This is a genomic window from Staphylococcus equorum (assembly GCF_029531845.1).
GTDB lineage: Bacteria > Bacillota > Bacilli > Staphylococcales > Staphylococcaceae > Staphylococcus > Staphylococcus equorum_C.
The window spans coordinates 57672-146951 of sequence record NZ_JAMBPV010000006.1; the positions used below are offsets into that span (position 1 = coordinate 57672).

Below are 89280 nucleotides of genomic sequence, written 5' to 3' on the forward strand. Positions count from 1 at the left end.
GTGAAATGGCAATTTTTAATTCTTGGAAACCTTTACCTGTAATTTTTTTACTAAATCTAACGATAGATGCTGTGCTAGTATGAATTTCGTTAGATAAATCTTGTACCGACATATTGATGATTTTATGCGGTGAATTCAGAATAAAATCTGCAATCTTCTTCTCACTTTTAGTTAACTGAGAATAGTTACTGTCAATTTTGTAAAGTACATTGGTCATAGTTAATCACCTAAGCTATCAGATTCTCTCATAGTCTTCGTCGTACCTAAGAAATAGGTGAAGACGAAACCACCTGCGTACGCAGCGAGTAGTCCTGCAATATATCCTAAATACATATGATCTGAAATCAAAGGTAACAATGAGATTCCACTAGGCCCGATTGCAGTTGACCCGATGTGGCCAATACCGCCAATAACAGCGCCGCCAATGCCTCCACCAACACATGCAGTGAAGAATGGTTTGCCTAACGGTAAAGTTACACCATAAATTAATGGTTCTCCGATACCTAAGAATCCTACAGGTAGTGCACCTTTGAGTGTGTTTCTTAATGTCGTATTTTTTCTACATCTTACCCATAAAGCTAAAGCAGCACCAACTTGACCAGCACCTGCCATTGCAGCAATAGGAAGTAAATAAGTTGCCCCTGTTTGATTGATCATTTCAATATGAATAGGTGTAAATATATGGTGTAATCCTAACATAACTAACGGTAGGAAAAAAGCACCGATGATAAAGCCACTAAAAACGCCACCGATACTGATTGTAGCATTGATGACAGATACTAAACCGTCAGAAACAAAGCCAGCTAATGGCATAAAGATAAATATAGTTAATAACCCGATGATAAATAATGTAATAGTTGGTGTGACAATAATATCTACTGCATTAGGGACAATTTTATGTAATCGTTTTTCAACGATACTAAGAAGCCAAACTGCAAAAATAACGCCAATAATACCACCTTGACCAGGCTGTAGTGGTTCGCCTGTAAAGATATTAATAATTGCATTTTTATCAGTTAATCCTGTGAGTAACGTTGTACCACCAATAACACCACCTAATCCTGGTGTTGCACCGAATTCTTTGGCTGCATTAATACCAGTAAAGATAGCTAGATAAGCTAACATACCATCTTTAATTACATTGAATACTGTGACAAGTTGTGTAATCCAGTCTCCAGAAATTTGACCTGCAGCCAAAAGGTTACTTAATACTGCAGCAATACCACCGATTAATCCGGCACCAATAAAGGCGGGAATTAATGGGATAAAGATATTGGCAATTGTTTTTAATAATTTATTGAAGGCGCCGCGCTTTTGTTTGCTTTGAATTGCTGTTTTATTTTCTTGTGCTTTTGCTTCAGCATCAGCTTTATAGTTCGTTGAGTTGTGAGGGATTGTTTCGCCTAGACGTACACCGCTTAATTGAGATATATGATCCGCTACTTTATTAACAGTTCCTGGACCAACTACCACTTGCACGCGTTCGTCTTTTACGACGCCCATAACACCGTGAGTTGCTTTTAATTTAGTATAATCTACTTTGTTTTCGTCGATTACTTTAATTCTGACACGTGTCATACAATTAATAACATTATCCATATTCTCAAGGCCACCAACAGCGTCTATAATATGTTCTGCGAGTTTTTGTTCTTTTGTCATCCTATATACCTCCTTATTACATCATAGTTATATGGTTCATGTGGCAACGCGACATTGTTATTTAAAACAAGTGAATTAATTTTTTATTGCTTGTTTAATAATGTTGTCGTTTTGACGTAATTTTGTTTCTGCTTCAGTTTTTGAAACATCACATAGGTACATAACGACTGCCTGTTTAAGGTTTTGGTCTGCGTCATTATAAAGCTTTTGAGCTTGTACATATGAGATATCACAAATATCTTGAATAATACGCACTGAGCGGTCAACTAACTTATGGTTTGTGGCTTTTACATCTACCATAAGGTTGCCATAAACTTTTCCCACTCCGACCATCGTGATTGTGGAAATCATATTAAGAATTAATTTCTGTGCTGTTCCTGATTTTAATCTCGTAGAACCAGTTAACACTTCGGGACCGACATTAACTTCTACGGGGAATTCCGCTAGTTTGCTAATTTCTGTACCTACATTGCAAGAAATGGCGACTGTATGGGCACCAATCTCTGTAGCGTATTTTAAACCGCCTTTGACGTATGGCGTAGTTCCACTTGCCGCAATGCCTATAACCACATCGTTGTCTGTTAAGGCAATGTGTTTTAAATCGTCTTGTGCCATTGGTTCACTGTCTTCAGCACCTTCAACTGCGACTGTCATAGCAGGTTGACCTCCTGCTATTAATCCAATAAATTCATCAGGTGTTGTATTAAATGTAGGTACACATTCTGCTGCATCAAGTACGCCGAGTCTTCCACTTGTGCCTGCGCCCATATAGATAACACGGCCACCTTTTTTAAATTGCTTCGTTGTAACTTCAATGACTTTAGCTAAGTCAGGCAATATTTGTTTTATCTGTTGAGGTACTTTTTGGTCTTCTTCATTCATAGTTTCTAAAGCTTGTTGAATAGACATTTCGTCTAAGTGCATCGTAGATTCATTTCGTGATTCAGTTATTAAATTACTCATCTTTACAGCTCCTTATTCTTGTGGGTAAATTCAAATGTGTCATTAGGACGTATGCATTGAATTAATGGTAAATCGGTATGTTTCACTTTGCCTACCACATTGATATGATCATGCGAGGGTAAATCATTTTTAATAATCTGTAATTCACCTTGATAACGACCATTAAGTTTATTATCCACGGTTATAGTACCGAAATTACGATCATTTGTTGAAAATGGTGTAACCTCTGCATCACAGTAGAGACGAGCTTCTTGTGATCTAATGACATGAGCTGGGTTATCAGCACGTACAGTATGAGGTTTAAATAGTATTGATGATACTTGGTCATCTAAAAGCTCAATATCTAAGTTGAAATGTCTGTGATGTAAAAAAGTAATGAGCTGTTGTGCAATATGTGAATCAATGAGTGGATCACCAATCATCACATGTTCGACTAAGTTATCTTTAAGTAACTGTGCGCTTTGAATAGGGTGTTGGTATCTTGTTGATTCAATTGTTGGTAAACCTTTATAAAGAGGGCCACGCAACGTTGAACCAGTGATGAAACCAAAGATATCTGCTTGCGCGTTATATTTTAAAATTAAATTGTTTTGTGACGCTACAAATTGTGGTTCCAAACCAGTGTCAGGTCTTGGATAATAATTATGGCAATAACAGAGATAAGTAAAATCTTTAAGTTCATGATAAAGCTGTTGCAATAATTGCTCTGAGATGATGCTAGCATTGATGCAACATTTGAACCCATTATTGATAATATCGTTGACGACATCTAAAGAAGTGCTATGATCAATACGAATCATAAATTCTGCTTCATCATATTGATTTAAAAATTGATAGAAATTGTGATCCAGCAACAAAGGATTGATATCAATCATATATGTAAGCTGATCATTAGATAAATAATCTAAAAGTTCTCCCAAATAGCGATATTTAGTACTTTCGTTTTCTTCAGGAATTTGTACAGATGTAAAAATTGTAGTGTACCCTGAAGTAATCATCCGTTTGATATATGGTTTGTCGATGGGCTGTCCAAGATATATAGAAAATCCATGCATTGCTATCACTCCTTAAATTGCTGTAATCGTTTTCATTGTACAACACATGAAAAACTATTACAATTTTAATTTTTTTAAACTTTAGAATGTAATATTATTACAAAAGAGGGGTTAATAATTGATGAATACGAAACAAGCGTTGCTGAATATCACTTATATATTTCGTCGTATTACTTACTGTTAGTTCATCTATAGGTTGCTCAATTTGATCTGAAAGAAATATAAAGTAATTGTAGTGGATAAGCGAAGTGTGATGTTTTGAGACGCTTTTTAAATCGGAGTATTCTTTATTGATATAATCATGAATATCTTGTTTGAATTCGTTTTTCTTTTTATGATTAGTTACGATCGCGAATTTATATATTTCGAGTAAATTCAATAATTTACTGATGTGTTGTTCTAATTGATGGAATTCCAGGTTATACATAAAGACTTCCTTTCATAAATTTGATGATATTGCTTTGTTTAACTGTAAAATAATCCATTGTGTGTAGAGTGAATTTCAATATTGAATCATGAATGGCGTTGGGGATGTCTATAATCATGTGTAAGGCGGAAGAAAATTTTGGGGATTACTAAGTCGTGAGTCTGTTATATCAATACAATATGCTATATTTGTTAAAAGTGTAAATTGAAAATTATTACAGTAACTGTCTGACTCCTTTAAAAACAAAAAATCCAACTGAGACATTTAAGACTCAGTTGGATTTAAAAATTGTTGATAATTATTTATTGTAATGTCTTGAGTCTTAATTGTCTTTTCAAATGAATATGAGATGTCGTGTATATCAATAATAGGAATCTCATTTGTTTTACCCAGACCAATTTCAAAAACGACTGCTTTCCACAAACCTTTTTCACATAACAATCCGATAAAAATAACATTTTCAGTACCGACATTTGTACCGTTATTGTATTCCATTGCCATAACATTTCTTTCAGTACAATAAATGAGGACTTCAGAAAATATAGGTGGTAAATTTGTATGTTCTCGATGATCAAATTTAATATAACGATCTAGCTTTTTCAAAGCACGTCGCATTTTTGTATAAGGTAAGTTTAAACACTTTTTAATAATTGCATTAACTTCTTCTTTATAAGGTAACGTTGTGTAAGACTGACTTTCATTAAGCACTAAGAACAAAGCGGATAGTTGATTCTCAGTTAGCTCAATCTCGTAACTATTTGGTGTTTCTTGAAGTTGATAGCCACCTAGTTTACCGTGCTTTGCTAAAATTTTCACACCTTGATCTTCTAAATCTTGAATATCTCTTAAAATCGTTCGTTTTGATACATCTAAATCTTTTGCTAACTCTGAAGCGGTAATTTGTCTATTCTCTTGAATAGCTAGAACAAGTTTATTTTGTCTTTCGCGTTTATTCATTAGAAAGTCACCTCCCAAATGATTACATATTACATTTATTATATCATAAAAGTGACAATGACGACATTTAGAAAAACTTTTTTTAAAAAAACAAAGAAAACGCTTACATTTACGGAGAACTTATGTTAGTATGTAGTTAGTAACAAGGGGGTAGCGAGTAGATGACAAAGGGGTAGGCTATTACATATAGTTTTGTTAACATCTATTTCGTTCACGTTACTAATCAAACATCTTCAATATTTATTACTTACTTTCCTTTCTATTTAACCGACTAGCTACGCTGGTCGGTTTTATTTTTATGCCATAACGTCAATATGTGTGCCAAAATTTTTAATGGTCATGATATATCATATATTTCATTAATATTTCTATGATAAAATATAATAAATTAAAGATAGTTGATACGTAATAATGAACATAATAATTTATGAATATAAAGAGGTGCCTATACATGGAAAAAGAACAATTAATTTATATAGATGATGCTGTGAGAGCTTGGCTTGAGACATTGGATGAAATTATCCCGAAGTTAATCAAAGACATGGTTACGAGTACGAAACAAAATAGGTTTGATTTAGTTACGAATGTTGATAAATCAATACAACAAAACTTCGAACAATTTTTAAAGCAAAACTTTCTGGAACATCAGTTGTTCGCTGAAGAAAAGTCGAATGTGGAAGTGCAACCTAAAGAAGGTCATGTATGGGTAATGGACCCAATTGATGGAACGACAAATTTAGTTAAACAACAAGAAGATTATTGTATCATTCTAGGTTATTTTATTTATGGTGAACCAGTGCTGTCATATATTTATGACTATCCACATGGTCAACTGTACAAAGCAGCTAAAGGGTACGGTGCATATGTGAATGGTAAACCATTAGAAAAACCTGAAAATATTGATTTACAAGATGCGATTATTTCATTTAATACTTTAGTTATGAATGATGAAACGATTCATGGTTTAAATGATGCTTCATTTAGCCATCGTTTTATCGGATCTTGTGGTTTAGATTCAATCCGTGTAATCAAAGGACAATTCGGTGCGCATGTTAATACAAATCCAAAACCTTGGGATATCGCAGCGCAATTCTTGTTTGCCAGTGAACTTGGACTTAAAATGACGACTTTAGATAATACGCCGCTAGACTTCTCTAAAGCAGGCCCATTTATTATTAGTAACAATGGTTGTCATGAAAAAGTATTAGGTATACTAAATTCAGGAAAGGGATACAAAATACAATAAAAAATCACTGTATTTATTATTTATTATATAAATAATAGGTCTAAAGCACTATGCCAAACCCAACTTATTAATATATAATGTATTACTAAATGAGAGAAATTGAATACAGAAACGGAGAATGATAAGAGTGAATCGTTCTAAAAAAAATAAAAAAATGGGATTACCAACTAAGTTAATATTGTGGTTCTTTGGTATATTAGTTTTATTAGCTTTATTAGCAGTTATTTATCTAGGATTTAAAATATTTTCTGTTGGAGGGTCAATTCATAATCCTTTAGATAGAGATAAATCTTCATTAAGAGATAAAGACGTAAATTTAGATGACGGTGACCCATTTACTATTGCGTTGTTTGGTGTAGATTCTGATGCCAAAAGAGATGCTGATGGTGGCGGGCAGCGTAGTGATACAGTAATGGTATTATCGATTAATCCTCAGAAAAAAACGACAGAAATTGTCAGTATTCCAAGAGATACACAAGCGGAAATAGTAGGTAAAGGTACCACTGAAAAAATCAACCATGCATATGCTTATGGGGGGCCTGATATGGCGGTGAAATCGGTAGAGAATTTACTGAATGTACCTATTGATCACTACGCAACGATAGATATGGACGGTATGCAAGATATGATAGATACTGTCGGTGGTATCAATGTAACGAGCAACGCATCATTCTCATATGATGGATATCAGTTTAGTCAGGGCGTTCAATCCCATATGGATGGTAAAGAAGCGATGGCATTTCTTAGAAGTCGTAAAGAAGAAGGCGCTGGTGGAGACTTTGGTCGTCAAGAACGTCAACAACTTGTTATCCAAGGCTTAGCTAATAAACTTACAAGTATCAGTTCAGTCACACATTTTAATTCATTAATGAATCATGTTGAAGATAATGTAAAAACTGATCTTACAGTTGGAGAATTAAACAAAATAAGAAGTAATTATAATGACGCGAATGAACAAGTCAATAGACATCAATTAGATGGTCAAGGTGGCATACAAGATGATGGGCTGTACTATTTTATACCAAGTGAGAGTTCACTTAGTGAAATTGAAGCAAGCATTAAAGACAATTTAGGAATGTAATTTAAATGAACTATAGATTTTGGCGCATGCTAAGATCTATAGTTTTTTTATTATTCTAATATAGATATGAAAATATATAGCGAGAACGAATTAAAGATAATTCAAAAATAAGTTTTTATAGATATTAAGTTTTGAGCTATAAAGTATATCTAATATAATAAAATGTGAAATAAGATGGAAATCCTTAACATTTAAACAAAATAGATATACAATATAGATAACATTATCTTAAAAAAGTGTGGGCTTTTTAGATGGAATGTTATTCAGCACCTAATAGATATATATAACGCGGGCATCATAAATAATAATAGGGGTGAAGAGAATGCAAGAACATTTGATTGTCTCATTAGATGGCAAAGATTATCTTGTAGAACCTGGGACGAATTTACTTGAGTTTATCAAATCTCAAGATACATTTATTCCATCAATATGCTATAACGAATCGCTAGGTCCAATACAAACGTGTGACACATGTACTGTTGAAATAGACGGTAAAATGGCACGTGCGTGTGGTACAACAATTGATAGACCGATGATTGTTAATACGCAAAATGATAACGTACAAACAAGCCAAAAAGAAGCTTTAGACAGAATCTTACAAAACCATATGTTGTATTGCACAGTTTGTGATTATAACAATGGTGACTGTGAAATACATAATACAATGGATCAATGGGGTTTAGAGCATCAAACTTATGAATATAAAGAAAAGCCATATGAAAAAGATTACGGTCCTTTCTATCGTTATGATCCAAATCAATGTATTTTATGTGGACGCTGTGTAGAAGTATGTCAAGACGTTCAAGTAAATGAAACACTTACAATTGATTGGGAACGCCAACAACCACGAGTGATTTGGGATAATGATACTTCAATCAACGAATCATCGTGTGTAGGTTGTGGTCAATGTGCAACAGTCTGCCCATGTAATGCAATGATGGAAGTGAACATGGAAGGCAGTGCCGGGTATATGACTGATTTAGAGCCTGGATCATTAGCTGCTATGATTGATTTAACGAAAAAAGCGGAACCAGGTTATGGTCCATTGTTTGCAGTGTCTGACTCAGAGGCAGCAATGCGTGAAGAACGCATCGAAAAAACTAAGACAGTATGTACATATTGTGGTGTTGGTTGTTCTTTCGATGTATGGACAAAAGACAGAGAAGTTATAAAAGTTCAACCACAACAAGAATCACCAGCCAATAAAATTGCAACGTGTGTGAAAGGTAAATTCGGTTGGGATTATATTGATTCAGAAGAACGTCTTACAAAACCATTAGTTCGTAAAGATGGTCAATTTGAAGAAGTCGAATGGGATGAAGCACTGAAAGTTGTGTCTGATAACTTTAATAAAGTTAAAGCATCCCATGGTTCAGATGGTTTAGCGTTTATATCATCTTCAAAAGCAACAAATGAAGAGTCATATCTTATGCAAAAGCTTGCAAGACAAGTTATTGGTACAAACAACGTAGATAACTGTTCACGTTATTGCCAAGCACCAGCAACAAAAGGTCTATTTAGAACGGTAGGTCATGGTGGTGACTCTGGTTCAATAGATGATCTAGAAATTGCAGATATGGTCGTGTTAATTGGTACAAACACTGCAGAAGCACATCCAGTTATTGCTTCGCGTATTAAACGTGGTCACAAGCTATATAATAATACTTTAAATGTGTTTGATATACGTAAGCATGAAATGGCTGAACGCGCAGATAATTTCTATCAGCCTAAACCAGGCACTGATTTAGTTTGGTTGTCAGCAGTGACAAAATATATCATCGATAACGATCTTCACGACAAAGCGTTTATCGACGAATGGGTGAATAGCTTTGAAGCGTATCATACATCATTAGCTCCATTTACAATGGAGTTTGCTGAAGAAACAACTGGTATTTCTAAAGAAGCCTTAATAGACTTTGCACATCAAGTTGTAGATGCTGAATCAGTATCAATCGCATGGGCAATGGGCGTGACCCAACAAGACATTGGTAGTGACACTTCAACAGCGATTTCCAATTTATTATTAGCGACAGGTAATTACAGAAGACCAGGCACAGGCGCTTATCCTTTACGTGGTCATAATAACGTACAAGGTTGTAGTGATATGGGGAGTATGCCTGATAAATTCCCAGGATACCAAAGTGTTACTGATGATGAAATAAGAGCAAAATTCGAACGTGAATATGGAGAAACATTACCAAACAAAGTAGGTAAAGATAACCATCAAATGATGGAAGGTATACATGAAGGTGAAATTGATTCCCTTTATTTATATGGTGAAGATACAGGTATCGTCGACTCTAACATTAATTATGTACAAGCTGCATTAGAAAAAGTTGGCTTCTTAGTAGTACAAGATGAATTCTTTACATTTACAGCTTCATACGCAGATGTAGTGTTACCAGCAAGCCCATCATTAGAAAAAACAGGCACATTTACAAATACAGAGCGTCGTATACAACGTCTATATCAAGCTTTAGAACCTAAAGGCGACTCTAAACCAGACTGGCAAATTATCCAAGCTGTAGCGAAAACATTGGGTTATGATTGGAACTATACGCATCCAAGTCAAATCATGGATGAAATCGCGAGACTCACACCGTCATATTCAGGGGTGAATTATGATCGTCTAGAAGGATATAACAGTTTACAGTGGCCAGTAGCAGAAGATGGTACAGACCAACCAACACTGTTCTTAGAAGGCTTTAATTTTGATGATGGAAAAGCGAATTTCTATCCATTAACATTTGATAATTTCTTTAAAGTAAATGAAAAATATGATCTACACGTAAATAACGGTCGTTTATTAGAGCATTTTCATGAAGGTAATATGACTTATAAAGTGCCAGGACTTCAATACAAAATGCCCAACCCATTTGTTGAAGTGTCTCCTGAATTAGCAGAAGATAGAGGCATTCATGAGGGAGCAGAGATTAAATTGATTTCTGACACTGGTGAAGTAGAACTTGTGGCTCATGTTACAGATAGAGTTAAAGGAAAAGAAATCTATATTCCATTAAATAATAATGCTATGGAAAATGGTGATCAAGGAGCCATTAACTTATTAACAAATAGTGATGTAGACAAAGATACAGATACACCATCATATAAACGTACCAGCTGCCGTATGGAAGTGAAGACACGAAGAGGTAAATCACCACTCAATCCTACGAACTTCCGTGTAAATAAACAACGTCAACCACAATACAGCGTTCGAGTTGAAGACAAATGGAAACGTAAAGATTATACTTTCCCAGGAAGTCAGGTGGAGAAATAATGGCTGAAAGAATAACGAATATTAAACGTATGCAAAAAACTGAAGCAGAGATTAAAGAGGAAAATTTAGCTGAAGTGACCGATGCAATTGTAGCAAACAAAGATAGCATTTTAAAAGCAATCAATATCATTAGCACTTTAGATGATGCTAAATTGCTAGATGCTATGTCAGGTGCGATTAAAAGTAGAGGTGTTATAGCCAATAAATTCTCTGTTGAATTAAATAAAGAACAATATTCAGGTTTGATATCAAATATGGCTTCACTTGTATTTTTATTAGGCGATTTAGATGTAAATGATTTATCCGAGATGTTAAATAAAGTAAACAAAGGTTTACGTGTCGCAAATCAGGCCAATCCAAATCAAAAAACATCGATTACTGGTTTGATGGGCATGTTGAAAGACGATGAAATGAATCGTAGTCTGACATATATGATGAATATGCTTAGAGGAATGTCAAGATAAATACTTACAAATAAATATATAGTTAGAATAAAAGTTAGCATCTATTTTAAGTTTAGACTTAATTGGATGCTAACTTTTATTGTTTTTAAAATGACTTATTGAATCAATGCTAAATATGATACAATTTCTATTATTAGAATTAAATTTTACATACTTATTAAGGGTGAGGAGTGGAAGGTTTATCAACGTGAAAATGATTAAAATCATGGCGATTATCTCAAATGTATTTCTAGTTTTAGGAGTTATATTTTTAATAATGATGAATATGATTATGGGTATTACAATGTTCGCTGTTTCATTAGTAATCAGTTTAATGATATTCAATATGTTATTTAGAGATAAGAAAGGTATGAGGATAGCGCTTAACATTTCGTTTGTAATTGTCTTAATTGCTATTATTATTACTTATGTTACATTAACTAAATAAGTGTAAGCTAGGGAGTTATCAAATAATGAATGAAATTATAAAGAAAAGATTAACATTATTTATCATGCTTATTATCATCGTTATATTTGCGATTTTATTAATTATAAACGAGACACATCTATTTGATGATAAAAAGACACATTCTTTTGATGAAGCGGTTGATAAGCAACTTGGTGAAGGCACTTTAAATATGACTGAAAAAAATGGTCAATTTGTTGAGGCTTCTAAAGTCGATGTTAAAAAAGCTATGGATGTAAATAGTGACAAAGATAATTTGAATCATATGGATATTTCTGAAAAAGTGTCAATGTCAGAAAAAGAAGTAAATGATATTTTAAAAGATAAAGGCATATTGAAAAATAAAGGTGAGGCCTTTTTAAAAGCACAAGATGAATATGAAGTTAATGTGCTATACCTTGTGAGTCATGCGCTTGTTGAAACAGGAAATGGTAAATCTGAATTGGCTAAAGGCATAGAAGATGATGGCAAAAATTATTATAATTTTTATGGTATAGGTGCATTTGATGAAAATGCAATACACACAGGTAGCAGTTTTGCTAAAAAACAATCTTGGACTTCACCAGAAAGAGCAATTATGGGCGGAGCTAAATTTGTAAGAGGTAATTACTTTAAAAATGAACAATTATCATTATACCAAATGCGCTGGAATCCAAAATCACCTGGAGAACACCAATATGCCAGTGATGTAGAGTGGGATGAAAACATCGCTACTTTTATGAAGATTTATTATGATAAACTAGGTATAAAGAAAGGTCATATTGATAAGGATTATTATTTATAAAAATTAAGTTATAATATATTTATGACAAAAGATAACAGGGTGTTTTCATGATACGTTTGTTATCTTTTTTTGTGTGATGAGTAATTGACAATACTTAAGCTAATATCAATGAGATTATAAATATATAGTTTTACAAATGTTTTAATATTGAATAGACTAGGAAAATTTGGAGTGAATTGAAAATGAAAATAGCTATAGTTGGCGCAGGTATTGGTGGATTAACAACTGCAGCATTATTAATTGAACAAGGACATGATGTCAAAGTATTTGAAAAAAATAATGAAGTAGCTGAAATAGGTGCTGGTATCGGCATCGGTGGTAACGTTATTGAAAAATTAGGCAATCATGATTTAGCGAAAGGCATTAAAAACGTAGGGCAAATCGTCGATACGATGGAAGTGCGAGATGACAAAAATAACGTGCTATCTAAAGTGAAGTTGAAAAAAAATACGGTAAACTTAACAATGTCTCGCCAAGATTTAATCGACGTTATTCAATCTTATGTGCAAGATTCAACAATCTATACAAATCATTTTGTGACTCATATTGAAAATGGCGATTTAAAAGTGACTTTACATTTTGATAAACAACAGCAAGAAGCATTTGACTTATGTATCGGTGCAGATGGCGTACATTCCAAAATAAGAAATACGGTTGAGCCTAATAGTAAACCTGAATATCAAGGTTATACAGTTTTTAGAGGATTAGTAGAAGACGTAGATATTAAAGATGCTCAAATTGCTAAAGAGTATTGGTCATCGAAAGGTAGAGTAGGGGTTGTACCTTTATTAAACAACCAAGCCTATTGGTTTATTTCCATTAACGCGAAAGAAAAAGATAGTAAAATGAAAGCCTATGGTAAACCTCATTTACAAGCTAGATTTAACCGTTTTCCAAATGAAGTAAGAACGTTATTAGATAAACAAAGCGAAACAGATATTTTATTACATGATATTTATGATTTAAAACCACTAAAAACATTTGTTTACCAACGTGCTATTTTACTAGGTGATGCAGCGCATGCAACGACTCCAAATATGGGACAAGGTGCAGGTCAAGCAATGGAAGACGCAATTGTCTTAGCAAATTGTCTTCAGTCATATTCGTTTGATGAGGCGTTACAACGTTATGATAAATTACGTGTACAGCATACTAAAAAAGTAATTAAACGATCTAGAAAAATAGGTAAGCTCGCACAACGTAGTAATAAACTTGTGGTATCTATAAGAAATGGTATTGCAAAAGCCTTGCCTAATAAGTTAGTTACGAACCAAACTAAGTTTTTATATAAATCCAAAAGTAAATAAAATTGGAATATTTTAAATAATAAGCCCCATCCATTAATAATAATGGATGGGGCTTTAATTTGTACTAAGTATTTAGAACTAAACTTTTAGCAATTAATATATTAATTTACTAAGAACTTAGGTTTTTTATCATTTAGTTTACTAATCGTGTCATTCGCAACAATTTTAGACATCATATCACGAGATTCAAATGTCGCATTACCAATATGTGGTGTGAGTACTACATTGTCTAGTGATTTCAACTCGTCGTTTATTTCTGGTTCGAATTCGAAAACATCTAAAGCTGCGCCTTCAATTTCTTTCTCTTTTAAAGCTTGTACTAAAGCTTGTTCATGAACGATAGGCCCTCTCGAAGCATTAATTAAATAACTTGTTGGCTTCATCATTTTAAATTGTTCAGTGTCGATTTGGTGATGTAAATCTGGATTATATGCAGCGTTAATTGTTACGAAATCTGCATTTTTTAATAAAGTTTCTAAGTCTACATATTTGGCGCCGATTTCACGTTCTTTATCGACTTTTTGATTAGGGCCAGTATAAAGCACATTCATATCAAATGCTTTAGCACGCCTAGCTACAGCAGCACCAATTTCACCTAAGCCAATAATACCAATCGTTTTACCAGAAACTTCTCTGCCACGGAAGAACAGTGGTGCCCATCCGTCAAAGCCAGTTGTACGGCATAATTTATCACCTTCAGCGATACGTCTTGCAACTGCAAGTACGAGCGCAAAAGTTAACTCAGCTGTAGAATTTGTTGAAGCTTTTGGTGTATTTGTAACATCAATATCTTTTTGACGAGCGTATGCTACATCTACGTTATTAAATCCAGCACCATAGTTTGCGACGATTTTTAAATTGCTACCGGCATCAATTACTTCTTTATCTACGTTAGTAGATAAAAGACTAATTAATGCATCAGCATCTTTAACCCCTTGCTTTAAAGTATCTTTATCAATGATACCTTCGCCTTCGTACATTTCAACCTCAAAACCTTGATCTTTTAACAAGTCAAAACCTACTTCAGGTACTGGACCTGCGATATAAACTTTTACCATGTATAATCCCTCCATTATGTATTAAGTATAGTAAATTTCAAAGCACTAAACAAATTATTATATTCATTAAGGAAATAGTTGGATATTGTTTTTAGGTAATGGCTAAAAAGGTGTAGAAAATGATTTAGTTGTTGTTTATGTATATATTTCAAATCACATAAGTCATAAATATCAATTCTCAAAAATAAACGCAACAACCCATTATTAAACGATGGTTTATTGCGTTTATTATAATATCATGATTTAGAAAATGTGTTTTTATTATTTGCTTTTCTAACTTATGAGTTTTAAACCCACAATTGAAAGAATAATCAAGCCAATAAAAAATATACGTTTTGCATTTTTAGATTCATTATATATCAACATGCCTACAAGTGTGCCACCGCCAGTACCGATGCCACTCCAAATTGCATAAGCAGTGCCCATAGGAATGTCGTTCATTGCTACTTTGAGAGTGCTGAAACTACAGATAAAAGCAATTGCTAATAAGACGACTAATGATTTCTTTTTAGTGCGTGTAATTTCATTTAATATGACAACACCGACTACTTCTAATAGCCCCGCAATAAGTAATATAAACCAAGCCATTAGTTTTCAGCCTCCTCTGTAGTTAATTTTAGACCGACGATACCTATTACTAATAGTATGATTAAAACGATTTTCATGAAATTAAAAGGATCACCGAAAAATAGCATATCCACCAAAACAGTGCCGACTGCGCCAATACCTACGAATACGGCATAAACCGTGCCAACGGGTAAAGATTTACACGCAGAAATAACAAGAAAGAAACTTATAATAATAATGATAATCGTACCAATCCAACTAAGTAACGAATCGGCAGTGTTCAAGCCAGTGACCCATAATATTTCTATAAGACCAGCAAGTATAACTTTAAACCATTGCATCATTGTGCCTCCTTTTTTCACCAAACGCTACTATTTTCTCAAATATTCTATTAGACTGCAATATTAAAACTTATATAAAAAATATTGAGCATTAACTACTGAAATTTCGATTCGTTATAACTATAAAAGCCTTACCTGCATATTTACTTTGATGTTATTACCTGAGAAATCTACTCAAAATTAATTTTATACAAAAAAACAGAGTGATTACACCAATCCTGCTGTTTCAAAAGGTAGACAAACCAATTGCTATAAAAGTATTTTGATTGAGTCCTGACTAGTTATTGTGCACTATACGAAGACTTTAGATTGAAGCTGTGCCCACCACGGAAATCGTGCACAAAAAAGTACCAACAAAGTCGAAGACTTTGTTGGTACTCTAAAATGTTCTAAATCCTGTTATTCTAATTTATATTGTAGTAGCGAATATTAGTTAACGTGGATATAGTTATATGAACCTGCTTCACCAGCAGAGATAGTACGTTCACTTACTGAGTAAGGTCCGCCGCTATAATTCATTTCAGAAACCGTTACTGAACCATCACTGTTTACATCTTCAACGTATGCAACGTGGCCCATTGGTCCTTCAGATGATTGTAAGATTGATCCAGCTTCTGGAGAGTTGTTAACTGTGTAGCCTGCAGATGAAGCTGCTGAAGCCCAGTTATTTGCGTTACCCCAAGTAGAACCGATACCTCCGCCTACTTTATCAAATACGTACCAAGTACATTGACCTGAAGTGTATAAGTTAGCACTTGAACTTGAAGTTTCTTGTGTAGTAGTTTGGTTTGTTTGTTGAGTTTGCTCTGCTGCACTTGCTTCATTTCCTTGGTCTAATCCTACGATTGCTGCGCCGATACCTGCTGTGATAGTTGTTGCTGTTACTAATTTATTCATAATTAAAAAATCCTCCCAAATTTGTTCGTTCTTAATATTTAATATTTATGTTATTCGTTCGATAGTCTTTAAAGTTAATGTTTTATTTTTCGCTTTGCTTTCAACGACAAGTAATACTCTAACAGATGAATTTAGGTTTGTGTGGTTTGTTACGCTTTTGTAAAACAATTAAAAAAACCTCACATATCGTTGTAATAAACAACATGTGAGGTTACAGAATGGTATCAGCTCGTAATAGTTTGTAAAGAGCAATGCTATAAGGTTTTACAATAAATTAACATTCGAAATAGCTAATTTGTGTTACAAGGATTGTAATAAGTCACAAAATTTAGATTCATTTTATTTGAAAAACCTAATAGAAAATGGTGGTAAATAGTCTTCTCCATTATATGCTTTTACAGCAGCTACGATAGTAAATATGAAATTCAAAATAGCTATAATAGGAAGTAAGATAAAGCCTATTATGATAAACATCGCTATTGAAGCAACGATTGACCAAATCACATAAGAAAGTAAAAAGTTAAAATAATTTTTACCAGCTTTGTCGATGAATGGTGAATCTTCACGTTTAATGAGCCATATAATCAGGGGCACTATTAATGAAGTGAAAAAACTTAAAACATAGATTAAAGTACCCATTAATCTATCGTCGCTACTTGGTTCTTGATTTAAAGCTGTAGAAGATTGATTTGCATTATATTGTTCATCCATATGAATCATGCCTCCCTTATTAAAATAACTATAACAAATATCATTGTTGATTGGTATTTAATTTTAAAGGCTACAATTTAATTTTACAATTAAAAAATATAGCAAAGCGAGCATTGTAAAAAGTGTTGCATTTGATTGAGTGGAACAAATAAATACAATGCATCTAGGAATAGGTTGAATACCAGTGTTTATTAGAAATCTTATTTGGATATACATTATAGTAATGTTTAAAAACAACTATACATACAAATTATTAGAGAAAGAAGGGTATTTATGAAGATAGCAATTGTGGGGTCAGGAAATGGAGCTGTTACAGCGGCATTAGATATGAAACAAAAAGGACATGAAGTGAAGTTATATTGTAGAAACCAATCCATTGATAAGTTTGATAAGGCGATATCAGAAGGAGGGTTTACGTTTAATAATGAAGGCGAAGAAACGTTCATTGAATTTACTGGCATCAGTGATGATATGGAATATGTTGTTAGTGATGCAGAAATAATTCAAGTCATTATACCGTCTACATTTATTGAACACTATGCGCATACGATGGCGCCATTTATAAATGATAAACAATTAATTTTCTTTAATATCGCAGCGGCAATGGCTTCAATTCGTTTTATGAACGTTTTAGAAGATATGCGTATGGAAGTTATGCCGATGTTTGCTGAAGTGAACACATTAACTTATGGAACGAGAGTGAATTTTGATAAAGCGCATGTGGACTTATCGTTGAATGTAAGAAAAGTGCATTTTTCCACTTATGATAAAGAACATTTAAGTGATAGTTTTGACAAAATTGAAATGTTATATCCATATGTTGTAAAAGAGGAAAGTCTTTGGAAAACAAATCTTGAAAATGGGAATCCGGAGGCACATCCTGGTCCAACATTACTCAATGTAGGGCGTATCGATTATGCAGATGACTTTGCACTCTATGAAGAAGGAATAACGAAACATACCGTTCGTTTACTACATGCAGTAGAATTAGAAAGATTAACTTTAGGTCGTAAGTTAGGGTTTGAGCTGTCTCCTGCAAAAGAGGCACGTATTGAACGTGGATATTTAGAAAGAAAAGATGAAGATGAACCGCTAAATAGATTGTTCAACACAAGCCCAGTATTTTCACAAATCAAAGGACCGAATCATGTAAAAAACCGTTATTTAACAGAAGATATTGCATACGGACTAGTATTATGGTCTAGTCTTGGTCGTGAAATTGAAGTTGCAACACCAAATATTGATGCCATCATCATTTTAGCTTCTACTATTTTAGAACGTAACTTTTTTGAAGAAGGGCTCACGATAAATGAATTAGGTAAAGAAAAACTAGGGCTTAATTAATTTGAACTTACAATATGGGGGACTGTGTATGACAAGACAACCAACATTTTTAGAATCAATTTCTACTATTATAGTAATGATTGTAATTGTAATCACAGGATTTGTTGTTTTTGAAATTCCAATACAAGCTTTATTAATTTTAGCTTCAGCGTATGCTGCATTTATAGCAAGACGTGTTGGTTTGAAATGGCAAGATTTGGAAGAAGGTATTACACATCGCTTGGCTACAGCAATGCCAGCTATTTTTATCATTTTAGCAGTCGGTATTATCGTAGGCACATGGATGTACTCAGGAACTGTTCCGGCTTTGATATATTATGGATTAGAATTTTTAAACCCTAATTTATTTTTAGTATCTGCATTTATTATATGTGCAATTACTTCAGTTGCTACAGGTACGGCATGGGGATCTGCGTCTACGGCAGGCATAGCATTAATGGCTATAGCGACACAATTACATATTACGCCAGGTATGGCAGCAGGTGCTATAATTGCAGGTGCGGTATTTGGTGATAAAATGTCACCACTTTCAGATACGACGAATTTAGCAGCTTTAGTAACAAAGGTGAATATCTTTGCGCATATAAGAGCAATGATATGGACAACTGTGCCAGCATCAATCATCGGCTTAATCGTTTGGTATTTTGCAGGTATGCAATTTGGTGGAAATACTAATACGTCGCAAGTGAACCAAATGCTTAGCGAATTATCTCAAATTTATAATATCAATATTTTTGTATGGATCCCCTTATTGATTATTATTGCATGTTTATTATTGAAAATATCGACTGTACCTGCAATGCTTATTTCAAGTTTGAGTGCAATCATTGTTGGCGCATTTAATCATGGATTTAATGTTGTTGATGGTTTTAAGTCCACTTTCGATGGTTTTAATAAAAGCATGGTGCCAGCAAGTAGTGGAGAATTATCGGACAGAGCCATTAACTTGGTTGAGCAAGGCGGCATGATGAGTATGACAGAAATCATTGTTACTATTTTTTGTGGCTATGCTTTTGCAGGTATTGTTGAAAAAGCGGGTTGTTTAGATGTTATATTGAAGACAATATCCAAAAACATAAATTCGGTTGGACAATTGGTACTAGCGACTGTGATCGGTAGCCTAATAATGGTACTCGCAGCAGGTGTAGCTTCTGTAGTCATTATCATGGTTGGAGTGTTAATGATGGAAATGTATAATGATATGGATTTAGATCGGACTAATTTATCAAGAACGCTAGAAGATTCAGGTACGATGATTATTCCACTTATTCCATGGGGAACATCAGGCATTTATTATACACAACAGTTAGGGGTAACGGTGGATCAATTCTTTATTTGGGCAGTACCATGTTACCTATGTATTATATTCGCAATATTTTATGGGTTTTCAGGTATTGGCATTAAAAAAGCAAAAAGTTTATAAACTAAATTATTTAAAGCTATATCGTTAAAAGAGAAAAAACAATAATTCTTAATATAAATTATGAATTATAAGTTTGAAAATATATAATTCGGTTATATATAACTATGGATGAGGTGATTCTATGTTATACCTAGTGATAATTGTAGCGATATTACTATTGGCATCAGGAATTCATCAATACTTCAATGTAGATAAAAAATTAAAACTTCCTTCTATAATCTATTTTGCAATCGGTTTTGTATTGTATATTGTAGCGATATTACTTTATAGGACCGAATTGTTAGATAGTTCAACGTTAATACATGAAATTTTACTAACTACGATATTTGGACTTATTATATTTTGGATTAATTCTCATCGAAATAAGAGTAGCGATACGATTTATTACACGCTTATTATTGTTATATTAACAATCGTATTAGCGATTTTGCCATTGACAGCGACGTCAATAATTTCATTGCAAACGATGTTTATTGTAAGGCTTATTTTCTCAGTTGTATTACTCATAGTAGGTGTGTTTGTGTTATATCAACGGGTTAAAGGTAAAGCTTCAGAGAGTTTTCCGTTACTTTATTTGATGGCTTTTATATATTGGATAGCGATAGCGTATTGGTTTTAATAAATATAATACTTTAGGAGCTTGGGACATAAATGTATGTTTCAGGCTCCATTGTTATAGTGGCAGTAGTTGGTTGCACACCCTTTTTTAGTTAATTTTACGAGAGGGGGGGTAGAAATCATAGTTTGATATCTGCCTCGCTCTCTTTTCTATTTGATACCATAACTGAATAATCATTAAAGTACATGACTTCATAATATAAGTTGTGTACTTTAAGTAAAAAAGGCATAAAAAAAGACAACCCCTGAGGGTTGTCTTTTTTTATTTGAGTCACTTATTAGTGAATATAGTTGTATGAAGAAGCTTGGTTAGCTGAAATTGTACGTGAAGTTACAACGCCAGCTCCTTGGCCGTAGTTCATTTCAGAAACGTTAACTGAACCGTCGCTGTTTACATTTTCAACATAAGCAACGTGGCCCATTGCGCCAGTTGATGATTGTAAGATTGAACCTTGAGAAGGTGAGTTGTTTACAGTGTAACCTGATGCAGCAGCAGCGCTTGCCCAGTTGTTTGCGTTACCCCAAGTAGAACCAATTTTACCGCCAACTTTATCAAATACATAATATGTACATTGACCTGATGTATAAAGGTTGTTTGATGAACCTGAAGTGTTAGCCATTGAGTTTGAAGAATTTGATGGTGCGCTAGTAGTTGCTACTTGAACATTACTATTTGAAGTAGAAGTTGAAACAGCTCCGCCTCCACCAGTACCTTGGTTATTTGTTGTATATGATTGATTTGAGTTACTGTTATTGCTTTGAGCAGCAGTGTTATTGCTTTGAGTATTGTTGTTGTGACCTTGGTCAGCATTGCTTGGGTTCCAGTTACCTTGCCAAGTGTAATCATAGTTACCTTGTTGATCTATTGTATATGAATAGCTGTATGATGTTGGATCATTTGGGTTATACCCACCATTGTTATTTTCTGAAGCGTCTGCATCATTTTGTGCAAAAGCAAAAGTAGCGATTCCTGCAGTAGCGATAGTAGCTGTAGCGATTTTTTTCATTGTTAAAATTCCTCCTAATAATTGTAAAACATTTATCCCAGTCTCTTAAAGACATTTTTTATAATTTTTTTCGCTGTTTTAACGACAAGAATTACTTTATCAGAAAAAAGTCTGTTTGTGGGGTTTGTTATCGTTTTGTAATTTAGTTCTAATAATAAAGTTCCTAATGTAACAAAAGAAAGAGGGGTATCTCAGTCTTGAAATACCGTTATTACAGCATTTACAAAAAAACGAGTGTATAATTGCACTCTAGTTTATTACAAAGCTGTAAAATAACAGAAAATTACAAACAATAAAATATGAGAGAATTTAGTTATTTAAATATATGGAATAACACTATATATAAATACTATATAAAAAGTATTGAATTAAGGTTAATGTGAATTGAAAGCCATTTTAATAGGGAGGAAAAGAATTAGAGCATTGAAATTGACATGTTCTATAGAAGTATTTAATATAGAGGTATAAAAATTATACTTGGTTTGTGAGGTGATTATATGAAAATAGAACTTGGTTTGACGTCATTTGCAGATAATATTGATATTCATATGGAAAGTGGACGACAAGCAGCTATAAGTAATGGACAAAGAATTAGAAATATAATAGAAGAAATAGAAACAGCTGACCGATATGGTTTAGATGTATATGGTTTGGGAGAACATCATCGAGCAGATTATGCAGTTTCTGATCCCGTTACAGTTTTAGCAGCAGCAGCACGAAATACAACTCATATAAAGTTGAGTAGCGCAGTAACAGTATTATCTTCGGATGACCCTGTTCGAGTCTATGAACGTTTCTCTACATTAAATGCAGTTTCTAATGGACGTGCAGAAATAATGGTGGGTAGAGGCTCATTTATTGAATCATTTCCCTTGTTTGGCTATGAGTTAAAAGATTATGAACAACTCTTTAATGAGAAAATAGATTTATTAATGAACATTAATAAACATGAAATTGTAAATTGGGAAGGACAGCTGAGACCTTCTATTGAGAACTTAAGTGTTTATCCTAAAGTGGAAAATGGGCCTTTACCAATTACGATTGCAACTGGAGGGACACCAGAATCTTCATTAAAAGCAGGAGCATTAGGATTACCTATAACTTATGCTATAATTGGCGGTGACCCAAAAAGGTTTAGAAGAAACATAGATATGTATAAATCTATTGCTAAGTCTTACGGACATAATATAAATGAATTGCCTATTGCTACGCATTCCTGGGGTTATATTGCTGAAACAGATGAGCTAGCAAAACGTGAGTTTTTCCCATCGGTAAAAGCGAGTCATGATATATTAGCCAAAGAACGGGGCTGGCCACCATATGATGAAAACAGCTTTGATCGTGAAGCAGGTCCACATGGCGCTTTATATGTTGGAAGTCCGGAAACCGTTGCACAAAAGATAATTGAAACAATAGAAACACTAGGCCTTACTCGTTTTATGCTTCACACACCCGTAGGCTCTATGCCACATGATAAAACAATCAATACAATTAAATTATTAGCAGAGCGAGTAAAACCTATTGTAGATAAATATTTTGAAAACAAATAAAAGGAGCGTTTATAATGATATTTCGTTATTTAACAAATTTAAAATTAGCTAAAGAATTATATGGTGCATCAAAACCTAAACTTAAAGGTGACCAATCAATGAAAGAATCTTTTGTTGAAGTATTTAATTTGCCATCAAATGCAGTGCCTTTGGCAGGAGCGCTTGAAGCATTAAGTGCTGTATTTTTCGTTTTAAGCTTTGCAAGTAAAAGATTATCACGTATTGCATCACTTTTAACAATTTCAGTTTTAGGTGTAGCAGCATTTAAACACTTTGAAGCAGGACATGGTAAAGCAGGTGCTAAACATGCATTAGATTTATCAGGTTTAGCAGCATTAAGCTTCTTAGATACAATTGATCTTAAGAAAAAATAATAATGATTAAATTTAATCATTTAAAATAGCAATTGCTTAATATGCACAGTAAACGTTGGATGATAGTCTAACATTTGCTGTGCTTTTTTTATAAATACATATGACTCATTAAAAATATCAAAATGTATTATTTTAAATAGAGATATTTGATAATTGAAATTTTTATGCCTATGTCATTTTTTAGTAATAAAAAGGGTAAATGAACAACTAAAATTTAAAAATAAAAATAAAAGATTAAAAAAAGAGTAGGAATTATTCATATTTTTCATAGTTAAGCATATTGAATTGAAGGCATAAAATAGGATAAAATTAAGTTATTAACGTCAAGAAATAACAAAAGGAGTGGTTTTGTGAATGAACAAAATTTCAAGTCACTAAATGAACTTATTGTAACTTATCAACAAGGTAGGCATTTTTTTAAAACAGCGAAAAAAAACTATAAACTCAATTATGAAGAAGTACTAATATTAAATTATCTTTATAATTGTAAGGAAAATGAGGTCACAGCAAAAGCAATTGCTCAATACTCAGAATTGAAACCATACTATTTAACCAAGGCTTTGCAAAAGCTTATAAAAATGGATTTTTTAAATAAAAAAAGAAGTAATGTTGATGAAAGAACTGTGGTAGTATATATAAATCAAGCGCAACGTGATAAAATTAATCAACTTATTGATAACTTACAGAAACAGTTTTAAACTACATAAATGCTTGGTGACAATAAGGTTGTACATGATATTTAATAATTAGAATATTCTGAATAATGTAATTTTATAATTATAATTATATATATTACAAAAATATGATTTGAGAACCAAATTAAATGTGCTATACTGATATTTGTCTAATGAAAGCGCATACAAAACGGTTTGGAAAGGTGTTTTTATGAATTTATTAATCGGGATCATATTTTTAGGGATTGTTTTAGCTTTGTTTACATTGTTCACGAGTAAAGCACCAAATGGAGGCAAGGCCATGGGGGCCCTTGCTAACGCAGCTATTGCTTCATTTTTAGTGGAAGCTTTTCATAAATACGTAGGCGGGGACTTGTTTGGTATTCCATTCTTAGGAGAGTTAGGTGAAGCTGCTGGAGGACTTGGTGGCGTAGCAGCAGCAGGACTTGTAGCCTTAGCTATGGGTGTATCTCCAGTTTATGCATTTGTAATTGCTGTCTCATGTGGAAGCATGGATTTATTACCTGGCTTTGTTGCAGCTTATATTGCGAGTTTTGGTATGAAATGGATGGAACAGAAATTACCAGATGGACTTGATTTAATAGCTGCGATTATTGTTATCGCACCTATTACACGTTTAATTGCAATTGGTACAACACCGTTAGTAGATGCGACATTATTACAAATTGGAAATATCATTAAAGAATCTACGACTTCAAGTCCTATTCTTATGGGAATTGTGCTTGGTGGTATTATTACTGTTGTTGCTACTGCCCCTTTAAGTTCAATGGCATTAACAGCACTGCTTGGATTAACTGGTACGCCAATGGCCATTGGCGCTTTAGCAGTATTTGGGTCATCGTTTATGAACTTTGTATTATTTAAGCGTATGAAATTTGGAGATCGTAAAACAACGATTTCAGTTGCTATAGAACCTTTATCCCAAGCAGATATTGTGACAGCGAATCCAGTGCCAGTATATTTAACAAACTTTGTAGGTGGAGCGCTCTCAGGCGTAATTATCTCTATGTTTGGTTTAGTAAATGAGGCGACAGGAACAGCTACACCGATTGCTGGACTTATGGTTATGTTTGGATTTAATAATGCATTAACAGTAATAATCGTGGCACTGATGTGTGCATCAGGTAGCGCACTTTGTGGTTATATAGGCTCAGTCATTTTCAAAAACTATCCTATCGTCACCAAAGATGAATTACAAAATGGCACAATGCCGAAAAAGGTTAAACAATATTATAAATTTAAAAAGCAATGCATCGAAAGTTTAGCTTAAATTTCGTATAACATATAAAAAACAAACTGTTAACTGAAATAACATTTCAGAAACAGTTTGTTTTTTGCTTGATATCTTTAATTAAGAAGCATTTGCTCTCAAGTAACGCGTCGTATTACGTTCCATTTTCGCAAAGATGAACTCTAATATTATTGCTAACAACCAGTAAAATAAAGCTGCTACTGTATATACAGGAATAAAACGATAACCTTCATTTGCAATTACGCGACTGACTGCCATAATTTCAGTTACTTGAACAGCAAATGCTAGGGAAGTACCTTTGATTAACATAATGAATTGATTTTCGATGTTAGGCAATGCATAAGCAAAAGCTTGTGGTAATACAATTTCTTTGTAAATGCTGAACCTTGATAGTCCGACTGTTTGTGCAGCTTCAATTTGAGTCTGGTCTACAGATTGAAGACCGCCTTTAATTGATTCGGAAAGATAAGCGACGGCATGAAAAGAAAATACAATAAAGGCAATCGCTAAAGGTGAGAATATATCAGGATTGATTGCCCAAGTGAACTGATCATTTAAAAAGAGTATAAATGAAGGTATTCCATAATATAGTATAAATAATTGAACAATTAATGGTGTACTTCTAAAAAATGAATTATATACGATTATAAGTTGAGATAAGACAGGTACACGTTTGATACGAATAATCGCAAATAGCGTTCCGATAATAAGACCCACGAGCATAGCCACAATAGAAATAATAATTGTATTTGGTACGCCTTTAAGAACTTCACTTATAGTAGATAAAATGAATGACAAAATGATTTCCCTCCTTAAACGCTATATGGTTTTTGTGTACGTTTATTAATTAAAGTAAAGCTACCTTGAATAATAAGGGCAATAATCCAATATATGATTGAAATTACGATATAAACTTCTAGCATACCGAGTCCGTAATTGTTTCCAATGATTAGTTTGACTTGTCCCATCATATCGATGATACCTATGGTGAAAGCTAACGAAGTGTCTTTTACCAGTTCTATGATTTGAGTAGTTAAGTTAGGTATACTATTTCGTAAAGCTTGAGGTATAATAATATCTTTTAAAATCCTTGGATGAGATAAACCAATCGTTAAACCAGCTTCGATTTGACTATAATCTACGGATTGATAACCTGCTCTGATGATTTCAGAAAGGTATGCACCTGTATGTAAAGTGAATGCTAAGATAACAAAAAACAATCTACTGAAATGGTTAATATCTATATGAATGAGTAACAATAATTGTGGTAATGCAAAATACACTAAAAAGAGTTGTAATAATAAAGGCGTACTCCGTATAAATGAAAGATAAATTCTTACAATAGGAGCGAGTATTTTTGTCTTTTTAATACGAATCATTGCTAAAATAAAACCAAGTATGATTGCGAAAAAGAGTGAAACAACAATCATCAATAAAGTTAAGGGTAATTGTTGTAATACTTGTCCAAATAAATCTAACCAATTTACTGATCCCATTATTTTGCCACCTCCAATTTCTCTTTCTGCTTATTGATTTCACTTAAGTCATCAAAGACATTAATATCGAAATATTTTTTGGAAAGTGATTGTAATTTGCCTTCATCTTTAAGTTCTTGGGTTGCACGATCTACGTCATCGTGAAGTTTTTGGTGTTTTTTATTATAAACAATATGCAATGGTTCTTTCTTCACAATACCTCCTATTTTAACGTCGGCATTAATTTGTTCCTGAATTGCTTTATATGTGTTCCAATTTAAAAACATGGCATCCCGACGTCCTTGGCTGACCATTTTTAAGTTGTCTCCATTTGAAGGTTCTTGTATTGTATTGATGTCAATTTTGGAACTATTGTCTTTGTTAAATTGCGTAAGTATAGAATATAAACCACCACTTGGCGCCATGGGAGTGATTTTTTCACCAGGTAAATCTTGTAAACTATGTATGTCATTATTGTCTTTGTTTACAACTAATAAGGGTAACGCATAACTGTAAGGCACATCTTGATAGAGAAATTGTTTTTCACGTTCTGGTGTTTTGAAAAACCAATTTATGCCCATATCAAATTTACCTGAACCAATCCCCACTAAATTCGATTCCTCTTCACCAACTTCATATTTAAAATCATATTGTGGTAATTTCTTTTCAAGCAATTTCATATAATCCATATCTAATCCGACAAACTCATTATCTTTATTTGTATATAAATAAGGTGGATTAACTTCAGCAGAAAGTGCTACTTTAACTTGTTTTTTCTGAGATTTATTATCGGAAGTATCATTGTTACCACATGCTGTTAATACGGAAACCATCATTAACATTAATAAAACCATGAAACTTCTTTTTAATGTCATTGAATGTCACGCTCCGTTTCAACTCTATTTAAAAAGCGATGGATTCTTTCAGACTTTGAATTTTCCAACACTTCTTGTGGCGTCCCACGATGGATAATTTGACCATCATCAATAAATATAACTTGGTCAGCAATAGCCTTTGCAAATTGTATTTCATGTGTAACGAGCACCATCGTCATACCTTCTTGAGCGATAGATCTAATCAGAGATAAAACACTTTGAATCGATTCAGGATCTAAAGCAGAAGTAGGTTCATCTAGTAAAAGAACTTTTGGATTGAGTGCAAGTGCACGAATAATACCTATACGTTGGCTTTGACCTCCGGATAGCTGAATAGGGTATTTATCTTGTTGATTTAATAAATTCACGCGTTCTAAATAAGACGTAGCAATATCGTTAGCTTGTTTGGCATTATAATTTTGACCATGTATTAAACCTAAAGTGATATTTTCAAGTATTGTTTTGTTTTTAAACAAATTATAATTTTGAAACACCATAGCTGATTTTTGACGTAATTTGGCAATGTCTTTATTTGTATGGTGCGCAGCATCAAATGTTTCATCCCCAATTTGAATGGTGCCAGATTTAGGAAGTGCTAGCGCATTTAACGTTCTAAGTAAGGTTGTCTTCCCAGAGCCACTCGGCCCTATAATTGCAGTAACGGTGCCTTGTGCTTGTGCAAACCCGACATCGTTAAGTATCGTGTTCTCGTTGTATTTGTGTATGAGATTTTTAACTGTAATCATTCAATTTCCCCCAGTATGTCAATAAATACAAAGTATCATATTAATTCTTATCGGTAAAGTAGGGATTTAGTGCTGAAAAGCTTTCTTTCAATAATAGCGAGTGTTAAACTAAGTTTAAATAGTATTAAAGTTAATTATGAGGTGATGAAAGTGAATTATTCCGCATTAATACATACGGATATTCAAGAAAAATGGATTGCAAAACTAGATACAGTTAAAACGCAATTTAAAGAGAGAGCGGAATATAATGATATTCATTCACGTTTTCCATATGAAAATGTTGAATGGCTAGTGAAAGAAGGATACACATTGCTAACTTTACCTAAATCATATGGTGGTGAAGGGGCAACTGTTGAAGATATGGTTATATTACAAAGCTATTTAGGCTCTATTGATGGCGCGACTGCACTTTCAATAGGTTGGCATTTAAGTGTAGTAGGTCAATTATATGAACAACAAATGTGGGAACCAGCTATGCTAAATCACTTTGCTGAAGCAGTGAAAAATGGAGCGTTAGTAAATAGAGCAGTTAGTGAAGCTGAGACTGGCAGCCCAACACGTGGAGGAAGACCCGCGACAAATGCTGTTAAAGTAGATGAGGGTTTTGTTGTTAATGGAGTAAAAACGTTTACTTCAATGAGTAAAGGACTGACCCATTTTGTTGTGAGTGCTTATTACGAAGACATCGATCAAGTTGGCTTTTTCTTAATCGAAAAAGATACACCTGGTGTAGAAATTGCAGATAACTGGAATATGGTAGGTATGCGTGCAACTGAAAGTCATGATTTATTATTAAATGATGTACATATCCCACAAGAAAACTTTGTTGAAATAAGAGGCGCGGGTGGCAAAAAACCGAATGGCTGGATTTTACATATACCAAGTGTGTATCTTGGTATTGCACAAGCAGCAAGAGATTATGCTGTTGATTTTGCGAAAAATTATAGTCCAAATAGTATTGAAGGCACAATCGGTGATATACCAACTGTGCAACAAAATGTTGGAAAGATGGAAGCGCAATTATTATCTGCACGCCATTTCTTGTGGAGCACAGCGGCTTTATATAACCATGAGGTTTCAGGTAGCCAAATATGGAATGAAACCTCAGCAAGTAAAGTGTTGGTAATGAATCAAGGCTTAGAAGTTATAGATATTGCTATGCGTATTGTTGGTGCTAAAAGCCTTCAAATGGAAAGACCATTACAACGCTATTATAGAGATATGCGTGCAGGTTTACACAATCCTCCGATGGAAGACATGGCATATACGAACATTGCACATAGTGTTTTAGATCATTTTTAATAAATATATAGAAACAGTTAAAATACATTTAGACAAATTGTCTAAATGTATTTTTTGCTGTTTAAAAAATATGAAGATACTTATGATTGCTATTGTAAATTTACTTTAGTCATTATATAATTAATTGGTAGTGATAATCATTTTCAATGGAGGAAAAATTATGAAAAAAATATTGTTTCCGTTAATTGCTTTAGTGCTTATTTTAGCAGCATGTGGTAATAATTCGGACAGTGATTCAAAAGATGACAAAAAAACAGAAACAAAGTCTTATAAATTAGATAGCGGGAAAAATATAGATGTACCCAAGGATCCAAAACGTATAGCAGTAGTTGCTCCTACATATGCTGGTGGAATTAAATATCTTGGTGGGGATATTGTTGCAGTAAACGAACAAGTCGATAGTAGTAGCCTCCTTAAAGATAAATTTAAAGGTGTTGAAAAAATTGGCGAGAATGATGTTGAGAAAGTAGCAAAAACGAAACCAGATTTAATTGTTGCATATTCTACTGACAAAAATATTAAAAAATACAAAAAAATTGCTCCAACAGTTGTTTATAACTATGGAAAACATAAATATTTAGATCAACAAAGAGAATTAGGTAAATTGCTTGGTAAAGAAGATGAAGTAAAAGAATGGGAAGATAAATGGAAAGCACAAACTAAAAAAGATGGCAAAGAAATTAAAGATAAAATTGGTGAAGACGCAACAGTTTCAATCTTTGATGAATTTGAGAAAAAACTATATAGTTATGGACCAAACTGGGGACGTGGTGGAGAAGTAATGTATCAAGCATTTGGACTTAAAATGCCTGAAAAATTAAATGATTTAGTTAAAAAAGAAGGCTGGGCTGAAGTGAAACAAGAAAAAATAGCAGATTATGCTGGCGATTATATTGTTTCAACAAGTAAAGGGAAATCAACACCAGCTTATGCAAAAACTAATCTATGGAATAACTTACCAGCAGTTCAAAATGGCAATGTGCTTGAAGTGCAAGCTGAAACTTATTGGTATAATGATCCATATACTTTAGAATTTATGAGAAAAGATTTAAAAGAGAAATTTTTAAATAACTAATATGCACAAGTTAAATTAATAAGTATTGTGATTAAAACAATGATTAACTTTAAAACAGCACAACTCAACGAATCAACACCGTTGAGTTGAGTTGTTTTTTTATCTTAAATAAGATATTGTAAACTTTTTATTTTTAACGGTTAACATTTGTGATATAATTTTTTCATTAGGAGGATTGACTATGACGACAAAATATTTAGTATACACTGCTTTAATGACAGCAATCATTGGTGTGTTAGGATTTGTGCCAGCTATTCCATTACCAATTATGCCAGTGCCTATCGTTTTACAAAATATTGGTATTTTCCTAGCAGGAATTTTACTTGGACGTAAATACGGCGCTCTTAGTGTGATTGTACTATTATTACTTGTAGCGACTGGATTACCGTTATTATCTGGCGGACGTGGTGGTATTGGTGTATTTGCGGGTCCCTCTACCGGCTTTTTAATCATGTATCCAGTAATTACATATCTAATTGGTTTAGTAAGAGATTTGTATTTTAAAAAAATAAACTTTACTGTATTATTAGTTACAACAATTATCTTTGGTGTTATTGTATTAGATGTTGTAGGTACAATTGTGATGGGACTTATGACTAATTTACCGATTTCAAAATCAGTGACTTTATCACTTGTTTTCATGCCTGCGGATATAGTCAAAGCAATTATTGCAAGTTTGGTTGGTAATATTATGCTTAATCATAGTCGGTTTAAACAATTAATAAAATAAATAGATAAGGGCAGGTGATTAAATCGTGGTGATTTCGATGAATGATATATTCCAACAAGGTGATGTTTATGTCGATGATACACTAAAGACAATCTATTTAACGCCTGAAGAACCCTTAGTATACGACGTGAATAAATGGGATTATAAACAAATGCCCTCTATTAAATCTTGGGAACAAGATATGAGAAATCAATTAGATATGCATAAAAAGCAAGCATCTCATCATTTAGCGTTTACGTTTCCTGAGAATACACTTTTAGATAAACAATGGTTAGATAAAATTCAATCTTACCATTTCGAATTAGGGCTAATGGAACTCTATGCAATTGAATCGCAGAATATAAAAAAACATAAAAATAATCAAATTAAAGTAATGTTTGTGACTGAACAAACATTAGAAGATTATATTACAATTTATCGTCAATTTGCTGAACCTTATGGCAAAGCGTATGCAGACGAAAATATCGAAGTAATACGCAATCAATTCAATGAAGATAGTAAATCTCGTGTAATTGCATATAAAGAAGATGTTCCTGTAGGTATTTTGGATTTAATCATTACACAATATACTGTAGAAATTGATGGTTTCGGCGTAGATGAAAGTTACCAGAATCGAGGAATCGGAAGTACGATGCAGTCATTTGTAGCGGAAGTAGCTGATACGAAACCGGTTATATTGATAGCTGATGGAGAAGACAGTGCTAAGGAAATGTATATCCGACAAGGTTATATATTTATAAGTTACTGCTATCAAATTTTAAAAGAAAATGCTAGATAATATAATAATTGAGGCAAAGACATGCATATCTTTGCCTCTTTTTTGTAAAGGTCTCAAATCATATATTAATACTCTGAACTTTCAACAGATTTTATACGTTCAGGATGACTGTAAATATTGAAATTGCCATCTCTGATAAATCCTATGGCAGTAATGTTTAAATCTTGTGCAAGTGTGACCGCTAATGTTGTCGGGGCAGATTTCGATAAGATGACGCCAACACCAATTTTTGCAGCTTTAATTAATATTTCTGATGAAATGCGACCACTAAATATCAACACTTTATTACGTACAGGTATATGTCTCTGTATACAATAACCATACAACTTATCTAATGCATTATGACGACCAATATCTTGGCGATGCTCAAAGAAGGTATCGCCATCACTAATTGCAGCATTATGAAGACCACCAGTTTGTTTGAAAATTTTACTAGCACTTTGCAAACGGGTCATCATATTGAGTACTTGAGTTGGATTTAACACAATTTTAGACATGGAAGTCTTAGCGACTGCTGCGTCATTTTGAAAATAAAACTCACGACTCTTACCACAACAAGACGCAATCATACGCTTCGTTGAATATTCGAAACGTTCACCGAGCGATTTGGTCAACTCAACATGAGCAAATCCTTTACTATCATCTATTTGGATTGATTTTAAATCATCATTTTTTAATATAGCACCTTCAGACGCTAGGAAACCTAAGACAAGCTCTTCTAAGTGGTTCGGGCTACAAATTATGGTCGCAAATTCTTCGCCATTTACCATAATTGTTAATGGGAACTCAGTAACGTAGTGATCCTTTGTTTCTACTAACTTACCGTCCTCAAACCGCACAATTGGTTGATTGGTTAATATATCTTCATGCATAAGTACACCCCGTTTCATATTCACTTCTCTATTTTAGCGTATTTTTCATTGTAAAAAAAAGATTCAGTTTATGAATAAAGCAAAAGATTATTAATTTACGTAACATAATAATTATCTTCATTTTTAAAATGAACAATATTGATTAAAAACGTATATACAAGTAAACTTGTGGTAAACAAATAAAGAGGTGAATTTCGATATGGCTAGTATACGAGATATTGCTCGTGAAGCAGAGGTAAGTCCTGGCACTGTTTCACGTGTATTAAATAATGATCCAACGCTGTCAGTTTCAAAAGATACGAGAGAAAGGATTCATCATGTTGCAAATGAACTGCAATATCAAAAATCTGCTAGAAAAAATAAAAGCATTCAAATCATTACCTATGCATCTCGAGCTAAAGAAATGTCAGATCCTTATTATAGAGAGATACGCTTAGCAATAGAGGCTGAAGTTAAACGTTTGAATTTGTCTTTGAAGCGGACAATAAGAATTGATGGAAAAGATAAAAATCTAGATTTATATAAAATTGAAAAGTCAGGGGCAATTATCGTCGTAGGTAATTTTTCTACAAAAGCATTGAACACGCTACGCGAATATAATGAAAATATAGTTGTCATCAACAATCCTAATACACCGAGATCGGTAGATGCTGTCTATTCAGACTTACACTATTCTATGACTAACTTATTGAATGAAATCAAGGCATTAGGAATGACGCAAATTGCTTATATCGGTGGCAGTCATATGATTAGGGATTTAGCCGGTACACCGTCTTCAAATCATAAAGATGCTAGATACGAAGCGTATAAGCAATGGTGCTCGGAACATCAAATTAATGAAATAACTATGATTAATGGTTGGAAAAAAGAAAATGGTGAAGAAGCTGTAAAAACATTGTTAAAAGCACAACAGCTACCTGAAGTTTTTATAGCAGGCAATGACATGATTGCGATAGGTATATTACAACAAATTCAATACGAAAAAATAGCAATCCCAAAAGCTGTTAAATTGATAAGTTTTAATGATTTAGAAGTCATACAATATGCTGTGCCTTCTATAAGTAGTGTGCACATACCAGTAGATGAATTTGGCAGAACTGCAGTCCGAATGGCAGAAGAGCGTATTAATAAAACGAGACAAGCTGCTATTCATGTCGTTGTAGAAGCACAGCTTAAAGAGCGGAATACTTTTAAAACAAAAAGATAATCTTAATTGACAAAACATTTAGTAAACAAGTAAACTTTAATTATGTTTACTAAGGATGAATATGATTATAGATAGAGTGATTTATATAGAAGGAGTGGGTTATTATGTTACAAGCTATGCATGATAAGTTTGAAACTTTGTTTGGTGTTAAGGCTGAAGTCAGTGCTTTTGCACCGGGACGCATTAATTTAATTGGAGAACATACGGATTATAACGGGGGGTATGTTTTTCCAGCTGCGATTGAGTTGGGTACATATGGACTAGCTACAAAGCGAGATGATAAACTTATTCAACTTTATTCAAATAATTTTGAAGATGTCGGTATGATTACATTTACCTTAGATGAATTAGAATTCGAAGCGGCACATGATTGGGCAAATTACCCAAAAGGTGTAGTTAAATTTTTAAGTGAACAATTCTCCGACATAGACCATGGGTTCAATATTTTAGTTGAAGGAAATATCCCGAATGGTGCAAGTTTATCATCGTCAGCGTCTATTGAATTATTAACTGGTTGGCTCATTAAGCAGTTATTCACTTTAGATTTAGAACGTTTATCGCTTATAAAAATAGGGCAGCGTGTTGAAAATGAATTTATTGGCGTCAATTCAGGTATTATGGATCAATTTATTATTGGTATGGGGAAAGCGGAACATGCGATATTACTAGATACTGCAACTTTAGAATTTGATTACGTACCAGCCAAATTTGGAGATTATGTTATATCTATTATGAATACGAACAAGCGACGTTCTCTTACAGAAAGTAAATATAATGAACGTAGAGCACAATGTGAGTCGGCATTAGCTTCGTTGCAACAAGCACTTGATATTGCATCATTAGGAGAGTTGTCATTAGAACAATTTGAACAGCATCAAGATCTTATTGAAGATGAAGTGAAGCGTCGTCGTGCAAGACATGCAGTTTCGGAGAACGCACGTACTAAAAAAGCCCATCGAGCCTTAGCAGAAAATGACTTTAATCAATTTGGAAAATTATTAAATGAATCTCATGCATCATTGAAACAAGATTATGAAGTTACAGGAATAGAATTAGATACTTTAGCAGAAACTGCTCAGCAAGTTGACGGTGTATTAGGCGCAAGAATGACGGGTGCTGGTTTCGCAGGTTGTGCAATTGCTTTAGTGCATAAAGAGAGCATAAAACAATTGGAAGATGAAGTTTCTAAGCAATATATAGAGCGTATAGGTTACGCTCCATCATTTTATCATGTGGGTATCAGTGATGGCGTTAAATCATTATAAGTTATTAATCAATGAATAGAGAAAGGATTTTGTATATGTCTGTTTTAGTTTTAGGTGGCGCTGGTTATATAGGAAGTCATGCGGTAGATCAATTAATTGCAAGAGGATACAACGTTATTGTAGTAGATAATCTAGGTACAGGACATAAAGCTGCTGTGCATAGTGAAGCCACGTTTTATGAAGGAGATATTCGAGATAAAACATTTTTAGATGATGTCTTCAATAAAGAAAATATCGACGGTGTCTTCCATTTTTGTGCATATTCTTTAGTTGGTGAATCTGTAGAAAAACCGTTAGCCTATTTCAATAATAACGTGCACGGATTACAAGTGTTATTAGAAGTCATGTATGACCATGAAGTAGAGCATATTATTTTCTCTTCAACAGCTGCTGTGTATGGTGAGCCAGATTCAGTACCTATTACCGAAGAAGATTCTAAAACACCCACAAGTCCATACGGTGAAAGTAAATTGATGATGGAGAAAATGATGCACTGGAGTCATGAAGCTTATGGCGTTAATTATGCAGCACTTCGTTACTTTAATGTTGCAGGTGCTAAAGAAAATGGTGCTATTGGTGAAGACCACCGTCCAGAGACACATCTTATACCAATAGTATTAGAAGTAGCACTTGGACAAAGAGAACACTTAACAATATTTGGTGATAATTATGATACAGAGGATGGATCATGTATTCGCGATTATCTTCATGTCGTTGATTTAATAGATGCACATATTTTGGCATATCAACATTTACAAAATGGCGGAGCGTCTGGGGCATTTAATTTAGGAAGTAGTCAAGGTTATTCAGTATTCGAAATTCTAGAAGCAGCAAGAACAGTAACGAATGAACCTATTAAAGCAGTGGTAGGCGAAAGAAGAGCAGGTGATCCAAGTAAATTAATCGCATCGAGTGATAAGGCGCAACAAGTGCTTGGCTGGAGACCGCAACACGACAATATTAACGATATTATCAATTCAGCGTGGCAATGGCATCATCAACATCCAAATGGATATCAAGAAAATGTGGAGGGTTAATGCATGTTATTAAATCAACAATTAGTACAACAATTTGTATCACAAGCAATTTCGTACGGTGATTATGAAGAAGAAGATAGCATTTATATTCAAAACCAATTATTGTGTATTTTAAATGCGAAAGGTATTGATGATTCATCAGTATCTGAATTAAATAAAGATGCAACAGCAAATGAAATTACACAATATTGGATTCGCCAGGCTGTTAGTGAAAATTGTATTGAAGATGCATTATATAATAAAGAAATTGTTGAAGCTCAAATATTAGACTTAATTACACCACGTCCATCGGTAATTAACCGCAAGTTTAACGAGGCATATAAACAGTCGCCTGAAGCGGCTACAGATTATTTTTATGAGATAGCTAAACGTAATCACTACGTTAAAGAAGATGCAATTGCGAATAATATTAATTATGATGTCGCTACTGAATACGGAGATATTGAAGTCACAATTAATCTATCAAAACCTGAAAAAGATGCAAAACAAATTGCAAAAGCTAAAGAAGCACCAGCTACTTCTTACCCGAAATGTGCATTATGCATGGAAAACGAGGGCTTTAAGGGATCAATATTACAAGCTGCAAGAACAAATCACCGTGTGATTCGCTTAAATTTAAATAGTGCACAGTGGGGCTTCCAATTTTCGCCATATGCCTATTTTGCTGAACATAGTATTGTTTTATCTGAACAACATGTCCCTATGGAAATCAATAAAAATACTTTTATCAATTTGTTAGATTTTATAGACCAATTTCCTCATTATTTCATTGGATCCAATGCGGACATCCCACTTGTGGGTGGATCAATTTTATCGCACAATCATTATCAAACTGGAAGACATGTATTTCCGATGGATAACGCTGCTGAAATAAATCAATTTACTATTGCTAACTATCCATCCGTTCAAGCTAGCACTTTAAATTGGCCAATGAGTGTGATTCGTTTGAAAGGAGACAATAGAGCACAACTGATTGAAGCGGCTACTTATGTCATGACACAATGGAATCAATATTCGGATGATAGTGTGGATATTAAAGCATTTAGTAGTGATGGTGAGCGTCATCACACGATTACGCCAATCGCAAGATATAGACAACAACAATATGAATTAGACATTGTCTTACGAGACAATCAAACTTCAGAACAATTCCCTGACGGCATCTTCCATCCACATAAAGACGTGCAACATATTAAGAAAGAAAATATAGGCCTAATTGAAGTAATGGGAACTGCTATATTACCAGGACGACTAAAACAAGAATTACAACAAGTTAAAGATTATTTATTAGATAAAACTCAAATAGATTTAGGAATACATCAACAATGGGCTGAAGAAATGAAACAATCATATGATATTAATGTCAATAATGTCGATGAAGTTGTAGATAAAGAAGTAGGATTTAAATTTAAACGTGTATTAGAAGATGCTGGCGTATTTAAGAATACAGAACAAGGTCATCACGCGTTTAAACGTTTTATTGAACAACTATAAAACAGCACATCACAATTATAAAAAGCATACGTTTACAAAAGGCCTAAGTACTATCATTTAGGTCTTTTGTTTTTTTATGATTAAGAATATAATTAAAAGTGATAGGAGTTGTTTTAGATGAAAATAAAATATTTAAGCGTAATGTTTATGACGCTATGTCTAGTATTAGCAGGATGTTCAAATGGAAATAGTGAGAGCAAAAATGATAGCAATTCTGAGGAGAATGATAAAAAACAAGAATTACATATCTCAGCAGCAGCGAGTCTGACTGATACAACTAAAGAATTGAAGCGAGCATTTGAAGCAAATCATAAAGATGCAAATGTTACATTTAACTATGGTGGGTCTGGTTCATTAAGACAACAAATTGAAAAGGGTGCACCTGTGGATGTGTTTATGTCAGCGAACAAGAAAGACGTTGATGCATTACAAAATAAAGATAAAGCACAAAATACATATGAATATGCTAAAAATAAACTCGTACTAATTGGCGCCAAGGACAGTAATTATAAATCAGTAGAATCGCTACAAGAAGGCGATAAATTAGCTATTGGTGAGGTGAATTCTGTGCCAGCGGGTAAATACGCTCAGCAATATTTAAAAAATAACAACTTATATGACCAAGTAAAACCCAATTTAGTATTTGCTAAAGATGTGCGACAAGTACTAAACTATGTTGAAAAAGGTAATGCGCAATTAGGGTATGTGTATAAAACAGACTTGTATCAAAGCCAGCAAAATGGAGAGAGTCATGTTAAAGAAATCAATACAGCTGATTTGAAGCAACCTATTGTTTATAAAGCAGCGACAACATCAGATAAGCAATTAGCTAAAGCATGGATTGACTTTCTTAAGACAGACCAAGCTAAAGAAATATTGAAAAAGTATCAATTTGAAGCATAGGAGGTTTTAGCAATGGTAGATGTTACACCATTTTGGATATCACTCAAAGTAGCTATTATTAGTACAATCATCGTTACTTTTATTGGTATCGTTATTTCAAGATGGTTGTATAAACGGCATGGTTTTATTGCTAGAATCTTAGAAAGTATAATTATTTTACCTATCGTGTTACCGCCAACGGTTATGGGATTTATTTTATTAATTGTGTTTTCACCTAGAAGTTTTATTGGCGCGTTTTTTACGGATGTATTGCATTTACCAGTAGTTTTTACATTGACTGGAGCAGTTATTGCATCTGTGATCGTGAGTTTTCCATTGATGTATCAGCATACTGTCCAAGGCTTTCGTAGTATAGATAATAAAATGCTCAATACTGCACGAACGATGGGTGCAAGTGAAAATAAAATATTTTTCAAATTAATTTTACCGTTGTCAAAGCGTCCGATATTGTCGGGCATCATGATGAGCTTTGCCCGAGCAATAGGGGAATTTGGTGCGACACTAATGGTTGCTGGTTACATACCTAATAAAACCAATACGTTACCTTTGGAAATATACTTTCTGGTTGAACAAGGTAAAGAAAATCAAGCCTGGTTGTGGGTAATTGTCCTTGTTGCATTTGCGATTACAGTAATCGGAACAATCAACGTATTGAATAAAGACCGTTATCGGGAGGTAGATTAATTGTTGAAAATATATTTAGAGCATGCGCTCAAAAACACACAATTACATATGAAACTTCAAGATGCTAAGCCTAAAATTTATGCAGTTAAAGGTCCTTCAGGTATTGGTAAAACCACAATTTTAAATATCGTAGCAGGATTGAAAAGTGCTGATAAAGCATATATACAAATTAATGATCACATTTTAACTGATACGGTCAACAATATGGATGTGAAAATTCAACAGCGTAATATTGGCTACTTATTCCAAGATTATCAACTGTTTCCTAATATGGATGTGTACCAAAATATAACGTTTATGGCGCAACCTTCTGAACATATAAAGACCTTGATGTACCAATTAAATATTACACATTTAAAATCACAGTTTCCAATGAGGCTATCTGGGGGAGAATCCCAACGTGTGGCATTAGCAAGAACGTTGAGTACTAGACCTGACCTCATATTATTGGATGAACCATTTTCAAGTTTAGATGATACAACTAAACTTGAAAGTATTCAGTTAGTAAAACGCATATTTGAAGAGTGGCAAATCCCAATTATTTTCGTGACACATTCTAATTACGAAGCAGAGGCGCTGGCTCATGAAGTGGTTAATATTGATTGAGTGCTTATAGAGGAGGTAGCACAAGCTCGAGTCATATTCTAGGTAAGTAAGTACTTTCAAAATTATAAGATACTAAAAGTAACACCAATCCATTGATAATATTTTATGGATTGGTGTTACTTTTTTGATAAAGGATATTTAAGCGCAAATCGGTTTTATTGGCTGACATATTGATTTTTATGATTTATGGTCTGGAATTGGAAAATAATCAAATATTTCTCCTGAATTGAGCGCATCAGTTAGAGTAGATAGCCATGCATAATAGAGTTTCGAATGTTCTATTTGTTCTAAAATTTCTTGTGCTTCTTCAATGATTTCTGGTGTAGCAGTTTCTGCATGAATAATGGGGTTCAATAAAGATTCAGCTTTGTATATTGCTTCTGAATTCAATTTGATTTCACGTTTCCATTTTTGTGAAAAGAAATTTCCAAAAAACGTAAAAAAGTCTTTTTCAGCAGTAAAGTGTTGTTTTCTACTTCCTCGAACAAATTCTTGTTTTACCCCATCAAATTCTTGTAGTCTTTTAACACCTGCACTCATACTGGGCTTACTCATTTGCAGTTCATAACGCATTTCATCTAATGTCATACTGCTTTGTTCAAAAACCATCGTGCCATATAGATTACCTACACTACGATTGACTCCATAAAGATCCATCGTTTCTCCAATTGAATTGATGACAATATCTTTTGCTTGTTCTAATAGTTGTTCATAGTCTTTTGAACGTGCCATTGATTCGCCTCCATATAATAGTTAATTTATTGTAACACGAACATATATTTAAAGGATATGCTTTATAAGTAACGTGCGCCATGATATAGAGTGTATTAAGTGTATGAATAAAATCTTTAACCATTTCTAGTTAAATCGATTATTTTTAGTGTTTAGAATAAAAAACCTACTTAGGGAATTCACTACTTTTTGTAATATTGATGGCAAACCGTTGTTACTATCGCATGCAAGATTTATAATGGATACAATGATGTATAGAGAGGATTATTGCAGTGACTAAAGACCGCTATTCAAGACAAACGTTATTTAAACATATAGGTCCTGAAGGACAAGATAAAATCATGCAATCACACGTGCTCATTGTAGGCGTGGGCGCACTTGGTACACACCTTGCTGAAAGTTTAGTTAGAGCAGGGGTTGGTACACTAACTATTGTAGACAGAGATTATATTGAATATAGTAATCTTCAAAGACAAACGTTATTTAATGAATCGGATGCGCTAGAAGGATTGCCAAAAGTTGTTGCTGCTAAACAAAAATTGTTAGATATTCGACAAGATTTGAAGATTCATAGTTATATTGCACATGTAAATCGTCAGTTTTTAGATGACAATGCTGGTTCAGCTCAACTTATATTAGATGCAACAGATAACTTTGAAACGAGACAGTTGATTAATGATTTTGCTTTTCAAAAAGGCACACCATGGGTTTATGGTGGTGTAGTCCAAAGTACTTATGTAGAAGCTGCTTTTATTCCAGGACACACGCCATGTTTTAATTGCTTAGTGCCACAGTTACCAGCTATAAATATGACTTGTGATACGGTAGGTGTAATTCAACCTGCAGTGACGATGACAACAAGTTTGCAGATGAGGGATGCGCTGAAAATTTTAACAGAACAACACGTTCCGGCTAAAGTAACGTACGGTGATTTATGGGAAGGTGCGCACTTTACATTTGGGTTTAGTAAATTACAACGAAGGGATTGTAAGACTTGTGGTTGCAAACCTACATATCCACATTTAAATGAAACGAAACGACAGTTTGCTAGTTTGTGTGGTAGGGATACAGTCCAATATGAAAACCCTGATATTTCCCAGGAAATGCTAGAAGCATTTTTAACTCAGCAAAATATTGCATACCGACGTAATCCTTATATGATTCACTTTGAATATAATGGCTACCGGATTGTTAGCTTTAAAGGCGGGAGATTACTGATTCATGGCATGACAAAGCCTCAACAAGCGATTACTTTAATAAACCAACTATTTGGCTAAAGGAGTGTAAAAATGCATACAAATGTTAAGTTAGATCAAGATATAAGATGTGCAGTATTGACAGTTTCTGATACAAGGGATTATAAGACCGACAAGGGCGGTAAATTAGTAATAGAACTGTTATCCGAGTTAAACGTTTCAATTGATAAGACGCATTATAAAATAGTCCAAGATGAACAAGAAGCGATTAAAATGCAAGTTGAACAATGGCTAAGTGAAGAAATCGATGTGATTGTTACTACAGGGGGGACTGGTATTGCACAAAGAGATGTGACAATAGAAGCAGTATCTTCATTTTTCACTAAAGAAATTGAAGGATTTGGAGAGTTGTTTAGGTATCTAAGTTATACTGAGGATGTTGGTACGAGAGCATTACTGTCTCGAGCAGTCGCTGGGACAGTAGGAGATAAGTTAATCTTCAGTGTTCCAGGATCTACTGGAGCTGTTAAATTAGCATTGGACAAGCTAATAAAACCAGAATTAAATCATCTGGTTAAAGAAATAACTAAATAAAAGGACGGATAGAAATCAAAATAGGAAAGTTGATTTCGTATTCTCGCCCCCACAAAGTTTACTAGAAAAGGAATACAAGAGCTAAAGCGCTTGTATAAGAAAGAACCACTCGACTTCATAAATGAAAACGTAGTTCTTTAAAAGCTTGAAACAAGTGTATTAAATATCAGACAACTACTGCCAATATAATAATTGAGGCTGAAACACGTATTTATGTCCCAGAGATTTTATACTATTTGAACCCAATTATTAAATTATTCTGTACGTTCAAAATCACCAGAGTTACCGCCAGATTTAGATAGTAAATAAGTTTCGCCAATGACCATACCTTTATCTAAAGCTTTTGTCATGTCATATACAGTAAGTGCTACAGCAGTTGCAGCTGTTAATGCTTCCATTTCGACGCCTGTTTTTCCAGTAGTAGACACGGTTGCTCGGATATTCAAAGTAAAGGATTGCTCATTCTTCTGCCACTGAAACTCAACATCAATACCTGTTAGTGGTAAAGGGTGACACATTGGAATAATATCGGCAGTGTTTTTAGCAGCCATAATTCCTGCAATTTGTGCAGTGTTAAGGACATTTCCTTTTTTATTTGTATGATCAACAATTTGTTGATAGATTTCTGGGTTTACGGTAATGCTTGAATGTGCAATTGCAGTACGTTTAGTAATGTTTTTTTCAGAAACGTCTACCATTTTAGCATTGCCCTGTTCATTAATATGTGTAAATTCAGACAAATATATCCCTCCTAATCGTTTTCTAGTATATCACGAAATTAATTTATGTAAGGAGTAGATTTAAATGCCAGTTGAAAAAAGAAATCCAATTCCAGTCGGTGAAGCCATTGAACGTGTTGTGAGTCAAAATATTTATATGGATGAAACTACAGTCCCTCTAAATGACAGCTTAAATCATATATTGGCTGAAGATATCGTTGCTACATATGAAATTCCACGTTTTAACAAATCACCTTATGATGGCTTCGCCATTAGAAGTAAAGATACAACCGGTGCAAGTGGTTCCCACCGTCTAACTTTCAATGTGATTGATCATATTGGTGCGGGTTCTGTGTCAGATAAAAAAGTTGACGCGTTTGAAGCAGTTCGAATTATGACGGGCGCAGCGATGCCTGAAGGTGCAGATGCAGTCGTCATGTTAGAACAAACTGTAGAACAAGAACAAAGTTTCACATTACGTAAAGCATTTAAACCTAATGAGAATGTCTCTTTAAAAGGTGAAGAAACTCAAATAGGTGATGTTATTTTACAAAAAGGACAACAAATTAATCCTGGAACGATTGCAGTATTAGCTACATATGGCTATGCAGAAGTTCCTGTTTTTAAAAAGCCAAGTGTAGCCGTGATTGCTACAGGCAGTGAATTATTAGATGTAAGCGATGATTTAGAGCCTGGAAAAATAAGGAATTCTAATGGACCAATGATTACTGCATTGGCAAATAAATTAGACTTACAAGTAGAGGGTTATCAAATACAACAAGATGATTTAGAAAGTAGTATTCAAGTGGTTACAGAAGCAATGCTTCAACACGATATTGTCATTACTACAGGTGGGGTATCAGTTGGGGATTTTGATTATTTACCACAGATATACGAAGCATTAAATGCTGAAGTACTTTTTAATAAAATTGCTATGCGTCCAGGAAGTGTGACGACAGTAGCAATAGCAGAAGGCAAGTATTTATTTGGATTATCTGGAAATCCATCAGCATGCTTTACAGGCTTTGAATTATACGTCAAGCCAGCAGTTCAACATATGATGCATGCAAATGCCTTATACCCTCAAGTCGTGCAAGCTACATTAATGGAAGATTTTACAAAAGCCAATCCATTTACGAGATTTATTCGCGCGATGGTCACTTTTAATGGAAAAGAAATGACAGCAGTACCTTCAGGATTTAATAAATCAGGTGCAGTCGTTGCAATTGCACATAGTGATGCAATGATTATGTTACCAGGCGGGACAAGAGGATATAAAAAAGGTTATACCGTAAATGTAATATTAACTGAATCACAAGCCTATGAAACGGAATGCTTTATATGATTTTACAAATTGTTGGATTGAAAAACTCTGGAAAAACTACATTAATGACACACACGATTCAGTTGTTAAAAGTTCGTCAACTGACTGTAGCAACTGTGAAACATCACGGTCATCATAAAACTGAGGACAATCATGATATTAGATTACAAAATGATCAAGTAGACCACATGAAACACTTTTATGCAGGGGCGGATCAAAGTATTGTTCAAGGTAATGCTTACCAACAAAGTGTCACCAGAACACAAAACAAAACGCTTGATGAAATCATTGGTGAATCTGTTACAATGGACAGTAACATAATATTAATAGAAGGTTTTAAAGAAGCAAATTACGATAAAGTACTAGTCTATCGTAATGAAAGCGATCGAAATGCACTAAATCATTTAACACATATTAAGTATGCTATTAATTTATCAGAACCAGAGGCTTTATGTAAGTATGATCAATGGTTATTATCTTTTTTTAATATCGAAGGAATGAATTAAATGAAGCAATTTGAAGTGACAAGCGAGCCGATACAGACAGAGCAATATAGATCTTATGTACTGAACGAACATCAAGGTGCAGTTGTTATTTTTACAGGTCACGTAAGGGAATGGACAAAAGGAATTAAAACAGAGTACTTAGAGTACGAAGCCTATATTCCTATGGCAGAAAAAAAGTTAGCTCAAATTGGTGATGAAATTTCACAGCGATGGCCAGGTACACAAACAACAATCGTACATAGAATTGGGCCGTTAGCTATTTCAGATATTGCAGTACTCATTAGTGTTTCTTCACCACATCGAAAAGATGCTTACAGAGCAAATGAATATGCAATTGAGCGAATCAAAGAAATCGTACCCATTTGGAAAAAAGAAATATGGGAAGATGGCGCGCAATGGCAAGGACATCAACATGGAAGTCATGAGGATGCGATTGAAGGAGGATAATCATGAGAGTGCTTTATTTTGCAGAAATAAAAGAAATATTAGCAAAACAATCAGAAGATATAGATTTGAGTTATGATATTACTGTAAATGAATTTATTACAGATTTATTTAAACGTTATCCTAGTATTAGCGATAAAAAATTTCAAATAGCGGTAAATGAAGAATTTGTGAAAAATGATGACATTGTCCAACCTAATGACACTGTCGCATTGATTCCACCAGTTAGCGGAGGGTAAAGAAGAGATGAAAGCAATTATACTTGCCGGAGGACAATCAGAGAGATTCGGTGAACCTAAGGCTTTTGCACAAATTGAATCGCAATCATTTTATGAGCGAATTATAGAAGTGTTAGAAGCAACGAACATGTTTAATCAGATTATTATAAGTACAAATGAAAATCTTGCGACACAATTTGATTACCCTAATATAATTATAGATGAACACCAGAATAAAGATAAAGGGCCTTTGGCAGGTATTAGATCAGTCATGAGCCAATACGTAGAGGAAGAACTTTTCTTTGTTATTTCCGTTGACACACCTATGATTACTCAAAAAGCGATAAGTAAATTATATCAATTTATGGTGGAACACCTTATTGAAGATCAGTTAGATATTGCTGGTTTTCAAGAAGCAGGTAGACCGATACCTACACTTGCCTTTTACAGTCCACATACTTTAACTTACATTGATAAGGCACTGGATTCAGATGATTACAGTTTAAAGAATGTCTATACTAAAGTTGCGAGCGACTGGTTAGATGTTAACACAATTGAATCACCTGATTATTGGTATAAAAACGTTAATTTCCAGCATGACTTGGACTCTTTACAACATGAAATTATAAATAGATAAAGGGGGGGCTAACGATATGGTAGAACAAATCACTGATAAACTCGGGCGTCCGATACGTGACTTAAGATTGTCAGTTACAGATCGTTGCAATTTCCGTTGTGATTATTGTATGCCTAAAGAAATATTTGGCGATGATTTTGTTTTCTTACCTAAAGACGAGCTTCTTACATTTGATGAAATGGTACGTATTTCGAAAGTATACACACAATTAGGTGTGAAAAAAATACGTATTACAGGCGGTGAACCATTACTCAGACGTGATTTATATAAATTGATTTATGAATTAAATCAGATTGATGGTGTAGAAGATATTGGTCTAACGACAAATGGCTTATTATTAAAAAAACACGGTCAAAAATTATATGATGCAGGTTTAAGACGTATTAATGTAAGTTTAGATGCAATCGAAGATAAAGTGTTTCAAGCGATCAATAATAGAAATATAAAAGCTTCTACAATATTGCAACAGATTGATTATGCAATTTCCATAGGATTCCATGTAAAAGTAAATGTGGTTATACAAAAAGGTGTAAATGACGACCAAATTTTACCTATGATTCAATATTTCAAAGAGAAAGATATTGAGATTAGGTTTATAGAGTTTATGGATGTTGGAAACGATAATGGATGGGATTTTAGTAAAGTGGTAACAAAAGAGGAAATGTTAAATATGATAGAAAATGAATTTGATATTGAATCAGTGGAGCCAAAATATTTTGGTGAAGTCGCTAAATATTATCGTCATAAAGATAATGGCGCACAGTTTGGTCTTATCACTAGTGTATCTCAATCTTTCTGCTCTACATGTACACGTGGAAGATTATCATCAGATGGTAAGTTTTATAGTTGCTTGTTTAGTACAGTAGATGGCTTTAATGTGAAGTCATTTATGCGTGCCGGAGCAACAGATGACGAGCTATTCGAACAATTTAAAGTACTATGGAATGTTAGAGATGATAGATACTCAGATGAACGTACAGAACAAACTGTAGCAAATAGAAAACGAAAAAAGATTAATATGAATTATATTGGTGGTTAGTATCATTAGATAATTGTAAAGCTTACAATTATACTTGAACTAGTTTTGAAACTGACATAACATTTAATATCACAAAACGTTGAGGGCAGCTTAAATAAACATGCTCTCAGCGTTTTTTGTATTAAATCACAAGGTAAATAAAAATCGTTCTATTTATTTAACAAAATAACAGTTATTATTATCCATTTTCAAATTTTAAAAGAAAGCATTTTTTAAGACAATCTATTAATAAAAAGTGTTTATATTAATTTTAGGGATTTAAGTAAAACAAAAAAATGCATGGTATGTATAAGAAGCGATATAAATGAAAGACAATAGTAAAAAATATTTATCTATTACTTTTAAAATAATAGATTTAATGAAGAAAATGTTATATAATATTTTCGAAGCTTATTCATTATAAAGCCATTTAAACAACAAGAAAAGACGATAAGGAGGCCATTATTATGGAAAGTAAAGTATCTTATTTTATAACTTCTGAAAGAGCATTAAGTCAATTAAAGCATTGGTTGAAAACAGTACATCATTTATCAATTGAAGAATTTGTTGTGCTGTATAAGGTTTATGAAGCTAAAAAAATCAGTGGAAAGGAATTGAGAGATACACTTCATTTCGAAATGTTATGGGATACGAGCAAGATTGATGTGATTATACGAAAAATTTATAAAAAAGAACTCATGTCTAAAATTCGTTCTGAAACAGACGAAAGACAAGTTTATTATTATTTCAATGATATTCAAACTAAGATTTTTGATGATATTATCCAAGAAATAGAAAATATTAAAGTAGCACAATAATAAAGCATACATAAAAAAGAGAGCGGGACTACGGAATCAAACTTTGATTCCTTCCCGCTCTCTTTTATTGAAATGAGTTAAGTTGTTTAACTTTTCTGCCATGTAAAAGGAAATAAATAATAGCTGCTATTAGCACGATGACGGCCATAATAGCATATAGTTGTGCATAAGATACGGAGGATGTCATGAACCCTAAAACATAAGGCCCGAATCCAACCCCTAAATCTAGTCCAATAAAATAGGTTGAAGTTGCTATACCATATTTAGCAGGTGATGATACTTTAATGGCAATAGCTTGCATACAGGATGAAATATTTCCATAACCTGCGCCTAAGAACAAGCCAGCAAGAATGAGTAACCATCCATTATTTGTAATACTTAAAGTAACGAATGTAAGGATTAAGAATACAAAGGCAGGATATGCAATGACATTCTCATTTTTTTGATCCATGAGGCGACCTGCAATTGGTCGAGTGATCAACGATGCGATGGCATAAAATATAAAGAAGTAACTAGAAATCGTTACTAAATTTATCTCTTGAGCAAAGAACTGCAAGAATGTAAGTATTGAAGAATAAGTTAAACCTGAAATCAACATAATTATTGCTACAGGTATAGCTTCTTTTGCAATGTAATTATTAATGTTGAATTTTTTACTTGTTGTTTTTTGAGTAGTTGTATCAGTTGTATCGAGCTTAAATTGTAGATTTACAAAGAAAGAAATTAATAAGCTTACTACACCACAAACGAGACAAATTAAGAATAGCATCTTAATTGGAAAAGTATTAATTAATAGTAAGCCAAGGAAAGGACCAATAGCTGCACCAATAACAAGACTTAAAGAAAATAAACTAATACCTTCACTTTTTCTATCATTAGGTGTGACATAAGCGGCGATGGTACCTGTTGCTGTTGTAGTAATTCCTGTAGCAATACCATTAATCAATCTAGTGAACATGAGGAATGCTAAAGAACCTTCTACAAAATATAATAATTGGGTAATGATTAAAAATCCTAATCCAATTAATAATATACGTTTAGGGCCGACTTTATTTACATATTTTCCAGTTACAAAACGCCCTATTAAGGAACCTATGATAAAGAGTCCGGTTACTAAGCCAGCGGTGCTATCTGAAACATTATATTCAGATTTAGTATAACTGGCGATTATTACTATAAGTAAATACATACATAAGTATATTAAAAAATTGGTTATAAAGTTTATATTAAAACTTTTTGTCCATATGGGTGTTTTTGTTGGTATTGCTTGATTCATATTACGCTTCCTCCATTTTTGTTATAGCTTCATGTATTGATTGAATGGTCTTAATTGCATGTTTAAGGTCTTCTTCAGATAATCCTGTGTCTTCAATAAGCTGATTTTGTACCTTATCAACTCGAGCACTAATGTTGTCATACAATAACTGACCTTCTTTTGAGAAAGTTAACATTTTCTCCCTTTTATCAATACCAGGTTCAATTGAAAGCAATGATTTTTCAGAAAGTACTTTTAAAATCTTACGTGTCGTTGGTTTCTCAATGGCACGGCGCTTTGATATTTGTACCAAAGTAGTAGGCGCATTGTAAGCTATATCTTTAAATACCAACCATTGAGCAGGATATAGATCAAATTCTTCAAATATAGGTTGAAACAATTTGGTGTAGGGTCTATAAATCGCAGTAAGATTATTAAATATAAGATTATTTTTCATAACGGCCTCCTCTAATAGTTAGCTTTGCTAACTTAATTTACAACATGCTTATTCTATTCCTTTTTAATTAAAAAATCAATAGTAGGTGATGTAAAAAAATACTAATTAAAGAAAAAGTTTATGGAAGTAAGTAAATTATCCCGTAGTATTAGTTAAGACAAGTAAAGTGGTATACAATTTGTTAAGATATAGACAAAGCTAAAATAAGGGAGATACGTAATGCAATATTTAAAATTAGATCATATGATTCATTATATTCATCAATTAGATAACTTTAAATATCCAGGGCATTTGTTTAAATTACATCAAGGTGGTCACCATGAAAAATTAGGAACTTATAATAGATTGGCTTATTTAAATAATGCATATATAGAGTTATTGGACGTGTATAAACCCGACGTATTATTAAAAATGATAAAAACAGATGAAGGTCGTGTCTCGTTTCCTTCCAAAATAGTACAAGATAATTATAGTCAAGGTATAAAGACATTGGCATTTCGTACACAAGATATTCATCAATTGAAAAAAGATTTGGAAACGAGAAATATAGAGGTCATTGGGCCTATAGATATGCATAGGGAAAATGTGAAGGGTGATAAAACATCTTGGAAATTACTGTATATTGCAGATCCGGATTATAGAGTAAAACCACCATTTTTTATACAGTGGGATGAAGCTGAAGAAGTGAGAAATAAAAAAATAGAACCACTACAACAAAAAGAATTTACGATTAAGACAATTAATCTACACAGTACAGAACGCGAGCATACTGTAAAAAAATGGGAATACTGGTTTGATATGGATAAAATAAGTGAAACTAAAACATATACTGCCTTAAAATTAAAAAATGATGATGTTGTGTACCGCATTTATGATGGTGAATATTCAGGGTATAAATCAGTCACATTAAGAGATGATAAAACTTCATCATCTTATACTTTAATTATTCGAGGAACAAGTTATCAGTTCGAGGCAGATTAATAAATATAAAGATATGCGCTATGTGCAATAATGAAAATGTGTATCAATGAAATAATAAGTGTTAAAATAGTTAAATAAGTGGCTAATTTGTGTGTACGTAATAATAATAAGTATACGCATATAACAAAAGACAACGCTGCTAAAATAACTCTTAAACTTAAGTATGATATTGTCAGTGGTTCGATAAAAGCTTGAACTACAAAGATTAAATTAATAAGCATTAATAATCCAATAATAAAAATACGCATGAAAACACCTCGTCTTTTCTTTTAATAGAGTATAACAAATGAATTGTTTATATGTGAAATTATGAGCGAAGCAATGTATAATATCAAAGTATTGAATTGGTAAAGGAGACATCAGTAGTATGGAAAAGATGAATATCACAAATCAAGCACATGATGCATTTGTTAAATCACATCCACAGGGTGATTTATTACAATTAACAAAATGGGCAGAAACAAAAACACTAACTGGATGGTATTCAAAACGTATCGCAGTTGGAGAAGAAGGTAAAGTAGTAGGCGTTGCTCAATTGTTATTTAAAAAAGTACCTAAGTTACCATATACGTTATGTTATATCTCTAGAGGTTTCGTTACAGATTACAGTAACAAGCTTGCATTAGAAACGCTTTTAGAGTACGCTATGCAAATTGCAAAAGAAGAAAAAGCGTATGCCATTAAAATTGATCCAGATGTTGAAGTAGACAAAGGTGCTGATGCATTAACGAACCTAAGATCACTAGGATTTAAGCATAAAGGATTTAAAGAAGGTTTATCTAAAGATTATATACAACCAAGAATGACAATGATTACACCAATTGAGAAATCGGATGAAGAACTTATACAAAGTTTTGAAAGACGTAATCGTTCAAAAGTAAGATTAGCTTTAAAACGCGGAACGACAGTTGAGCGTTCTAATAGAGAAGGCTTAAAAACATTTGCTAACTTAATGCAAATTACAGGTGAACGTGATGGCTTTTTAACGCGTGATATTAGTTACTTCCAAAATATATACGATGCTTTGAATCCAGATGGCGATGCAGAATTATTCTTAGTTAAATTAGAACCCAAGCCAGTACTCAAAGATTTAAGACAAGACTTATTACAGCTTGAGCAAGAGAAAGTTAAATTAGCTGAAAAAAAACAAGATAAAAAAACCCTAAATAAAATCAATGATGTAAATAATAAAATCGTTAAAACGCAAGAATTAATTAATGATATGGAAAGATTAGAACAATCCCACCCTGAAGGTATGTATCTGTCTGGCGCATTGTTGATGTTCTCTGGTAACAAATCGTACTATTTATATGGTGCATCTTCTAATGAATATCGTGATTTTTTACCAAACCACCATATGCAGTTCGCTATGATGCAATATGCTAGAGAACATGGCGCGACAACGTATGATTTTGGTGGTACTGATAATGATCCTGATAAAGAGTCTGATCACTATGGCTTGTGGACGTTCAAAAAAGTATGGGGCACATATTTAAGTGAAAAAATTGGTGAGTTTGACTATGTATTAAATAAACCACTTTATCAAGCAATTGAAAATGTAAAACCGAAGCTTACTAAAGCAAAAATTAAAATAGCTCGTAAATTAAAACGTAAGTAAAATCTAATGAAGATAGCTCAATTATTATTTCAAAAGGTATGGTAGCGACAGTTATAGATGGATTAATTTCTTCTACACAATTAACGTTAATCGTGGTGCCTGTTATTTACGAAATACTATTTAGCTTGAAAAACAAAATTATTAGAAAAAGTAATAATAGATAAAACATATTAGGATATGTCTACTTACCCCTAAATAAAACTGCTTACACAAACTTATAACGTGTAAGCAGTTTTATTTAGGGGTATATTGAAAAGGCACAAAAGCATTTACTGTATATGTACTTACCTTGTGAGATTACTGAAATTAATGCACTAAGCAAAAAGAGTATTGAAATAGGTAACTACTTCAATACTCTATATTTAAATGATTAATATTAATATAAAACTAATACTAAAATAGCGTATACTACAAATAGTATAACAGTAATAATATTTAATATTTGAATGGCCTTAGGATCTTTCTTACCGTTTTTGAAAGCTGTAATTTCTACATTGCCAACGATAAGTAATAATACGATAAATACCCACCAGTTTGTTGCAGGGAAAGATAATGTCGTAATTGCTACAACAAATAATAAGAGCAAGGCCATAATAATACGTAAAATGCGTGTAATGACTGTCGGCATTTTAAATATACTGATGTAGCTTACTATAAGATATAATATTGGTAAAAAGATAAGGTACAGTTGCATTGAATTACATCCTTTCTATGTATGCACTTAATCTTAGCACGTAAAAAATTGATTTACTAGGATGTTATTTACGTTCTTTTTGACTAATTTCTGAACGTACTGATGCAATTTCTTTTTCTATGTCTTCAAGTTGACGTAATAATGGGTCAACTTGTTGATTAACGGATTCTCTTTTTTCAAGGTCACCTTGTAGTCTCACATAATCATATTTTAGTTCAGCTAACTTTTCTTTTAAATCCATTTTGCGCACTCCTTTTTATGTGGCACTAACCACATCATTTTAGTTTAAATTATAACATGAAATTGAAAGCTTCTAAAATAACCGAGTTATATGTTAAAGTATGAAAATGGAATGAAAACGAAATGATGTAATGAAAGAAGGATTATTGTGACCCAACAATTTATCATAATTATTTTACTTATTGCATTAGGTTATGCACTTAAAAGAATTAATTACTTTAAAGCAAATGACAGTCAAGTCTTTGCAACATTAGTTCTAAATGTCACATTACCTTCACTCGTGATAGTTAATTTAAACGAAGCAGATTTAGATTTATCCCTTTCTATCTTACCAATAATGATGATTTTATATGGTGTAGTAACAAAATTAATCATGATATGGTTCTTTATGAAATATGACAATCAAATACGAGGGACAACTGGTATGATGATGGCTTCACTAAATATAGGCTTATTTGCATATCCACTGGTAGAAGCAATATGGCCAAATACTGGTATGATTTATTTTGGTATGGTAGATATTGGTGGTGCAATTATCATGTTTGGGGTTACTTACTTTGTAGGAAGCTATTTTAGTAGTTCAGGTGATAGTTTTGACTTCAAATATTTAGCGAAAAATCTTCTTAAGTCAGTGCCGTTAATGACATATATCATTATGTTTATTTTAAATATGCTCAATATTCATTTTCCGGATCCAGTAATTGATTTCTTCTCTGTATTATCGAGCGCTAATATGCCGTTATCAATGATTTTGATAGGATTAATGTTGAATTTTAGTATAGATAAACGATTTTTACCAATTGCGATGAAGTACCTCCTGTTACATTATGGTTTAGGTGTTATCGCTGGGTTACTCGTGTATTTCTTTTTACCTATAGACGACCAAATGGTAAAAACAACACTTCAAGTTGCATGGTTATTACCGGTTGGAGTAGCAATAATACCTTATGCGATTCAATTTAAATATAAGACATTACCACTGGTTGGCATGGTCACCAATTTAACAATTGTTATTAGTATAATTATATTATATATTTACCAAGCTTTATTTGTATAAATAAAAGCACTCCTGTTATTTTACAGGAGTGCTTTTTGCTGTCTCTAATGACTGATAACTAGATTAAATGTTAGCTTAACCTTTGCCACCCATAAACGCAGGGTAATTTGTCATACCGCCATCGACATATATTGTTGTGCCATGAATATAATCTGCTAAGTCTGATGCTAAAAATCTTGCGACATTAGCAACTTGACCAGCTTCCCCGATTATTTTAGATGGAATCATTGCTAATGTTTCCTCACGTGTTGTTGGATCCGAGAATTTTTCTTTCGTGTGTTCAGTAACGATAGCGCCTGGTGAAATGTTATTGATACGAATACCGTATTGTGCATATTCCATCGACATTGTTTCCATCATTAATTTTAATCCGCCTTTACTAGCTGCGTAGTTTACATAGTTTGGCCATGGAATTTTATCGTGAACACTAGAGGTGTTGATAATGACACCTTTTTTATCTTCTTTTAAAAATTGGTTTACAGCTATTTTTGAACCTATAAACGCACCAGTCAAGTTGACGTCAATCACTTTTTGCCATTCTTCTAAAGGCATTTCATGTGTAGGAATCGGTTTTTCAAATCCAGCATTATTAATTAAGATATCGAGTGTACCAAATTGATTTACGGCAGATTGAATTAAGCGTTCTACATCATCCTCTTTTGATATATCAGCTTGTACCTTGATTGCCTTGCCGCCTGCATCCTCAATTAATTGAATAGATTGAGCTACTGGTTCTAAATGGCGTTCTGAGCGATAATTTATAACGACATTAGCTTTTTCATTACCAAACTGTTCTGCCATCGCTTTTCCAATACCACTCCCGGCACCTGTAATAACTACAACTTTACCTTCTAAGTCTTTAAACATAATGTATGACGCCTCCTTAAATGTATAAAACAAAAAGTTTAAGACAAATATTAAACGATTAGAGATGAAAGTCACTTATCATTCAATATGCAATGAAAAATTGTCGTTGTCTTAAACTTAATGATGTTTACCTGTTTGTAAAATGATATTTGATTGTTACTGTTAACCTTTAATATTTCCGAGTACAAAGGCAGCAATGACAATGAGCACAATACCAACCCATATGCCAGTCATTTGACGTTTGTCTTTACGCTCGCCTAATAGGAAGATTCCGCCAAGTGTAGATACGATGACTAATAGTTGTGAAAATGAAAAACTTGTTGCTACACCGACTTTTGGTTGTGAATAGAACATAAATAAATTACCTATTCCCCAAATAACACCTGGAATTAAATTCCATGCAGTACTTTTTATTGATGTTTCGTGTTTAGCTGATAGTATTAAGCCACCAATCGCCATACCTATAGATTGGAAGAAAAGGGCATTCATTCCGTCTACACCGAAGATTTGAGCTATTACTACATACACGACGTAACCAACAGTAGAAATCAGTAAGATAGGCATTGCTTTACCAAAGTTTTTCGTGTTTTCTGATGCTTCATTTTTACCTTTAATAGAAGTCATAGCAATACCAATAACGAGTAATACCATGGCGAGTAGACCTAATATTACTTGAGTACCAGTACTCCATTCGCCTAAAAATACAGCACTAAACAATGTTGTACCTACTAATTGTAAACCAGTAGAAATCGGCATTGTCTTAGATACACCAATTAAACTAACTGACTTCAATTGGTAGCCTTGACCAAGGGCCCAAAAAGCACCTGAAATTAAACCGACAATAATAATAGTGGGGTCACCAAATTCAGCATTGCCAGTTAATAATAATATAATACCAATGATTAATGCACCAAATGTAGTACCTCTAATTTGGTTATATGGGCCACCACCAACAAGTACATTAATTAAAACGACACTTCCCCAAAATAACGCGGGTAAAAGGGCAATTAATAAATCCATACTTTATATTCACTCACTCTCTATTTAAATAATACTTTACTTTCAAAACAACTATCTTAGATTGCCCTTGTATAATATTTTAAAGCAAAATATTAATATAGTAAAAAATATTAGATTATATACCAAATTATTTTGCCTCATTGTGAAATACGATGGTTAACTGTTTTGGGTATTTTAAAAAGAATAAATAAAATAAGCTTAAAATTTGGTTGGATTCCAAATTCTAAGCTTATGAAGGTATAACAATGTATTAAATATGAGCAGCGACGTATTTAAATTTTTTATATTCATAATTGATATTAAAGCCTAGCTCATTAAAACGCTCAACAAGTGTCGTGTTTTTACTACGTATTTTGAAAAAAACTTTTTCTATATCGTGATTGGTAAATGCAATGTGTATAGCGTGTGATAGTAGATCAAATGCTATACCCTTGAGTCTATAATCAGAATGTGAAGAAAAATATTTAATTTCTGCCTTATGACTATTTTCAAATATTTGAAGATAGAGATAACCTTTCAGTAGCCCCTCAGACATGAACATAAATAGGCGATGATGATCATCTAGTGATTCGACAATTTCATCAGCAGTCATTACATCATGTTTAAATGTGTGTTCGTGCAGCTTACTAAATAAACGGTAGTAAGCTGGCTGATACTCTGTGATGTTTTGCGCATGCTCAATTTCACCAATATCTTGTGATGCTACTAAATAATAATCTGTAAAGCTATAGGAAGATTGGGTGGTTTTCATAAAATCTAAATAATTTTGTTCTGTTTCTTCAAAAGAAAAGTTGAAACTTGTAGTCTCAGATTTGCTTTGTGCTAATGTCTCGAATAAGTTTTGAAATGCTGAAACTGATGGCGTAATCGATTTATTTACGAAAGGACCAAGTACTTTATATTTATTTTGCTCATATTGGAAGGCAGACATTAACATGATGATTTGATCTTGATCATCCACGTGTGCATACACGCCTGGGTCTTCTATGAGTTGCTTTATATTAGCTGTAATGTCTTTATGTGCTGGTGGTAATTTGTATAAATAAGAAGCTGAACGATAATCTGCGTTAATTATAAAGTGCTCTATCTGGTCATAGTCGTTTAATTTGATAGTTTTCATAAAATACCTCCGTCTGTAAACTATTAAGTTAATTATAGGAACTTTTTGATATAAATGAAAGTTTCGATGTGCTATATACATGTTACAATAAATATTATATTGAAATTGAAAGGGCGAAATTATGAAATCACTAATTATAGCTGAAAAACCTTCAGTAGGTAGAGACATTGCAAATACTTTGAATGTTAATGAAAAGCGCAATGGCTATTTTGAAAATAATAAATATATAGTTACTTGGGCGTTGGGACATTTAGTAACGAATGCAACGCCAGAGCAGTATGATAATAATTATAAAGAATGGAAACTTGATGTTTTACCTATTATACCAAATAAAATGAAAACTGTTGTCATAAGTAAGACAAGAAAACAATTTTCAACTGTGCAATCTTTAATTAAGAACAATAATGTTAAAGATATCATCATTGCAACAGACGCTGGTAGAGAGGGAGAACTAGTAGCGCGATTAATATTAGATAAAGCACACAATCATAAACCAATTAAACGTTTATGGATTAGTTCTGTAACGAATAAAGCAATTAAAGATGGGTTTAATAAACTACAAGATGGTCGCAAATATGACAATTTGTATCATGCTGCATTAGCACGTAGTGAAGCAGATTGGATTGTTGGTATCAATGCTACTCGTGCGTTGACAACTAAATATGACGCTCAATTGTCACTTGGCCGTGTGCAAACTCCTACAATACAATTAGTACAAATGAGACAAAATGAGATTAATCAATTCAAACCACAAACTTATTTCACAATGAAATTGAATGCAGGTGGTCTTGACTTCCAATGTATTAAACCTCAGTCACATCCAGATAAAACTGTTTTTGAAGGTATAAAGAAAGAAATTGAGGGACAAGTAGCAACGATTGAAACAATAACTAAAAGTCATAAAAAATCGTATCCACAGCAATTGTTTAGTTTAACTGACTTACAACAAGAAGCTTATAAACGCTATCACTTAGGACCTAAAGAGACATTAAATACATTACAAGCATTATATGAAAGACATAAACTTGTGACCTACCCACGTACAGATTCAAACTATTTAACGGATGACATGGTGGATACACTTAAAGATCGTTTGCAAGCGATTATGGCTACCTCTTTAAAAGACATTGCAAAAGGGCAAATGTCACAAACGTTCTCTGCTAAACAAAGATTTGTAAATAATAGCAAAGTATCAGATCATCACGCTATTATACCAACAGAAGTACGCCCTGATATGAATCAATTAAGCCAGCGAGAGTCAAAAATATATATGATGATTGCTCAAAGGTATTTAGAAAATCTAATGCCGCCACATGAATACGAAGCGGTTTCTATAGAATTAAGCATTGGTGGATATAAATTTACTTTTAAAGATAAGATCACTACTAAACTAGGTTTTAAAGCAGTCTATGATACACAGGAAAAAGCGAATGCACAAATTGCTCAAATGCAAAAAGGTGCAACACTAAATATCACTCGCGTTAACATAGAGCAACATGAGACAACACCTCCCGCTTATTTTAATGAAGGAACTTTACTGAAAGCGATGGAAAGTCCTCAAAAATTCTTTGCGTTAGATGATAAAAAACATAATGATACATTAAAAGAAACGGGTGGTATTGGAACTGTAGCAACGAGAGCAGATATCATAGAAAAATTATTCAATATGAATGCGATTGAAGCGCGTGATGGCAAAATAAAAGTAACCTCTAAAGGGAAGCAGATTTTAGAATTAGCACCAAAAAAACTTACGTCTCCTTTATTAACAGCTGAATGGGAAGAAAAACTTTCACTTATTGAAAAAGGTAAATATGATGTGAGACAGTTTATATCTGAAATGAAGCAATTTACTAACGATGTTGTATCTGAAATTAAGGAAAGCGAACAAAGCTATAAACATGACAATTTAACTACTACTGAATGTCCAACTTGCGGTAAGTTCATGATTAAAGTTAAAACGAAAAATGGACAAATGCTAGTTTGTCAAGATCCTACGTGTAAAACGAAAAAGAATGTTCAAAGAAAAACTAACGCTCGCTGTCCTAATTGTCATAAAAAAATGACATTATTTGGAAGAGGGAAGGATGCTGTTTATCGTTGTGTTTGTGGTCATACTGAAAGTCAAACTCAGATGGATAAACGACATAAAAATAAAAAGTCAGATAAAGTAAATAAAAAAGATTTGAAAAAATATATGAATAAAGATGAAGATATAGAGAATAACCCATTCCAAGATGCTCTAAAAGGCCTTAAATTCTAAAATAATCGAACAAATAGAACATATATTTTAACAAAGTTCGTGTTTGCTATTGTAAAATAGTTAGATTGATATTAAAATATGAAGGTATTTTAAAAAAAGGAGAACTAACTGTGAAAAAGTATTTCAAGTTTGATAAACATGGAACAAGCTATAAGAAAGAAACACTTGGTGGGTTAACAACTTTCTTATCAATGGCATACATTTTAGCTGTTAACCCTCAAGTACTTAGTTTAGCAGGCGTTGATGGCGTGTCTGAAGATATGAAAATGGATCAAGGTGCTATTTTCGTTGCCACAGCACTTGCAGCTTTTGTTGGCTCACTATTTATGGGGCTAATTGCACGATACCCAATTGCTTTAGCACCTGGTATGGGCTTAAATGCATTCTTTGCATTTACCGTTGTATTAACTATGGGTATTCCTTGGGAAGTCGGTTTAACTGGAGTACTATTTTCTGGTTTAGTATTTGCAGTCCTCACTATGACGGGACTACGGGAAATAATCATAAACGCAATTCCTTTTCAGATGAAAATGGCAGTATCCGCAGGTATTGGGCTATTTATCACCTTTGTCGGGTTACAAAGTTCAGGTATTATTGTTGCGAATGAGTCTACGTTAGTTACATTAGGACAAATTACTGACGGCCCTGTACTTTTAACAATATTTGGTATTATTATTACTGTCATACTTTATGCAGTTAGAGTGCCAGGAGCGATATTTGTAGGTATGATGCTTACATCTATTCTTGGTATGATTACTGGACTTATACATACGCCAAGTGGCATTGTAGGTCAAGTGCCAAGTATCGAGCCAACTTTCGGTGCAGCTTTCGAAGCGTTTAAAGATCCATCGCAATTATTTACTGTTCAATTTTTAATTGTTATCCTAACATTTTTATTCATAGATTTTTTTGACACAGCAGGAACTTTAGTAGCAGTAGCAAGCCAAGCTGGTATGATGAAAGATAACAAACTTCCAAGAGCTGGACGTGCACTTTTCTCAGATTCATTAGCGACTATTGTAGGTTCGATTTTTGGTACTACAACGACAACTACGTATATTGAATCAACATCAGGTGTTGCTGTCGGAGCTAGGACTGGGTTTGCAAGTGTAGTAACAGGCTTCTGTTTCTTATTAGCAATATTCTTTAGTCCGCTTATGGAAGTAGTCACTAGTGCAGTTACCACACCGGCATTAGTCGTAGTTGGTGTATTAATGGCTTCGAACTTTGCAGAAATAGATTGGAAGAAATTTGAAGTTGCAGTGCCAGCGTTTGTCACAATTATTATGATGCCTTTATCATATTCAATTGCAACAGGTATTGCTTGTGGATTTATATTCTATCCAATTACAATGTTAATTTCTAAAAGACATAAAGAAGTACATCCTATTATGTATGGTTTAATGGTATTATTTATTCTCTATTTCGTGTTTGTTCATGGATAAATCAAAAGCACATTGTTGAACGTCAAAGCGACGCAACAATGTGCTTTTATGTTTTATAAATACTTAACTTGTAACTGTTTAGAAATCGTATAATTTATTATGTATCAAATACATATTATACAAGAACTAAAATCGAGTTTCTTCATTATAATACCAATTTTAGAAAAAGTATTATAATTTATGATTTAAATCAAGTATCGATTTACTCAAAAAAGGACTCATATAATATGCGCTCGAAGAAAATAGTCAATCTTATCTAACAGTTCACATAAAACAATTTAAAAACGATAGAGTAATTACTCATGAGTTTCCTTATATTCTGTATAAACAACTTTTGCATTTTTGTTAGCTACATACAGAGGTGTTGAGAAGAGTACGAATATAAAGAAAAGCATTAAAAAGAATAAAATCCAATGCACAACCATACCGATGAAAGGTAAAAATGCAATGAATGAACCAATAACACCTAATAATGGGACAACCATCATTGGCTTAATTGAGTTTTGTTTATCTACTACAAGTATAATCATAGTAACAAGGTATAACAGGGCGTTAATAAGCAATGGTTGCCAACCAAAACTAAGAATTATGCTACCACCAAGAAATGGGATGCCATAAATAAACTCTCCTATAATGAGCACAAAGCTCAAAATTATAAGTGTAGTGCGAATACCGCTTTTCATATCATATCACCACCTAATATCTACTATTATAAAACAAAACAATGAATTTCTATAATCATAAGTAATAGTGAATTAGTAGCAATAAAAAAGAATTTCAAAAAGATTTTAAAAAAGGTTGAAGTGATTAGATTATTCGAGTACAATAACAAAGTATGTGTTAGACAAAAAGTATAAAAACTTTTGCAGAAAAGCTTGATTTATCACTGCTTTTCATGTAACATATCTAATGTTGGACTTTAAGAACACGCGATGAAGCGAAAGGTTACTGACACACCCGGCCGCTTTGCCATGGCGCTGTGTGAGATAGTTTTCGTGGAGAAGTCTATCACTTAAATGTAGACGAATAAGGAGGGAAAATTATGGCAAAACAAAAAATCAGAATCAGATTAAAAGCTTATGATCACCGCGTAATCGATCAATCAGCAGAAAAAATTGTTGAAACAGCAAAACGTTCTGGTGCAGATGTATCTGGACCAATTCCGTTACCTACTGAAAGATCAGTTTATACTGTAATTCGTGCCGTGCATAAGTACAAAGATTCACGTGAACAGTTCGAACAACGTACACATAAACGTTTAATCGATATTGTTAACCCTACACCAAAAACAGTTGATGCTCTTATGGGCTTAAACTTACCATCTGGCGTAGACATCGAAATCAAATTATAATAGAAAAATTTAGGAGGTGGACTTTCGATGACCAAAGGAATCTTAGGAAGAAAAATCGGGATGACACAAGTTTTCGGAGAAAACGGTGATTTAATCCCAGTAACAGTAGTAGAAGCAAGCCAAAACGTTGTATTACAAAAGAAATCTGAAGAGATTGATGGTTACAACGCTATACAAGTAGGCTACGAAGATAAACGAGCTTATAAAAAAGGTAGTAAAACTAGCAAATATGCTAACAAACCAGCTGAAGGCCATGCTAAAAAAGCAGGTACAGCACCTAAGCGCTTCATTCGTGAATTCAAAAACGTTAATGTTGATGAATACGAAGTAGGTCAAGAAGTCTCAGTTAATACATTTGAAGCTGGAGACGTAATTGATGTAACGGGCGTATCTAAAGGTAAAGGTTTCCAAGGTGCCATTAAACGTCATAATCAAGCACGTGGTCCAATGTCACATGGTTCTCATTTCCATAGATCACCTGGTTCAATAGGTATGGCATCAGACGCTTCAAAAGTCTTTAAAGGACAAAAAATGCCTGGACGTATGGGTGGAGACACAGTAACAGTTCAAAACTTAGAAGTAGTTCAAGTTGATACTGAAAACAATGTAATTTTAGTTAAAGGTAATGTACCTGGACCTAAAAAAGGTTTCTTAGAAATCACTTCATCAATTAAAGGTAATAAATAATATAGAATGAAAGGAGGATATGCATAATGGCAAATTATGATGTATTAAAAGTAGATGGAACTAAATCAGGTTCAGTTGAATTAAACGATGCAGTATTTGCAATCGAACCAAACAATAGTGTTCTTTTTGAAGCAATTAATTTACAACGTGCTTCATTACGCCAAGGTACACACGCTGTTAAGAACCGTTCAGCAGTACGAGGCGGCGGAGCTAAACCATGGAGACAAAAAGGTACAGGACGTGCGCGTCAAGGTACAATCCGTGCTCCACAATGGCGTGGTGGTGGTATCGTATTCGGACCAACACCAAGAAGCTACTCATACAAAATGCCTAAGAAAATGCGTCGTTTAGCATTACGCTCAGCATTATCTTATAAAGTACAAGAAAAAGGTTTAACTGTTGTTGATACATTAAACTTAGAAGCTCCAAAAACTAAAGAGTTCAAAACTGTACTTTCAAATTTAGAACAACCTAAAAAAGTATTAGTAGTTACTGAATCAGAAGATGTAAACGTAGCATTATCTGCTCGTAATATTCCTGGTGTACAAGTTACTACAGCTCAAGGTTTAAATGTTCTAGATATCACAAGCGCTGACAGTGTAGTAATTACAGAATCAGCTGCTAAAAAAGTTGAGGAGGTGCTAGGATAATGGAAGCAAGAGACGTTCTTAAGCGCCCCGTAATCACTGAAAAATCATCTGTCGCTATGGCAGAAGATAAATACACATTCGACGTTGATACTCGTGCTAATAAAACACAAGTTAAAATCGCTGTTGAAGAAATCTTTGACGTAAAAGTTGCTAATGTAAACATCATCAACTACAAACCAAAGAAAAAACGTATGGGCCGTTACCAAGGCTATACAAACAAAAGACGCGTAGCAATTGTAAAATTAAAAGAAGGATCAATCGATCTATTCAACTAAAACATTACCAATAAGGAGGTAAACGACAATGGCTCTAAAAAAATATAAGCCAATTACTAATGGTCGTCGTAATATGACTGGTTATGATTTCTCAGAAATCACTGAAACAACTCCAGAAAAATCATTATTACAACCGCTACCGAAAAGAGCGGGACGAAATAACCAAGGTAAATTGACAGTTCGCCATCGCGGTGGAGGACATAAACGTCAATACCGTGTTATTGATTTCAAACGTAATAAAGACGGCATCAACGCTAAAGTTGATTCAATTCAATATGATCCAAACCGTTCAGCAAACATTGCATTATTAGTTTATGCTGATGGAGAAAAACGCTATATCATCGCTCCAAAAAACCTTAAAGTAGGTCAAGTATTGGAAAACGGTGAAAATGCAGATATCAAATTAGGTAATGCATTACCATTAATTAACATCCCAGTAGGTACAGTAGTACACAACATCGAGTTGAAACCTGGTAAAGGTGGACAAATCGCTCGTTCAGCTGGTGCTAGTGCACAAGTACTTGGTAAAGAAGGTAAATATGTTTTAATCAGATTAAGATCTGGTGAAGTACGTATGATTCTTTCAACTTGCCGTGCTACTATTGGTCAAGTTGGTAACATCCAACATGAACTTGTTAACGTTGGTAAAGCAGGACGTTCTAGATGGAAAGGTAAACGCCCAACAGTTCGTGGTTCTGTAATGAACCCTAACGATCACCCACACGGTGGTGGTGAAGGACGTGCACCTATCGGTATGCCATCTCCAATGTCACCTTGGGGTAAACCTACGCTTGGTAAGAAAACTCGTCGTGGTAAAAAATCTTCAGACAAACTTATCGTTCGTGGACGTAAGAAGAAAAAATAAAAATGACTTATTTGCGTGTGCGGCATGATTGCTGCACGCTCACAATAAGAAGGGAGGCGCCACTATGGCTCGTAGTATTAAAAAAGGACCTTTTGCTGACGATCATCTAAAGAAAAAAGTTGAGGCTCAAAGCGGAAGCGAGAAAAAACAAGTAATCAAAACTTGGTCACGTCGTTCAACTATTTTCCCTGATTTTATCGGACATACATTCGCAGTATATGATGGACGTAAACACGTACCTGTATTCGTAACTGAAGATATGGTTGGTCATAAATTAGGAGAATTCGCACCAACACGTACTTTTAAAGGTCATGCAGCAGATGACAAAAAAACTAGAAGATAACTTCTAACATGTAGAGGAGGAAATTCGAATGGAAGCAAAAGCGGTTGCTAAAACAATAAGAATCGCACCTCGTAAAGTTAGATTAGTATTAGATCTAATTAGAGGCAAGAGCGCTGGTGAAGCTATAGCGATTTTAAAATTAAAAAACAAAGCTTCATCACCAGTAGTTGAAAAATTATTAATGTCCGCTTTAGCAAATGCTGAACATAACTATGACATGAACACTGATGAATTAATAGTTAAAGAAGCTTATGCTAATGAAGGACCAACATTAAAACGTTTCCGTCCACGTGCACAAGGCCGTGCAAGTGCGATCAACAAACGTACAAGCCACATTACAATCGTCGTAAGTGACGGTAAAGAAGAAGCTAAAGAAGCTTAATAATCTTTTAAGGAGGGAACACTGTGGGTCAAAAAATTAATCCAATCGGACTTCGTGTTGGTATCATCCGTGATTGGGAAGCTAAATGGTATGCAGAAAAAGACTTCGCATCACTATTACACGAAGATTTAAAAATCCGTAAGTTTATTGATAACGCATTAAAAGAAGCATCAGTTTCTCAAGTTGAAATTGAGCGTGCTGCTAACCGTATCAACATCGCTATTCATACTGGTAAACCAGGTATGGTAATCGGTAAAGGCGGTTCAGAAATTGAAAAATTACGTAATAAATTGAACTCATTAACAAGCAAAAAAGTACACATCAACGTTATTGAAATCAAGAAGATTGATTTAGATGCTAAACTTGTTGCTGAAAATATCGCAGTACAATTAGAAAACCGTGCATCGTTCCGTCGTGTACAAAAACAAGCTATTACTAGAGCTATGAAAAATGGCGCTAAAGGTATCAAAACACAAGTTTCAGGTCGTTTAGGCGGAGCTGACATCGCTCGTATTGAGCAATATTCAGAAGGAACTGTTCCACTTCATACACTACGTGCTGACATTAGTTATGCACATGCAGAAGCTGACACTACTTACGGTAAATTAGGTGTCAAAGTATGGATCTATCGTGGAGAAGTTCTTCCTACTACTAAGAAGACTAGTGAAGGAGGAAAATAATAATGTTACTACCAAAACGTGTAAAATATCGCCGTCAACATCGACCTAACACAACTGGTCGTTCTAAAGGCGGTAACTATGTAACATTTGGTGAGTATGGTTTACAAGCAACTACAACTTCTTGGATCACATCTCGTCAAATCGAATCAGCTCGTATTGCAATGACACGTTTCATGAAGCGTGGCGGGAAAGTTTGGATTAAAATCTTCCCACATACACCTTACACTAAAAAACCTCTAGAAGTACGTATGGGTGCTGGTAAAGGTGCGGTTGAAGGCTGGATTGCAGTAGCAAAACCAGGTAGAATTTTATTTGAAATCGCAGGCGTTGACGAAGAAGTTGCGCGCGAAGCATTACGTTTAGCTAGTCACAAACTTCCAGTGAAAACTAAGTTTGTAAAACGTGAAGAATTGGGTGGTGAAACAAATGAAAGCTAAGGAAATTAGAGACTTAACCACTTCAGAAATCGAAGAACAAATTAAATCTTCAAAAGAAGAGCTTTTTAACCTACGCTTTCAGTTAGCAACAGGTCAATTAGAGGAAACTGCACGTATTCGCACGGTAAGAAAAACGATTGCACGTCTAAAAACTGTTGTTCGTGAAAGAGAAATTGAACAAGGTAAAGCTAATCAATAATTTAATTTAAAGAGGAGGTTACTATAGTGAGCGAAAGAAATGATCGTAAAGTTTATGTAGGTAGAGTCGTTTCCGATAAAATGGATAAAACTGTAACTGTACTTGTTGAAACATACAAAATGCACAAATTATATGGTAAACGAGTAAAATACTCTAAAAAATACAAAACTCATGATGAAAACAACTCAGCTAAATTAGGGGACACAGTTAAAATACAAGAAACACGTCCTTTATCAGCAACTAAACGTTTCCGTTTGGTAGAAATTGTTGAAGAATCAGTTATTATTTAATAAATAGTGAAGATAAAGGAGGTTTAACTCATGATCCAACAAGAAACACGATTAAAAGTAGCAGATAACTCTGGTGCACGTGAAGTTCTTACAATTAAGGTATTAGGTGGATCTGGTCGTAAAACAGCGAATATTGGTGACGTTATCGTAGTAAGTGTTAAAAATGCTACACCAGGTGGCGTTGTCAAAAAAGGTGAAGTAGTTAAAGCTGTTATCGTACGTACTAAATCAGGCGTACGTCGTAACGATGGTTCATACATCAAATTTGATGAAAATGCATGTGTCATTATTCGTGACGACAAAGGCCCACGCGGTACTCGTATCTTTGGACCAGTTGCACGCGAATTACGTGAAGGCAACTTCATGAAAATTGTATCATTAGCTCCAGAAGTACTTTAATAATACATTTATAAATATATAAATTTAAGGAGGTGCCACACATGCATATCAAAAAAGGTGACAACGTAAAAGTTATCGCAGGTAAAGACAAAGGTAAAGAAGGTAAAGTTGTTGCAACTGAACCTAAAAAAGACCGTGTCGTTGTGGAAGGTGTCAATACAATCAAAAAGCACCAAAAACCAACTCAATTTAATCCTGAAGGTGGAATCTTAGAAACAGAGGCAGCAATCCATGTTTCTAACGTACAATTATTAGATCCTAAAACGAATGAACCAACACGCGTAGGTTATAAATTCGAAGATGGCAAAAAAGTTCGTATCGCTAAAAAATCAGGCGAAGAAATCAAAACTAATAATTAATAACTAATTGAAAGGAGGATCCACTGTGAACCGTTTAAAAGAAAAATTCAACTCTGAAGTTACTCAAAACTTAGTGAAACATTTTAACTATAGTTCAGTAATGGAAGTGCCAAAAATTGATAAAATTGTAGTAAATATGGGTGTCGGTGACGCTGTACAAAATACTAAAGTATTAGATGATGCTGTAGAAGAATTACAAGCTATCACTGGTCAAAAACCATTAATCACAAAAGCTAAAAAATCTGTTGCAACATTCCGTTTACGTGAAGGTATGCCAATTGGTGCTAAAACTACTTTACGTGGCGAAAGAATGTACGACTTTTTAGACAAATTAATTTCTGTATCACTACCTCGTGTACGTGACTTCCGTGGTGTATCAAAATCTGCATTCGATGGCAGAGGTAACTACACTTTAGGCGTTAAAGAACAATTAATTTTCCCTGAAATCGACTATGACCGAGTAAGTAAAATACGAGGAATGGATATCGTTATCGTAACAACTGCTAACACTGACGAGGAAGCTCGTGAATTGTTAACACAATTCGGTATGCCATTTCAAAAATAATCTCTAAAGGAGGCTAATTAAGTGGCTAAAACTTCAATGGTTGCTAAGCAACAAAGAAAACAAAAGTTCCAAGTACGTGAATATACTCGTTGTGAACGCTGTGGTCGTCCACATTCCGTATATCGTAAATTCAAATTATGCCGTATTTGTTTCCGTGAATTAGCTTATAAAGGCCAAATCCCTGGCGTTCGTAAAGCTAGCTGGTAATAAAAAAAGTCTGAAAGGAGGCAACAATCAATGACAATCAACGATCCAATTGCAGATATGCTAACTCGTGTAAGAAACGCCAACATGGTGCGTCACGATAAATTAGAATTACCTGCTTCAAACATTAAAAAAGAAATTGCTGAAATTTTAAAAAGTGAAGGTTTCATTAAAAACGTAGAATTTGTTGAAGACGATAAACAAGGGGTTATCCGTTTATTCCTTAAATATGGTCAAAACAATGAACGTGTTATCACTGGATTAAAACGTATTTCTAAACCAGGTTTACGTGTTTATGCTAAAGCTAACGAAGTACCTAAAGTACTTAACGGTCTAGGCATTGCATTAGTTTCTACTTCAGAAGGTGTTATCACTGATAAAGAAGCAAGAAAACGTAGTATCGGTGGAGAAATCCTAGGTTACGTTTGGTAATAATAAATAACAAGGAGGTGCGATAACATGAGTCGTGTTGGTAAAAAAATTATTGACATCCCTAGTGACGTAACAGTAACTATTGAAGGCAATACAGTAACTGTTAAAGGTCCTAAAGGTGAATTATTTAAAACTATGGATGAAAGAATGACATATAAACAAGATGAAGGTACTTTAGAAGTTGTAAGACCATCTGATTCTAAAGATGATAAAACAGTACATGGTACAACTCGTACTTTAATTAATAATATGATCATCGGTGTTAAAGAAGGATACCAAAAAACATTAGAACTAGTAGGTGTAGGTTACCGTGCTCAAATGCAAGGTGAAAACTTAATCCTTAATGTTGGTTATTCACACCCAGTTGAAATTAAAGCTGATAATGGTGTTAGTTTCGCTGTTGAAAAAAATACTAAAGTTACAGTAACTGGTATTTCTAAAGAAGCAGTTGGCGCTATCGCTTCAAACATTCGTGCAACAAGACCACCAGAACCGTATAAAGGTAAAGGAATTCGTTATCAAGGAGAATTCGTTCGCCGTAAAGAAGGTAAAACTGGTAAATAATAAATAACTTTCAGAAGAAAGGAGTAATAAAATGATCAGCAAAATTGATAAAAACCAAGTGCGTTTGAAAAGACATGCTCGTGTCCGCAATAAATTGTCAGGCACAGCTGAAAAACCACGTTTAAACATCTATCGTTCAAACAAACATATTTACGCACAAGTTATCGATGATGTTAATGGCAAAACATTAGCACAAGCATCAACACAAGAAAAAGACTTAGCAAATGAAACAGGTTCAAAAGTTGAACTTTCAGCTAAAGTCGGCGAAACTGTAGCTAAAAGAGCTAGCGATAAAGGTATTAAAACAATTGTTTTTGACCGTGGAGGATATTTATACCATGGCCGTGTTAAAGCCTTAGCAGATGCAGCTCGTGAAAATGGATTAGAATTTTAATTTGAAGGAGGGACATTTACATGGCTCGTAGAGAAGAAGTGAAAGAATTTGAAGAACGCGTTGTTACAATTAACCGTGTTGCGAAAGTTGTAAAAGGTGGTCGTCGTTTCCGTTTCACTGCTTTAGTAGTGGTTGGAGATAAAAACGGTCGCGTTGGATTCGGTACTGGTAAAGCACAAGAAGTGCCAGAAGCAATCAAAAAAGCAGTAGAAGCAGCTAAGAAAGACTTAGTAGTTGTTCCACGTGTTGAAGGTACTACACCTCACATTATTAATGGTCGTTTCAGTTCAGGTAATGTTTTAATGAAACCAGCTGCACCAGGTACTGGTGTTATTGCAGGTGGCCCTGTTCGTGCGGTATTAGAATTAGCTGGTATCACTGATATCTTAAGTAAATCTTTAGGATCAAATACACCAATCAACATGGTTCGTGCAACAATTAATGGATTAAAAAACCTTAAAAATGCTGAAGAAGTTGCGAAATTACGTGGCAAATCAGTAGAAGAATTATACAATTAAGGAGGGAAAATAAGTTATGGCTAAAGTACAAATTACCCTCACTCGTAGTGTTATAGGTCGTCCAGAAACACAACGTAAAACTGTTGAAGCTCTAGGTTTGAAAAAAACGAACTCTTCAGTAGTTGTTGAAGATAACCCTGCTATTCGTGGGCAAATCAACAAAATAAGTCACTTAGTGACAGTAGAAGAAAAATAATTAAGGAGGTGCCGAAATGAAATTACATGAGCTAAAACCGTCAGAAGGTTCTCGTAAAGTACGTAACCGTGTTGGACGTGGTGCAGCTACTGGTAACGGTAAGACTAGTGGTCGCGGACAAAAGGGCCAAAAATCACGTTCAGGTGGTAGTGTAAGACCAGGTTTCGAAGGTGGTCAATTACCATTATTCCGTCGTTTACCAAAACGAGGTTTTACTAACATTAACCGTAAGGAATATGCTATTGTTAACTTAGACCAACTTAATAAATTTGAGGATGGTACTGAAGTAACTCCTGCTTTATTAGTAGAATCTGGTGTAGTTAAGAACGAAAAATCTGGTATTAAAGTACTAGGTAAAGGTTCACTAGACAAAAAGTTAACTGTGAAAGCTAACAAATTCTCTGCGTCTGCAGTAGATGCTATTGATGCAAAAGGCGGAGCACACGAGGTGATCTAATGTTTCAAACGCTTGTGAGCTTCTTTAAAACTAAAGAAGTTCGTAACAAGATCTTTTTTACTCTCGCAATGTTAGTTATTTTTAAGATAGGTACTTATATTCCAGCGCCTGGTGTAAATCCAGCTGCTTTTGACAGTAGAGAAGGGTCTCAAGGTGTCACTGATCTGTTAAATACATTTGGTGGCGGAGCCTTGCAGAATTTCTCAATCTTTGCCATGGGTATAATGCCTTACATTACTGCATCAATTGTGATGCAGCTATTACAAATGGATATTGTTCCGAAGTTTTCTGAGTGGGCAAAACAAGGTGATGCAGGTAGGAAAAAACTTACTAACATAACACGTTATTTTGCTATTATACTTGCATTTATCCAATCAATTGGTATGGCGTTCCAATTTAATAATTATCTAAAGGGTCAATTGATCATTGATCAATCAATCCTTAGTTATTTATTAATTGCTGTTGTATTAACAGCAGGTACTGCATTCTTAATTTGGATGGGTGACCAAATCACTCAATTCGGTGTTGGTAATGGTATTTCAATCATCATCTTTGGTGGTATTTTATCATCACTACCTTCAGCATTAATTCAGTTCTATCAACAGTCATTCGTAGGTCAAGATGATACTACAATGGCATGGTTAAAAGTACTAGGATTAATTATTGGAATGATACTGTTAACAGTCGGTGCAATATTTGTATTACAAGCTATTCGTAAAATTCCAATTCAATATGCGAAAAAGCAATCAACACAACGATTAGGTTCACAAGCAACATATTTACCTTTGAAAGTTAACGCTGCTGGGGTTATCCCGGTTATCTTTGCAATGGCATTCTTCTTGTTACCTAGAACATTAACATTGTTCTTCCCTGACGCTAGTTGGGCGCAGAAGATTTCAGACGTGGCAAATCCATCGAGTAATATCGGTATGATTGTTTATGTGGTGCTTATCATTGCATTCACATACTTCTATGCATTTGTTCAAGTCAATCCTGGAAAGATGTCAGATAATCTCAAGAAACAAGGAAGTTATGTTCCAGGTATTAGACCTGGTGAACAAACAAAAAAATATATTACTGGAGTTCTCTATCGTTTAACATTTGTAGGGTCAATATTCTTAGCTGTAATTGCGATTCTTCCAATCATTGCTACTAAAGTAATGAGCTTGCCTCAATCTATTCAACTTGGTGGTACTAGCTTACTTATCGTAATTGGTGTAGCAATTGAAACAATGAAGAGTCTTGAAGCTCAAGTGACTCAGAAAGATTATAGAGGCTTTGGTGGTAGATAAATTGTAGGAGGGCACTTATGAATATCATTTTAATGGGTTTACCTGGTGCAGGTAAAGGAACTCAAGCGAGTGAAATTGTAAAGAAATTCCCAATTCCACACATATCTACTGGAGACATGTTCAGAAAAGCGATTAAAGATGGAACAGATTTAGGCAAAGAAGCTAAATCATTCATGGATCGTGGAGAATTAGTCCCTGATGAAGTAACTGTGGGCATCGTTAAAGATAGAATTTCTGAAGACGATGCAAAAAAAGGATTCTTACTAGATGGCTTTCCTCGTACTATTGAACAAGCTGAAGCATTAAATGAAATTATGCAAGAATTAGATAGAAAAATTGATGCTGTTATCAATATAGAGGTAGCTGAAGAAGAATTAATGAACCGCCTAACTGGTCGTAGAATCTGCGAAAAATGCGGAACAACTTATCATCTTGTATTCAATCCTCCTAAAGTTGAAGGAATTTGTGATCTTGATGGTGGTAAATTATACCAACGTGAAGATGACAACCCAGAAACAGTTGCAAATCGTTTAAATGTCAATGTTAAACAGTCTAAACCTATCTTAGAATTCTATGATAATAAAAAAGTATTAAAAAACATTGATGGTTCAAGAGATATTAAAGTCGTTACTGAAGACGTTATCGATATCTTAGAAAACTTAAAATAATATCAACTTGTACGGTCTATGGAATGTCAAAAGTATAATTGAATAAGAGTGACAATGCGATATAGTAATTCATTTTAATTTTGTTAAACTTATTAACAACACTAATAGACTCGTATGGTTAGAGTTGATTGTTGACGATAACCAACTATTGCAAAAAGGGGGAAGTTAATAAATGGCTAAACAAGATGTTATTGAATTAGAAGGTACTGTGTTAGATACTTTACCAAATGCAATGTTTAAAGTAGAATTAGAAAATGGTCATGAGATTTTAGCTCACGTAAGTGGTAAAATCAGAATGAATTATATTCGTATTCTGCCTGGCGACAAAGTAACTGTAGAAATGTCTCCGTACGATTTAACGCGCGGAAGAATTACGTATCGTTATAAGTAATCGTCACTCCATAATATAGGGAGGTATTAAAATGAAAGTAAGACCATCAGTAAAACCAATTTGCGAAAAATGTAAAGTCATTAAACGTAAAGGTAAAGTAATGGTAATTTGTAGCAACCCAAAACATAAACAAAGACAAGGCTAATAAAGAGAGGTGTAAATAATTATGGCACGTATTGCAGGAGTAGATATTCCACGTGAAAAACGTATTGTTATTTCATTAACTTATGTATATGGTATCGGTACTACGACAGCGAATAAAATTGCTGAAGAAGCTAACGTTTCACCAGACACACGCGTTAACGAATTAACTGATGATGAATTAGGTCGTATCCGTGAAGTAGTAGATAGCTATAAAGTAGAAGGTGACTTACGTCGTGAGCAAAACTTAAACATTAAACGTTTAATGGAAATCTCATCATACCGTGGTATCCGTCACCGTCGTGGCTTACCAGTACGCGGACAAAAGACTAAGAACAATGCTCGTACTCGTAAAGGCCCAGTTAAAACTGTAGCTAACAAGAAAAAATAATAGGTAAAGGAGGCAAAATTTAAATGGCACGTAAACAAGTATCTCGTAAACGTAGAGTGAAAAAGAATATTGAAAATGGTGTGGCTCATATCCGTTCAACATTCAATAATACAATCGTAACAATTACTGATGAATTTGGTAATGCGTTATCATGGTCATCAGCAGGTGCACTTGGATTCAAAGGATCAAAAAAATCAACTCCATTCGCAGCTCAAATGGCATCAGAAACTGCTGCTAAATCAGCTATGGAACATGGTTTGAAATCTGTTGAAGTCACTGTAAAAGGCCCAGGTCCTGGTCGTGAATCAGCTATCCGTGCATTACAATCAGCTGGATTAGATGTAACTGCAATCCGTGACGTTACTCCAGTTCCACATAATGGTTGTCGTCCACCAAAACGTCGTCGCGTATAATTTTATTGTTATTGTCGCAGGTCACTGAGAAATTACAGTACAAATCAAGTCGACGTAATCAAGGAGGATATTTGTAAATGATTGAAATCGAAAAACCTAGAATTGAAACAATTGAAATTAGTGATGATGCTAAATTCGGTAAGTTCGTTGTTGAACCACTAGAACGTGGCTACGGTACTACACTAGGAAACTCCTTACGTCGTATCCTACTATCTTCATTACCAGGTGCAGCCGTTAAATACATTGAAATCGAAGGCGTATTACATGAATTCTCAGCTATAGATAATGTTGTTGAAGATGTTTCTGCAATTATTATGAACATCAAAAAACTAGCATTAAAAATCTATTCTGAAGAAGAAAAAACTTTGGAAATCGATGTTAAAGATGAAGGCGAAGTAACTGCAAGTGACATTACTCATGATAGTGATGTAGAGATACTGAATCCTGAAATTAAAATTGCAACAGTTTCTAAGGGTGGACATTTAAAAATCCGTCTAGTTGCTAATAAAGGTAGAGGCTACGCATTAGCAGAACAAAATAACACTAGTGATTTACCAATTGGTGTAATTCCAGTTGATTCATTATATTCACCTGTAGAACGTGTTAACTATACTGTAGAAAACACGCGCGTAGGTCAAAGTAGTGATTTTGATAAATTAACGTTAGATGTTTGGACTAATGGTTCTATAACGCCACAAGAGTCTGTTTCATTAGCTGCAAAAATCTTAACTGAACATTTGAATATCTTTGTTGGATTAACTGATGAAGCACAAAATGCTGAAATCATGATTGAAAAAGAAGAAGATCAAAAAGAAAAAGTTCTTGAAATGTCAATTGAAGAATTAGATTTATCTGTACGTTCTTACAACTGTTTAAAACGCGCAGGTATCAACTCTGTACAAGAGTTAGCTGATAAATCAGAAGCTGACATGATGAAAGTCCGTAATTTAGGTCGCAAATCTTTAGAAGAAGTTAAATATAAACTTGAAGATTTAGGTTTAGGCTTAAGAAAAGAAGATTAATATAAAGGAGGTTAACTCATGGGTTACAGAAAATTAGGTCGTACTTCTGATCAACGTAAGGCTATGTTACGCGATTTAGCTACTTCACTTATCGTTAGTGAACGTGTTGAAACTACAGAAGCACGTGCAAAAGAACTACGTAGTGTTGTTGAAAAATTAATCACTTTAGGTAAAAAAGGAGATTTAGCTTCTCGTCGTCAAGCTGCTAAAACTTTGCGCAATGTTGAAATCTTAAATGATGATGAATCAATTCAAACTGCACTACAAAAATTATTCGGTGAAGTTGCTGAACGTTATACAGAACGTCAAGGCGGTTACACTCGTATTCTTAAAGTAGGCCCTCGTCGCGGTGACGGAGCTGAATCAGTAATTATCGAATTAGTTTAATTTAAATATACGTACTACTATGTATAAAGCAAATGAGTGCAACGATAATGTTTGCCACATACAAATATTGTCTAGCTCAGAGTACCCCATCAAACTTAATAAACTTTAAAGCGTGAACTCAAAAATATGATGGGGTGCGCGCTTTTTTTTATGCCCCCTTAATTCCATAGGAATTAAGGGGGCATAATGCATTTGTTTTACAAAATTGGACATCTAATTCTTTGTTTCCCAAATAATTTAGATGTGCACCTACGCTAAAGTGCATATATAGGAAGAACTAATTTAATTGAAGTCTAAAAGCACTTTTTTATAGCAGTGTTTCTTTAGACTTTACTAGTGCTTCTTTAGAAAGTTTGATGTAAAATAGGATGAGTATACAACAATGATTAAAATAAATTTTGGGAGGCAATTGATATGAAAGCGCAGAATAATATTATTACATTTAATCATGTTTCATTTAAATATAATAGTGATGAACGATTTGCGTTAAATGACGTATCTTTTGAGATTCCAAAAGGAAAATGGACATCAATCGTAGGCCATAATGGCTCAGGTAAGTCTACTATCGCTAAATTAATGATAGGCATAGAGTCACCATTTGATGGTGATATTTACTTGCGAAATAGATTAGTTAGCGAAGACAATTTGAGTTACTTAAGACAACACATAGGTATTGTGTTCCAAAATCCTGAAAATCAATTTGTCGGCTCTACAGTCGAATATGATGTTGCATTTGGTTTAGAAAATAATGGTGTTACATACGAAAGTATGCAAATAATTGTGCCTGAAGCATTAACTGACGTAGAAATGTTAGATAGAGCTACATACGAACCACAATCTCTCTCAGGAGGGCAAAAACAACGTGTTGCAATTGCAGGGGTTCTTGCTTTGAATACAGATATTATTATATTAGACGAAGCTACATCTATGTTAGATCCTGCTGGTAGAAATGAGTTGCTTTCATTGATTCATCGTTTAAAAGATGAAAAAGATGTTACGATTGTTTCAATTACACATGATTTGTCAGAGGCAGTAGAAGCTGACCATGTAGTGGTATTAAATGAAGGTACTGTATATCAAACGGGATTACCACAAGAAATTTTTAGTGATGGTAATGAACTCACACAGATTGGTTTAGATCTTCCATTTTCGATGCGAATGAATCAGCAGTTATTAGGTTTCACTGATTACATAACTTATGAAGGGTTGGTAAGAAAATTATGACAGTTCATTTTAACCAAGTTAGTTATGTATATCAAAATGGTACACCGTTTGAACATCTCGCGTTGGAAGACATTGTCACGACATTTGAACAAGGGAAATACTATGCTGTGATCGGACAAACTGGTTCTGGTAAATCTACATTGATTCAACATTTTAATGGACTTTTAAAGCCCTCTACTGGTGCGTTAGAAGTAGATGATATAACAGTCACCCATAAGACTAAAGATAAGTTTTTAAAGCAAGTACGTAAAAGAGTAGGGGTTGTATTTCAATTTCCGGAGTCACAACTATTCGAAGATTCAGTTGAAAGAGAGATTCTTTTTGGTCCTCAAAACTTTAATATGCCTCTGAACGAGGTGAAAGAACGTGCATTTCGATTACTATTAGAATTTGGTTTTAACAGGGATATACTACAGCAGTCTCCTTTTCAGATGTCAGGTGGTCAAATGAGAAAGATCGCAATTACATCAATATTGGCAATGGATCCAGATATTGTTATTTTAGATGAGCCTACTGCGGGTCTTGATCCAAAAAGTAGAAAACAAATCATGGAATTAATAAAAAAACTTCAAGTAGAACAACAAAAAACAATCATCCTTGTAACTCATGAAATGAACGATGTGGCAAAATATGTAGATGAAGTTAAAATTATGAATGATGGTAAACTTATTGAATCATGTACGCCACGTAAGCTATTTAGTGATACGAATTATGTGAATCAAATGCATTTAGATGTGCCCAATATCGTGAAACTGCAAAGAGATATTGAAGATAAACATCAATATTATTTCAATAAAATCGCATTAACTGAAGCAGAATTTATTGAAATGTATAAGGAGTGGCAACAAAATGCGAGATAAATTTATCATAGGTCGCTATCTTCCGTTAGATACAATAATCCATCGTTTGGACCCACGTTCAAAATTGATATTTGTCTTCTTCTTTATTGTATTAATCTTTTTTGCACATTCGTTCGCTACTTATTTTTGGTTGTTTCTATTAATTTTAATTTTCATGAAATTAGCCCATATCAAATTATGGTTTTTAGTAAAAGGATTGACGCCGATTTGGATATTTCTAATATTTACCTTTCTGATGCATTTATTTCTAACCAAAGGTGGCACAAGAATATTTGAGCTTTCATTCATCTCCATTGATACACATGGTATTTTAGAAGGTATTTATATTGTTTTGAGGCTAATGTTTATCATTATGATTTCAACGATATTAACGTTAACTACTAGTCCAATTGACTTAACAGATGCATTTGAAAGACTATTATCACCATTGAAACTAGTAAAGATACCTGTGCATCTATTGAGCATGATGATGTCAATCGCATTACGATTTATTCCAACACTAATGAATGAGTTAGATAAAATTATTTTAGCCCAAAAATCTCGCGGCTCAGAAATAAGCTCTGGAGGATTGGTTAATCGAGTTAAGGCATTTATTCCATTATTGATTCCATTGTTTATTTCTGCGTTTCAAAGAGCAGAAGATTTAGCTATTGCAATGGAAGTAAGAGGTTACGACACTAAAAAACAACGTACGAGTTATCGCAAGTTGCAATGGCAGCGGACAGATGTTTTAGTGCTCGCATTGTTAATTCCCATAGCAGTGTTATTATTTGTTTTAAAATTTATAGGAGTGTAATGCATGATGCGCGTTTTAGTAAATATTTCATACCAAGGAAGTCAGTTTCTTGGTTTTCAAATACAACAAAATGGTAGAACAGTACAGCAACAGTTTGAGAAAATACTTAAAAGAATGCATAAACGCCATGTGCGAATTCATCCAAGTAGTAGAACAGATAGAGGTGTCCATGCGCTAGAGCAATATTTTCATTTTGACACAGAATTGAATATCGCTGCGCCACAATGGAAGTACGTAATGAACCGTGCTTTGCCTGATGATATTTGTGTGAATGATGTAACGATTGTCGACGATGATTTTCATTGTAGATATGATTGTGTCGGAAAGTCTTATCGTTATAAAGTTTATCAATCTGAGCATAAGGATCCTTTCCAATGTGGTTTAAAAACATATATTGCTGATTCATTGGATATTGAAAAAATGAATAGGGCAGCCCAATTATTTGTAGGAACACATGATTTTACGGGATTTTGTTCACAAAAAACAGAAGTAGAGAATAAAGTTCGTACATTGTATGAAAGTCGTATTAAAATTACAGAAAATGGTCTAGATTATATTGTCACAGGGTCAGGATTCCTATATAATATGGTACGTGTGCTTATGGCGTTTCTGATAGAAGTTGGAAAAGGAAAGCGTAATCCAGAAGAGGTACCTGAACTATTAATGACGAAAGATCGTAATCAAGTTCCGTATACTGCACCAGCAGAAGGATTATATTTAGAGCGAATTTATTTGACATCTTCAGCGTTAATCAATGACTTTGGTAGTGATATAAAAATACATCAAAAAAAATCATCATAAAATGATTAAATAAGATTGACAAAACGACTTAAAAATTATACGATTACTAACGGTATTGTTTTATATCACCCACGATAAGCCCCGGAATCTTATTGTGTAACAAGATATAGAAGCACGTAGAACAAGAACAAAAAAATTAACAAAATAAATGACATCTAAACTTAAAAGTAATAACTATTAAACAAGAAACATTTATTTATTCTAGGAGGACAATTATATGCGTCAAACATTTATGGCTAATGAATCAAACATTGAGCGCAAATGGTATGTTATTGATGCTGAAGATAAAACACTTGGTCGTTTATCATCAGAGGTAGCAACTATTTTACGCGGTAAAAATAAAGCAACTTATACACCACACGTTGATACAGGTGATTATGTGATTATCGTCAACGCTTCAAAAATACATTTTACAGGTAACAAAGAACAAGATAAAATGTATTACCGTCACTCAAACCACCCAGGCGGAATCAAATCAATTTCTGCTGGTGAGTTAAAAGCTAAGAACCCAGAACGTTTACTTGAAAATTCAATTAAAGGTATGCTACCAAGCACGCGTTTAGGCGAAAAACAAGGTAAAAAATTATTTGTATATGGTGGCGCTGAACATCCACACGCTGCACAACAACCAGAAAACTACGAGTTACGTGGTTAATTAAAAGGAGGAAATTACATTGGCACAAGTTGAATATAGAGGCACAGGCCGTCGTAAAAACTCAGTAGCACGTGTACGTTTAGTACCAGGTGAAGGTAACATTACTGTTAATGGCAGCGATGTACGTAGCTACTTACCATTTGAATCATTAATTTTAGACATAAACCAACCGTTTGAGGTTACAGAAACTAAAGGTAACTATGATGTTTTAGTTAACGTTCATGGCGGTGGATTTACTGGACAAGCTCAAGCAATCCGTCATGGTATTGCTCGTGCATTATTAGAAGCAGATCCTGAATACAGAGGTTCTTTAAAACGCGCTGGATTACTTACTCGTGATCCTCGTATGAAAGAACGTAAAAAACCAGGTCTTAAAAAAGCTCGTCGTTCACCACAGTTCTCAAAACGTTAATATTATTACTGCAACTGTTGCGAACTTGTTCGTTGTCAGATACAGTACGAAAATTAGTGTAGACACTTTGTGTTCGATATTAAAAAGCACTTTCCAATTATATTGGAGAGTGCTTTTTTTGTATTACAAAATAAAATTTTATTTTAAAACGTTAAGTATGATAAGATATTGGGTAATTAAAGAAAATAACTCTATAATATAAGGCGTGATTGCATGGAATATAAAAAGAATTCTCGTAATTTTTACACAGTACTACTTATCATTTTGCTCGTTGCCTTATTAAGTGTAGTTATTTTAGTAATTAAATATTATGGAAATAACGAACATCCTGTCAGAAGTGATTCCGAGGAAGCGATACCTACATTTTACCTTCATGGATATAAAGGCTCAGCTGATTCAGGGAATTTTCTAGTAAATTCAGCTATTAAGTCAGGTGCATCAAAAGAGGTTATTCAAGCCTATGTTTCATCTGATGGAAAGGTGACATTCGATGGAAATTTAACGAGTAAATCAAAATATCCAATTATTAAAATTAAGTTAGAAGATAATAATAATGAAAATGTAGAAAAAAATGCGAAATGGATAAGAAATGCCATCGTTGCAACGAACTATCAATATAACTTTGAAAAATTTAATTTTGTCGCGCATTCTATGAGTAATAAATCATTTAGCTACTATATGTTAAATTATGGAGACGATGAACAACTACCTACTTTAAATAAAGTGGTAAATTTAGCAGGTAACTTTAATGGTGAGGTAGATGTAGATGGCAAAAAATTAAATATTGAATTAGGTAAAAATGGTAAACCTGATAAAATGATGAATGATTATAAAGAATTACGAGCTATGAAACATAAATATCCTGATAACGTAAATGTATTAAATATATATGGAGACATAGAAGATGGCACTGATTCAGATGGTAGGGTGACTAATGTATCTTCAAGGTCATTAAAATATTTATTAGGTGACAACGTAAAATCATATGATGAATTTAAAGTGCATGGACCTAATGCAGAGCATGGAAAACTAGCAAATAATAAAAAAGTGCAAGATAAAATAAATGGATTCTTATGGGATAAGGATCTGTAGATTAAAATATTATGCAAAAAAGCAACATATCAGTCAATAAAATAAATTGAGTGATATGTTGCTTTTATTATTATTCTGTCATATTTTCTTTAGCGATTAACTTTAACAGTGTTTTACGGTGTGTCTCACCAAAAACATGTGGTTGAATCATGATTTCGTCAGCGCTAAATCTTAAAGCAACATCATTTAATTTTTTCATAACATCAGTAGGTAAACCTGAAATAACTCTATTTTGATTATGATTCATTTTGTCTTCTTCCCGTTTTGAGAGCTGTCGATGCATTGCAAATTCAATTGAAGGATAAAATTCAGGCTGATCCAAATAACTAATGCGCACTAACCATAAATGAAATGCACGCTCTAATTGAGTGATTAGTGATTGGTGTTCCGCAGTAATCACAAACGTAGAAATAATTACATAAGATTCACTTTGAGGATGAAATTGTTTAAATAAGTCTCGATAATGATTAATAACATTTTCAGTATTGTGGTTAGCTTGGCCCATAAGCGCAATCACGAAAGGTAACCCCTTTTCTGCAGCAATCGCAGCACTTTGTTTACTCATACCTAATATATACATACTTGGCTTAGTAGTGATTAATGGTGTTGCTTGTAAACCTTTAAAACGATGATTATGATTAGTGTCATCATTAAAATAATGCATTAAATCATTAATTTGTGTTTTATAACTTATAGTCTTTGTTTTAGTTTCATTTAAAGCATGATTTACATTTTTAAAGCTAGGGGAACGCCCTGTGCCTAAATCGACACGCCCAGGGTGGCGCGCTTCCATTAATTTCAATTGTTCTGCAATTTTATATGCACTATAATGAGGCAGCATAATACCGCCACTTCCAATATGAATGGAAGATGTTTGTTCTAAAAGCGACATCATAACCATTTCAGGCGCACTAGAGGCTACAGAGAATACTTGATGATGCTCTGCAACCCAATAGCGATAAAAGCCTAATGACTCAGCTAATTGAGCTAATTCAACAGTATGATTCAAAGCTTGTGTCGCGTTGCGCCCTTCAAAAATTGGAACGTAGTCTAAAATACTTAGCTTCACATAAATATCTCCTTACTAGTTTATATCAGTTTGTACATGAATTTAACATAAGCATAACATGACTATATAGAGCTGAATAAGCGATTTGATTGATTGCACGGTTGTATCACTATAAAATGAAAGAAAATAGAGAATGGAGGCAATATAATGAATACAGAACAAATCGTATTAGCTAAGAGACCTGAAGGTGTTCCTTCAGACAAGGTATTTAAATATGAATCTGTTGAAATAGATGTGCCAAAAAAAGATGAAATTCAAGTAGAAGCGTTATATATATCAGTAGATCCGTATATGCGCGGGCGTATGGATGATAGTGATTCTTATATCAAACCATTCCAAATTGATGAACCTTTGTCAGGCCATGTTGTTGGTAAGGTCATTAAATCAGAAGCAGATGGTTTTGAAAAAGGTGATATTGTTACCGGTCAATTTCCTTGGCAAAAATTAAGCAATGTTCCAGCAAAGCATGCCTTTAAAGTATCTAACACAGATGTTCCGCTACATTTATATTTAAGTGTATTAGGTATGCCAGGACAAACAGCGTATCACGGTTTATTAAAAATTGGACAACCCCAAGAAGGTGAAACAGTTGTTGTATCTGCTGCTTCTGGCGCAGTGGGTTCTGTGGTAGGACAAATTGCTAAATTAAAAGGTGCTTATGTCGTAGGCATTGCAGGTGGCTCTGAAAAAACAACATATTTAACAGAAACATTAGGTTTTGATAAGGGCGTGGATTATAAGTCAGATGATTTTGCAGAACAATTTGCTAAAGCAGTACCAAATGGCGTAGATGTATATTACGAAAACGTAGGTGGATCAATTGCTGATGAAGTAATGAAACACTTAAATCAATTTGCCAGAATCCCTGTTTGTGGAGCAATTTCAGGTTACAATGACGCAACGATTGAACATGGACCACGTATTCAACCAACGCTCATAAAATCACAAGCATTAATGAAAGGATTTATCGTAGCAAATTATGCAGATGATTTCGCAAACGCGAGTAAAGAACTTGCACAATGGGTCCAAGAAGACAAAATAAAAACAAAAACGTCAGTCATGAATGGGTTTGAAAACATACCAGAGGCATTTAGAAACTTATTTACTGGCGATAACTTTGGCAAACAAGTTGTACAGGTGTCAGACAATATCTAAACATAAAAGGAGATATGTAATATGAAAGCAATAGGTGCAGATACTCGTTTTAATCTAGATGAAGGAAATCAGTTTTATGAATTTGAAATTGAACAACCTGAACCAACACAATATGAGCTCTTAGTACGTGTACAAGCTGTTAGCGTTAATCCTGTAGATACGAAAATAAGACAGTCACCTATTGATAAGCCACCACGAGTGCTAGGTTTTGATGCTGTCGGTGTGGTAGAAGCGGTAGGTGAAGAGATTAATCATTTTAAAGTTGGGGATGAAGTATTTTATTCCGGTTCTCCTGCATATCAAGGTTCTAATCAAGAATACCAACTTGTTGACGAGCGCCTTGTTGCTAAAAAACCTAAGAATATAACTGTTACTGAAGCTGCAAGTTTACCCCTAACAGGACTAACTGCATCAGAGACGTTATTCGATGTATTTAAAATTTCACATAATCCAGAAGATAATAAAGGTAAATCCATTTTAATTATCAATGGCGCAGGTGGCGTAGGAAGTATTGCAACGCAAATAGCTAAACACCATGGTTTACATGTCATTACAACCGCTTCACGAGAAGAAACGTTTAATTGGTCTAAGGGCATGGGTGCAGATATTGTGTTAAATCATAAAAATGATTTAGCTAAAGAGTTTGAAAAATATGAAATAAGCGAAGTTGATTACATTTTCTGCACATTTGATACCGACCAATACTATGAAAAAATGATCGAACTCGTTAAACCAAGAGGTATCATTGCAACCATTGTCGCATTTAAAAATAAACAAGATTTAAATCTATTAAAGCCTAAAAGTATTACATTTACGCATGAATATATGTATTCAAGACCACTACATGAAACTGAAGATATGACATTACATCGTGACTATTTAACGGATATATCTGAAAAAATAGAAGCGGGCGTGTATCAACCTACCTTAAATGAAGTAATAGATGGTTTAACAGCAAATAGCCTGTTTGATGCACATATGAAACTTGAAAATCAAAATATGATTGGTAAATTAGTGATAAAACTTAAACAAGAATCATAACTTATAAGTATGAAATTCTATCAAGTCACTGTGATATGAAGTTAAAGTCAATATGCTAGAAAGCCTTCCAAGTAATTACCGAATTGGTGAATACTTGGAAGGTTTTTAAATATGTAATTTTATTATAATTACATATTTAATAAATTGAATTATAGTGTTTAAATAAGAGTTTAATAATCCTTAAAAGTGGTTACAAATATGGAATATATTAAGTATGATAGGGTATGTATCTTACATAAAGCAAAGGGAGAGTGTAATTTTGTTATGCATTTTAAAAAAATGACAGCAGTATTTTGGGTGGCATTAGCTATTTGTACGGTATTTGTGCTCTATGGCGCAATATTACCGAAACAATTAGAATCAGTTACTCAATCTATCACAAATTTTATAGCAGTTAATTTTGGTTGGTATTATTTATTACTTGTATTAGTCATATTAATTGTATGTATTTATCTATTATTTTCTAGATATTCATCTATTACATTGGGTGAAGAAGGCGAAGACCCTGAATTTTCATTAAAATCATGGTTCGCAATGTTATTTAGTGCAGGTATGGGTATTGGTTTAGTCTTTTGGACAACTTCTGAACCAATCAGTCATGCATTTACTTTAACCCCATTACATAAAGCAGGAACGCAAACTGCAATTAATGATGCGATGCAATTTTCATTTTTTCATTGGGGTGTGCATGCATGGGCTGTATACGGTATCGTGGGACTTGTTTTTGCGTACTTTAATTTCCACAAAGGTTACCCAGGGCTAGTCAGTGCTACGTTAATACCTATTTTAGGCAGTAAAATGATGAAAGGTCCTATCGGTGGGGCGATAGATGTCCTTGCAATTATTGCTACTGTAACAGGTGTTGCTGCAACACTTGGTTTTGGTGCGTTACAAATCAATGAAGGATTGAATTTCTTATTTGAAATACCTTCTAATTTTGGGACTCAAGTTATAATCATTATTATAGCAACCTTATTATTTACTTGGTCGGCTTGGTCAGGTATTGATAAAGGTATTAAGAGCTTAAGTAATATTAATATGGCGTTAGCTTTCCTTGTATTACTCTTATTGTTCTGTGTAGGACCTACACTAACGATATTAAATACGTTTACCAATTCATTAGGAGATTATATTGCTAATTTCTTTAATATGAGTTTACGTATACCGCAATCAGGTGGCGAAAAATTCCAATGGTTACAACAATGGACAATCTTCTATTGGGCTTGGTGGATTTCATGGGCACCATTTGTTGGAATCTTTATCGCCCGTGTGTCTCGTGGTAGAACGATTAAAGAATTTATATTAGGTGTATTATTTGTACCGGCGCTTGTATGTTTCATATTTTTCGCAGTATTTGGCGCATCAGCAATTTACTTACAACAAAACGGTATTTCGAATATCGCGAAAGAGGCAACTGAAACAGCGACCTTTGCTACGTTGGAACATTTTCCATTAGGATTTGTATTGAGTATTATTACGCTGATAGTCATTATGATTTTCTTTGTAACATCAGCCGACTCAGCAACGTATGTATTAGGTATGTTGAGTTCTAAAGGTAGTATTAATCCTTCTGGTTTAGTCAAAGTAAGTTGGGGAATTATTTTAGCATTATTTGCGATGATTATGATTTATACAGGTGGAACGCAATCGATTCAAAACCTGTTAATTATTGCAGCATTACCATTCTCCATTGTCATTATAATAATGATATGGTCACTCTTTAAATCATTAGCAATAGAAAAGCCGAGACCTAGCAATAAACTACTTGTCACGGATAATCAACTTTTACAATATCGTAAAGCAAATCAAGATGATTCAGAATCGCAAGACGATAAAGAGATAGAAAAAACTGAAAATCAGAAAAAAAATAACTAGAGTAAACTTATTTTGCCATAGAAAATATATATAAAATACAATAAAAATGTTTCTAAGATTTTTTTAAGGGGTATTAGTCATATATAACAAGTACATAATCTAGAAGCATAGGAGGTGGCATACGAGGTGAAGCGACTTAAAAATTTCATATTAGGACTTTTAATTGTAGTAATCGTTGGTGTTTTACTGTTTATGTATATCAAAGATTCTAGAATTACTCAGTATCAAGATTACTTAGCACAGTTTAATTGGTTTCAACCGACCTTAATAGCTTTAGCATCGTTACTTATTTTAATTGGCCTGATACTAGTATTCAGCTTGTTTAAACCTACGTATAGAAAACCCGGACTTTACAAAGATTTCAATGATGGTCATATTTATGTATCGAGAAAAGCAATTGAAAAATCAGCATACGATACACTTGTACAATATGATCAAATTCGTCAACCGAACGTGATTGCAAAATTGTATAACAAGAAAAAGAAATCACATATTGCTTTGAAAGCAGATTTCTTTGTACCAGGTGATGTTCAAGTTAAATCATTAACGGAAGAAATTAGAAATGACATTAAGCAGAACGTAGAACACTTTACTGAATTACCAGTATCAAAACTAGAGGTCAACGTTAAAGATCAAAAAACCTCAGGCAAACGTGTGTTGTAAGGGAGGGTTATCATGACTAATAATAATCACCAAAATGGACAAGATTCTACACAAGAAGTTGTTGATTTCTTAAAAGTATTTAAATGGAGAATCATTGGATTCTTAGCATTCTTGATTATCGCAATATTATTCTTAACACTAGGTTTCTGGAGTACAATATTAATCTTAGTACTATGTTTGATTGGAATTGCAATCGGGTATACTAAAGACCGTAAGCAAGACTTTTTAAATTTCTTAAATCGATGGAGCTAGTATTTCCAAAGATTGAAAATGACTTAAAATTAAATTTTTAAAAATTGAGAAGACAAAGGAGATTTTAATATGGCAGTAGATAATAACAAAGCAAAACAAGCATATAACAATCAAACTGGAGTTAATGAACAAGAAGTACAAAAGCAACAAGAACAACAAAAACAAGAACAAGAACCGCAATTTTCAAATAAATTATCATTTTCTGATGAAGTAATTGAAAAAATTGCAGGCATCGCAGCGCGTGAAGTAAGTGGTATTTTAGAAATGAAAGGCGGATTCGTCGATAGTCTTTCTAACTCATTCGGAAGCAACGAGAACGTTTCACGAGGCGTAAGCGTTGAAGTTGGAGAAAAACAAGCAGCTGTTGATTTGAAAGTAATATTAGAATACGGTGAATCAGCACCTAAAATCTTCCGTAAAGTAACTGACTTAGTTAAAGAACAAGTTAAATATATTACTGGTCTTGACGTAGTTGAAGTTAACATGCGCGTTGAAGATGTAATGACTAAAAAAGAATGGTCTCAAAAAAATGAAAAAAGCCAAAGCTCAAATAACGAGGAAAAAGGCTTACAATAATTAATTGAGCATCAAACTAAATAAAAACCGCTAAAGTAATTTGCTTTAGCGGTTTTAAAATGTAGACAAACCAATTGCTATAAAAG

At 33.8% G+C, this 89280-nt stretch carries 109 protein-coding genes and 1 pseudogene (1 of these 110 cut by a window edge); 82 read left to right on the forward strand and 28 right to left on the reverse strand.

Features of this window, described 5'->3' with window-relative positions; genetic code table 11:
* The 6 genes from M4L39_RS08910 to M4L39_RS08935 form a co-directional block, all read right to left on the reverse strand.
* A protein-coding gene (locus M4L39_RS08910) for a MurR/RpiR family transcriptional regulator (RefSeq protein ID WP_277581697.1) crosses the window boundary here: on the reverse strand, positions 1-217 show its 5' end (the start). Its footprint begins 659 nt before the window's first position; only the first 217 of its 876 coding nucleotides appear in the window; it begins with the start codon at positions 215-217; its stop codon lies off the left edge, out of view.
* Positions 218-219: 2 nt separating this feature from the next.
* Positions 220-1659 carry a PTS transporter subunit EIIC gene (locus M4L39_RS08915; protein WP_277581698.1) on the reverse strand — a complete coding sequence of 480 codons (1440 nt, stop codon included), beginning with the start codon at positions 1657-1659 and terminating at the stop codon, positions 220-222.
* A gap of 75 nt (positions 1660-1734) precedes the next feature.
* Positions 1735-2622, reverse strand: coding sequence for an N-acetylmuramic acid 6-phosphate etherase (gene murQ / locus M4L39_RS08920; protein WP_277581699.1), 888 nt, complete (start codon positions 2620-2622; stop codon positions 1735-1737).
* Between the two features lie 2 nt (positions 2623-2624).
* The gene (locus tag M4L39_RS08925; RefSeq protein WP_277581700.1) at positions 2625-3677 is read right to left on the reverse strand and encodes a MupG family TIM beta-alpha barrel fold protein; all 1053 of its coding nucleotides are present in this window, start codon (positions 3675-3677) and stop codon (positions 2625-2627) included.
* Between the two features lie 97 nt (positions 3678-3774).
* Positions 3775-4104 carry a hypothetical protein gene (locus M4L39_RS08930; RefSeq protein ID WP_277581701.1) on the reverse strand — a complete coding sequence of 110 codons (330 nt, stop codon included), beginning with the start codon at positions 4102-4104 and terminating at the stop codon, positions 3775-3777.
* 264 nt (positions 4105-4368) lie between these two features.
* The gene (locus M4L39_RS08935) at positions 4369-5061 is read right to left on the reverse strand and encodes a helix-turn-helix transcriptional regulator (RefSeq protein ID WP_277581702.1); all 693 of its coding nucleotides are present in this window, start codon (positions 5059-5061) and stop codon (positions 4369-4371) included.
* Between the two features lie 451 nt (positions 5062-5512).
* Between M4L39_RS08935 and M4L39_RS08940 the strand changes: the two genes are divergently transcribed.
* The 7 genes from M4L39_RS08940 (at position 5513) to M4L39_RS08970 (ending at position 13665) form a co-directional block, all read left to right on the forward strand.
* Entirely contained in the window at positions 5513-6307 is a 795-nt protein-coding gene (locus tag M4L39_RS08940; protein WP_277581703.1) for an inositol monophosphatase family protein, read from the forward strand.
* A gap of 127 nt (positions 6308-6434) precedes the next feature.
* Entirely contained in the window at positions 6435-7388 is a 954-nt protein-coding gene (locus tag M4L39_RS08945; protein WP_277581704.1) for an LCP family protein, read from the forward strand.
* A 322-nt stretch (positions 7389-7710) separates the two neighbouring features.
* The gene (fdhF, locus tag M4L39_RS08950; RefSeq protein ID WP_277581705.1) at positions 7711-10665 is read left to right on the forward strand and encodes a formate dehydrogenase subunit alpha; all 2955 of its coding nucleotides are present in this window, start codon (positions 7711-7713) and stop codon (positions 10663-10665) included.
* On the forward strand, positions 10665-11129 hold the full coding sequence (locus M4L39_RS08955; RefSeq protein ID WP_021338437.1) for a DUF1641 domain-containing protein: 465 nt from the start codon (positions 10665-10667) through the stop codon (positions 11127-11129). Before fdhF ends, M4L39_RS08955 begins: the two co-directional genes overlap by 1 nt.
* A 193-nt stretch (positions 11130-11322) precedes the next feature.
* Entirely contained in the window at positions 11323-11556 is a 234-nt protein-coding gene (locus tag M4L39_RS08960) for a hypothetical protein (protein ID WP_277581706.1), read from the forward strand.
* A gap of 25 nt (positions 11557-11581) precedes the next feature.
* The gene (locus tag M4L39_RS08965) at positions 11582-12358 is read left to right on the forward strand and encodes an N-acetylglucosaminidase (RefSeq protein WP_277581707.1); all 777 of its coding nucleotides are present in this window, start codon (positions 11582-11584) and stop codon (positions 12356-12358) included.
* A gap of 182 nt (positions 12359-12540) precedes the next feature.
* Positions 12541-13665 carry an FAD-dependent monooxygenase gene (locus tag M4L39_RS08970; RefSeq protein ID WP_277581708.1) on the forward strand — a complete coding sequence of 375 codons (1125 nt, stop codon included), beginning with the start codon at positions 12541-12543 and terminating at the stop codon, positions 13663-13665.
* Positions 13666-13766: 101 nt separating this feature from the next.
* Here the strand turns inward: M4L39_RS08970 and M4L39_RS08975 are convergent, their stop codons facing one another.
* From M4L39_RS08975 to M4L39_RS08995, 5 genes are all read right to left on the reverse strand, one after another.
* The gene (locus M4L39_RS08975; RefSeq protein WP_277581709.1) at positions 13767-14723 is read right to left on the reverse strand and encodes a 2-hydroxyacid dehydrogenase family protein; all 957 of its coding nucleotides are present in this window, start codon (positions 14721-14723) and stop codon (positions 13767-13769) included.
* Positions 14724-14996: 273 nt separating this feature from the next.
* Positions 14997-15311 (reverse strand): DMT family transporter, encoded by a 315-nt coding sequence (locus M4L39_RS08980; protein WP_069817616.1) that lies wholly within the window; start codon positions 15309-15311, stop codon positions 14997-14999.
* Positions 15311-15631, reverse strand: coding sequence for a DMT family transporter (locus M4L39_RS08985; protein WP_277581710.1), 321 nt, complete (start codon positions 15629-15631; stop codon positions 15311-15313). Before M4L39_RS08985 ends, M4L39_RS08980 begins: the two co-directional genes overlap by 1 nt.
* 429 nt (positions 15632-16060) lie before the next feature.
* The gene (locus M4L39_RS08990; RefSeq protein WP_277581711.1) at positions 16061-16528 is read right to left on the reverse strand and encodes a CHAP domain-containing protein; all 468 of its coding nucleotides are present in this window, start codon (positions 16526-16528) and stop codon (positions 16061-16063) included.
* A gap of 339 nt (positions 16529-16867) precedes the next feature.
* A complete protein-coding gene (locus M4L39_RS08995) occupies positions 16868-17239 on the reverse strand; it encodes a DUF4870 domain-containing protein (RefSeq protein WP_277581712.1) in 372 nt (123 codons plus the stop codon).
* A gap of 273 nt (positions 17240-17512) precedes the next feature.
* Here M4L39_RS08995 and M4L39_RS09000 point away from each other — a divergent pair, with 273 nt between their 5' ends.
* The 3 genes from M4L39_RS09000 to M4L39_RS09010 all read left to right on the forward strand — a co-directional run bounded on the left by M4L39_RS09000 (position 17513) and on the right by M4L39_RS09010 (position 20625).
* Complete coding sequence (locus M4L39_RS09000; protein ID WP_277581713.1) at positions 17513-18583, forward strand: NAD/NADP-dependent octopine/nopaline dehydrogenase family protein; 1071 nt, start codon at positions 17513-17515, stop codon at positions 18581-18583.
* Between the two features lie 28 nt (positions 18584-18611).
* Positions 18612-20006, forward strand: a complete 1395-nt coding sequence (gene nhaC / locus M4L39_RS09005; protein WP_277581714.1) for a Na+/H+ antiporter NhaC — start codon at positions 18612-18614, stop codon at positions 20004-20006.
* 121 nt (positions 20007-20127) lie between these two features.
* Positions 20128-20625: a hypothetical protein gene (locus tag M4L39_RS09010; protein ID WP_277581715.1), complete on the forward strand. Its 498-nt coding sequence runs from the start codon at positions 20128-20130 to the stop codon at positions 20623-20625.
* A 277-nt stretch (positions 20626-20902) separates the two neighbouring features.
* On the opposite strand, the gene M4L39_RS09015 is transcribed toward M4L39_RS09010, so the two are convergent.
* Positions 20903-21631, reverse strand: coding sequence for a CHAP domain-containing protein (locus tag M4L39_RS09015; protein ID WP_277581716.1), 729 nt, complete (start codon positions 21629-21631; stop codon positions 20903-20905).
* Positions 21632-22128: 497 nt separating this feature from the next.
* Here M4L39_RS09015 and M4L39_RS09020 point away from each other — a divergent pair, with 497 nt between their 5' ends.
* From M4L39_RS09020 to M4L39_RS09035, 4 genes are all read left to right on the forward strand, one after another.
* Positions 22129-23181 carry an LLM class flavin-dependent oxidoreductase gene (locus tag M4L39_RS09020; RefSeq protein WP_277581717.1) on the forward strand — a complete coding sequence of 351 codons (1053 nt, stop codon included), beginning with the start codon at positions 22129-22131 and terminating at the stop codon, positions 23179-23181.
* 14 nt (positions 23182-23195) lie between these two features.
* Entirely contained in the window at positions 23196-23555 is a 360-nt protein-coding gene (locus M4L39_RS09025) for a DoxX family protein (protein WP_277581718.1), read from the forward strand.
* Between the two features lie 350 nt (positions 23556-23905).
* Positions 23906-24253, forward strand: coding sequence for a transcriptional regulator, SarA/Rot family (locus tag M4L39_RS09030; RefSeq protein ID WP_277581719.1), 348 nt, complete (start codon positions 23906-23908; stop codon positions 24251-24253).
* A gap of 187 nt (positions 24254-24440) precedes the next feature.
* Positions 24441-25520, forward strand: coding sequence for a PTS sugar transporter subunit IIC (locus M4L39_RS09035; RefSeq protein ID WP_277581720.1), 1080 nt, complete (start codon positions 24441-24443; stop codon positions 25518-25520).
* Between the two features lie 81 nt (positions 25521-25601).
* Here M4L39_RS09035 and M4L39_RS09040 read toward each other — a convergent pair whose 3' ends face one another.
* Genes M4L39_RS09040 through M4L39_RS09055 form a run of 4 tightly spaced genes read right to left on the reverse strand, consistent with a single transcriptional unit; the run spans position 25602 to position 28598 of the window.
* The gene (locus M4L39_RS09040; RefSeq protein ID WP_277581721.1) at positions 25602-26300 is read right to left on the reverse strand and encodes an amino acid ABC transporter permease; all 699 of its coding nucleotides are present in this window, start codon (positions 26298-26300) and stop codon (positions 25602-25604) included.
* Between the two features lie 14 nt (positions 26301-26314).
* The gene (locus tag M4L39_RS09045; RefSeq protein WP_277581722.1) at positions 26315-26998 is read right to left on the reverse strand and encodes an amino acid ABC transporter permease; all 684 of its coding nucleotides are present in this window, start codon (positions 26996-26998) and stop codon (positions 26315-26317) included.
* Entirely contained in the window at positions 26998-27852 is an 855-nt protein-coding gene (locus M4L39_RS09050; protein ID WP_277581723.1) for an amino acid ABC transporter substrate-binding protein, read from the reverse strand. The genes M4L39_RS09045 and M4L39_RS09050 overlap by 1 nt, the downstream gene beginning before the upstream one ends.
* Positions 27849-28598, reverse strand: coding sequence for an amino acid ABC transporter ATP-binding protein (locus M4L39_RS09055; RefSeq protein WP_277581724.1), 750 nt, complete (start codon positions 28596-28598; stop codon positions 27849-27851). Before M4L39_RS09055 ends, M4L39_RS09050 begins: the two co-directional genes overlap by 4 nt.
* A 144-nt stretch (positions 28599-28742) precedes the next feature.
* Between M4L39_RS09055 and M4L39_RS09060 the strand changes: the two genes are divergently transcribed.
* From M4L39_RS09060 to M4L39_RS09075, 4 genes are all read left to right on the forward strand, one after another.
* Complete coding sequence (locus M4L39_RS09060) at positions 28743-29900, forward strand: acyl-CoA dehydrogenase family protein (RefSeq protein ID WP_431197636.1); 1158 nt, start codon at positions 28743-28745, stop codon at positions 29898-29900.
* 160 nt (positions 29901-30060) lie between these two features.
* A complete protein-coding gene (locus M4L39_RS09065; protein WP_277581726.1) occupies positions 30061-30975 on the forward strand; it encodes an ABC transporter substrate-binding protein in 915 nt (304 codons plus the stop codon).
* 181 nt (positions 30976-31156) lie between these two features.
* On the forward strand, positions 31157-31705 hold the full coding sequence (locus tag M4L39_RS09070) for a biotin transporter BioY (RefSeq protein ID WP_277581727.1): 549 nt from the start codon (positions 31157-31159) through the stop codon (positions 31703-31705).
* 37 nt (positions 31706-31742) lie between these two features.
* On the forward strand, positions 31743-32483 hold the full coding sequence (locus M4L39_RS09075) for a GNAT family N-acetyltransferase (RefSeq protein WP_277581728.1): 741 nt from the start codon (positions 31743-31745) through the stop codon (positions 32481-32483).
* A gap of 65 nt (positions 32484-32548) precedes the next feature.
* Here M4L39_RS09075 and fdhD read toward each other — a convergent pair whose 3' ends face one another.
* Positions 32549-33355 (reverse strand): formate dehydrogenase accessory sulfurtransferase FdhD, encoded by an 807-nt coding sequence (gene fdhD / locus M4L39_RS09080; RefSeq protein ID WP_277581729.1) that lies wholly within the window; start codon positions 33353-33355, stop codon positions 32549-32551.
* Positions 33356-33554: 199 nt separating this feature from the next.
* Here fdhD and M4L39_RS09085 point away from each other — a divergent pair, with 199 nt between their 5' ends.
* The 7 genes from M4L39_RS09085 to M4L39_RS09115 all read left to right on the forward strand — a co-directional run bounded on the left by M4L39_RS09085 (position 33555) and on the right by M4L39_RS09115 (position 40551).
* The gene (locus tag M4L39_RS09085; protein WP_277581730.1) at positions 33555-34562 is read left to right on the forward strand and encodes a LacI family DNA-binding transcriptional regulator; all 1008 of its coding nucleotides are present in this window, start codon (positions 33555-33557) and stop codon (positions 34560-34562) included.
* Between the two features lie 104 nt (positions 34563-34666).
* Positions 34667-35827 carry a galactokinase gene (locus tag M4L39_RS09090; protein WP_277581731.1) on the forward strand — a complete coding sequence of 387 codons (1161 nt, stop codon included), beginning with the start codon at positions 34667-34669 and terminating at the stop codon, positions 35825-35827.
* Positions 35828-35862: 35 nt separating this feature from the next.
* A complete protein-coding gene (gene galE, locus M4L39_RS09095; RefSeq protein WP_277581732.1) occupies positions 35863-36864 on the forward strand; it encodes a UDP-glucose 4-epimerase GalE in 1002 nt (333 codons plus the stop codon).
* Between the two features lie 3 nt (positions 36865-36867).
* On the forward strand, positions 36868-38358 hold the full coding sequence (gene galT / locus M4L39_RS09100; protein ID WP_277581733.1) for a UDP-glucose--hexose-1-phosphate uridylyltransferase: 1491 nt from the start codon (positions 36868-36870) through the stop codon (positions 38356-38358).
* Between the two features lie 117 nt (positions 38359-38475).
* Positions 38476-39261, forward strand: a complete 786-nt coding sequence (gene modA, locus M4L39_RS09105; RefSeq protein WP_277581734.1) for a molybdate ABC transporter substrate-binding protein — start codon at positions 38476-38478, stop codon at positions 39259-39261.
* 12 nt (positions 39262-39273) lie between these two features.
* Positions 39274-39945 carry a molybdate ABC transporter permease subunit gene (gene modB, locus M4L39_RS09110; protein ID WP_277581735.1) on the forward strand — a complete coding sequence of 224 codons (672 nt, stop codon included), beginning with the start codon at positions 39274-39276 and terminating at the stop codon, positions 39943-39945.
* Complete coding sequence (locus M4L39_RS09115) at positions 39946-40551, forward strand: ATP-binding cassette domain-containing protein (protein WP_277581736.1); 606 nt, start codon at positions 39946-39948, stop codon at positions 40549-40551.
* 177 nt (positions 40552-40728) lie between these two features.
* Here the strand turns inward: M4L39_RS09115 and cudC are convergent, their stop codons facing one another.
* Positions 40729-41283 (reverse strand): choline uptake/conversion transcriptional regulator CudC, encoded by a 555-nt coding sequence (gene cudC, locus M4L39_RS09120; protein ID WP_277581737.1) that lies wholly within the window; start codon positions 41281-41283, stop codon positions 40729-40731.
* Positions 41284-41555: 272 nt separating this feature from the next.
* Here cudC and M4L39_RS09125 point away from each other — a divergent pair, with 272 nt between their 5' ends.
* Together M4L39_RS09125 and M4L39_RS09130 are read left to right on the forward strand one after the other, a co-directional pair.
* The gene (locus M4L39_RS09125; protein ID WP_277581738.1) at positions 41556-42560 is read left to right on the forward strand and encodes a ThiF family adenylyltransferase; all 1005 of its coding nucleotides are present in this window, start codon (positions 41556-41558) and stop codon (positions 42558-42560) included.
* A 12-nt stretch (positions 42561-42572) separates the two neighbouring features.
* On the forward strand, positions 42573-43073 hold the full coding sequence (locus M4L39_RS09130) for a MogA/MoaB family molybdenum cofactor biosynthesis protein (protein ID WP_277581739.1): 501 nt from the start codon (positions 42573-42575) through the stop codon (positions 43071-43073).
* Between the two features lie 254 nt (positions 43074-43327).
* Here the strand turns inward: M4L39_RS09130 and moaC are convergent, their stop codons facing one another.
* Positions 43328-43813 carry a cyclic pyranopterin monophosphate synthase MoaC gene (gene moaC, locus M4L39_RS09135; protein WP_277581740.1) on the reverse strand — a complete coding sequence of 162 codons (486 nt, stop codon included), beginning with the start codon at positions 43811-43813 and terminating at the stop codon, positions 43328-43330.
* 64 nt (positions 43814-43877) lie between these two features.
* On the opposite strand from moaC, the gene M4L39_RS09140 reads away from it, so the two are divergent.
* From M4L39_RS09140 to M4L39_RS09170, 7 genes are all read left to right on the forward strand, one after another.
* On the forward strand, positions 43878-45137 hold the full coding sequence (locus M4L39_RS09140) for a molybdopterin molybdotransferase MoeA (RefSeq protein ID WP_277581741.1): 1260 nt from the start codon (positions 43878-43880) through the stop codon (positions 45135-45137).
* Positions 45134-45622, forward strand: coding sequence for a molybdopterin-guanine dinucleotide biosynthesis protein B (mobB, locus tag M4L39_RS09145; RefSeq protein ID WP_277581742.1), 489 nt, complete (start codon positions 45134-45136; stop codon positions 45620-45622). The genes M4L39_RS09140 and mobB overlap by 4 nt, the downstream gene beginning before the upstream one ends.
* Positions 45623-46069, forward strand: a complete 447-nt coding sequence (locus M4L39_RS09150; protein ID WP_277581743.1) for a molybdenum cofactor biosynthesis protein MoaE — start codon at positions 45623-45625, stop codon at positions 46067-46069.
* A gap of 2 nt (positions 46070-46071) precedes the next feature.
* Positions 46072-46305 (forward strand): molybdopterin converting factor subunit 1, encoded by a 234-nt coding sequence (gene moaD, locus M4L39_RS09155; RefSeq protein ID WP_277581744.1) that lies wholly within the window; start codon positions 46072-46074, stop codon positions 46303-46305.
* Positions 46306-46312: 7 nt separating this feature from the next.
* On the forward strand, positions 46313-46921 hold the full coding sequence (mobA, locus tag M4L39_RS09160) for a molybdenum cofactor guanylyltransferase MobA (RefSeq protein ID WP_277581745.1): 609 nt from the start codon (positions 46313-46315) through the stop codon (positions 46919-46921).
* Positions 46922-46937: 16 nt separating this feature from the next.
* Positions 46938-47960 carry a GTP 3',8-cyclase MoaA gene (gene moaA, locus M4L39_RS09165; protein ID WP_277581746.1) on the forward strand — a complete coding sequence of 341 codons (1023 nt, stop codon included), beginning with the start codon at positions 46938-46940 and terminating at the stop codon, positions 47958-47960.
* Positions 47961-48406: 446 nt separating this feature from the next.
* Positions 48407-48757, forward strand: coding sequence for a SarA family transcriptional regulator (locus M4L39_RS09170; protein ID WP_277581747.1), 351 nt, complete (start codon positions 48407-48409; stop codon positions 48755-48757).
* A 64-nt stretch (positions 48758-48821) separates the two neighbouring features.
* Here M4L39_RS09170 and M4L39_RS09175 read toward each other — a convergent pair whose 3' ends face one another.
* Positions 48822-50033, reverse strand: coding sequence for an MFS transporter (locus M4L39_RS09175; protein WP_277581748.1), 1212 nt, complete (start codon positions 50031-50033; stop codon positions 48822-48824).
* 1 nt (position 50034) lies between these two features.
* Positions 50035-50469: a MarR family winged helix-turn-helix transcriptional regulator gene (locus tag M4L39_RS09180; RefSeq protein WP_277581749.1), complete on the reverse strand. Its 435-nt coding sequence runs from the start codon at positions 50467-50469 to the stop codon at positions 50035-50037.
* 219 nt (positions 50470-50688) lie between these two features.
* On the opposite strand from M4L39_RS09180, the gene M4L39_RS09185 reads away from it, so the two are divergent.
* The 3 genes and pseudogenes from M4L39_RS09185 to M4L39_RS14610 form a co-directional block, all read left to right on the forward strand.
* Complete coding sequence (locus tag M4L39_RS09185) at positions 50689-51450, forward strand: VOC family protein (RefSeq protein WP_277581750.1); 762 nt, start codon at positions 50689-50691, stop codon at positions 51448-51450.
* 367 nt (positions 51451-51817) lie between these two features.
* A complete protein-coding gene (locus M4L39_RS09190) occupies positions 51818-53068 on the forward strand; it encodes a lipid II:glycine glycyltransferase FemX (RefSeq protein WP_277581751.1) in 1251 nt (416 codons plus the stop codon).
* An 8-nt stretch (positions 53069-53076) separates the two neighbouring features.
* Positions 53077-53232: pseudogene (locus M4L39_RS14610) on the forward strand (hypothetical protein); the annotation flags it as partial.
* Positions 53233-53444: 212 nt separating this feature from the next.
* Here M4L39_RS14610 and mspA read toward each other — a convergent pair.
* Both mspA and M4L39_RS09200 read right to left on the reverse strand, forming a co-directional pair.
* Complete coding sequence (mspA, locus tag M4L39_RS09195) at positions 53445-53762, reverse strand: membrane stabilizing protein MspA (protein ID WP_277581752.1); 318 nt, start codon at positions 53760-53762, stop codon at positions 53445-53447.
* Between the two features lie 64 nt (positions 53763-53826).
* A complete protein-coding gene (locus tag M4L39_RS09200; protein ID WP_002511448.1) occupies positions 53827-54003 on the reverse strand; it encodes an SE1832 family protein in 177 nt (58 codons plus the stop codon).
* Positions 54004-54150: 147 nt separating this feature from the next.
* Here M4L39_RS09200 and M4L39_RS09205 point away from each other — a divergent pair, with 147 nt between their 5' ends.
* Entirely contained in the window at positions 54151-55059 is a 909-nt protein-coding gene (locus M4L39_RS09205; RefSeq protein WP_277581753.1) for an AEC family transporter, read from the forward strand.
* Between the two features lie 75 nt (positions 55060-55134).
* Here the strand turns inward: M4L39_RS09205 and M4L39_RS09210 are convergent, their stop codons facing one another.
* The 3 genes from M4L39_RS09210 to M4L39_RS09220 all read right to left on the reverse strand — a co-directional run bounded on the left by M4L39_RS09210 (position 55135) and on the right by M4L39_RS09220 (position 58066).
* Positions 55135-55926: a glucose 1-dehydrogenase gene (locus M4L39_RS09210; protein ID WP_277581754.1), complete on the reverse strand. Its 792-nt coding sequence runs from the start codon at positions 55924-55926 to the stop codon at positions 55135-55137.
* 162 nt (positions 55927-56088) lie between these two features.
* The gene (locus M4L39_RS09215) at positions 56089-56946 is read right to left on the reverse strand and encodes a RhaT/GlcU family sugar-proton symporter (protein WP_277581755.1); all 858 of its coding nucleotides are present in this window, start codon (positions 56944-56946) and stop codon (positions 56089-56091) included.
* A 250-nt stretch (positions 56947-57196) separates the two neighbouring features.
* A complete protein-coding gene (locus M4L39_RS09220) occupies positions 57197-58066 on the reverse strand; it encodes a GNAT family N-acetyltransferase (RefSeq protein ID WP_277581756.1) in 870 nt (289 codons plus the stop codon).
* Positions 58067-58187: 121 nt separating this feature from the next.
* Between M4L39_RS09220 and M4L39_RS09225 the strand changes: the two genes are divergently transcribed.
* Together M4L39_RS09225 and M4L39_RS09230 are read left to right on the forward strand one after the other, a co-directional pair.
* The gene (locus M4L39_RS09225; RefSeq protein ID WP_277581757.1) at positions 58188-60326 is read left to right on the forward strand and encodes a DNA topoisomerase III; all 2139 of its coding nucleotides are present in this window, start codon (positions 58188-58190) and stop codon (positions 60324-60326) included.
* Between the two features lie 110 nt (positions 60327-60436).
* Positions 60437-61771 carry an NCS2 family permease gene (locus M4L39_RS09230; RefSeq protein WP_277581758.1) on the forward strand — a complete coding sequence of 445 codons (1335 nt, stop codon included), beginning with the start codon at positions 60437-60439 and terminating at the stop codon, positions 61769-61771.
* 296 nt (positions 61772-62067) lie between these two features.
* Here M4L39_RS09230 and M4L39_RS09235 read toward each other — a convergent pair whose 3' ends face one another.
* Entirely contained in the window at positions 62068-62454 is a 387-nt protein-coding gene (locus tag M4L39_RS09235; protein WP_277581759.1) for a hypothetical protein, read from the reverse strand.
* Positions 62455-62813: 359 nt separating this feature from the next.
* Here M4L39_RS09235 and rpsJ point away from each other — a divergent pair, with 359 nt between their 5' ends.
* The 36 genes from rpsJ to M4L39_RS09415 all read left to right on the forward strand — a co-directional run bounded on the left by rpsJ (position 62814) and on the right by M4L39_RS09415 (position 82563).
* Entirely contained in the window at positions 62814-63122 is a 309-nt protein-coding gene (rpsJ, locus tag M4L39_RS09240) for a 30S ribosomal protein S10 (RefSeq protein ID WP_002482611.1), read from the forward strand.
* Between the two features lie 27 nt (positions 63123-63149).
* Positions 63150-63809: a 50S ribosomal protein L3 gene (gene rplC, locus M4L39_RS09245; protein ID WP_021338403.1), complete on the forward strand. Its 660-nt coding sequence runs from the start codon at positions 63150-63152 to the stop codon at positions 63807-63809.
* Between the two features lie 26 nt (positions 63810-63835).
* On the forward strand, positions 63836-64459 hold the full coding sequence (gene rplD, locus M4L39_RS09250; protein WP_002506965.1) for a 50S ribosomal protein L4: 624 nt from the start codon (positions 63836-63838) through the stop codon (positions 64457-64459).
* Entirely contained in the window at positions 64459-64734 is a 276-nt protein-coding gene (rplW, locus tag M4L39_RS09255) for a 50S ribosomal protein L23 (protein ID WP_002506966.1), read from the forward strand. The genes rplD and rplW overlap by 1 nt, the downstream gene beginning before the upstream one ends.
* Before the next feature lie 28 nt (positions 64735-64762).
* Positions 64763-65599, forward strand: a complete 837-nt coding sequence (gene rplB / locus M4L39_RS09260; protein WP_064783527.1) for a 50S ribosomal protein L2 — start codon at positions 64763-64765, stop codon at positions 65597-65599.
* Positions 65600-65663: 64 nt separating this feature from the next.
* Entirely contained in the window at positions 65664-65942 is a 279-nt protein-coding gene (gene rpsS, locus M4L39_RS09265; protein WP_002482616.1) for a 30S ribosomal protein S19, read from the forward strand.
* A 28-nt stretch (positions 65943-65970) separates the two neighbouring features.
* Positions 65971-66324 (forward strand): 50S ribosomal protein L22, encoded by a 354-nt coding sequence (rplV, locus tag M4L39_RS09270; protein WP_002482617.1) that lies wholly within the window; start codon positions 65971-65973, stop codon positions 66322-66324.
* Between the two features lie 23 nt (positions 66325-66347).
* The gene (gene rpsC, locus M4L39_RS09275) at positions 66348-67004 is read left to right on the forward strand and encodes a 30S ribosomal protein S3 (RefSeq protein WP_277581760.1); all 657 of its coding nucleotides are present in this window, start codon (positions 66348-66350) and stop codon (positions 67002-67004) included.
* Positions 67005-67006: 2 nt separating this feature from the next.
* Positions 67007-67441: a 50S ribosomal protein L16 gene (gene rplP, locus M4L39_RS09280; RefSeq protein WP_277581761.1), complete on the forward strand. Its 435-nt coding sequence runs from the start codon at positions 67007-67009 to the stop codon at positions 67439-67441.
* The gene (gene rpmC / locus M4L39_RS09285; RefSeq protein WP_002506970.1) at positions 67431-67640 is read left to right on the forward strand and encodes a 50S ribosomal protein L29; all 210 of its coding nucleotides are present in this window, start codon (positions 67431-67433) and stop codon (positions 67638-67640) included. Before rplP ends, rpmC begins: the two co-directional genes overlap by 11 nt.
* 26 nt (positions 67641-67666) lie before the next feature.
* Positions 67667-67930, forward strand: a complete 264-nt coding sequence (gene rpsQ, locus M4L39_RS09290) for a 30S ribosomal protein S17 (protein WP_002506971.1) — start codon at positions 67667-67669, stop codon at positions 67928-67930.
* Between the two features lie 30 nt (positions 67931-67960).
* Entirely contained in the window at positions 67961-68329 is a 369-nt protein-coding gene (rplN, locus tag M4L39_RS09295) for a 50S ribosomal protein L14 (protein WP_002506972.1), read from the forward strand.
* 41 nt (positions 68330-68370) lie between these two features.
* Positions 68371-68688, forward strand: a complete 318-nt coding sequence (rplX, locus tag M4L39_RS09300; RefSeq protein WP_002506973.1) for a 50S ribosomal protein L24 — start codon at positions 68371-68373, stop codon at positions 68686-68688.
* Between the two features lie 25 nt (positions 68689-68713).
* Entirely contained in the window at positions 68714-69253 is a 540-nt protein-coding gene (gene rplE / locus M4L39_RS09305) for a 50S ribosomal protein L5 (protein WP_277581762.1), read from the forward strand.
* Positions 69254-69274: 21 nt separating this feature from the next.
* The gene (locus M4L39_RS09310; RefSeq protein WP_057513157.1) at positions 69275-69460 is read left to right on the forward strand and encodes a type Z 30S ribosomal protein S14; all 186 of its coding nucleotides are present in this window, start codon (positions 69275-69277) and stop codon (positions 69458-69460) included.
* A 30-nt stretch (positions 69461-69490) separates the two neighbouring features.
* Entirely contained in the window at positions 69491-69889 is a 399-nt protein-coding gene (rpsH, locus tag M4L39_RS09315) for a 30S ribosomal protein S8 (protein WP_277581763.1), read from the forward strand.
* A gap of 27 nt (positions 69890-69916) precedes the next feature.
* A complete protein-coding gene (gene rplF / locus M4L39_RS09320) occupies positions 69917-70453 on the forward strand; it encodes a 50S ribosomal protein L6 (protein WP_277581764.1) in 537 nt (178 codons plus the stop codon).
* A 31-nt stretch (positions 70454-70484) separates the two neighbouring features.
* Positions 70485-70847 (forward strand): 50S ribosomal protein L18, encoded by a 363-nt coding sequence (rplR, locus tag M4L39_RS09325; protein ID WP_002506977.1) that lies wholly within the window; start codon positions 70485-70487, stop codon positions 70845-70847.
* 20 nt (positions 70848-70867) lie between these two features.
* A complete protein-coding gene (rpsE, locus tag M4L39_RS09330; RefSeq protein ID WP_002506978.1) occupies positions 70868-71365 on the forward strand; it encodes a 30S ribosomal protein S5 in 498 nt (165 codons plus the stop codon).
* Between the two features lie 16 nt (positions 71366-71381).
* Positions 71382-71561, forward strand: a complete 180-nt coding sequence (gene rpmD / locus M4L39_RS09335) for a 50S ribosomal protein L30 (RefSeq protein ID WP_021338399.1) — start codon at positions 71382-71384, stop codon at positions 71559-71561.
* 16 nt (positions 71562-71577) lie between these two features.
* Positions 71578-72018: a 50S ribosomal protein L15 gene (rplO, locus tag M4L39_RS09340; protein WP_046465814.1), complete on the forward strand. Its 441-nt coding sequence runs from the start codon at positions 71578-71580 to the stop codon at positions 72016-72018.
* Positions 72018-73310, forward strand: coding sequence for a preprotein translocase subunit SecY (secY, locus tag M4L39_RS09345; RefSeq protein ID WP_277581765.1), 1293 nt, complete (start codon positions 72018-72020; stop codon positions 73308-73310). Before rplO ends, secY begins: the two co-directional genes overlap by 1 nt.
* A gap of 17 nt (positions 73311-73327) precedes the next feature.
* Complete coding sequence (locus M4L39_RS09350; RefSeq protein WP_002506982.1) at positions 73328-73978, forward strand: adenylate kinase; 651 nt, start codon at positions 73328-73330, stop codon at positions 73976-73978.
* A gap of 172 nt (positions 73979-74150) precedes the next feature.
* Positions 74151-74369 (forward strand): translation initiation factor IF-1, encoded by a 219-nt coding sequence (infA, locus tag M4L39_RS09355; protein ID WP_001118443.1) that lies wholly within the window; start codon positions 74151-74153, stop codon positions 74367-74369.
* A gap of 31 nt (positions 74370-74400) precedes the next feature.
* Positions 74401-74514, forward strand: coding sequence for a 50S ribosomal protein L36 (gene rpmJ, locus M4L39_RS09360; protein ID WP_002482634.1), 114 nt, complete (start codon positions 74401-74403; stop codon positions 74512-74514).
* Between the two features lie 21 nt (positions 74515-74535).
* Positions 74536-74901 carry a 30S ribosomal protein S13 gene (rpsM, locus tag M4L39_RS09365; protein WP_002506983.1) on the forward strand — a complete coding sequence of 122 codons (366 nt, stop codon included), beginning with the start codon at positions 74536-74538 and terminating at the stop codon, positions 74899-74901.
* Positions 74902-74924: 23 nt separating this feature from the next.
* Complete coding sequence (gene rpsK / locus M4L39_RS09370) at positions 74925-75314, forward strand: 30S ribosomal protein S11 (protein WP_002506984.1); 390 nt, start codon at positions 74925-74927, stop codon at positions 75312-75314.
* Positions 75315-75391: 77 nt separating this feature from the next.
* Positions 75392-76336 carry a DNA-directed RNA polymerase subunit alpha gene (locus tag M4L39_RS09375; RefSeq protein ID WP_002506985.1) on the forward strand — a complete coding sequence of 315 codons (945 nt, stop codon included), beginning with the start codon at positions 75392-75394 and terminating at the stop codon, positions 76334-76336.
* An 18-nt stretch (positions 76337-76354) separates the two neighbouring features.
* Positions 76355-76723, forward strand: coding sequence for a 50S ribosomal protein L17 (gene rplQ / locus M4L39_RS09380; RefSeq protein WP_002506986.1), 369 nt, complete (start codon positions 76355-76357; stop codon positions 76721-76723).
* 414 nt (positions 76724-77137) lie between these two features.
* Positions 77138-77947, forward strand: coding sequence for an energy-coupling factor transporter ATPase (locus M4L39_RS09385; RefSeq protein WP_277581766.1), 810 nt, complete (start codon positions 77138-77140; stop codon positions 77945-77947).
* Complete coding sequence (locus M4L39_RS09390; RefSeq protein ID WP_277581767.1) at positions 77944-78807, forward strand: energy-coupling factor transporter ATPase; 864 nt, start codon at positions 77944-77946, stop codon at positions 78805-78807. The genes M4L39_RS09385 and M4L39_RS09390 overlap by 4 nt, the downstream gene beginning before the upstream one ends.
* Positions 78797-79603 carry an energy-coupling factor transporter transmembrane component T family protein gene (locus tag M4L39_RS09395; RefSeq protein ID WP_277581768.1) on the forward strand — a complete coding sequence of 269 codons (807 nt, stop codon included), beginning with the start codon at positions 78797-78799 and terminating at the stop codon, positions 79601-79603. Before M4L39_RS09390 ends, M4L39_RS09395 begins: the two co-directional genes overlap by 11 nt.
* A 6-nt stretch (positions 79604-79609) precedes the next feature.
* On the forward strand, positions 79610-80404 hold the full coding sequence (gene truA, locus M4L39_RS09400; RefSeq protein WP_277581781.1) for a tRNA pseudouridine(38-40) synthase TruA: 795 nt from the start codon (positions 79610-79612) through the stop codon (positions 80402-80404).
* A 217-nt stretch (positions 80405-80621) separates the two neighbouring features.
* Positions 80622-81059, forward strand: a complete 438-nt coding sequence (rplM, locus tag M4L39_RS09405; protein WP_277581769.1) for a 50S ribosomal protein L13 — start codon at positions 80622-80624, stop codon at positions 81057-81059.
* Positions 81060-81078: 19 nt separating this feature from the next.
* Positions 81079-81471 (forward strand): 30S ribosomal protein S9, encoded by a 393-nt coding sequence (rpsI, locus tag M4L39_RS09410; protein ID WP_277581770.1) that lies wholly within the window; start codon positions 81079-81081, stop codon positions 81469-81471.
* 213 nt (positions 81472-81684) lie between these two features.
* Positions 81685-82563 (forward strand): alpha/beta hydrolase, encoded by an 879-nt coding sequence (locus tag M4L39_RS09415; RefSeq protein ID WP_277581771.1) that lies wholly within the window; start codon positions 81685-81687, stop codon positions 82561-82563.
* A 70-nt stretch (positions 82564-82633) separates the two neighbouring features.
* Here M4L39_RS09415 and M4L39_RS09420 read toward each other — a convergent pair whose 3' ends face one another.
* A complete protein-coding gene (locus M4L39_RS09420; protein WP_277581772.1) occupies positions 82634-83632 on the reverse strand; it encodes an LLM class flavin-dependent oxidoreductase in 999 nt (332 codons plus the stop codon).
* A gap of 147 nt (positions 83633-83779) precedes the next feature.
* Here M4L39_RS09420 and M4L39_RS09425 point away from each other — a divergent pair, with 147 nt between their 5' ends.
* The 6 genes from M4L39_RS09425 (at position 83780) to M4L39_RS09450 (ending at position 89194) form a co-directional block, all read left to right on the forward strand.
* Complete coding sequence (locus tag M4L39_RS09425) at positions 83780-84787, forward strand: NADP-dependent oxidoreductase (protein ID WP_277581773.1); 1008 nt, start codon at positions 83780-83782, stop codon at positions 84785-84787.
* Between the two features lie 21 nt (positions 84788-84808).
* Entirely contained in the window at positions 84809-85828 is a 1020-nt protein-coding gene (locus M4L39_RS09430) for a zinc-binding alcohol dehydrogenase family protein (RefSeq protein WP_277581774.1), read from the forward strand.
* A gap of 264 nt (positions 85829-86092) precedes the next feature.
* Entirely contained in the window at positions 86093-87703 is a 1611-nt protein-coding gene (locus tag M4L39_RS09435; protein ID WP_277581775.1) for a BCCT family transporter, read from the forward strand.
* Positions 87704-87829: 126 nt separating this feature from the next.
* Positions 87830-88366, forward strand: coding sequence for an alkaline shock response membrane anchor protein AmaP (gene amaP / locus M4L39_RS09440; RefSeq protein ID WP_277581776.1), 537 nt, complete (start codon positions 87830-87832; stop codon positions 88364-88366).
* Between the two features lie 12 nt (positions 88367-88378).
* On the forward strand, positions 88379-88618 hold the full coding sequence (locus M4L39_RS09445) for a DUF2273 domain-containing protein (protein WP_002506999.1): 240 nt from the start codon (positions 88379-88381) through the stop codon (positions 88616-88618).
* A gap of 69 nt (positions 88619-88687) precedes the next feature.
* Entirely contained in the window at positions 88688-89194 is a 507-nt protein-coding gene (locus M4L39_RS09450) for an Asp23/Gls24 family envelope stress response protein (protein WP_277581777.1), read from the forward strand.
* The last annotated feature ends 86 nt before the right edge of the window (positions 89195-89280 follow it).

What these genes read in the sequence shown, in the direction of transcription:
- M4L39_RS08915 (WP_277581698.1), bottom strand. Translation starts at nt 1,659, where the DNA reads ATGACAAAAGAACAAAAACTCGCAGAACATATTATAGACGCTGTTGGT.
- murQ (WP_277581699.1), bottom strand. Translation starts at nt 2,622, where the DNA reads ATGAGTAATTTAATAACTGAATCACGAAATGAATCTACGATGCACTTA.
- M4L39_RS08925 (WP_277581700.1), bottom strand. Translation starts at nt 3,677, where the DNA reads ATGCATGGATTTTCTATATATCTTGGACAGCCCATCGACAAACCATAT.
- M4L39_RS08930 (WP_277581701.1), bottom strand. Translation starts at nt 4,104, where the DNA reads ATGTATAACCTGGAATTCCATCAATTAGAACAACACATCAGTAAATTA.
- M4L39_RS08935 (WP_277581702.1), bottom strand. Translation starts at nt 5,061, where the DNA reads ATGAATAAACGCGAAAGACAAAATAAACTTGTTCTAGCTATTCAAGAG.
- M4L39_RS08940 (WP_277581703.1), top strand. Translation starts at nt 5,513, where the DNA reads ATGGAAAAAGAACAATTAATTTATATAGATGATGCTGTGAGAGCTTGG.
- fdhF (WP_277581705.1), top strand. Translation starts at nt 7,711, where the DNA reads ATGCAAGAACATTTGATTGTCTCATTAGATGGCAAAGATTATCTTGTA.
- M4L39_RS08955 (WP_021338437.1), top strand. Translation starts at nt 10,665, where the DNA reads ATGGCTGAAAGAATAACGAATATTAAACGTATGCAAAAAACTGAAGCA.
- M4L39_RS08960 (WP_277581706.1), top strand. Translation starts at nt 11,323, where the DNA reads ATGATTAAAATCATGGCGATTATCTCAAATGTATTTCTAGTTTTAGGA.
- M4L39_RS08965 (WP_277581707.1), top strand. Translation starts at nt 11,582, where the DNA reads ATGAATGAAATTATAAAGAAAAGATTAACATTATTTATCATGCTTATT.
- M4L39_RS08970 (WP_277581708.1), top strand. Translation starts at nt 12,541, where the DNA reads ATGAAAATAGCTATAGTTGGCGCAGGTATTGGTGGATTAACAACTGCA.
- M4L39_RS08975 (WP_277581709.1), bottom strand. Translation starts at nt 14,723, where the DNA reads ATGGTAAAAGTTTATATCGCAGGTCCAGTACCTGAAGTAGGTTTTGAC.
- M4L39_RS08980 (WP_069817616.1), bottom strand. Translation starts at nt 15,311, where the DNA reads ATGGCTTGGTTTATATTACTTATTGCGGGGCTATTAGAAGTAGTCGGT.
- M4L39_RS08985 (WP_277581710.1), bottom strand. Translation starts at nt 15,631, where the DNA reads ATGCAATGGTTTAAAGTTATACTTGCTGGTCTTATAGAAATATTATGG.
- M4L39_RS08990 (WP_277581711.1), bottom strand. Translation starts at nt 16,528, where the DNA reads ATGAATAAATTAGTAACAGCAACAACTATCACAGCAGGTATCGGCGCA.
- M4L39_RS08995 (WP_277581712.1), bottom strand. Translation starts at nt 17,239, where the DNA reads ATGGATGAACAATATAATGCAAATCAATCTTCTACAGCTTTAAATCAA.
- M4L39_RS09000 (WP_277581713.1), top strand. Translation starts at nt 17,513, where the DNA reads ATGAAGATAGCAATTGTGGGGTCAGGAAATGGAGCTGTTACAGCGGCA.
- nhaC (WP_277581714.1), top strand. Translation starts at nt 18,612, where the DNA reads ATGACAAGACAACCAACATTTTTAGAATCAATTTCTACTATTATAGTA.
- M4L39_RS09010 (WP_277581715.1), top strand. Translation starts at nt 20,128, where the DNA reads ATGTTATACCTAGTGATAATTGTAGCGATATTACTATTGGCATCAGGA.
- M4L39_RS09015 (WP_277581716.1), bottom strand. Translation starts at nt 21,631, where the DNA reads ATGAAAAAAATCGCTACAGCTACTATCGCTACTGCAGGAATCGCTACT.
- M4L39_RS09020 (WP_277581717.1), top strand. Translation starts at nt 22,129, where the DNA reads ATGAAAATAGAACTTGGTTTGACGTCATTTGCAGATAATATTGATATT.
- M4L39_RS09025 (WP_277581718.1), top strand. Translation starts at nt 23,196, where the DNA reads ATGATATTTCGTTATTTAACAAATTTAAAATTAGCTAAAGAATTATAT.
- M4L39_RS09035 (WP_277581720.1), top strand. Translation starts at nt 24,441, where the DNA reads ATGAATTTATTAATCGGGATCATATTTTTAGGGATTGTTTTAGCTTTG.
- M4L39_RS09045 (WP_277581722.1), bottom strand. Translation starts at nt 26,998, where the DNA reads ATGGGATCAGTAAATTGGTTAGATTTATTTGGACAAGTATTACAACAA.
- M4L39_RS09050 (WP_277581723.1), bottom strand. Translation starts at nt 27,852, where the DNA reads ATGACATTAAAAAGAAGTTTCATGGTTTTATTAATGTTAATGATGGTT.
- M4L39_RS09055 (WP_277581724.1), bottom strand. Translation starts at nt 28,598, where the DNA reads ATGATTACAGTTAAAAATCTCATACACAAATACAACGAGAACACGATA.
- M4L39_RS09060 (WP_431197636.1), top strand. Translation starts at nt 28,743, where the DNA reads ATGAAAGTGAATTATTCCGCATTAATACATACGGATATTCAAGAAAAA.
- M4L39_RS09065 (WP_277581726.1), top strand. Translation starts at nt 30,061, where the DNA reads ATGAAAAAAATATTGTTTCCGTTAATTGCTTTAGTGCTTATTTTAGCA.
- M4L39_RS09070 (WP_277581727.1), top strand. Translation starts at nt 31,157, where the DNA reads ATGACGACAAAATATTTAGTATACACTGCTTTAATGACAGCAATCATT.
- M4L39_RS09075 (WP_277581728.1), top strand. Translation starts at nt 31,743, where the DNA reads ATGAATGATATATTCCAACAAGGTGATGTTTATGTCGATGATACACTA.
- fdhD (WP_277581729.1), bottom strand. Translation starts at nt 33,355, where the DNA reads ATGCATGAAGATATATTAACCAATCAACCAATTGTGCGGTTTGAGGAC.
- M4L39_RS09085 (WP_277581730.1), top strand. Translation starts at nt 33,555, where the DNA reads ATGGCTAGTATACGAGATATTGCTCGTGAAGCAGAGGTAAGTCCTGGC.
- M4L39_RS09090 (WP_277581731.1), top strand. Translation starts at nt 34,667, where the DNA reads ATGTTACAAGCTATGCATGATAAGTTTGAAACTTTGTTTGGTGTTAAG.
- galE (WP_277581732.1), top strand. Translation starts at nt 35,863, where the DNA reads ATGTCTGTTTTAGTTTTAGGTGGCGCTGGTTATATAGGAAGTCATGCG.
- galT (WP_277581733.1), top strand. Translation starts at nt 36,868, where the DNA reads ATGTTATTAAATCAACAATTAGTACAACAATTTGTATCACAAGCAATT.
- modA (WP_277581734.1), top strand. Translation starts at nt 38,476, where the DNA reads ATGAAAATAAAATATTTAAGCGTAATGTTTATGACGCTATGTCTAGTA.
- modB (WP_277581735.1), top strand. Translation starts at nt 39,274, where the DNA reads ATGGTAGATGTTACACCATTTTGGATATCACTCAAAGTAGCTATTATT.
- cudC (WP_277581737.1), bottom strand. Translation starts at nt 41,283, where the DNA reads ATGGCACGTTCAAAAGACTATGAACAACTATTAGAACAAGCAAAAGAT.
- M4L39_RS09130 (WP_277581739.1), top strand. Translation starts at nt 42,573, where the DNA reads ATGCATACAAATGTTAAGTTAGATCAAGATATAAGATGTGCAGTATTG.
- M4L39_RS09140 (WP_277581741.1), top strand. Translation starts at nt 43,878, where the DNA reads ATGCCAGTTGAAAAAAGAAATCCAATTCCAGTCGGTGAAGCCATTGAA.
- mobB (WP_277581742.1), top strand. Translation starts at nt 45,134, where the DNA reads ATGATTTTACAAATTGTTGGATTGAAAAACTCTGGAAAAACTACATTA.
- M4L39_RS09150 (WP_277581743.1), top strand. Translation starts at nt 45,623, where the DNA reads ATGAAGCAATTTGAAGTGACAAGCGAGCCGATACAGACAGAGCAATAT.
- moaD (WP_277581744.1), top strand. Translation starts at nt 46,072, where the DNA reads ATGAGAGTGCTTTATTTTGCAGAAATAAAAGAAATATTAGCAAAACAA.
- mobA (WP_277581745.1), top strand. Translation starts at nt 46,313, where the DNA reads ATGAAAGCAATTATACTTGCCGGAGGACAATCAGAGAGATTCGGTGAA.
- moaA (WP_277581746.1), top strand. Translation starts at nt 46,938, where the DNA reads ATGGTAGAACAAATCACTGATAAACTCGGGCGTCCGATACGTGACTTA.
- M4L39_RS09170 (WP_277581747.1), top strand. Translation starts at nt 48,407, where the DNA reads ATGGAAAGTAAAGTATCTTATTTTATAACTTCTGAAAGAGCATTAAGT.
- M4L39_RS09175 (WP_277581748.1), bottom strand. Translation starts at nt 50,033, where the DNA reads ATGAATCAAGCAATACCAACAAAAACACCCATATGGACAAAAAGTTTT.
- M4L39_RS09180 (WP_277581749.1), bottom strand. Translation starts at nt 50,469, where the DNA reads ATGAAAAATAATCTTATATTTAATAATCTTACTGCGATTTATAGACCC.
- M4L39_RS09185 (WP_277581750.1), top strand. Translation starts at nt 50,689, where the DNA reads ATGCAATATTTAAAATTAGATCATATGATTCATTATATTCATCAATTA.
- M4L39_RS09190 (WP_277581751.1), top strand. Translation starts at nt 51,818, where the DNA reads ATGGAAAAGATGAATATCACAAATCAAGCACATGATGCATTTGTTAAA.
- mspA (WP_277581752.1), bottom strand. Translation starts at nt 53,762, where the DNA reads ATGCAACTGTACCTTATCTTTTTACCAATATTATATCTTATAGTAAGC.
- M4L39_RS09200 (WP_002511448.1), bottom strand. Translation starts at nt 54,003, where the DNA reads ATGGATTTAAAAGAAAAGTTAGCTGAACTAAAATATGATTATGTGAGA.
- M4L39_RS09210 (WP_277581754.1), bottom strand. Translation starts at nt 55,926, where the DNA reads ATGTTTAAAGACTTAGAAGGTAAAGTTGTAGTTATTACAGGTGCCGGG.
- M4L39_RS09215 (WP_277581755.1), bottom strand. Translation starts at nt 56,946, where the DNA reads ATGGATTTATTAATTGCCCTTTTACCCGCGTTATTTTGGGGAAGTGTC.
- M4L39_RS09220 (WP_277581756.1), bottom strand. Translation starts at nt 58,066, where the DNA reads ATGAAAACTATCAAATTAAACGACTATGACCAGATAGAGCACTTTATA.
- M4L39_RS09225 (WP_277581757.1), top strand. Translation starts at nt 58,188, where the DNA reads ATGAAATCACTAATTATAGCTGAAAAACCTTCAGTAGGTAGAGACATT.
- M4L39_RS09235 (WP_277581759.1), bottom strand. Translation starts at nt 62,454, where the DNA reads ATGAAAAGCGGTATTCGCACTACACTTATAATTTTGAGCTTTGTGCTC.
- rpsJ (WP_002482611.1), top strand. Translation starts at nt 62,814, where the DNA reads ATGGCAAAACAAAAAATCAGAATCAGATTAAAAGCTTATGATCACCGC.
- rplC (WP_021338403.1), top strand. Translation starts at nt 63,150, where the DNA reads ATGACCAAAGGAATCTTAGGAAGAAAAATCGGGATGACACAAGTTTTC.
- rplD (WP_002506965.1), top strand. Translation starts at nt 63,836, where the DNA reads ATGGCAAATTATGATGTATTAAAAGTAGATGGAACTAAATCAGGTTCA.
- rplW (WP_002506966.1), top strand. Translation starts at nt 64,459, where the DNA reads ATGGAAGCAAGAGACGTTCTTAAGCGCCCCGTAATCACTGAAAAATCA.
- rplB (WP_064783527.1), top strand. Translation starts at nt 64,763, where the DNA reads ATGGCTCTAAAAAAATATAAGCCAATTACTAATGGTCGTCGTAATATG.
- rpsS (WP_002482616.1), top strand. Translation starts at nt 65,664, where the DNA reads ATGGCTCGTAGTATTAAAAAAGGACCTTTTGCTGACGATCATCTAAAG.
- rplV (WP_002482617.1), top strand. Translation starts at nt 65,971, where the DNA reads ATGGAAGCAAAAGCGGTTGCTAAAACAATAAGAATCGCACCTCGTAAA.
- rplP (WP_277581761.1), top strand. Translation starts at nt 67,007, where the DNA reads ATGTTACTACCAAAACGTGTAAAATATCGCCGTCAACATCGACCTAAC.
- rpmC (WP_002506970.1), top strand. Translation starts at nt 67,431, where the DNA reads ATGAAAGCTAAGGAAATTAGAGACTTAACCACTTCAGAAATCGAAGAA.
- rplN (WP_002506972.1), top strand. Translation starts at nt 67,961, where the DNA reads ATGATCCAACAAGAAACACGATTAAAAGTAGCAGATAACTCTGGTGCA.
- rplX (WP_002506973.1), top strand. Translation starts at nt 68,371, where the DNA reads ATGCATATCAAAAAAGGTGACAACGTAAAAGTTATCGCAGGTAAAGAC.
- rpsH (WP_277581763.1), top strand. Translation starts at nt 69,491, where the DNA reads ATGACAATCAACGATCCAATTGCAGATATGCTAACTCGTGTAAGAAAC.
- rplF (WP_277581764.1), top strand. Translation starts at nt 69,917, where the DNA reads ATGAGTCGTGTTGGTAAAAAAATTATTGACATCCCTAGTGACGTAACA.
- rplR (WP_002506977.1), top strand. Translation starts at nt 70,485, where the DNA reads ATGATCAGCAAAATTGATAAAAACCAAGTGCGTTTGAAAAGACATGCT.
- rpsE (WP_002506978.1), top strand. Translation starts at nt 70,868, where the DNA reads ATGGCTCGTAGAGAAGAAGTGAAAGAATTTGAAGAACGCGTTGTTACA.
- rpmD (WP_021338399.1), top strand. Translation starts at nt 71,382, where the DNA reads ATGGCTAAAGTACAAATTACCCTCACTCGTAGTGTTATAGGTCGTCCA.
- rplO (WP_046465814.1), top strand. Translation starts at nt 71,578, where the DNA reads ATGAAATTACATGAGCTAAAACCGTCAGAAGGTTCTCGTAAAGTACGT.
- secY (WP_277581765.1), top strand. Translation starts at nt 72,018, where the DNA reads ATGTTTCAAACGCTTGTGAGCTTCTTTAAAACTAAAGAAGTTCGTAAC.
- M4L39_RS09350 (WP_002506982.1), top strand. Translation starts at nt 73,328, where the DNA reads ATGAATATCATTTTAATGGGTTTACCTGGTGCAGGTAAAGGAACTCAA.
- infA (WP_001118443.1), top strand. Translation starts at nt 74,151, where the DNA reads ATGGCTAAACAAGATGTTATTGAATTAGAAGGTACTGTGTTAGATACT.
- rpmJ (WP_002482634.1), top strand. Translation starts at nt 74,401, where the DNA reads ATGAAAGTAAGACCATCAGTAAAACCAATTTGCGAAAAATGTAAAGTC.
- rpsM (WP_002506983.1), top strand. Translation starts at nt 74,536, where the DNA reads ATGGCACGTATTGCAGGAGTAGATATTCCACGTGAAAAACGTATTGTT.
- rpsK (WP_002506984.1), top strand. Translation starts at nt 74,925, where the DNA reads ATGGCACGTAAACAAGTATCTCGTAAACGTAGAGTGAAAAAGAATATT.
- M4L39_RS09375 (WP_002506985.1), top strand. Translation starts at nt 75,392, where the DNA reads ATGATTGAAATCGAAAAACCTAGAATTGAAACAATTGAAATTAGTGAT.
- rplQ (WP_002506986.1), top strand. Translation starts at nt 76,355, where the DNA reads ATGGGTTACAGAAAATTAGGTCGTACTTCTGATCAACGTAAGGCTATG.
- M4L39_RS09385 (WP_277581766.1), top strand. Translation starts at nt 77,138, where the DNA reads ATGAAAGCGCAGAATAATATTATTACATTTAATCATGTTTCATTTAAA.
- M4L39_RS09390 (WP_277581767.1), top strand. Translation starts at nt 77,944, where the DNA reads ATGACAGTTCATTTTAACCAAGTTAGTTATGTATATCAAAATGGTACA.
- M4L39_RS09395 (WP_277581768.1), top strand. Translation starts at nt 78,797, where the DNA reads ATGCGAGATAAATTTATCATAGGTCGCTATCTTCCGTTAGATACAATA.
- truA (WP_277581781.1), top strand. Translation starts at nt 79,610, where the DNA reads ATGCGCGTTTTAGTAAATATTTCATACCAAGGAAGTCAGTTTCTTGGT.
- rplM (WP_277581769.1), top strand. Translation starts at nt 80,622, where the DNA reads ATGCGTCAAACATTTATGGCTAATGAATCAAACATTGAGCGCAAATGG.
- M4L39_RS09415 (WP_277581771.1), top strand. Translation starts at nt 81,685, where the DNA reads ATGGAATATAAAAAGAATTCTCGTAATTTTTACACAGTACTACTTATC.
- M4L39_RS09425 (WP_277581773.1), top strand. Translation starts at nt 83,780, where the DNA reads ATGAATACAGAACAAATCGTATTAGCTAAGAGACCTGAAGGTGTTCCT.
- M4L39_RS09430 (WP_277581774.1), top strand. Translation starts at nt 84,809, where the DNA reads ATGAAAGCAATAGGTGCAGATACTCGTTTTAATCTAGATGAAGGAAAT.
- M4L39_RS09435 (WP_277581775.1), top strand. Translation starts at nt 86,093, where the DNA reads ATGCATTTTAAAAAAATGACAGCAGTATTTTGGGTGGCATTAGCTATT.
- M4L39_RS09445 (WP_002506999.1), top strand. Translation starts at nt 88,379, where the DNA reads ATGACTAATAATAATCACCAAAATGGACAAGATTCTACACAAGAAGTT.
- M4L39_RS09450 (WP_277581777.1), top strand. Translation starts at nt 88,688, where the DNA reads ATGGCAGTAGATAATAACAAAGCAAAACAAGCATATAACAATCAAACT.